This window comes from Bacteroidia bacterium (assembly GCA_040880525.1).
In the GTDB taxonomy this organism is placed as follows: Bacteria; Bacteroidota; Bacteroidia; order CAILMK01; family JBBDIG01; genus JBBDIG01.
In genome coordinates this window covers 1-115,343 of sequence record JBBDIG010000033.1, presented here as the reverse complement: position 1 = coordinate 115,343, position 115,343 = coordinate 1, and the positions used below count along the sequence as shown (strand labels likewise).

The 115,343-nt window shown below is 45.0% G+C and carries 101 protein-coding genes, 1 tRNA gene and 1 pseudogene (1 of these 103 running past the window's edge); 55 read left to right on the top strand and 48 right to left on the bottom strand.

All coding sequences use genetic code 11. The annotated features are described in order from the left end of the window. Positions 1 to 1,485, bottom strand: the 5' portion of a protein-coding gene (locus WD077_09620; protein MEX0967485.1) for a glycosyl hydrolase family 28-related protein. 606 nt of this gene lie to the left of the window's left edge; the window shows 1,485 of its 2,091 coding nt (coding positions 1–1,485); it begins with the start codon at positions 1,483 to 1,485; the stop codon falls past the left edge of the window. Positions 1,486 to 1,873: 388 nt separating this feature from the next. Between WD077_09620 and WD077_09615 the strand changes: the two genes are divergently transcribed. From WD077_09615 to WD077_09600, 4 genes are all read left to right on the top strand, one after another. After that, positions 1,874 to 4,303, top strand: a complete 2,430-nt coding sequence (locus WD077_09615) for a DNA translocase FtsK (protein ID MEX0967484.1) — start codon at positions 1,874 to 1,876, stop codon at positions 4,301 to 4,303. A gap of 7 nt (positions 4,304 to 4,310) precedes the next feature. Further along, entirely contained in the window at positions 4,311 to 4,955 is a 645-nt protein-coding gene (locus WD077_09610) for an outer membrane lipoprotein carrier protein LolA (protein MEX0967483.1), read from the top strand. A gap of 120 nt (positions 4,956 to 5,075) precedes the next feature. Continuing rightward, positions 5,076 to 6,659, top strand: a complete 1,584-nt coding sequence (bshC, locus tag WD077_09605) for a bacillithiol biosynthesis cysteine-adding enzyme BshC (GenBank protein ID MEX0967482.1) — start codon at positions 5,076 to 5,078, stop codon at positions 6,657 to 6,659. A 378-nt stretch (positions 6,660 to 7,037) separates the two neighbouring features. Then, complete coding sequence (locus tag WD077_09600; protein MEX0967481.1) at positions 7,038 to 8,060, top strand: SPASM domain-containing protein; 1,023 nt, start codon at positions 7,038 to 7,040, stop codon at positions 8,058 to 8,060. A gap of 127 nt (positions 8,061 to 8,187) precedes the next feature. Here the strand turns inward: WD077_09600 and WD077_09595 are convergent, their stop codons facing one another. Then, complete coding sequence (locus tag WD077_09595) at positions 8,188 to 8,643, bottom strand: PA2169 family four-helix-bundle protein (GenBank protein ID MEX0967480.1); 456 nt, start codon at positions 8,641 to 8,643, stop codon at positions 8,188 to 8,190. Positions 8,644 to 8,807: 164 nt separating this feature from the next. Further along, the gene (locus WD077_09590; protein ID MEX0967479.1) at positions 8,808 to 9,665 is read right to left on the bottom strand and encodes a 4-hydroxy-3-methylbut-2-enyl diphosphate reductase; all 858 of its coding nucleotides are present in this window, start codon (positions 9,663 to 9,665) and stop codon (positions 8,808 to 8,810) included. 161 nt (positions 9,666 to 9,826) lie between these two features. Here WD077_09590 and WD077_09585 point away from each other — a divergent pair, with 161 nt between their 5' ends. From WD077_09585 to WD077_09570, 4 genes are all read left to right on the top strand, one after another. Continuing rightward, the gene (locus WD077_09585; protein MEX0967478.1) at positions 9,827 to 10,237 is read left to right on the top strand and encodes a 6-carboxytetrahydropterin synthase; all 411 of its coding nucleotides are present in this window, start codon (positions 9,827 to 9,829) and stop codon (positions 10,235 to 10,237) included. A gap of 91 nt (positions 10,238 to 10,328) precedes the next feature. Continuing rightward, the gene (locus tag WD077_09580) at positions 10,329 to 10,826 is read left to right on the top strand and encodes a DUF255 domain-containing protein (protein ID MEX0967477.1); all 498 of its coding nucleotides are present in this window, start codon (positions 10,329 to 10,331) and stop codon (positions 10,824 to 10,826) included. A 37-nt stretch (positions 10,827 to 10,863) separates the two neighbouring features. Beyond that, positions 10,864 to 12,273 carry a 23S rRNA (uracil(1939)-C(5))-methyltransferase RlmD gene (gene rlmD / locus WD077_09575; protein MEX0967476.1) on the top strand — a complete coding sequence of 470 codons (1,410 nt, stop codon included), beginning with the start codon at positions 10,864 to 10,866 and terminating at the stop codon, positions 12,271 to 12,273. After that, on the top strand, positions 12,270 to 12,674 hold the full coding sequence (locus WD077_09570) for a hypothetical protein (GenBank protein ID MEX0967475.1): 405 nt from the start codon (positions 12,270 to 12,272) through the stop codon (positions 12,672 to 12,674). The genes rlmD and WD077_09570 overlap by 4 nt, the downstream gene beginning before the upstream one ends. Positions 12,675 to 12,705: 31 nt before the next feature. On the opposite strand, the gene WD077_09565 is transcribed toward WD077_09570, so the two are convergent. Further along, positions 12,706 to 13,029 carry a phosphoribosylpyrophosphate synthetase gene (locus WD077_09565; protein MEX0967474.1) on the bottom strand — a complete coding sequence of 108 codons (324 nt, stop codon included), beginning with the start codon at positions 13,027 to 13,029 and terminating at the stop codon, positions 12,706 to 12,708. 35 nt (positions 13,030 to 13,064) lie between these two features. Next, a complete protein-coding gene (locus tag WD077_09560; protein ID MEX0967473.1) occupies positions 13,065 to 13,784 on the bottom strand; it encodes a DUF4197 domain-containing protein in 720 nt (239 codons plus the stop codon). Positions 13,785 to 14,032: 248 nt separating this feature from the next. On the opposite strand from WD077_09560, the gene WD077_09555 reads away from it, so the two are divergent. The 4 genes from WD077_09555 (at position 14,033) to WD077_09540 (ending at position 16,207) form a co-directional block, all read left to right on the top strand. Then, a complete protein-coding gene (locus tag WD077_09555; protein MEX0967472.1) occupies positions 14,033 to 14,434 on the top strand; it encodes a hypothetical protein in 402 nt (133 codons plus the stop codon). A 52-nt stretch (positions 14,435 to 14,486) separates the two neighbouring features. Next, on the top strand, positions 14,487 to 15,176 hold the full coding sequence (locus WD077_09550) for a hypothetical protein (GenBank protein MEX0967471.1): 690 nt from the start codon (positions 14,487 to 14,489) through the stop codon (positions 15,174 to 15,176). After that, complete coding sequence (locus WD077_09545) at positions 15,173 to 15,640, top strand: hypothetical protein (GenBank protein ID MEX0967470.1); 468 nt, start codon at positions 15,173 to 15,175, stop codon at positions 15,638 to 15,640. Before WD077_09550 ends, WD077_09545 begins: the two co-directional genes overlap by 4 nt. Before the next feature lie 417 nt (positions 15,641 to 16,057). After that, positions 16,058 to 16,207, top strand: coding sequence for a hypothetical protein (locus WD077_09540; GenBank protein MEX0967469.1), 150 nt, complete (start codon positions 16,058 to 16,060; stop codon positions 16,205 to 16,207). 36 nt (positions 16,208 to 16,243) lie between these two features. On the opposite strand, the gene leuS is transcribed toward WD077_09540, so the two are convergent. The 6 genes from leuS to WD077_09510 all read right to left on the bottom strand — a co-directional run bounded on the left by leuS (position 16,244) and on the right by WD077_09510 (position 22,512). Continuing rightward, on the bottom strand, positions 16,244 to 19,201 hold the full coding sequence (leuS, locus tag WD077_09535) for a leucine--tRNA ligase (protein MEX0967468.1): 2,958 nt from the start codon (positions 19,199 to 19,201) through the stop codon (positions 16,244 to 16,246). A gap of 189 nt (positions 19,202 to 19,390) precedes the next feature. Next, a complete protein-coding gene (gene pth, locus WD077_09530; GenBank protein MEX0967467.1) occupies positions 19,391 to 19,948 on the bottom strand; it encodes an aminoacyl-tRNA hydrolase in 558 nt (185 codons plus the stop codon). 24 nt (positions 19,949 to 19,972) lie between these two features. Next, a complete protein-coding gene (locus tag WD077_09525; protein MEX0967466.1) occupies positions 19,973 to 20,626 on the bottom strand; it encodes a 50S ribosomal protein L25 in 654 nt (217 codons plus the stop codon). Between the two features lie 50 nt (positions 20,627 to 20,676). Beyond that, positions 20,677 to 21,648 (bottom strand): ribose-phosphate pyrophosphokinase, encoded by a 972-nt coding sequence (locus WD077_09520; protein ID MEX0967465.1) that lies wholly within the window; start codon positions 21,646 to 21,648, stop codon positions 20,677 to 20,679. A gap of 29 nt (positions 21,649 to 21,677) precedes the next feature. Beyond that, positions 21,678 to 21,750: transfer RNA gene (locus WD077_09515), tRNA-Gln, on the bottom strand. 72 nt (positions 21,751 to 21,822) lie between these two features. Further along, positions 21,823 to 22,512: a carboxypeptidase-like regulatory domain-containing protein gene (locus tag WD077_09510; GenBank protein MEX0967464.1), complete on the bottom strand. Its 690-nt coding sequence runs from the start codon at positions 22,510 to 22,512 to the stop codon at positions 21,823 to 21,825. Positions 22,513 to 22,626: 114 nt separating this feature from the next. Between WD077_09510 and WD077_09505 the strand changes: the two genes are divergently transcribed. From WD077_09505 to bcp, 6 genes are all read left to right on the top strand, one after another. Next, positions 22,627 to 23,196 (top strand): hypothetical protein, encoded by a 570-nt coding sequence (locus WD077_09505; protein MEX0967463.1) that lies wholly within the window; start codon positions 22,627 to 22,629, stop codon positions 23,194 to 23,196. 95 nt (positions 23,197 to 23,291) lie between these two features. Further along, the gene (gene frr, locus WD077_09500; protein MEX0967462.1) at positions 23,292 to 23,852 is read left to right on the top strand and encodes a ribosome recycling factor; all 561 of its coding nucleotides are present in this window, start codon (positions 23,292 to 23,294) and stop codon (positions 23,850 to 23,852) included. A 36-nt stretch (positions 23,853 to 23,888) separates the two neighbouring features. Then, positions 23,889 to 24,758 (top strand): transketolase, encoded by an 870-nt coding sequence (locus WD077_09495; protein ID MEX0967461.1) that lies wholly within the window; start codon positions 23,889 to 23,891, stop codon positions 24,756 to 24,758. 90 nt (positions 24,759 to 24,848) lie between these two features. Further along, the gene (locus WD077_09490; GenBank protein MEX0967460.1) at positions 24,849 to 26,222 is read left to right on the top strand and encodes a VWA domain-containing protein; all 1,374 of its coding nucleotides are present in this window, start codon (positions 24,849 to 24,851) and stop codon (positions 26,220 to 26,222) included. A 3-nt stretch (positions 26,223 to 26,225) separates the two neighbouring features. Continuing rightward, positions 26,226 to 27,182 carry a transketolase family protein gene (locus WD077_09485; protein ID MEX0967459.1) on the top strand — a complete coding sequence of 319 codons (957 nt, stop codon included), beginning with the start codon at positions 26,226 to 26,228 and terminating at the stop codon, positions 27,180 to 27,182. Between the two features lie 99 nt (positions 27,183 to 27,281). Further along, a complete protein-coding gene (gene bcp / locus WD077_09480) occupies positions 27,282 to 27,740 on the top strand; it encodes a thioredoxin-dependent thiol peroxidase (protein MEX0967458.1) in 459 nt (152 codons plus the stop codon). A gap of 254 nt (positions 27,741 to 27,994) precedes the next feature. Here bcp and WD077_09475 read toward each other — a convergent pair whose 3' ends face one another. Next, on the bottom strand, positions 27,995 to 30,751 hold the full coding sequence (locus WD077_09475) for a gliding motility-associated C-terminal domain-containing protein (protein ID MEX0967457.1): 2,757 nt from the start codon (positions 30,749 to 30,751) through the stop codon (positions 27,995 to 27,997). A 345-nt stretch (positions 30,752 to 31,096) separates the two neighbouring features. On the opposite strand from WD077_09475, the gene WD077_09470 reads away from it, so the two are divergent. Continuing rightward, a complete protein-coding gene (locus WD077_09470; protein ID MEX0967456.1) occupies positions 31,097 to 32,248 on the top strand; it encodes a homogentisate 1,2-dioxygenase in 1,152 nt (383 codons plus the stop codon). A gap of 44 nt (positions 32,249 to 32,292) precedes the next feature. Beyond that, a complete protein-coding gene (gene hppD, locus WD077_09465; protein ID MEX0967455.1) occupies positions 32,293 to 33,420 on the top strand; it encodes a 4-hydroxyphenylpyruvate dioxygenase in 1,128 nt (375 codons plus the stop codon). Positions 33,421 to 33,542: 122 nt separating this feature from the next. On the opposite strand, the gene WD077_09460 is transcribed toward hppD, so the two are convergent. Then, positions 33,543 to 34,013, bottom strand: coding sequence for a hypothetical protein (locus WD077_09460; protein ID MEX0967454.1), 471 nt, complete (start codon positions 34,011 to 34,013; stop codon positions 33,543 to 33,545). A gap of 76 nt (positions 34,014 to 34,089) precedes the next feature. After that, entirely contained in the window at positions 34,090 to 34,830 is a 741-nt protein-coding gene (locus WD077_09455) for a hypothetical protein (protein MEX0967453.1), read from the bottom strand. A gap of 83 nt (positions 34,831 to 34,913) precedes the next feature. Here WD077_09455 and WD077_09450 point away from each other — a divergent pair, with 83 nt between their 5' ends. After that, entirely contained in the window at positions 34,914 to 36,215 is a 1,302-nt protein-coding gene (locus WD077_09450; GenBank protein ID MEX0967452.1) for a hypothetical protein, read from the top strand. A gap of 89 nt (positions 36,216 to 36,304) precedes the next feature. On the opposite strand, the gene WD077_09445 is transcribed toward WD077_09450, so the two are convergent. The 3 genes from WD077_09445 to WD077_09435 all read right to left on the bottom strand — a co-directional run bounded on the left by WD077_09445 (position 36,305) and on the right by WD077_09435 (position 38,863). Then, positions 36,305 to 36,868, bottom strand: coding sequence for a YceI family protein (locus WD077_09445; GenBank protein ID MEX0967451.1), 564 nt, complete (start codon positions 36,866 to 36,868; stop codon positions 36,305 to 36,307). A gap of 88 nt (positions 36,869 to 36,956) precedes the next feature. After that, positions 36,957 to 38,258 carry a hypothetical protein gene (locus WD077_09440; GenBank protein MEX0967450.1) on the bottom strand — a complete coding sequence of 434 codons (1,302 nt, stop codon included), beginning with the start codon at positions 38,256 to 38,258 and terminating at the stop codon, positions 36,957 to 36,959. A gap of 35 nt (positions 38,259 to 38,293) precedes the next feature. Continuing rightward, a complete protein-coding gene (locus tag WD077_09435; GenBank protein MEX0967449.1) occupies positions 38,294 to 38,863 on the bottom strand; it encodes a YceI family protein in 570 nt (189 codons plus the stop codon). Between the two features lie 489 nt (positions 38,864 to 39,352). Between WD077_09435 and WD077_09430 the strand changes: the two genes are divergently transcribed. From WD077_09430 to WD077_09410, 5 genes are all read left to right on the top strand, one after another. Beyond that, on the top strand, positions 39,353 to 40,165 hold the full coding sequence (locus WD077_09430) for an aldo/keto reductase (GenBank protein ID MEX0967448.1): 813 nt from the start codon (positions 39,353 to 39,355) through the stop codon (positions 40,163 to 40,165). A gap of 210 nt (positions 40,166 to 40,375) precedes the next feature. Next, the gene (locus tag WD077_09425; GenBank protein ID MEX0967447.1) at positions 40,376 to 42,403 is read left to right on the top strand and encodes a S9 family peptidase; all 2,028 of its coding nucleotides are present in this window, start codon (positions 40,376 to 40,378) and stop codon (positions 42,401 to 42,403) included. A 205-nt stretch (positions 42,404 to 42,608) separates the two neighbouring features. Continuing rightward, positions 42,609 to 43,952, top strand: a complete 1,344-nt coding sequence (gene tilS / locus WD077_09420; protein ID MEX0967446.1) for a tRNA lysidine(34) synthetase TilS — start codon at positions 42,609 to 42,611, stop codon at positions 43,950 to 43,952. 58 nt (positions 43,953 to 44,010) lie between these two features. Continuing rightward, positions 44,011 to 45,867 (top strand): T9SS type A sorting domain-containing protein, encoded by a 1,857-nt coding sequence (locus tag WD077_09415; protein ID MEX0967445.1) that lies wholly within the window; start codon positions 44,011 to 44,013, stop codon positions 45,865 to 45,867. Between the two features lie 153 nt (positions 45,868 to 46,020). Beyond that, the gene (locus WD077_09410; protein MEX0967444.1) at positions 46,021 to 47,286 is read left to right on the top strand and encodes a metallophosphoesterase; all 1,266 of its coding nucleotides are present in this window, start codon (positions 46,021 to 46,023) and stop codon (positions 47,284 to 47,286) included. A 41-nt stretch (positions 47,287 to 47,327) separates the two neighbouring features. Here the strand turns inward: WD077_09410 and WD077_09405 are convergent, their stop codons facing one another. After that, entirely contained in the window at positions 47,328 to 48,029 is a 702-nt protein-coding gene (locus WD077_09405) for an SDR family oxidoreductase (GenBank protein ID MEX0967443.1), read from the bottom strand. 292 nt (positions 48,030 to 48,321) lie between these two features. Here WD077_09405 and WD077_09400 point away from each other — a divergent pair, with 292 nt between their 5' ends. After that, positions 48,322 to 51,798 carry a hypothetical protein gene (locus WD077_09400; protein MEX0967442.1) on the top strand — a complete coding sequence of 1,159 codons (3,477 nt, stop codon included), beginning with the start codon at positions 48,322 to 48,324 and terminating at the stop codon, positions 51,796 to 51,798. A gap of 55 nt (positions 51,799 to 51,853) precedes the next feature. Here WD077_09400 and WD077_09395 read toward each other — a convergent pair whose 3' ends face one another. From WD077_09395 to WD077_09375, 5 genes are all read right to left on the bottom strand, one after another. Beyond that, positions 51,854 to 53,269: a T9SS type A sorting domain-containing protein gene (locus WD077_09395; protein MEX0967441.1), complete on the bottom strand. Its 1,416-nt coding sequence runs from the start codon at positions 53,267 to 53,269 to the stop codon at positions 51,854 to 51,856. 119 nt (positions 53,270 to 53,388) lie between these two features. Further along, on the bottom strand, positions 53,389 to 53,766 hold the full coding sequence (locus tag WD077_09390) for a hypothetical protein (protein MEX0967440.1): 378 nt from the start codon (positions 53,764 to 53,766) through the stop codon (positions 53,389 to 53,391). 155 nt (positions 53,767 to 53,921) lie between these two features. Beyond that, positions 53,922 to 55,709 (bottom strand): T9SS type A sorting domain-containing protein, encoded by a 1,788-nt coding sequence (locus WD077_09385; protein MEX0967439.1) that lies wholly within the window; start codon positions 55,707 to 55,709, stop codon positions 53,922 to 53,924. 262 nt (positions 55,710 to 55,971) lie between these two features. Then, positions 55,972 to 58,131 carry a DNA helicase RecQ gene (gene recQ / locus WD077_09380; GenBank protein ID MEX0967438.1) on the bottom strand — a complete coding sequence of 720 codons (2,160 nt, stop codon included), beginning with the start codon at positions 58,129 to 58,131 and terminating at the stop codon, positions 55,972 to 55,974. A 146-nt stretch (positions 58,132 to 58,277) separates the two neighbouring features. Continuing rightward, the gene (locus WD077_09375; protein MEX0967437.1) at positions 58,278 to 59,564 is read right to left on the bottom strand and encodes a folylpolyglutamate synthase/dihydrofolate synthase family protein; all 1,287 of its coding nucleotides are present in this window, start codon (positions 59,562 to 59,564) and stop codon (positions 58,278 to 58,280) included. A 109-nt stretch (positions 59,565 to 59,673) separates the two neighbouring features. Here WD077_09375 and WD077_09370 point away from each other — a divergent pair, with 109 nt between their 5' ends. Together WD077_09370 and cmk are read left to right on the top strand one after the other, a co-directional pair. Next, on the top strand, positions 59,674 to 62,766 hold the full coding sequence (locus WD077_09370; protein MEX0967436.1) for a UvrD-helicase domain-containing protein: 3,093 nt from the start codon (positions 59,674 to 59,676) through the stop codon (positions 62,764 to 62,766). A 64-nt stretch (positions 62,767 to 62,830) separates the two neighbouring features. Then, positions 62,831 to 63,529, top strand: coding sequence for a (d)CMP kinase (gene cmk / locus WD077_09365; GenBank protein MEX0967435.1), 699 nt, complete (start codon positions 62,831 to 62,833; stop codon positions 63,527 to 63,529). Here cmk and WD077_09360 read toward each other — a convergent pair. From WD077_09360 to WD077_09345, 4 genes and pseudogenes are all read right to left on the bottom strand, one after another. Beyond that, positions 63,526 to 64,140: a YkvA family protein gene (locus WD077_09360; protein MEX0967434.1), complete on the bottom strand. Its 615-nt coding sequence runs from the start codon at positions 64,138 to 64,140 to the stop codon at positions 63,526 to 63,528. The genes cmk and WD077_09360 overlap by 4 nt on opposite strands. A 114-nt stretch (positions 64,141 to 64,254) precedes the next feature. Further along, positions 64,255 to 64,461 (bottom strand): hypothetical protein, encoded by a 207-nt coding sequence (locus WD077_09355; GenBank protein ID MEX0967433.1) that lies wholly within the window; start codon positions 64,459 to 64,461, stop codon positions 64,255 to 64,257. Between the two features lie 72 nt (positions 64,462 to 64,533). Next, the gene (locus tag WD077_09350; GenBank protein ID MEX0967432.1) at positions 64,534 to 65,022 is read right to left on the bottom strand and encodes an STAS/SEC14 domain-containing protein; all 489 of its coding nucleotides are present in this window, start codon (positions 65,020 to 65,022) and stop codon (positions 64,534 to 64,536) included. A 409-nt stretch (positions 65,023 to 65,431) separates the two neighbouring features. After that, positions 65,432 to 65,903: pseudogene (locus tag WD077_09345) on the bottom strand (DoxX family protein). A 379-nt stretch (positions 65,904 to 66,282) separates the two neighbouring features. On the opposite strand from WD077_09345, the gene WD077_09340 reads away from it, so the two are divergent. Continuing rightward, complete coding sequence (locus WD077_09340; GenBank protein MEX0967431.1) at positions 66,283 to 66,879, top strand: DUF2179 domain-containing protein; 597 nt, start codon at positions 66,283 to 66,285, stop codon at positions 66,877 to 66,879. Between the two features lie 197 nt (positions 66,880 to 67,076). Here WD077_09340 and WD077_09335 read toward each other — a convergent pair whose 3' ends face one another. Together WD077_09335 and WD077_09330 are read right to left on the bottom strand one after the other, a co-directional pair. Continuing rightward, complete coding sequence (locus WD077_09335) at positions 67,077 to 67,232, bottom strand: lmo0937 family membrane protein (protein MEX0967430.1); 156 nt, start codon at positions 67,230 to 67,232, stop codon at positions 67,077 to 67,079. Between the two features lie 477 nt (positions 67,233 to 67,709). Next, complete coding sequence (locus WD077_09330; protein MEX0967429.1) at positions 67,710 to 68,054, bottom strand: hypothetical protein; 345 nt, start codon at positions 68,052 to 68,054, stop codon at positions 67,710 to 67,712. 969 nt (positions 68,055 to 69,023) lie between these two features. Here WD077_09330 and WD077_09325 point away from each other — a divergent pair. The 6 genes from WD077_09325 (at position 69,024) to purB (ending at position 78,544) form a co-directional block, all read left to right on the top strand. Then, positions 69,024 to 71,006: a methyltransferase domain-containing protein gene (locus WD077_09325; protein ID MEX0967428.1), complete on the top strand. Its 1,983-nt coding sequence runs from the start codon at positions 69,024 to 69,026 to the stop codon at positions 71,004 to 71,006. A gap of 223 nt (positions 71,007 to 71,229) precedes the next feature. Beyond that, complete coding sequence (locus WD077_09320; protein MEX0967427.1) at positions 71,230 to 72,243, top strand: hypothetical protein; 1,014 nt, start codon at positions 71,230 to 71,232, stop codon at positions 72,241 to 72,243. Positions 72,244 to 72,297: 54 nt separating this feature from the next. Beyond that, a complete protein-coding gene (locus WD077_09315) occupies positions 72,298 to 73,254 on the top strand; it encodes an acetyl-CoA carboxylase carboxyltransferase subunit alpha (GenBank protein MEX0967426.1) in 957 nt (318 codons plus the stop codon). A gap of 23 nt (positions 73,255 to 73,277) precedes the next feature. Then, entirely contained in the window at positions 73,278 to 73,769 is a 492-nt protein-coding gene (locus WD077_09310; GenBank protein MEX0967425.1) for a GNAT family N-acetyltransferase, read from the top strand. Between the two features lie 193 nt (positions 73,770 to 73,962). Beyond that, positions 73,963 to 76,875 (top strand): AsmA-like C-terminal region-containing protein, encoded by a 2,913-nt coding sequence (locus WD077_09305; protein ID MEX0967424.1) that lies wholly within the window; start codon positions 73,963 to 73,965, stop codon positions 76,873 to 76,875. A 322-nt stretch (positions 76,876 to 77,197) separates the two neighbouring features. Further along, positions 77,198 to 78,544, top strand: coding sequence for an adenylosuccinate lyase (gene purB / locus WD077_09300; protein ID MEX0967423.1), 1,347 nt, complete (start codon positions 77,198 to 77,200; stop codon positions 78,542 to 78,544). Between the two features lie 106 nt (positions 78,545 to 78,650). On the opposite strand, the gene WD077_09295 is transcribed toward purB, so the two are convergent. Both WD077_09295 and WD077_09290 read right to left on the bottom strand, forming a co-directional pair. Continuing rightward, positions 78,651 to 79,922, bottom strand: coding sequence for an amino acid permease (locus WD077_09295; protein MEX0967422.1), 1,272 nt, complete (start codon positions 79,920 to 79,922; stop codon positions 78,651 to 78,653). Next, positions 79,922 to 80,350 (bottom strand): DoxX family protein, encoded by a 429-nt coding sequence (locus WD077_09290; protein MEX0967421.1) that lies wholly within the window; start codon positions 80,348 to 80,350, stop codon positions 79,922 to 79,924. The genes WD077_09295 and WD077_09290 overlap by 1 nt, the downstream gene beginning before the upstream one ends. A gap of 381 nt (positions 80,351 to 80,731) precedes the next feature. Here WD077_09290 and WD077_09285 point away from each other — a divergent pair, with 381 nt between their 5' ends. Continuing rightward, complete coding sequence (locus tag WD077_09285; protein MEX0967420.1) at positions 80,732 to 80,968, top strand: hypothetical protein; 237 nt, start codon at positions 80,732 to 80,734, stop codon at positions 80,966 to 80,968. A gap of 30 nt (positions 80,969 to 80,998) precedes the next feature. Here WD077_09285 and WD077_09280 read toward each other — a convergent pair whose 3' ends face one another. The 4 genes from WD077_09280 to WD077_09265 all read right to left on the bottom strand — a co-directional run bounded on the left by WD077_09280 (position 80,999) and on the right by WD077_09265 (position 84,304). Then, positions 80,999 to 82,201, bottom strand: coding sequence for an AI-2E family transporter (locus WD077_09280; GenBank protein ID MEX0967419.1), 1,203 nt, complete (start codon positions 82,199 to 82,201; stop codon positions 80,999 to 81,001). A 4-nt stretch (positions 82,202 to 82,205) separates the two neighbouring features. Then, a complete protein-coding gene (locus tag WD077_09275) occupies positions 82,206 to 82,586 on the bottom strand; it encodes an SPW repeat protein (GenBank protein MEX0967418.1) in 381 nt (126 codons plus the stop codon). A 1-nt stretch (position 82,587) separates the two neighbouring features. After that, entirely contained in the window at positions 82,588 to 83,151 is a 564-nt protein-coding gene (locus WD077_09270; protein MEX0967417.1) for a vitamin K epoxide reductase family protein, read from the bottom strand. 106 nt (positions 83,152 to 83,257) lie between these two features. Further along, the gene (locus WD077_09265; protein MEX0967416.1) at positions 83,258 to 84,304 is read right to left on the bottom strand and encodes an NAD(P)-dependent oxidoreductase; all 1,047 of its coding nucleotides are present in this window, start codon (positions 84,302 to 84,304) and stop codon (positions 83,258 to 83,260) included. Positions 84,305 to 84,571: 267 nt separating this feature from the next. Here WD077_09265 and WD077_09260 point away from each other — a divergent pair, with 267 nt between their 5' ends. Both WD077_09260 and WD077_09255 read left to right on the top strand, forming a co-directional pair. Further along, on the top strand, positions 84,572 to 84,892 hold the full coding sequence (locus WD077_09260; protein ID MEX0967415.1) for a rhodanese-like domain-containing protein: 321 nt from the start codon (positions 84,572 to 84,574) through the stop codon (positions 84,890 to 84,892). A 35-nt stretch (positions 84,893 to 84,927) separates the two neighbouring features. Then, complete coding sequence (locus tag WD077_09255) at positions 84,928 to 85,617, top strand: alpha/beta fold hydrolase (GenBank protein MEX0967414.1); 690 nt, start codon at positions 84,928 to 84,930, stop codon at positions 85,615 to 85,617. A 36-nt stretch (positions 85,618 to 85,653) separates the two neighbouring features. On the opposite strand, the gene WD077_09250 is transcribed toward WD077_09255, so the two are convergent. The 4 genes from WD077_09250 to WD077_09235 all read right to left on the bottom strand — a co-directional run bounded on the left by WD077_09250 (position 85,654) and on the right by WD077_09235 (position 90,266). Then, the gene (locus WD077_09250) at positions 85,654 to 87,477 is read right to left on the bottom strand and encodes an SLC13 family permease (GenBank protein ID MEX0967413.1); all 1,824 of its coding nucleotides are present in this window, start codon (positions 87,475 to 87,477) and stop codon (positions 85,654 to 85,656) included. A 25-nt stretch (positions 87,478 to 87,502) separates the two neighbouring features. Further along, positions 87,503 to 87,820 (bottom strand): DUF202 domain-containing protein, encoded by a 318-nt coding sequence (locus tag WD077_09245; protein ID MEX0967412.1) that lies wholly within the window; start codon positions 87,818 to 87,820, stop codon positions 87,503 to 87,505. 120 nt (positions 87,821 to 87,940) lie between these two features. Further along, positions 87,941 to 88,675 carry a hypothetical protein gene (locus WD077_09240; protein MEX0967411.1) on the bottom strand — a complete coding sequence of 245 codons (735 nt, stop codon included), beginning with the start codon at positions 88,673 to 88,675 and terminating at the stop codon, positions 87,941 to 87,943. 10 nt (positions 88,676 to 88,685) lie between these two features. Then, positions 88,686 to 90,266, bottom strand: coding sequence for a sodium:solute symporter (locus WD077_09235; GenBank protein ID MEX0967410.1), 1,581 nt, complete (start codon positions 90,264 to 90,266; stop codon positions 88,686 to 88,688). Positions 90,267 to 90,491: 225 nt separating this feature from the next. Between WD077_09235 and WD077_09230 the strand changes: the two genes are divergently transcribed. Next, positions 90,492 to 90,677, top strand: coding sequence for a hypothetical protein (locus WD077_09230; GenBank protein MEX0967409.1), 186 nt, complete (start codon positions 90,492 to 90,494; stop codon positions 90,675 to 90,677). On the opposite strand, the gene mtaB is transcribed toward WD077_09230, so the two are convergent. The 3 genes from mtaB to WD077_09215 all read right to left on the bottom strand — a co-directional run bounded on the left by mtaB (position 90,674) and on the right by WD077_09215 (position 94,245). Next, positions 90,674 to 91,999 carry a tRNA (N(6)-L-threonylcarbamoyladenosine(37)-C(2))-methylthiotransferase MtaB gene (gene mtaB, locus WD077_09225; GenBank protein MEX0967408.1) on the bottom strand — a complete coding sequence of 442 codons (1,326 nt, stop codon included), beginning with the start codon at positions 91,997 to 91,999 and terminating at the stop codon, positions 90,674 to 90,676. The genes WD077_09230 and mtaB overlap by 4 nt on opposite strands. 13 nt (positions 92,000 to 92,012) lie before the next feature. Beyond that, the gene (locus WD077_09220; GenBank protein ID MEX0967407.1) at positions 92,013 to 92,789 is read right to left on the bottom strand and encodes a 3'-5' exonuclease; all 777 of its coding nucleotides are present in this window, start codon (positions 92,787 to 92,789) and stop codon (positions 92,013 to 92,015) included. Positions 92,790 to 92,889: 100 nt separating this feature from the next. Beyond that, positions 92,890 to 94,245, bottom strand: coding sequence for a Mur ligase family protein (locus tag WD077_09215; GenBank protein MEX0967406.1), 1,356 nt, complete (start codon positions 94,243 to 94,245; stop codon positions 92,890 to 92,892). Positions 94,246 to 94,340: 95 nt separating this feature from the next. On the opposite strand from WD077_09215, the gene WD077_09210 reads away from it, so the two are divergent. Then, on the top strand, positions 94,341 to 94,787 hold the full coding sequence (locus tag WD077_09210) for a hypothetical protein (protein ID MEX0967405.1): 447 nt from the start codon (positions 94,341 to 94,343) through the stop codon (positions 94,785 to 94,787). Positions 94,788 to 94,821: 34 nt separating this feature from the next. Here the strand turns inward: WD077_09210 and WD077_09205 are convergent, their stop codons facing one another. Further along, positions 94,822 to 95,877, bottom strand: coding sequence for an FAD-dependent oxidoreductase (locus WD077_09205; protein ID MEX0967404.1), 1,056 nt, complete (start codon positions 95,875 to 95,877; stop codon positions 94,822 to 94,824). 156 nt (positions 95,878 to 96,033) lie between these two features. Between WD077_09205 and WD077_09200 the strand changes: the two genes are divergently transcribed. Next, positions 96,034 to 96,843: a murein L,D-transpeptidase catalytic domain family protein gene (locus WD077_09200; protein MEX0967403.1), complete on the top strand. Its 810-nt coding sequence runs from the start codon at positions 96,034 to 96,036 to the stop codon at positions 96,841 to 96,843. A 21-nt stretch (positions 96,844 to 96,864) separates the two neighbouring features. Here WD077_09200 and WD077_09195 read toward each other — a convergent pair whose 3' ends face one another. Beyond that, complete coding sequence (locus WD077_09195) at positions 96,865 to 97,542, bottom strand: RluA family pseudouridine synthase (protein MEX0967402.1); 678 nt, start codon at positions 97,540 to 97,542, stop codon at positions 96,865 to 96,867. Between the two features lie 73 nt (positions 97,543 to 97,615). On the opposite strand from WD077_09195, the gene WD077_09190 reads away from it, so the two are divergent. Beyond that, complete coding sequence (locus WD077_09190) at positions 97,616 to 98,803, top strand: sorbosone dehydrogenase family protein (GenBank protein MEX0967401.1); 1,188 nt, start codon at positions 97,616 to 97,618, stop codon at positions 98,801 to 98,803. A 79-nt stretch (positions 98,804 to 98,882) separates the two neighbouring features. Here the strand turns inward: WD077_09190 and WD077_09185 are convergent, their stop codons facing one another. Together WD077_09185 and WD077_09180 are read right to left on the bottom strand one after the other, a co-directional pair. Beyond that, complete coding sequence (locus WD077_09185) at positions 98,883 to 99,647, bottom strand: acyl-CoA desaturase (GenBank protein ID MEX0967400.1); 765 nt, start codon at positions 99,645 to 99,647, stop codon at positions 98,883 to 98,885. A 117-nt stretch (positions 99,648 to 99,764) separates the two neighbouring features. After that, complete coding sequence (locus WD077_09180; protein ID MEX0967399.1) at positions 99,765 to 101,660, bottom strand: hypothetical protein; 1,896 nt, start codon at positions 101,658 to 101,660, stop codon at positions 99,765 to 99,767. Between the two features lie 157 nt (positions 101,661 to 101,817). Here WD077_09180 and WD077_09175 point away from each other — a divergent pair, with 157 nt between their 5' ends. From WD077_09175 to WD077_09165, 3 genes are all read left to right on the top strand, one after another. Further along, positions 101,818 to 102,579: a DUF481 domain-containing protein gene (locus WD077_09175; protein MEX0967398.1), complete on the top strand. Its 762-nt coding sequence runs from the start codon at positions 101,818 to 101,820 to the stop codon at positions 102,577 to 102,579. A gap of 123 nt (positions 102,580 to 102,702) precedes the next feature. After that, positions 102,703 to 103,923, top strand: coding sequence for a tetratricopeptide repeat protein (locus WD077_09170; GenBank protein MEX0967397.1), 1,221 nt, complete (start codon positions 102,703 to 102,705; stop codon positions 103,921 to 103,923). Between the two features lie 122 nt (positions 103,924 to 104,045). Then, on the top strand, positions 104,046 to 104,567 hold the full coding sequence (locus WD077_09165) for a tetratricopeptide repeat protein (protein MEX0967396.1): 522 nt from the start codon (positions 104,046 to 104,048) through the stop codon (positions 104,565 to 104,567). A gap of 23 nt (positions 104,568 to 104,590) precedes the next feature. Here WD077_09165 and WD077_09160 read toward each other — a convergent pair whose 3' ends face one another. Continuing rightward, positions 104,591 to 105,025, bottom strand: a complete 435-nt coding sequence (locus tag WD077_09160; GenBank protein MEX0967395.1) for a hypothetical protein — start codon at positions 105,023 to 105,025, stop codon at positions 104,591 to 104,593. A 394-nt stretch (positions 105,026 to 105,419) separates the two neighbouring features. On the opposite strand from WD077_09160, the gene WD077_09155 reads away from it, so the two are divergent. Both WD077_09155 and WD077_09150 read left to right on the top strand, forming a co-directional pair. Continuing rightward, positions 105,420 to 106,106 carry a hypothetical protein gene (locus WD077_09155; protein MEX0967394.1) on the top strand — a complete coding sequence of 229 codons (687 nt, stop codon included), beginning with the start codon at positions 105,420 to 105,422 and terminating at the stop codon, positions 106,104 to 106,106. A 45-nt stretch (positions 106,107 to 106,151) separates the two neighbouring features. Further along, positions 106,152 to 106,742: a hypothetical protein gene (locus WD077_09150; GenBank protein ID MEX0967393.1), complete on the top strand. Its 591-nt coding sequence runs from the start codon at positions 106,152 to 106,154 to the stop codon at positions 106,740 to 106,742. Here the strand turns inward: WD077_09150 and WD077_09145 are convergent. Continuing rightward, positions 106,739 to 107,152 carry a hypothetical protein gene (locus WD077_09145; GenBank protein MEX0967392.1) on the bottom strand — a complete coding sequence of 138 codons (414 nt, stop codon included), beginning with the start codon at positions 107,150 to 107,152 and terminating at the stop codon, positions 106,739 to 106,741. The two genes, WD077_09150 and WD077_09145, sit on opposite strands and share 4 nt — an antisense overlap. A 112-nt stretch (positions 107,153 to 107,264) precedes the next feature. Between WD077_09145 and WD077_09140 the strand changes: the two genes are divergently transcribed. From WD077_09140 to WD077_09110, 7 genes are all read left to right on the top strand, one after another. Further along, complete coding sequence (locus tag WD077_09140; GenBank protein MEX0967391.1) at positions 107,265 to 107,993, top strand: NRDE family protein; 729 nt, start codon at positions 107,265 to 107,267, stop codon at positions 107,991 to 107,993. 82 nt (positions 107,994 to 108,075) lie between these two features. After that, positions 108,076 to 108,963, top strand: coding sequence for an OmpA family protein (locus WD077_09135; protein ID MEX0967390.1), 888 nt, complete (start codon positions 108,076 to 108,078; stop codon positions 108,961 to 108,963). A 58-nt stretch (positions 108,964 to 109,021) separates the two neighbouring features. Further along, positions 109,022 to 109,690 (top strand): hypothetical protein, encoded by a 669-nt coding sequence (locus WD077_09130; protein ID MEX0967389.1) that lies wholly within the window; start codon positions 109,022 to 109,024, stop codon positions 109,688 to 109,690. 151 nt (positions 109,691 to 109,841) lie between these two features. After that, a complete protein-coding gene (locus tag WD077_09125) occupies positions 109,842 to 111,689 on the top strand; it encodes a 2-oxoacid:acceptor oxidoreductase subunit alpha (GenBank protein ID MEX0967388.1) in 1,848 nt (615 codons plus the stop codon). Between the two features lie 247 nt (positions 111,690 to 111,936). Then, positions 111,937 to 112,992, top strand: coding sequence for a 2-oxoacid:ferredoxin oxidoreductase subunit beta (locus WD077_09120; GenBank protein ID MEX0967387.1), 1,056 nt, complete (start codon positions 111,937 to 111,939; stop codon positions 112,990 to 112,992). A gap of 9 nt (positions 112,993 to 113,001) precedes the next feature. After that, on the top strand, positions 113,002 to 113,244 hold the full coding sequence (locus WD077_09115) for a DUF2442 domain-containing protein (GenBank protein MEX0967386.1): 243 nt from the start codon (positions 113,002 to 113,004) through the stop codon (positions 113,242 to 113,244). Between the two features lie 422 nt (positions 113,245 to 113,666). Further along, positions 113,667 to 115,001 carry a T9SS type A sorting domain-containing protein gene (locus WD077_09110; protein ID MEX0967385.1) on the top strand — a complete coding sequence of 445 codons (1,335 nt, stop codon included), beginning with the start codon at positions 113,667 to 113,669 and terminating at the stop codon, positions 114,999 to 115,001. Positions 115,002 to 115,343: the final 342 nt, after the last annotated feature.

The window sequence follows — 115,343 nt, the reverse complement described above, 5'->3', positions numbered from 1 at the left end:
ATCAAGCAAATTTCCCGGCCCAATTGAAGGGAAGGTATCGGCCACGTTCCAGAATGCAGGTGTTCCGCTGAGGTAGTATGACTTATCAGCAAGCGTCCCGGTATTGGGCGGAGTAATGATTCCCTGGGAGGAGGTTCCTTTAATCAGGTTTCCATACTCAAAATGTCCACTGCCGGCCAGGCTGTAATTTCCTTTTTTTAATAAACAGAAATACAGACACTGCTCCACATGCGTCACTTCATTACCTACGAAGTTCTGGCTGTCGCTTGGATAACTGCCGGAAGTCATCCATATACCAAATAATTCTGCCCGGTTCCTGAAGAAAGTATTAAGCGGACCTGCAGGACCCCAGGCGTAATCCAGGTGAATATTCTGGACGATATTGCCTTCAAAAAGATTAGCAAATGGAAAGTGGCCATGTGCGGAAATATCTCCGCCATAATCGCTTTGAAATTCGCTTCGTGTAGGCTCCAGAGAGTAATTGTAGCCGAACACATTTCCATTTGCCCCTTGCTTTACGACCATAGCATGTCGCAACTTTCTGAAGATATTGTCCTCCACCAGCACATCGCCCGAATGCTGAATGAGGCAAATGCCATAGCCGCGCGTCCCGGAACCATCATAGGTAAAGGCTTCATGGAAATAACTGCCGGTGATGGAAATATGAGAAGATATATTCAACAGCACGTGAGCACCAATGCTCTTCTTGCTTTCAATACCGCTTAGCCAGCAGTTTACCGCATAGGTGTAGGAAAAATTTCTTCCGGCTCCGGAACCGGGATCTGTTTTCCGTTCCACTTTCAGGTTTTCAATACCGATTTGCCTTGCCGGATTCAGCTTCCTTAATTCCGGATTGAGCGAAGCATTGTAACTAATGCGCAATGCCTGATCCAGGGTAAACTGATTTCCATTGACCGCAGCCAACTTCACCACCTGGCCAACGCAATAATCTACACCTGAAGCGGGCTGCACATCCCATGAGCCGTTCTGCTGGCGGATCTCTACCCAATCACCAGCACTGAAACCTGAACTCCCGGAAACGCTGATGGAAGAGGATCCGCGGAAGGCTCCACCGGTAACGGATACAAAGCTGCCCCGTTGCCCTCTGCCCATATTTATGCAGTTCATACCTGATGAAGGCAGGTCGAAAAGCAGGGTGGTGCTGTCACTTGAAAATCCTGCGAGGATAATGCTGTCAGGCAGCACAAGGGTAGATTTGACGAGATAAATTCCTGATGGAAAATAGATAATGCCCGGGCTGCCATTTAAGGATTGGATAGCACTGTCAATCGCAGGAAAGTCATCTGTAGCGGCATCTGCCGCTACACCAAAATCCATGACGTTGAGAATGAGCGAAGGCGTATCCATTTTACTCTCCAGCCCCACCTGCGTCCAATCCACGCGTTTTGAGGAAGGAATGACCTGTGAATAAGCTGCAACAGAAATAGAAAGGAAAAATATAATCAGGAAAATTTTAGCTGGCATATCGGTTTTAGCAGTGTATTAAGATGCGATAAATTTTTGTATTCAAAGATGATACTGATACTCCGAATTTCAGGGATAAATGCTTATAACCATCACCAATTTTTCATGAAAAAAATATAAATATCTATTTATGAAGTATTTATGCATTAATAATATCTAACCGTAAGAATCTTCCGCAGTACAAATATTTTGCATTTTATTGAGATCATGGTTTGTGCTTTCCAGTTCCTGGAACCATTTCAGTGTAAATGTGTGAACCAGCATGAATTACATTTTGAATGCTGCCCGTTTATTTATAACTATAAAAGAAACAGGCAGGAGTTCTCCGCAAAGTTTCACAAGCGAACGATTCAAGTCTATTTATATTTGTGGCCTCCCAACAGCATTTATGGCGAACCAAGGAAATACTTTTAAAAACAGCAATAAGCGCACATCAGGCAAGAAAAAATCCTCGAAGCGCAGGTTCAATCTCTCCTTTAAAGGAGGTACGAAATGGGTACGCGTTGGTGGCATTTTGATGGTTACAATAGCACTGATCCTGCTCATTGCTTTCACTTCGTTTTTCTTCACCGGCCAGGCCGACCATTCTCAGGCCACTGTCTTTAGCTGGGACGATTTCAGGAACGCCAATCCAGAGCAGGTGCGCAACTGGCTTGGAAGCCTGGGAGCATGGTTAAGCTATATCTTTATTTACCGTTGGTTTGGTATCGCCAGCTATCTTTTCATTCCTGTCATTTTTCTTCTTGGCTTCCGGATGTTGTTCGGGTTCTTCCTCGTTCCCTTTTTTAGAATGCTTTACGTAAGCCTGTTCTTTATTTTCTGGATTTCATTTACGCTCGGCCTCGTCACTAGCGGCCCTTATGATTTCCTGGCAGGGGGATTTGGATACCACGCACAGTTGTGGATGCGCGGCCTCCTCGGCATGGCTGGGGCTATTATCTTCAGCTTCATCACATTGCTCGGTTTTCTGATGCTGGCCTTCAATCTCCAGATTCCTGAATTCCGTAGAAAGTCCAAACTGCAACCGGATGGCGCTCCCGGAACGGCAAATCAGCCGGATACTTTTGGAAAGGAATACGATATGGATTCTTTTAAAACGCCTGAAACCGAGGACCGGGAAGAGGCAGAAGCTGATGGAACGATTGAAGACCTGGAAGAGGAAACGAAGGAAGAAGAATTCACACTGAAGGTTGAAAGCAAGGCTCCAAAGCAAATCCCGAAAGAAAACGAACAGGAGGATCTTTCGCTCGAAATAGCAGAAGTTGAGGAAGATGAACTGGTAAATATTAAGGCGCCCTCCAACGACTACGACCCAACGCTGGATCTTTCCAATTACCGCTATCCGACCCTGGACCTTCTGGAAGACCACGGAGAAGAAAAACGACAGATAGACCCAAAAGAACTGGAGCAGCGTAAAGACCTGATCGTAGGAACACTCCGGAATTATAATATTGAGATTGATAAGATTAAAGCAGCAGTAGGTCCTACCGTTACTTTATACGAGATCATTCCGGCAGCGGGGGTTCGTATTTCCAAGATTAAGAATCTGGAAGATGACATTGCGCTTAGCCTCGCAGCTTTGGGTATCCGAATCATCGCACCCATTCCCGGACGCGGAACGATTGGTATAGAAGTACCTAATCAGCACCCTGAGATGGTGAGCATGCGGTCCGTTATTTCTTCGGCCAAATTTCAGAATACCACTTATGACCTTCCAATTGTGCTGGGAAAGACCATCAGCAATGAGGTGTTCGTCACAGACCTCACTAAAATGCCACACCTGTTGATGGCGGGTGCTACCGGCCAGGGGAAATCCGTGGGGCTGAATGCAATTATTACTTCGTTGCTCTACAAAAAGCATCCTTCGCAAATCAAGTTTGTGCTGGTAGATCCCAAAAAAGTGGAGCTAACCCTGTATCGCAGAATTGAAAAACACTTTCTCGCAAAGCTTCCGAATGATGAAGAATCCATTATTACGGATACAAAGCTGGTTGTCAATACGCTGAACTCTCTTTGTATTGAAATGGACAAACGCTACGATCTTTTAAAGGATGCGCTGGTGCGAAACATTAAGGAATATAATACGAAGTTCATCGCGCGGAAGCTGAACCCACAAAAGGGCCATCGCTATTTACCCTATATCGTGCTCGTGATAGACGAGCTTGCCGACCTTATGATGACGGCCGGAAAAGAGGTGGAATTGCCCATTGCGAGGCTGGCACAACTTGCCCGCGCCATTGGTATTCACCTGATCCTGGCTACGCAGCGGCCTTCGGTAAATATTATAACCGGAACCATAAAAGCCAATTTTCCTGCGCGCCTTGCTTTTCGCGTAACCTCCAAGATTGATTCCCGGACCATTTTGGATGCAGGCGGAGCAGAACAGCTCATAGGTCGTGGCGACATGCTGTTCTCTACCGGTGGCGATTTGTTGCGGCTTCAATGCCCCTTCGTAGATACGCCCGAAGTGGAGGTGATCACTAACTTTATCGGTGACCAACAAGGATATGCAATTGCCCACCAGTTGCCGGAGGTGGAGGATGAAGGCTCATCAATGGCCGGAGACATAGGAGGCATTGAGGACTGGGATGAATTTTTTGAGGATGCCGCACATGTTGTTGTACAAAATCAGCAGGGATCCACCTCTCTGATTCAGCGCAGAATGAAGCTTGGCTACAACCGCGCAGGAAGAATAATGGACCAGTTGGAAGCTGCCGGAATTGTAGGCCAGAATGAAGGCAGCAAAGCACGGGAAGTACTGATCCCGGACGAATATGCTTTGGACCAGTTATTGACAAACCTGCGTTCAAAAACCTGAAGTCTTTATGAAAGCCTTACTGCACACACTTTTCGCTTTGTTCCTGGCCGTCACTCCTGCTCTTTCGCAGAAAGATGTAAAAGCTGAACAAATCCTCAATGAACTCAGCAAAAAATATAAAAATTTCAAGACGATCAAGGCAGATTTCAGGTACATCCTTGAGATGAAATCGGATGATTTTAAGGAAGAGCAAACCGGCACAATATACCTCAAAAATGATATGTTTAAGCTCTCTTTTGGAGACCAGATGATCATGAGCGATAATGTGAATATGTGGACTTACCTCAAAGATGTCAACGAGGTGCAGGTTGATAAATATCGCCCGGACGATATGGAGATTAAGCCCAATGAGCTTTTTATGATTTATGATAAAGATTTCCTCTACAGATTTGTAGAAGAAAAAAAAGAAGGTGACCGCACTCTGCAGGTTATTGAACTTACTCCTAATAACAAGGAAGAGTCTTATTTTAAAATTAAGATCTCAATAGATAAAAATAAAAAGGAACTTGTCAGGACGGTAATCTATGAAAAGAGTGGCAATCTTTATACTTATGAAATTACCAGTTTCACACCTAACGTATCATTAGACGAGTCCTTCTTTCGTTTTGAGACGCAAAAACATCCCGGAGTAACGGTTGTAGATCTGAGATAAAAGACCTGCTATTCTCCCTTCTGAGTTTTCCATGATTGCTCTCCGGATACTCAGTTTCATTGATCGCCAGAGATTTATCCTTCCACTACCTGGCTCCGTAGAAATCCTCATTTTTGCATTGTGAAAAAAGAGACAATCCCCTACCCGGATACCTCCATCATCAGGGATATTATTCTTGACTATCTCCGGGATGACCCATTTCTCCGGCCGTATCACAGCTTCAAGCCCGAACTGACCGGAGCGGCCCAGGCTATTGCCGAACGGCCCCCACATCCGGTTGACCGGCAGGCGCTGGCGCAAGTACTGAAAGAGCAATATAAGGACTTGCTTCCAGAGCATCCTGACGTTGAGAAGCAAATTCAATTATTACAAAACGACAGCACATTTACGGTTACCACCGGCCATCAACTCAATATATTTACAGGGTTTCTCTTTTTTATTTATAAAATCATTTCCACCATCAATTATTCAAAAAAGCTGAAGCACGCTTTTCCTGAACAGGATTTCGTGCCGGTTTATTGGATGGCTACGGAAGATCATGATTTTGAGGAAATCAGCGAAGTGAATCTCTTTGGAAAGAATTGGCGCTGGGAGCTGGATGCAAAAGGCAAAGTAGGTTCACTGTCACCTTCTACGCTTAAACCACTGCTGGACAAACTGGAACCTGAGATGCAGGAACCATTAGGACAGGAGCTTATGCAACTTTTCCAAAAAGCCTATTTGGAACATGAGACCCTGGCCGCTGCCCATCGCTATTTGGTACAAAACCTATTTAAAGGTCATGGTCTGGTAATTCTGGATGCGGATGACAATAAACTTAAGTCCGTGCTTATACCGGTAATGAAGGCGGATATGTTCAGTGACGTGAATGAGCAACTCATAAATAAAACAAAAGAGGAACTGGCTAAAAAGTATAAGTTGCCGGTAAACCCGCGTGAAATTAATTTTTTTTATCTGCAAAAAGATTTGCGGGAAAGAATAGTGGAGCATGAGGGAATTTGGAAAGTATTGCACGCTGACGTAAGCTGGACGCAGGAAACGCTTGAAAAGGAAATAGAAAAATATCCGGAGCGATTTAGCCCCAATGTGGCCATGCGGCCAATATATCAGGAGATGGTTCTGCCCAACCTTGCATACATTGGCGGTACCAATGAAATCGCTTACTGGTTTGAGTTAAAACGCGTATTTGATCATCACAAAGTTTTCTTCCCTCAATTGATGTTAAGAAACTCCGTGCTTACGGTGCGGAAACGCGTGCTAAAAAAGATTATTAAATTAAACCTTGCACCCCGCGATTTTTTCATGCACAGAGATCAGTTAGTGCGTAAACATGTAAAGCAAGCTGCGCAGACAGAAGTACTTGAGCGGGAAGTATTGGAGGCCGCTGCACTTTTTACCAGTGCGCGCGACCGCTCTGCCAGGCTTGATGCTGATGTGCATTCATTTATTGTGAAACATACCACCGAATACATCAAGGGCATGGATCATTTTCTGGAAAAGCTAAACCGTCACCTGAAAAAGCTGAACGAAAAGGAAGTGGCGGAAATTGATTTAATTTATTCTGAATTTTATCCAAACGGCACATTCCAGGAACGCCAGGCCAATTTTATTACCTTTTACCTGCAATACGGGCAAGAGTGGTTTGATGCCTTGTTTGAAAATCTTGATCCGCTCGCGCAAGATGTGGTGATATTGGAGGAGTAAAGGTCATTGAATTGCTCTAAAGTATCTCTGGTAAAATTTTCCTTAGAATATTTAAGAAATACAATAGGATGCTTATTTCAATAAATCAGGGTACAGACTTGTTCTTGGATATCGCTTTTATTAATAAACTCCTACCTTTTAAATAAATTTATAAAATAGTTGGCCTATACTCAATCACCATTCCTACAGTTTAAACAGCGGGCTATGTGACGAATTCAATATAAAAGCTGCAACCGTTATTTCTTGAATCCGCTTTATCACAGACCACAATTAATTCGTTAGGATAAAGGATAATAAGTGAGACAAAGAGGTTTTAATACCGTTGCCTTTATAACCGATCCCCGGTTTGGGGCTAATAAGACCCTACCTTTGCTCCCGATGCCCACACTCAATGACAGTCTCAATTTCCTCAGTAAAATGACGCCTGCCCGTGCGTGGAATGGCGCCAAAGTACTGGGCAGCTATTACCTTTCCCGCATCAGTGGCCAGCCGTGGCAGGCCGGCAAGCCTATCAGCATTTCCATTGAGCCGACTACCTCCTGCAATCTGCGCTGCCCGGAATGCCCAAGCGGCCTGCGCGCCTTCGACCGCCCAACGGGAATGTTGCAGCCTGAAATGTTCCAAAATATCATCGGGCAGTTGCAGCGGCAAACGCTTTACCTCACGCTGTATTTCCAGGGCGAGCCTTATCTCAATCCGCATTTCTATGAAATGGTAGCGCACGCAGCACGGCAAAAAATGTATGTGGCTACCTCTACCAACGCCCATTACCTTGATGATGACAATGCCCGGAAAACCATTGAATCAGGCCTTTCGCGGCTTATTATTTCCATTGACGGCACTTCCCAGCACGTTTATGAACAATACCGCAAAGGAGGACAATTGAACAAGGTTTTGGAAGGCACGCAAAATATTGTGAAATGGAAAAAGAAGCTGCGGAGCAAAACGCCTCATATTATTTTTCAATACCTGGTGGTGAAACCGAACGAGCATCAGGTGGAGGATGTAAAAAAGCTGGCAGTGGAAATGGGCGTGGATGAGGTCAAGTTCAAGACGGCTCAGCTTTACAGCTATAAACATGGCAACGACCTGATGCCGGAAAACCCGAAATATTCCCGCTATAAAAAACTGAAGGACGGAACTTTTGGTATTAAGAATAAACTGATGAACCACTGCTGGCGGCTCTGGCATAGCTGCGTTTTTACCTGGGACGGTAAAGTAGTCCCCTGCTGCTTTGACAAGGACGCTGAGCACAGGATGGGAGACCTGAACGATAAGCCGTTCGGGCAGATATGGCAAAGCGAGCCTTATCAGAATTTCAGGAAAGCGCTCCTTAAAAGCCGCAGCGAAATTGACATTTGCAGCAACTGCACGGAAGGAACAAAGGTGTGGGCAGATTAATCAGAAAAGAGGATTTATCAGAATCAAATTATTTTTATACGCCACGGCAATAAAAAACCCCGCTCCAGGCTTTACCGAAACGGGGTTGAATTCCTAATCATTCATTAACAACAAAAAATTTCTTTCTTTACGAGGCTACGGTACTTTTGATTTTTCTCACCTCGTTCAGGGTTTGCTGAATCTTGCTCTGCTGCTGTCTCAACGTATCCTTCAGGTATTCCGGAACCTCAAGTGTATCAATAGCCTCTGAGTAATGTTCAACGGCAGTTTCTTCTCCACGTTCCACTTCCTTCAGTACGGCTTCGTTATCGTTTCCTGCAAAAGCAGAACGCACATCCATCCATATTCGGTGGAGCACTCCCTGGGTATCACCCTCATGAGCAGGTGCGCCACCTAACTTTGTAATTTCATTCTGAAGTTGTGCGGCTAATTCCGTCCGTTGCTGGCCTGCACTGCGAAAGATGGTCTTAAGGTTTCCATCTTCGACATTTTCAGCAGCATCCAGATATCCCTTCCTTCCATCGTTACATATTTGAACGAGATCGTTCAATTTATCCACGGCTTTTTTCTGTTCCTTTTGCATGATTAATATTTTTGTGTTTAAAAAATAATTTAAATACAATAGCAAAACGGCCATGAACTATAATTGTTCAGGGAAATATCTTTTTTAAATACCCGAAAAAGAAGTGAAAATGGCAGAATTAATCCGCGAATTATTTTAACAGGAACAGATTACCAATCCTTTATTCAGAACTTCTGAAGGCATTGTTTTACTTCTTCCATCAACCACATGGGCGTGGAAGTAGCTCCGCAAATTCCTACTGACTCATTACTGCTAAACCAGGATTTTTCAATTTCATCGGAGCTGCTGACGAAGTGGCTGTGGCTGTTAAATTTTTTGCACACATTAAATAGCACTTTGCCATTGGAAGATTTAGTGCCGGCCACAAAGACGATCTTGTCATATTTCTGGACGAAATCACGGAGCAACACATCCCGATTTGATACCTGCCTGCATATAGTATCATTAAATTTCAGCTCCACTCCCCGCTTCTTAAAATAGTCCCGGATCTCATAAAGTGTTTCCGTGTTCTTGGTAGTTTGGCTAAAGAGCGTGGCACTTTCAGGAAGGTCAATATTTTCAAGTTCAGAAATATCCTGAAATACAACTGCCTCTTCGTTGGTCTGACCTTTAAGCCCGGCCACTTCTGCATGGCCGTGTTTCCCATAAATGAAAATTGGAGAAGCTTTGCTGTCAAAGCTTTCCTTCACTCTGTGCTGTAGCTTCAGTACCACGGGGCAGGATGCATCAATCAGTTCAATATCGTTTTCCAGCGCTATCCGATATGTTTCCGGGGGTTCACCATGCGCCCGTATCAGGACGCGTTCGCTGCGCAGGTTTCGGAACTGCTCATGGTCAATCGTAATAAGCCCCCGTTTTTTCAGGCGCTCCACTTCCTCATCATTATGAACAATATCGCCCAGGCAGTAGAGATAGCCATGGGCATCCAGATAATCTTCGGCCATCTGAATGGCGTAAACCACTCCAAAGCAAAAACCCGAATTGTCGTCAATTGCAACTTTAAGATTCAATGAACCTTCCATAAATGCTTATTTTAAAGACGCAAAAATAAAGAAAAGCAATTTGTTCTCTGCCGTCTGTGTAAGACCGGCCCGGTCAAAAAATAAGCCGCAAGCGCAGCAAATTGTTGACTTTGATTTTTCATTTTAATAAATAAAGTATCTGAACTTGGTAATTTTGCAGGATGCGAATAACAATCGGAAGAAAGGAATATTTTAATGCGGCTCACCGGCTGTACAATCCTGAATGGAGTGAGGAGCAAAACCTGGCATTTTATGGGAAATGTGCGAATCCGAATTATCATGGCCATAACTATACACTCATTGTAAAACTTGCGGGAGAAGTGGATCCGAAGACGGGCTACCTGGTGGATCTGAAAAAAGTGAGCACTGTGATCCGCGAGGAAATAACTGATCGTTTTGACCATACCAACCTGAACCTGGATAATGATGACTTTAAAGGCCTGATCCCATCCACAGAAAATTTTGCCTGGGTTATCTGGAACCGTCTTCGCAAAAAATTTGATCCAAAGTTGGAATTGAAGATTGTGCTTTTTGAAACACAGAATAATTTTGTGGAGTACAACGGTGAATAAGTTTCTGACGTCCTTCTAAAACATCGGCCATCCTCCTTCCTTTGGAATAGTCTTTGACAAAATGAATTTCTAAATTAAAAGAATCAACAATATGAAACTGGTGTATACGCTTTCGCTACTCCTCATTTCTTCTCTCACTTTGTCCTTCACGCCCCCTGTTTCCAATCCTGCTGAGGAACTGAATTGGTTCGGATGGAACGAAGGCTATGATAAGGCGGAAGAAACCAATAAGATAGCGTTGATAGATGTTTATACAGATTGGTGCGGCTGGTGCAAAAGAATGGATCGCGACACCTATGCCAACAGCGAAGTGATGGAACTCATCGAGGCTGACTTCATTCCTATAAAGTTCAATCCTGAAAAAGATGGTACCTATAATGTAAATGGAGAAGAAGTATCAGGCCCTCAACTTCTGGCCATGCTGGGAAATAATCAACGATTCGGTTATCCTACCACCTTTTTCATTTTCCCTAAAGAACGCCAGATCACTATTGAAGTAGGGTATAAAGATGCCGCCAGTTTTAAGGCGATCCTTACCCGCGTGAAGGAAGCCCACGCAAAGCTTGATAGCCAACCGATAGCTGACTAATCGCTCTTCTTCTCCCCTTTTGTAACGCACCTCCCACATGGCCTCAAACGCCCAGAAGAAGCGTATCTATAAAAACGTACCTGTTGTTGACCTTGGCTTGAAAGGGAGAAATATCGCTAAGCAGAATGGTTTCGTCTTTCTGGTAAACAATACCGTTCCCGGGGATGAAGTAGACATAAAAATTACCCGTAAAAAGAAATCCTTTTTTGAGGGCAGGCCGGTCTTCTTCCACAAGTATTCAGAACACAGGACCGAACCCTTTTGCAGTCACTTTGGCACTTGCGGAGGCTGCAAGCTGCAAAACATGGACTACCAGGCGCAGCTCTTTTTTAAGCAGAAAAAAGTGGAGAATGCGCTCAGTCGCATAGGCAAAATTGCCTTACCAGCTATATCCCCGATTATTCCTGCGGTAGAAACCCGATATTACCGGAACCGTCTCGACTTTGGATTCAGCAATTTAAGGTGGCTCACAAATGAAGAAACTGCGAGCAGCGAAACCGTATTCGACCGTAATGGCCTCGGGTTTCATATTCCGGGACGGTATGATAAGGTACTTAATATTGAGCATTGCCATCTGCAGCCTGAACCCTCCAATGCCATCAGGCTTGCAGTGCGCGATTTCGCCACCGCTCAGGAAATGGAATTTTATGACGTTGTCGCTAAAAAAGGCTTTCTCCGCTCTCTCATCGTGAAAACCGCTGAGACCTCGGAAGTAATGGTGATCCTGGTGGTAAATGAACGGCAGGAAGAAAATCAACAAAAGCTCAGCGACTTTATAAGGATAAAGTTTCCGAAGGTCACTTCTTTGTATTTGGTTGTAAATAATAAATTAAATGATACGCTCTATGATCAGGAGCATGAACTGATCTGGGGAAATCCATATTTAACTGAGGAGATCTCAGGCCTGAAATTCCGGCTGGGGCCTAAATCCTTTTTTCAGACCAATACGCGGCAGGCACAGGTGCTGTATCAAAAAGCCCTGGATATGGCGGCCTTGCAGCCTGCCGAGATTGTATATGATCTTTATTGCGGAGTGGGCAGCATTTCGCTCTTTATGGCGCAAAAGGCTAAGCACGTGATCGGCATAGAAACCGTGACGGAAGCCGTAGAAGACGCAAAAAGAAATGCCGCGCTAAATGACATTTCCAATGTGGAGTTTGTGGCCGGAACTGTAGAGGATTTGCTGAAACCAGAATTTGTGGCGAAATATGCCGCACCTGATGTGCTGATGATTGATCCGCCACGGTCAGGAATGCATCCTACAGCCGTGAAAGCCATTGCTGAACTGCTCCCTCCCAGAATCGTTTACATCTCATGCAATCCTGATACGCAGGCGCGGGATATTGCTCCACTTGCTGAACTTTATGAAGTGATACAGGTACAACCTGTGGATATGTTTCCGCACACAGATCACATTGAAAATATAGTTTTGTTGAAAAGAAAATGAAGGGCAAACCATCACATCCGCTTTTAGATTCGCTCCGCCAGGATATTGAATTTTACAATGATGTAATATATGAGGTGGCAATGGACGTACTGAAGGAGAATATTTCGCAGTATCCCATTTTTGTGGCGCATCAATATCAGGTAGATCTTGGTGAAGTGATCCTGGACAAAGACGAACTGGAGCGGGAATGGACGATCAATGCCTCCATTCTTGAGGAATTGCTGGAAAAAGGGCTGGTGGAAGAACAGCGGGAAAAAGACTTCAGGGAAATTTATAAAGATCCCAAAAAATATATCTGCATATTTCTGATCACCGAAAGAGGCGGGAACTTTATCTGGCTGCCGTATAAGCAGTTCTCCAAAGACTTGAAGAAGGAAAATTCTGACGGACGGTTTAATTAACTCACCTGTGGCAATCCCCAGGTTGTCAGGGTTACGAAATACCTTTTTTCATGTTCAGTTTTTTTACGAGATCGGTAAGTGCCCTGCTTGCATAAGCCCCATAAGCATCCACGATCAGTCCCTGCATTCCATCCGAACTCTTTACCGCATATACCACTGACATATCATCAGGATTGCTTGCTCCTTCAAAGCGATGATACTCTATGATAGTAAGGTGATCAGCCAAATACTCTTTTCCGGTATCCTGGTCCGCGATCACTTCATCCTGAGGCTCCAGATTTTGTGTGAATCCTTTCTTTTGCAGCGCAGTTATAGCCTCGCTCAGCGTATCATATTGATTCAGGTTTCTTTCCATTTTTGTTTTTGTTATAAAATGAACAGGTATGCCGATCAGCCTTTTTCTCTTTTTGCCCAGCTAAAAACCTCCTTCATTACTTCCGTGGTTCTGGCCGCTGGATTGTCACGGATTTTCTCTTCTTCATCTTTCAGTTTCAGGAATAAACCATCCAGAGCACGGTCAGCCGCGTAGTTGGGCAAATCCGCATTTACGTCCTGCACCCCTGGAAGCTGATTGTAGCGCGTGGTTATATCCTTCCAATATTTGGTGGCATAGGACCTATCGAGGGCTGATTTTATTTTAGGCTGAAAACTATTATACAACTGCTGGCGCGTTTTGCTTCGAAAATATTCCGTTGCCGCATCATCAGCGCCCAGCAGGATATTTCTCGCATCAGCGATCGTCATCTGCTTTACGGCATTCACGAATATCGGCCCTGCTTCCTTGGCGGCATCCTCTGCTGCGCGGTTAAGAGAGAGTACAAAATCATCCACGATTTTGCCAGCGCCAATATCGCGCAGGGTATTGGCAACTTTCTGTGCTTCCGGTGGAAAGAGAATTTTTACGGCTGCATCTCCAAAATATCCGTCCTGCTGATTGAGCTCTTCAACTGCGCGGCCGGTACCAGTCTCCAACGCCTGCTTCAGAGCCATTACCATCTCTGATGTGGAAGGTTGCATATAGTCTTCCACCGTGCCTCCCAGATTTTTAAGTTCATCGCAGCCTGCCACCAAAAACAGTAATGGCAGGAAAATCAGTCTCCATTTTTTCATGTTGATATTATCTGGCAACATTTACATATTATCTGGCAACATTTACAATGATACGCGGCCTTTTGTTGTGCGGCCACTATCCTTGTTGCTCAACCTGGATATTTCAGCATAAATTAACTTGAACTATTTTATAGCATTTATTTCAAGTTTAAAGTCGAATTTTGATTTTCAGAATTTTCCGCTGACGCTCACGACCCTTGTTAGATTTATGAGGATTCTTTACAACACCTGAAAGTAATTGGGTTCTGATGAAAACACTTCTGCTTTTTTCGGCCTGTTTGTACTTATTCTTCACCACTGCTTGCAGGAAAGAGGAACCTGTTGTAAAAAAAGTGTACATGGATACGGTAATTACCGGAAACCCATCACCTCCATTTCATGGAGTTACCACCATACAGGTCCAGAATTATGTGAACAAGCTATACATTGACCTGCTGGGACGAGAGCCCGTTGAGACTGAAATGACGGAAGGTGTGAATACGCTAAAGTCAGGTTCGCTGAGCGAAGCCAGCCGCCTTATGCTCGTGCGAAGTCTCTTTGAACAGGATGAATATTTCCAGCGCCTTTTTGTCATCACCAGTGATAAGATGCTGGAAGGCGTAGACAGCAGCAGTTTTCAGCCAGAGATGCGCTGTTCCGGCCTGCCATGACGGATCTTTTGAACCTGACTTCCGTACCATCCAAAGCGCCTATAATACGCTGGTGTTCCACCCTGTAGTCAAAAACAACAACACAAATTCCTTCAGCTATCGTGTAGTTCCTTTTGACCCTTCACAGTCATGGCTCTACGAGAGGCTGACAACCACTGACCAGACGCTGGGCAGGATGCCACTGTATGATACGCTCGAACCTCATAAAATAGCACTGGTAAAAAAATGGATTGAGGCTGGCGCACCTGATATTTTTGGGAATATTCCTGATCAGCCGAATACGGAGCCAACACCCTTTGGCCTGCTGGCATTCCTACCAGACTTAAACGACTACCGCGTGGACACTGTGAGGGGCAGAAGCTTTCTCAACCCCTTTGCAGTGCCTGCCAATTCGACTCTCGATATTTGGTTTGGATTTTTGGATGACAGCACTGTTCCTCAGCTTTTTTCCCACAACAAAGTGAAATTTTCAAAAAGCCCTTATGATTTTTCAAATGCTGTTACCCAAGATCTAATAGTGGAATCATCGCCCCTGCTCGGACCGGCTTTCGGAGGCGGGGCTAACCAAAGGTTGCCGTATTACCACCACGTGGAAATCAATACGAATCAGTTTAGCAAAGGAGATGTCATTTATCTCCGTGCTTATGTAAATGACAATGCACACCCTGCCCCCACGGAAATACCTGAAAACGGATCGCCCGTTTATTTCTTCACCATCTTTTCATTTGTTGTTGTCCAATGAATAAATATGCAGGGATTGCCTTTTCCTTCCTCTTGCTGCTGACGACCAGTTGTAAAACCGATGACGATAAGGACGTCATGCCCGGTGAACCTGTAAGCATCGTTCCCTATATTGAACTTGAAGAGGTCACTCCCCACACCGTAAAGCAGTTCGAGGACAGGCGCCATTTCTTCATTTTTTACCGCGATGGTGATGGCGACCTGGGGCATCCCGATGCCGACTCTCTTACATTATACATCACGGATAACCGGTTTCCGCTTACAGAGGCTTATCACATTCCGCCATCGGCCCCGGAGGGCAGTGACATTGCTATACAAGGCGTCCTTGAAGTAGTTACTGAACCTATCATGCTAAAGGATGAGAACAATGCATCAGAGCAGGTAACCTATACCGTCAGGTTACGCGACAGGGCCGGAAACTGGAGTAATGAGGTAACAAGCGAAAATCTAACGGTAGAAAAATAGGATTTTTAATCGGTATAAAAAAAACGAGGAAGCCTTCCCCTGGAATTTGGTCCGAGAAAATCGGTTTTTATAAACATTGAATTGCTGATTATCACGTCCGATGCATTTCCCAATTTAGATATCTTGAAAAAGTCTCAACAAACTGCCTTCTCTTGCCTTTTCCTGTGAAACCTTGAAATGATGAGAAGGAAAAATTTAGGAAGCATCTGCCGCATGGAAAATCTATTGAGGACCCGGAAACTACGAGAAAAAATAAAGATTCAGATGATGCCGGGATCAGACATTTTAACGGGAATATTCCCGGTCGTGAAATTAGTTAGTGATATTTGATCAAAAATTCGTTTAATTAGCAGGAAATATTTTGGAAGGCACAGTGCCACAGGAAGCAAGAAAACACAGTAAAAGAATAACCCACCCATGCTAGAAGACTTTAATGAAATGGTTCCCAATGAAGATCTACGAATGGTGATAATCATCTTCGCAGTGGTTATTCTGATCTTTGTGTTGGTACTGGTGCCTCTTATGATCTATTATAACAGAAGGCAGCGAGATCAGGAAGAGCTGTAAATTGGATCGGTGCATTCCCTCTCCTTTGGCTCTACACTAACCTACCACAATATTTATAATCCTGCCCGGCACGAAGATGAACTTCTTCACCTGCTTGCCTTCAATCCAGCGTTTTACGTTCTCCAACTCCATTACCTGTTTCTCCACTTCATCCTTTCCGGCATCTATGGGCATGGATAGTTTTGCGCGCACCTTCCCGTTTATGGAAACAGGGTATTCCACCTCGTCCTCCTTCAGGTATTGTTCATCAAATTGAGGATAAGGCTGAAAGGTGACGGTTTCGTCATGCCCCAGCCTGTGGCGCCATAGTTCCTCGGAAATATGAGGTGCAAAAGGCGAAAGCAATATTACCAGCGGTTCCAGCACATGCCGCTTATTGCACCTGAGCGAGGTAAGTTCGTTCGCGCAGATCATAAAGGCAGCAACAGCGGTATTGAATGAGATATGCTCAATATCTTCCGTTACCTTCTTAATTGCCTTGTGCAGCGACTTCAGTTCTTCCTTTGTGGGTGCATCGTCTGTAACAGAGAAATTGCCATTTTCCTGATGGAAGAGCCGCCACAGCTTCATGAGGAAACGGAATACGCCATCAATGCCTTCAGTATTCCAGGGTTTGTGCTGCTCCACCGGTCCTAAAAACATTTCGTACATACGCAAGGTGTCTGCTCCGTATTTTTCAATGACGTCATCGGGATTTATAACATTCCATTTGGACTTGGACATTTTGGTAACTTCAGGCTTGAGACATAAATAAGGGTGATTGGCCTCATCATATTCCCACAGAGGTTCAATGCCTAAAGTGATATGTAGATTTTGGTAGTCCGCTGAAGTTCTAAAGTCATTTGCCAAAGCCTCGAAACGTGACTTATATAAGCGGCCCCTATCATCTATATATTCATTTGGAATCCTACTTACATAACCTGTAGCTTGCCGTTTATATTCAATTCCATCTTTTCTCAGAATGTCATTTTTATTATCAAAAGAAATGAAAAAAGACTTGGCTAAATCATTATACCCATCTTCACGTATACATTGGAAACTAGTTAACCAATAGGAAATACCCTGAATCATCCCCTGATTCACCAATTTCTTGTACGGCTCTTTGGTAGAAAGGTACCCGCAGTCGAAAAGAAACTTATGGCAGAAGCGGCTGTAAAGAAGGTGCCCCGTTGCGTGCTCTGTTCCGCCCATATAAAAATCCACGTTTTCCCAGAAGCGTTCGCGCTCTTTGCCCAGGAACTCCCCGGAATTGTGCGGGTCCATGTAGCGGAGATAATACCAGTTGCTTCCCGCCCAGCCGGGCATTGTGTTGGTTTCGCGGGTCCTTCCGTCCGGCAACTTCACCCACTCCTCCACCGCAGCCAGCGGGGATTCACCAGTCCCCAGCGGCTTGTAGCTTTCCACCTCCGGCAGTGTTAGCGGCAATTCCGATTCATCCAGCGGCACCGGCATTCCCTTTTCATATACTATCGGGAAAGGCTCGCCCCAGTAGCGCTGGCGGCTGAAATTGGCATCTCGCAGGCGATAGTTTATTTTCCGCACGCCCATCCCTTTCTTTTCTATTTCCTCAATTACCCGGTCAATTGCCACCGGTACTCCCAGTCCGTCCAGAAAATCTGAATTGATGATAATACCATCCTTGTCGTCAAAACTATGCAACTCAGGATTTGCCTCTTGCTCTTTGCTCTCTTTCCCACGCACTACTTGTAGTATAGGCAAGTCAAAATGTTGGGCAAAGGCATAATCGCGGCTATCATGCCCGGGCACAGCCATGATGGCCCCGGTACCATAATCGGCCAGCACATAATCGGCAATCCACACCGGCATCTTTTCCGTGCGGAAAGGGTGAATAGCAAAGCTGCCACTGAATACGCCACTCACCTCTTTCACGTTCTTCATGCGGTCGCGCTCACTCTTGCGCTTTGCCTGTTCAATGTACGCCTGAACCTCCTCCTGCTGCGCTGCTGTAATAAGCTGCTGCGCCAGGGGATGCTCCGGTGCTATCACCATAAAGGTGGCGCCAAAAATGGTATCGGGGCGTGTGGTGAACACCTTCAGCGACAGCTTCTCCTGCCCCACCTCATCAACTGCACCGGCAGCCGGAGCATAAGGGCTATATATTGGAAAATCAATCTCCGCGCCTACCGACTTGCCGATCCAGTTTCGCTGCATTTCTTTCAGCGCATCACTCCAGTCCACTTCCTCCAGGCCTTTCAACAGGCGTTCTGCATAAGCCGTAATGCGCAGGAACCATTGCCGCATCTTTTTCTTTTCAACCGGATGGCCACCCCGCTCTGACAATCCTTCCTTCACCTCCTCATTTGCCAGGACGGTACCTAATGCCGGGCACCAGTTCACTTCCGCTTCTGCCAAATATGCAAGCCGGTAGTGTAATAGAATCCTCTGCTGCTCCTCCCAGGGCATTGCATGCCATTCTTCAGCGGTAAATTCAGGTGTTTTCCCGCAAGCCGCGTCCACACCTTCATTACCTGATTTAGCGAAATGAGCCACAAGGTTTTCTAAGGGTTCTGCCTTGTCTGTCCTCCTGTTGTACCACGAGCCGAACATTTTCAGGAAGATCCATTGCGTCCATTTATAATATTCAGGATCGGAAGTGCGCACTTCCCGGCCCCAGTCGAAGCTAAGGCCAATGGCTTTTAACTGCTCTTTGTAGCGGGCGATATTCCGATTAGTGGTATCTGCGGGGTCTTGCCCGGTCTCAATAGCGTACTGCTCTGCCGGCAGACCAAATGCATCGAAACCCATAGGATGCAGCACCTCGTAACCCTGATGGCGCTTGTAGCGGGAAAGTATATCAGTGGCAATATAACCGAGCGGATGCCCCACGTGCAGCCCCGCCCCTGAAGGATAGGGAAACATATCCAGCACATAATATGGCGGCTTTCCGGAGGTTTCATCAGCATGGTAGATCCTTTCGGCCTCCCATTCCTGCTGCCATTTCTTCTCTATTTCTTTAAAGTTGTACTCGCTCATTTAGATTGATTTTTTTGCCCGGAAGTCGCAGGAATCCGAGGGGCACAAAGGTAAAATATGGGAGATGACAATATGCCCGGTCAAACTCAGGGATGTCAACTACAACATCTACAGTATAGCACATTTAGATGTGTGCAATGCTGAGCCGGAATAAAAATCCTGGCTACGGACTGGAAAGCAGGATTTGGGTTAATTAAACTCGGACATCGTCCGTGGCAGACCCTGCAATACAAAGGATTTGATGGCCTCTACTGATTTCTCAATGGCCGGATCCACATCAGCGATCTCTTCAGGAGAGAAGTCGCTTAGGACATAATCCACCTGACGTCCCCGTGAAAATTCACTGCTGATGCCAAAGCGCAAGCGCGGATATTCTGTTGTGCCTAAGACGTTCTGAATATCGCTAAGCCCATTGTGACCGCCATCGCTGCCTTTGCCACGCAGCCTTATTTTTCCGGTTGGCAATGCCAGATCATCAGTTACAACTAATAAGTTTTCTAAAGGGATTTTAAGCTCATTGAGCCAGTATCGGACGGCCTTTCCGCTGAGATTCATATAGGTGGAAGGCTTCAGCAAATAAACCTGCTTATTTTTAATGCGTCCTTGCGCAACCCAGCCAAGCCGCCTGTCTTCCCATTGCAATTCCAGTTGCCCGGCAAGCCTGTCTATCACCATAAAACCGATGTTGTGGCGAGTTTGGGCGTACTCCTGCCCCGGATTTCCTAATCCTGAAATTAAGAATTTCAATACGAAATAAAGTTTGGAGAATGACTATGCTTCTGCCGGTGTTTCTTCAACTTCGGTTGATTCCCCTTCTTCTGAGGATGCTGTTGATTCTTCAGTTGCTTCTGCAGTTTCTTCTTCCTCCTCCATTGCCTGCAATGCGCGTGGAGAAATAATAGTTGCAATTGGAATATGAGGAGAACTGAGGATTTCAAAAGCGGTTTTGATATCCTTTACTTTAACTGATTGGTTGATGCGCAATGGCGTTACATCTATTTCTATAGCTGCAGGGAGATCACTCACCACACCTTTAACGGATAGTTTGCGTACTTTCTTTACCAGTTTGCCACCATTTCTCACTCCTCTTGACATACCGGTCAAAATCACAGGCAGATCAGTGGTGATGACTTTATCATCCTCAACTCTGAAAAAGTCCACGTGAATTAATTGATCAGAAAGCGGATGGTATTGAGATTCCCGCACTACAGCTTTATATTGTTCTCCCTCCAGATGGAGATGAACGATATGAACTTCGGGTGTATAAATGATATTTTTAAAGTCAGTTACAAAGGCATAGAAATGAATCGTTTCATTATGGGTTCCATACAATACGCAAGGGACAAAACCCTCGCTTCTCAGTGCTTTAGCACTGGCTGAACCCATTGATTCTCTTTTCTTTCCGTACAGGTTTATTGATTTCATGGTGGCTATACCTTGTTAAAAAATGGGTGCAAAGATAATTATACTTTAAGCTAAAATGAAAAGGACTGTTGAAAGGAATTGGCTGACCGGTAAAGGGAACTGATTGACCCATGCTCATAAACATTCCGAATAGCTCTTGCAAGCAAATCGGACACTGATATTACCTTAATCTTTGGCGAAGTCTGCGTAAGAGGAATCGTATCGCAAACGACCAATTCAGTGAGGTCAGAGTTCTCAATATTTTCATAAGCATTTCCCGATAGCACCGGGTGCGTGCAAAAAGCTCTTACGCTTTTGGCTCCTTCGTTCATCATCATTGATGCGGCCTTTCTGAGCGTTCCGCCTGTATCTATCAGATCGTCTACAATGATGATATTTTTTCCTGCCACGTCACCAATGATCCGCATATCTTCTATCTGATTAGCCGTTTTGCGGTGCTTATAACAAATCACCATTTCAGTGTTCAACGAATTGGCAAACATCCTGGCTCTTGCCGAGCCGCCCATGTCGGGCGCGGCAATCAGTAAGTCTTCAATTTTGAGGCTGTGGATATAGGGAACAAAAATGATAGAAGCCTCCAGATGGTCCACATCCATATCAAAAAAGCCCTGGATTTGCGGGGCATGAAGATCAATGGTAATAACCCGGCTGGCCCCTGCTGTTTTCAGCAAATCCGCCAGAAGCTTGCTTGCGATGGAAACGCGGGGCTTATCTTTCCTGTCCTGGCGTGCATATCCAAAATAGGGAACCACGGCTGTAATATAATGAGCAGAAGCGCGCTTTGCAGCATCTATTGCGAGCAACAACTCCATCAGATTTTCTGCCGGTGGGTCAGTTGACTGTATAATGAAGATATCGCAGCCCCGGACGGATTCATTGAAACTGGGCTGCATTTCTCCATCACTGAACTTGTTAAAGGAAAGTTCGCCTAAGGATTGCCCAAAATCGTCAGCAATCTTCTCCGCGAGTTTAATGCTTCCCGGGCAGGAGAAAATCTTGACTGCGTTAAAGCGTGAGGGCATATTGGATATTGAAAAAAAGGAAAGGAAAGTTGTCCCGCTAGGGCTCGAACCTAGACTCTTCTGAACCAAAATCAGACGTGTTGCCAGTTACACCACGGGACAATGCTTTTTTCTGCGGTGCAAATTTAAAAAATCTGGGAGATGCTGCAACAGATCACAAGAAAATATACTGAATCAATATTTTTCAGGTTTCCATTCCTCCTCTCGCTTAAAGTCTCCATCGCGCAATGCCTTGAAAAGCCTGTACCACGCCACAGGATTGGTCAGTGCTGCCGGAACCCGCGCTCCTCCCACACTGGTATAAGGGTTTGTTCCCGGAAAATAATAATAAGACGAAGCCATTTTTCTCATGTAGATCAGATGATTTTCGCTGCCGTCCATTTGCATATTTGAGCTGATGTAATTCAGCAATTGAGGATCCATATTCCGCATTGCGATCTCAACTTCATCATCAGGAATGTCAAGTGCCAGAAAAGCCTGACGGAACTGCTCCCGCGTAGGCCAGGGATAAATCAGAGCTTCCCGCAACTGCAGCGTATCCCATTGCAGTTTCACTTCTATATTATGCTTCATTTGCGCATTGGCCCGAACAGGATATTGCACACTTTTAAAACCAACAGAAGAGAAAAGCAATGTGTCTCCGGCCTCGGCAGGAAGCGAAAAAAATCCATCAGTATTGGAGATGGTTCCCCGTGAGGTATTCATAATGCGAACCGAGGCATAAGGTATTGCCTCTCGCTCTTCAGCCGTAATCACCGTGCCGCTTACCTGCACCAGATCGGCATCCTGTGCGATGACGCTGCCGGAAAAAAACCAGGCAGCCACCATAAAAATAAAAGAGGAGCGGTAAAGTTTCCTGTTCATAATTTTTTATCGGGGACAAATATCTGAATCTCTAAACAAAGCAATCCACAGCCCAAAGAAGCCGGAGAGATGAATGGCAAATATTTACCTTTGAACCTTAAATCATTCCAAAGCATGATATCAAGAATTTCAATAGGTTCAGCACTCATTTGGTTCTCATTTCTTTTCATTGTTTCGTGCCAGCCACAGGGACGCACAGAGGACATTCGCAAGGTGGATTCACTGCAACAGCGCCTGCAGGCCGCTGAAGAAAATTTCGTAATTGACATGGGTTCCATCCGCAAAAGGACTGACAGCATGAATCAAAAGTATACTTATATTCAGCGCAACTACGATGATTCCATTGGCCTGGAATTACAAACGCTGCTCACTTCCTATCGCGGACTTTTCAAAAGGTACAGCCAGTTTCTTTCGCGGATGCAATTATTGGAGGCGGAAAATATTACGCTAAAAGAAAGGATCGGAAATCTCAAAAAAGATTTGACAGAAGGTAACATAGCAGAGGAAGATTTTGAAACCTACTATGAAAAAGAAGCAGCCATTGTAAATGAGCATGTGGAAGATGTGCGGATAAACGTGAAGAATATTTTCCAGATAGAAAAGCAGTATCAGCGCGATAATGAAAAGGTGACAGCGCTTTATGAGGAATTGGGTGGAAATTATGAAGATCCTCCTGATTCCTGACATGGACTCAGGGCATAAAGGGACTTCTTCGTTTTTTACTGCTGCTGATTCCTTCGGGAATAATTAATTTTGAAGCCCATAATTGACCATTTATTATGAAAGAAACAAAGCAAACGCTTGATGAGGCGGTGGAAAAAATGAAAAAGGCCATCGAACATTTACGCACAGAGCTCAGCAAAATACGCGCAGGCCGTGCCAATCCTCAAATGCTGGAAGACATTAAAATTGATTATTATGGTAATGCGACTTCTATAAGCCATGTAGGCACGGTGAATACCCCGGATGCACGCACAATCACCGTACAACCCTGGGAAAAGCAAATGATCGCTACGATTGAGAAAGCCATAATGAATGCCAACCTGGGACTGAATCCGCAGAATGATGGCAACATGATCCGCATAAACCTGCCGGTGCTCACCGAGGAGCGGAGGCAGCAACTGGTGAAACTCGCGAGAAACGAAGCAGAACTGGCAAAGATCTCCATCCGCTCAGCGAGAAAAGAAGCCAATGAGGAAGTGCGGAACGCAGTAAAAGACGGACTTCCTGAAGACGAGGCGAAACGTACGGAAGATGAGATTCAAAAGCTGACCGACCAGTATTCACTAAAGGTGGATGAATCGCTGGCTGCAAAAGAAAAGGACATAACAACCGTTTAATCACTGATACTCAGTTAAATTTTATTAAAACTAAAAGTGGCAAAACAAATAGCACCTCCTGTAAATGATATTGAAAAATTAATAAGCATAGCCACACAAATCCGGAGAGATATCCTGAGGATGGTGCATGCGGTGCAGTCCGGGCATCCGGGAGGATCTCTGGGTTGTGCCGATTATTTCACTGCACTCTATTTTCATCACTTAAAGCATAATCCGAAAAATTTTTCAATGAATGCTGAAGGTGAGGATATTTTTATTCTTTCAAACGGACACATCTCCCCGGTTTTTTACAGCACTCTGGCCCGCTCCGGATATTTTGACACAGAGGAACTCGGCACTTTCAGGAAGCTGAATTCAAGGCTGCAAGGTCATCCTGCAACGGAAGAAGGACTCCCCGGTATTCGCGTGGCAACAGGTTCCCTCGGCCAGGGCCTGAGTGTAGCCATAGGAGCCGCCCTGGCCAAAAAACTCAATAAAGATACACACCTGGTTTTCTCCCTGCATGGAGATGGTGAACTGCAGGAAGGTCAGAACTGGGAGGCTTTCATGTTTGCCGCGCATCATAAAGTTGACAATATTATTGCTACCATTGATTATAATGGACAACAGATTGATGGCAAAACTGAAAATGTGATCTCACTGGGAGATTTGCATGGCAAGCTGACAGCATTTGGATGGCTGGTGATGGAAATGAATGGCAATGATATGGAAGAAGTTCTCCTGAAGATAGACCAGGCAATAGAAAATACAGGAGAAGGCCAGCCAATTGCGATCATAATGACCACCAATATGGGCAAAGGCGTGGATTTTATGGTGGACGATCATCAATGGCATGGCGTGGCTCCCAATAACGAGCAACTCGAAAAAGCCCTGGCCCAGCTCAAAGAAACCCTTGGGGATTATTGACAGCATTTTAAAAAATGGCTTAAATCTTCGTAATTACATATTTCTTATCTTTTTTCGTTCCTTATATTTTTTTAAACAAAACCTGAGTTTATGATTTACGGAGGCCGGATTATCTTCTTTTTATTTCTTATGTTACTGGCACTGAACGGGCACAGCCAAAGTTCAAGAGGAACGCAGAAAACCCGGATCCTTTTTTTACTGGATGCTTCCGGCAGCATGTACGGCAAATGGGAAAATGCTCAGAAAATTACCGCAGCTAAAAGTATTCTCACAGCGTTGGTGGACAGCCTCCGCTACGTAGAAAATGTAGAACTGGCCTTGCGTGTGTATGGCCATACCAGTCCAAAGGGAGAGCGCAATTGTAAAGACACTAAACTGGAAGTGCCATTTGGCCGCACCAGCGCCTCTGAAATTATTACCAAACTCAGGGAAATAGTGCCCAGGGGTACCACTCCTATTGCGTATTCGCTTACCCAGGCCGCCAATGATTTTCCTGATGCGTCCACTAAAAATATAATTATTTTAATTACCGATGGAATTGAAGAATGCGATGGCGATCCCTGCGCTGTATCTGTAGCCTTGCAGAAGAAAGGCGTAATTCTCCGGCCATTTATAATTGGTCTCGGCCTCAACACTACCCTGATGGCACAATTCGATTGTGTTGGAAAATTTTATAATGCAGAAGATCCCGAATCTTTTAAAACCGTGCTTGAAGTTGTCGTATCTCACGCGCTGAACAATACCACGGCCCAGGTGAACCTGCTTGACCAGAATGGCAAACCCACTGAGACGAATGTCAATATGACCTTCTACGACCGGCACAACAATATATTGATCAACAACCTGTATCATACGATGAATGAGCGGGGCAATCCTGATACCCTGACCCTTGATCCAAACATCAGCTATAATATCCAGGTCAACACCATTCCGCCAGTATATAAAAATGATGTAAACCTTACGCCAGGAAAACATAACGTTATTGCTATTGATGCTCCGCAGGGCGACCTTGAACTGAAGGTAAAGGGCATCACCAATTATGATAAATTGCTTTGCGTAATAAAACCCCTGGGCCGGGATAAAATACTGCACGTCCAAGACTTTAACACGAAGGAAAAATACATTGTAGGAAAATATGATATTGAGATCCTGTGCCTGCCCAGGATACGGATGAGGGAAGTGGAAATAAAACAGAGCTTCACTACCACCATAGAAATTCCCCAACCCGGCAAGCTTTCACTAAGCTCTTATAAGGATATGATCGGGAGTATTTATATGAGCAAAGGCGCTGGACTGGAGTGGGTGTATAACATCCAGGGTAATCTGCGAAGGGAGATCATTGCACTGCAACCCGGTACCTACCAGTTGGTGTACAGGTTCAAATATGCGAATCAATCATTTTATACCAAACAAGTACAATTCACAATATCCTCTGGAGGATCAACACAATTGAATATCAATTAAAAAATGAAGGAATACCCTGTATTAAATGAAAAGGCAACACGTGATGGATTTGGTGACGGTTTGTATGAGGTAGCACAGCAAAACGAAGCTATTGTTGGATTAAGTGCAGATCTTTCAGGTTCGCTGAAAATGAATAAGTTCATTAAAGAATTTCCGGAACGCTTCATTCAATGTGGCGTGGCTGAGGCCAATATGATGGGTGTTGCAGCCGGACTTACCATTGGCGGAAAAATTCCTTATACAGCCACTTTTGCCAATTTCTCAACAGGTCGGGTTTACGACCAGATAAGGCAATCCATTGCATATTCAGGGAAAAACGTGAAGATCTGTGCCTCTCATGCCGGGCTCACACTTGGCGAAGACGGAGCAACCCACCAGATCCTGGAAGACCTCGGTATGATGAAGATGCTGCCGCACATGACGGTAATTAATCCCTGCGATTATAACCAAACCAAAGCCGCGACTATGGCCATTGCTGATCATGATGGTCCTGTTTATCTGCGGTTTGGCAGGCCGAAAGTCCCGGTTTTCATTCCTGACAACATACCGTTTAAAATCGGAAAAGCGCTGAAGCTGACTGAAGGAAATGATATTACTATTGTAGCTACCGGCCATTTGGTTTGGAAAGCTTTGGAAGCCGCTAAAAAACTTAGCGGGCAAGGCATTAGCTGCGAAGTGATCAATATCCACACAATCAAGCCGCTGGACGAAGAGGCGATCCTGGAATCAGCAGGGAAAACCGGCCGCGTTGTGACGGCAGAGGAGCACCAGAGAAATGGCGGGCTCGGTGAAAGTGTGGCAAGTGCCCTGTCCCGGTATCACCCCTGCCGCGTTGAAATGGTAGCCGTGAATGACAGCTTTGGCGAAAGCGGCCAGCCTGAAGAACTGATGGCGAAATATGGACTTGAAACGGCTAATGTTATTCAAGCCTGTCTGCGCGTAATGGAGAGAAAGAAATAAGGCGGTCATCTTCTTTGGCTCCTGTTTTAATATCAGGAAGGTTTCAGAACATTTTCAGGCATGAGCCATTAATTCCTAAACTTTAAAAAATTAAGAATTATGGCAGATCTGCAAACAGGTGATAAAGCTCCCGATTTTACGGCAAAGAACCAGGAAGGAAAGGATGTTTCTCTGAAGGATTTTAAGGGCAAAAAGGTAGTCCTTTATTTTTATCCCAAAGATTTTACAAGCGGCTGTACCACTGAATCTGAAAACCTTCGCGACCACTACCCTGACCTTTTGGATGAAGGCTATGACGTGCTCGGAGTAAGCACTGATGACGTAGAATCGCACAGAAAATTTGCCAGTACCTACAAGCTTCCTTTCAGTCTTCTTGCTGATCCTGACAAGGAATTAGTAAACATGTATGGCGTGTATGGAGAAAAAAACATGTATGGCAAAAAATACATGGGCGTTAAACGAACCACTTTTATTATAGATGAAGAAGGTAGAATCGAGAACATTATTAAAAAGGTAAAAAATAAAGAACACGCTCAGCAAGTGCTGAACAGCAATTAGCGCCACTGCTCGCTGTATTACTGTAGCTTTGGTGCAATTTTAATTTCGGACAAGATACATAGATAAAGATCTATCTTTATACTTCAGTCTAAAATCCTAATATTTGACGATCACTGTCTTTACGGAGTTAATTAATTCTTTCTACCTGATTTTAATAGGGTCATGTAATTCGCTGTTCAATTTTCCCAAATAAAGGTTCCGTAGCATCAGAAGATATCAGTTTTTGAAAGATAAATCTACTTCAAAGAGTTTGATTACTTTACCAACATGATGTTTCCTTTGTAAACTTCTCTTACACTTCCTGCACCCCATGCCTCTGCTTTGAAAACATAGACACCTTCGGGGCAGGCAGTCCCTTTGAAGGTGCCGTCCCAACCTTTACTGAAGTCTGTGGTGGAAAAGATCAGCTCTCCCCAGCGATTGTAAATTTCCAGATTCCACCTCGTTACGTTATATCCTACCGCCTTGAAGAGCGGGTTTCTACCGCCAGGGGTAAAGGCATTCGGAAAAAAAATGCTGAAACTATTATCTATATAAATATTCCCAAAAGCACTATCTGGGCATCCCCACTCGTTGTAAGCCACCAGCATAACATGGTATATGCCAGTATCCTCAAAGCGATGGATTGGAGAAGAAGTGGTAGTAGTGGTGTTTCCTATTGACCAAAAATAGGATATAGCATGAGTGCTAGTATTGATAAACATAACTCTACTGTTAACGACTGCTGTATCGGAAGGAACCATAGAAAATGCCGCTAGTGGAGAAGGAAATACTTCAATGAAAATGCTGTCCTCCGTGAGTTCAGAGCAACCATCCGACAGCACCACCTTAACCCAACCGCTTTCCATTATTTGTATGCGGATAGCCTGACCATGGACATTATACTGTGGCCAGAAATAATCATAGCTAAGTGAGTCGCCACCATTACCCATGGCCATGAATGCTACCGAATCTCCTGCACAGCCGGTTATTACTGAAGCAGATAAGGTTGCTTCTAGGGGTGGTCGTACCTTTAACAGTACTTCTGATGTATCGCTACAGCCCGCCTCATTCGTAACAATTAGATGGTATTGCTGCGTATGCGGCAGTTGGGCTACCGGATTAGGGATACTATCAGCAGAAAGATAACGGGCAGGTATCCATTTATAGGTAATGCCACCGGAGCCTTTCATCGTATAACTTTGATTGTAGCAAAGAACGGTATCGGGGCCAGCATGGGAAACAGGTAATGAATCGCGATTAACAAGCAGGGTGTTAGCCACACTACATATAGTGGTATCCAGTAACCGAAGAATGTATATACCTGGAGAAGTGACTGTTAGTTCATCGGCTAATATTGTATCTGATGCGGGTGTGATCCAATATACCGGAAAACCTGCTGTCCCGGCAGCCAGTAAATTAATAGAATCGTTGGGACAAAAGCTGGCTTCATGCGCTGTTTCAATTCTTAACTGGCTTGCAAAAACAACTTTGATTGTATCCGTGGTCATGCAGCCGTTGTACGATACATCCACATAATAAATGCCGCTGGTATCAACATTGATTGCCGGAGTTATGGCACCTGTATTCCACGAAAAGTTAAATGGATGGTTATTCGTATCAGCGGTTAACATGAGAGAAGGTCCACTACAAATGACGGTGTCGTTCCCCAAATCCACCTTCGGGTATAGGCGTGAAGAACATACAGTTGATACCTCCCGTTCTATAAGAAGATGTCTAATATTCAGTGTAGTATCTGCAATCGTTACATTGGTCACTATATCAGGAAATGGCCTTGAGACAAGGTGAAAATTTTCATTTTGAGTAATAACGGGAGTATCAACTTCACCACAGCCTACAAAGCCATTTTTATCAGCCTTCATCAAAGTGGTTGATCCTAACAGGCCATCGGCATAGAAACCAACTGTTACAATTCCGGTGTCACCGGCATCAATTGCGGTGGCTCTCTTACCTTCCACATTCCCATCTTGTCCACTTTGAAAATTTGTAAAAATCCTTGCCCATCTGACATCCCCTTTCAAATCCAGTTTGGCACCAATATGATCTCTATATTGTCCATCCCGATATACTTTAAACCCTAAGACAATGCTACTATCAGCCACACTCTTTACGAGGGAAACAGGATCAAGCAAAGTCGAATTTCCATTTAAATTAAAGCTTTTAGCTGAATCTACCTGGGTAGGATTAGACAGTATGAATAAAAAATCTTTGCTAAAGCGGTTGTGCACCCCATTCCCAATTGCATAGATTTTCCCATTGGGGCCAATATCAGCCGTAAGTATTCTGGCATTAGGACAGTTGTTAAACGCATTGACAATCTGGGAATGGGATTGAAGCGTTCCAGCAGACGAGATATGCAATAATTGTGAGCAAGAATAAAACAACAATATATCCCCATTTTGCCATTCCATAATCTTCATCAAATCAGCAAATGGAAATTCATAATTTACCGCCCATTCCACATCTCCATCTTCGTTTAACTTTATTACCTGAATTAGTTCTGTTGGGTCTTGCTTTCCATGTGGAAAGGCAATGACAACTCCTGAATCAGAGACTGATATGATATTTAATGATCTTATATTACGAAATTCATATCCTTCAGCGAGTTGTTGTTCAGTTAAACTGATCTTTTTGCTCCACAATTCCTTTCCGTTATTTATTTCAATTTTTGAAATAAGTATTACTTCATTATTAAGCCGAAAAACAACAAAGAGATATTCCCCTGCATCATTAATGTCACTTTGTAAGTATGTAGATGGGCCAGTACCGTTTAGGACTAATTGTTTACTCCATAACACATTCTGACAGGCATCCAATCTAATCAGGAAAAAAGTAATCTCTTCTGAGTTATGGTTTACTTCCTTCAGTAAGAAGTCTCCGTTACCAAGTATTTGGACTGTTCTATCATTCTGGGAAGGGGCTTTGTCAATTCTTGATACAAAAGAGTTTTGCCCTTGGATAAAATCAGGGTTTCCTAAACTCATAATAATAAAAAAAACTACTCTTTTCACTTCTTTGCTTTGAGGGTACAAGTTAACTTGGTTTAAATTTAACTTCCAAACTTGTTCATTGTTTTGTGATTGCGCTTAAAATTTGATGCATCAAAGCGCTTAGTATCTTAGCCAATAACTTGCTTGCACTATAAAGTTTCGCGTTCACCCTTGGGCAGTGGGCAGTGAACAGTTGGCTGTGTATAACTTGTTCAAAACTTGTGGAAACCAACGTACCTTATGCACAATACCGGTGGATTACCTCGATGGATATTCTTTGAAGAACTATTAGGAATTACCAACCCGTCAGCTTTGAATGGGGGAACCTAAATGAGTATATTTGCAGGCAATTAAAGCGACTGAGAAATGTACTACCACAGCCTTGGCAAGTTTCCCCATAAACGCCATACCGTCTATCGCAAAGCGGATGGCAGCCTGTATCATGAAGAGCTGGTTTCCACTGAAGGTTTCTCTAATGTCTATTCACTGGTGTACCACAACTTCCAGCCAACACGAATACTTGAAGCAGAAGAGCCTTACTCTACCGAACCGGAACTGGCCTTTGACAAGCACCTGAAGCACCGGTCATTCACTACTTTCAACGTTGCACCCGCTGACAGCTTCCTGAAAAGCCGCGAGATAATGCTCCTGAACAACGACATTATTATAGGCGTGGCAGCCCCCACAAGCTTTGGAGATTATTTCTATAAAAATGGTGCGGCAGACGAAATGCTGTTTATCCATAAGGGCAGCGGCAGGCTTAAATCCATGTACGGGGAAGTGCCTTTTAAATACGGTGATTACGTCATCATTCCACGCGGAACCATTTACCAACTGGAATTTGACAGCCAGGAGAACCGCATTTTATACTGCGAATCTCCCACGCCCATTGTGCCGCCCGAACGCTACCGGAATAAATTTGGGCAATTGCTGGAACATAGTCCCTATTATGAGCGCGACATCAGAAAGCCTCAAAACCTCGAAACCCATAACAAGGAAGGTGAATTCAAAATTTTAATTAAAAAAGGACACAATATCTATCCTTATATATATGCCAATCATCCTTTTGATGTAATTGGCTGGGATGGCTATGTGTATCCTTATGCCTTCTCCATTCACGATTTCGAGCCTATTACAGGACGCATCCATCAGCCGCCTCCGGTGCATCAAACGTTCGAGGCCCGCAACTACGTTATCTGCTCATTCGTCCCGAGGCTTTATGATTACCATCCGGAATCCATACCCGCACCCTACAATCACAGCAATGTGGATTCTGATGAGTTGCTATATTATGTGGATGGCGACTTTATGAGCCGTAAGCATGTGGAGCAAGGAATGATCACGTTGCACCCCGGTGGCATTCCGCATGGTCCCCATCCCGGCACCGTGGAAAAAAGCATTGGGGCAAAAGAGACAAAAGAACTTGCGGTGATGATTGATACTTTCCATCCGCTTCAGATCACAAAAGCCGCAATCAAGCTCGAAAATCCGGAGTATTACAAATCCTGGGTAGAATAATTGTTTACTTCTAAATAAAATTGAAAACAGTAAAATCCTGAGTTATGGAACTTAAAGAAAAAGAGTTGGCCACAGAAAAAGGCAAGGACTTCCTGCCACTGTTGGGTACTGACTTTATTGAACTATATGTGGGCAATGCCAAGCAAGCGGCCCACTTTTACCGCACTGCCTTTGGCTTTCAGCCCCTTGCCTATGCCGGCCCGGAAACCGGAGTACGCGATCGCTGCTCCTACGTAGTGCGGCAGGAAAAAGTGACATTCGTGCTCACCACACCTTTGCAGCCCAACAACGCTATTGCCGATCATATTTACCTGCATGGCGATGGCGTGAAAGTCTATGCCATCACGGTGGATGACAGCGAAGATGCCTTTAAACAAACAGTGCAACGCGGTGGCCGGCCCTACCTTGAGCCTCAAACCAAAAGTGATGATAGCGGAGACATTGTGATCTCTGGAATTCATACTTATGGAGATACGGTTCACCTTTTTGTTGAACGCAAAAACTACAATGGTATCTTTATGCCCGGCTATGAAAAATGGGAATCCAGGCTGGAAACAGAGCCGGTAGGACTGAAATATATTGACCACTGCGTAGGCAATGTGGAGCTCGGTAAAATGAACGTCTGGGTAGAGTTTTACGAAAAAGTGATGGGCTTCAAGAACCTTATCTCCTTTGATGACAAAGACATTTCTACCGAATATACTTCACTGATGAGCAAGGTGATGAGCAACGATAACGGCTACATCAAATTCCCGATCAATGAGCCTGCTGCCGGTAAGAAGAAGTCGCAGATTGAAGAATATCTTGATTTCTACCGCAGCCCCGGAGTGCAACATGTAGCTATTGCAACGGGAAATATCCTCGAAACGGTTACTAACATGCAGGATCGTGGTGTGGAATTTCTCTACGTTCCCACTTCTTATTATGACGACCTTCTGGACCGCGTGGGAGAGATAGACGAAGAAATACGCGACCTGAAAAAGCTCGGCATCCTGGTGGATCGCGATCCGCACGGCTACCTGTTGCAGATCTTCACCAAACCTGTTGTGGACCGCCCTACCCTGTTCTTTGAAATTATCCAGCGTAAAGGTGCGCAGTCATTTGGCAAAGGAAATTTCAAGGCACTATTTGAAGCCATAGAAAGAGAACAGGAAAGAAGAGGAAATCTCTGATTTATTATTCTGAAAATTTCTGATCAGGTTTACGAGGATGAATCTTGCCCACGAATTTTGTCGGGCAAGGTCATCCCTCCTGCCTGCCTATGGCATGTATTCAGGAGGGCAGCTTTTTCTTTTTAAGGCTTTATTTTCCAGATCTTGTCTGCAGTTGTTAAATATTCAGGCAAGGCGGCAGAGCCATACCATTTGTACAATTCGGCTTCTAATAATTTTGCATTAATAGCAGGATCGGTTTCCAATAATTCATTGGCTTCTTCAAAATTTTCCACATTTAAAATAAAAATTCCCCGGTAGGTATTTTCGTTTTTGCCAAGCGGCCCTGCTACAATTAACTTTCCCAAATCAACAAGTCGTTCAATATTCCTTAGGTGACCGGAAAAGCAACTGTCAATTAAATGTTTTTCACGGGATTGATTGCTGCCGGTTTTTAACAGTACCAATACATAGCTTTTCATACCATAACCATCCGCTCCTAACCTCTCTGCCAGGGTGGAGTCGAACGCTGGATTTGTGGTTTGTCCCTTTGCCAAACCTGCTGCACAGACAAGAATAGAAATTATTATAAAGGTCAATTTTATAGAATGCATCGTTTTGTTTAATTTATTTTTGTTTTAAAATCAAATTATAAACTAATTTAAATAATACAGCTCTTTCCAAAGCAGATTAAAACTCAAACCCCACCTTGATTGCATAGCGATTAAACCGGAAATCATACTCTCTTACGCCATTCCAAAACTCTTCCGTAGCAGAAGCTCGCTGATGAGAATAACCTAGACCAATAATGAAAGCAGCCTCAGGCCCCATCCCCACCCTCATTCCAATTTCTCCCCCAGCAGTAAGTCCCCCTTTGTCTCGGTAGTCCGCGCTCCTGTCGCCCAATACGCTTCCATAGCCTACCTGAAGTGCGTAAAAGGGAGTGTTCGCCTCCGGAAGCAGGGTTCCACGAATATCCAGAAAAAGGGGAATTATCGCATACGAGAATAAATAATTTGGATAAACATCCAATCCGGCACCTATTCCAGCCTTAGCCCAATGCCGGAATTCATAACCATTGATCAACCGAAAGGACCACCCGGACGAAGTCGCATTATCATGGTTGCTGCCAAGTAGAAAACCCAACCGGATAATATGATACAAAGGGGAGCGGAAATCAAAAGGCTTCGGTTCCTGCCAGAATTTTTCTTCACGAACGCTGTCTACATTGCTTGCGGAAACTGCCCAAATACTGCCATCTCCCATCCGGATCTTCAATACGCCAGCACTGTCTTCCTGTATCACTTCACCACGGAGAACGCTGCCATCACTGAGGTAAACAACATCCTGAACCTTTCCGCCAGACTGCGCTGAAATAGTTACAGGAATTAAAATAAGAAGGAAAATCAATGGCCTGAAAATATTATGCATCCTTAGATTTTTTAGATAAATAAACGAAACTACTTTTATCTTCGTTGTGTTAACCGTTTTCAATCTCTAATATTTCAGCCGTCATGACAAAATTAATGAAACTGCCTTTCCTCGCACTTAGCTTTTTGTTAATAGCCAGTGCTTGTACCAAAGACTCCTGCAAACTTACCGACATCAGGAGAGTAAATATCCCGGTTTATATGTCGCTGGAGGAATTCCGGCAGGGCGTAAAAATGGAGGCCCCACGGCTGCTGGAAAATCCGGGAAAAATATATTTCTATCAGGGTTACCTTTTTATAAATGAATATGATGAAGGCATTCATGTATATGATAACAGGAACCCTGGAACCCCGTCAAACCTTGGATTTATAAAAATAAAAGGTAATTATGAACTGGCGGTAAAAAACGGAGTGCTGCTGGCGGATAGCTATATGGATCTCGTGGCGATTGATATTTCTGACCCAGGCAATGCGAGGGAAGCCGGGCGGTTACCCGATGTTTTCGAGCACTACGCCACTGCCCAGGGCTTTCCAATGGACGAAGAGCAGGGCGTAATCGTGGACTGGGAAGAAAAGGAACTCACTGAGGTAACTGATAATTGCGACCGATACAGCTATTACAACTATAACGGCAGCGTATTTCAGGGTACGACAGGATCAGGCACGATGCCGGTAGCCGTAGCGGAGAATGCCTCCGGAGCTGAGCAGGGTGGAAGCAGCAGCGGTATTGGCGGATCCATGGCAAGATTCACCATTTCAGGCGATTATCTTTACTCAATTTCTACTAGTTCAATGGAAGCCTTTGATGTGAGCGCACCCACTTCCCCCGTCAGGCGGGGCAGCCAAACTCTTTCCCGTATGGCGGAAACTATCTTTCCCTATGAGGATAAGCTCTTTCTCGGAACCACTACCGGGATGATGATTTACAGCCTCGCGAATCCGGCTCTTCCACAGTTCATATCGGAACTGGAACATGTGACGAGCTGCGACCCCGTAGCCGTAGAAGGCCAATTTGCTTATGTAACGCTCCGCGATGGCAACACTTGCCAGAATTTTACGAATCAACTTGAAGTAGTAGATATTTCCAACATACAGGCGCCCAAACTACTGGCCGTGCATCCCATGCATAATCCTCACGGCCTCGGCATTGATGATGGTACGCTATTCATTTGTGATGGAGATGCCGGACTGAAAGTATTTGATGCAACTGACCCGCTTACCATTGGCGAGAACCTGATATCCAGTGATGCGTCCATTACTGCAATTGATGTCATCCCTTTCAATGATATACTTATGGTCATCTCCAAAGAAGGTTTTTACCAATATGACTACAGCGACCCCGTAAACCTTCGTCTGCTGAGCGTAATACCTGTTACCGGGATTTGACCGGATCCTGGCTGATTTAATTATTAAAGCGGGAAAATTAGATTCGTTTGTGGTTTATTAAAAATCGCTGAAGGAAAAAGCCTGATCCTTTAAAATACCATCTGGAATTCTACTGAGACCTCGTCACCGGATTTTATAAGCCCAAACATAGCCGAAGGAGGAGTAACCTCAAAGTTGCTGAGCTTTATCTGCGTATTTCCCTTGATAACAAGTTTTTCATCCATATTCTGGCTGGTGGCATTTACAGGAACTATTCGTTTCACACCGGCCAGAGTCAATTCGCCCACGGCCTCAAAGCGAGTGATGAGTCCCGTAGTTTCCCGGGTCTGAATTTCAGATAATGAAAAGAATATTTCCGGAAATTCTTCTGCTTTTAATGCCCTGTAAGCATCCCGCTCCATTGCGCTTGTGCCGCTTTTCAGGCTTTTAACCGGGAGTTGCAGTCGCAGGCCCCGGAGGCCGCCATTTTCTTTATCCAGATTCAACCTGCCGGTAGCCTCCTTCGAAATCATCTTCCATTCATTGATCGTAGAATATCCTTTCACCACGACCTCAACATCCACAGCCTCCAGTTCAGTTTTGGAAGCTCCGGTAAGTCCCGGAAATACCAAAACCACAAAGAACCAAATCTGGTATTTTAAAACACTTTTCATTTAAAATAACTAAAAGGTTAACCGGAGCCGTAAAAGCACATTTCAAAAATAAATGCTGTTTTAATATTAAATTTTAAAATCTAAAAGTTTAAAAAAAGATTGAGCCTTCAAGTACCAATCCATTGAATCTTCCACCATGCAGAATATTGGTTTCAGCGAATCCATCATATTCCTGATTTACATATTCTGCTTTGCATAAAATATTATTACCGATAAAATATCCCATTCCTCCGGCAAATCTGTTAATGGTTACCGCGTCTCCGGTTCCTTTCATCTCGCCATAAGCGCTGTTGTAGCGGCCTCCGATATAAAATTTTTCCTTTGCACCAAAACGGTAAAGCAGGTCCACTCCCATTTGATTCCAGGTTCTATCCGAACTCTCGCCTGTCCCGAATCCTGTTGCTGTTTCAAAATTGCCGAAGAATTCCAGGCCATGAAATTTCAGGAACGGGTTCAGCACCATTGCCGTAATGTGCTTACTGAATTCAGGGTTATACCGGCCATTGGTAAAACTGTTTACTGCCTCATTGTCCATCACATTATAATATCGGGAACCAGCGCGGTCACCGGAATAGAGGGTTGACCTGGCGGCATTGTCAATCGCGTAAACCGAGCCTGTCAGCCGTAGTCTGAGATCATCATTAATTTGCCCGTCATAGCCAAGCTTGCCCAGGAAAGCAGGATCGCGTCCACCGGGATTTCTTTGCACGCTGCCGGTGATCTGGCCACTTGTCACTCCTGCCATTGCAAGGAAACCTTTGTAGTTAAAGTAAACTTCTCCGCCCATTTCAGTGGCAAAGGCATCCATGATGTAATTGCCCACAAACGGGTTTTTGAAAGAATTTCCGTTGTCCGTTCTTCGGAAATGTGCATCACCATAATTAATTTCCATGTGACCAACCTTGACGGTCACATATTCCATAATATTGTCCACCAAACCGCTGTTGAGAAAAAGCATTTTATCAAATTGAAGGTAACCGCCTTTTACCCATGCTTCCGGGTGATGTCTTGAGGATAAGTAGGTTACCAATTCCAACCGGATTCCGTCCTCCAACTGTGCTTCCAGATTTAGATTTGCAGTGGCCAGGTTAAAGCCGGGGCCAAGATCATAAAGCTGATTCAGGTTTACCTCCTCGTCCACATCGTCTGGAGCATATCTGGGGACTGCAGCATTCTCATGATCCAGCGCCTGGAATTGAATCGTAAATGCACCGCCTACTCTCACCTGTAACCCCTGGTAAGGGACGGTATCCTCTTTCCCGGTTTCAAATGTATTCAGCCCAGCTTTTCCAGCCGGATTCCAGAACTGCAGATCGCCAGTGGAAATCTGACCAAATGCTTCCATGCCGCTCAGGCACAGTAACCCCGTAAAAATTAATACCTTTTTCATTGATCAGCCAAAATTTAATTTAGTTAAATAAATAATCAAAAAACCGCTTTATAATGAATAGTTATTTCATTACCGGTTTTGATTGTTCCCAGCATGGCCGTGGGTGGATCAATATTGAAGTCCGTCAGTTTGAGATCCTTCTTGCCTTCAAAATATATCTTCCCTCCATCCACCCGGCCGGTAGCATCTATTTGTACTACCTGGCTAACCCCGGCTACTGTGAGGTTGCCATTTCCACTGAATGATGCTTCATTTCCCTCTTTCTGGGCGATCTTTACATTGCTTATGCTGAATTTAATATTTGGAAATTCAGAAGCTTTCAGCGCCTTGTAGGTATTTTCATCCATTGCCTTTTTGCCGCTTTTAAAACTCTTTGCCGGAATTGTAAACTGCAGGCTGCTCACATCGGTGATCTGGTTACCATTCAAATGCATGGACGAAGAGCCAGAGGCTTTGTCAGTCGTAATTTCCCAATCATGTAGGCTGGAAGTACCCGTTATCCTGAACTCTGTTTCGGGTTGCAAATGGTAGGTTCTGTGCGGCAGGAAAGCCACAGCACTCACTGCTGATAGAATTAATATTAAGAAATAAGTTGATCTTTTCATATTGCTGTTTTTTCTAGGCCAAAGTTAAATACTATGAAGCCAGTTGCCACTGTTTCATTCATATAAAAATAAGTTTATCATTTTGTTTTCCAAAAGATAATTCGTCTCTGCTTGTGAACAGCCTTCAGCCCGGATAAGTTGAAAGGTTTTTTTAAATTATAAATACTTGCATTCTGCAGGAAGTTCAGGTTCCGCTGCTTCTGTTCTCGTACATCCTTCATAAAACAAGAAAAATCCTGTTTTCGCCTTTAAAATTTAAATAATAAAAATATCAGGGACTACAGGGTTTTAATGGGAGCGTTTAAAATATATTATCTTTAATGCAAAATGAATAACGTCCCTTTTATTAAATTTTCTGTTCTCATGAATTTTAAATTTGAAAATATCCAAAGAAATGCAGATTTTAAACATAGTTTTCATAAGATAATTTTTAGAAAACCCTGAACCCCTTGCGCCCGTTGATAAATCAAGATCATAAATATTTCAACAATGAAGCATCTGAAAATCCAGGGTAAAACGATACCGGCACTCGGTTTTGGCACTTTTGAACTAACAGGAGAGGAATGCAGGAAAGGAGTGCGGGATGCGATTGAAATTGGCTACAGGCACATTGACACAGCACGGGATTACCGCAACGAGCAGGAAGTGGCTCAGGGAATAAAAGATACGGGCATTGACCGGGAAAAGCTGTGGGTCACCACCAAAGTCTGGCGCGACCACCTAGACAAAAAGAACGTCCGCAAAGAAGCCGAGGAGAGTTTGCGCAAGCTGAACACGGAGTATATCGACCTGCTGCTGATACACTGGCCCAATTCCGATTTTCCGCTTGAGCAAACACTGGAAGAAATGTTTCGCCTGCAGGAGGAAGGAAAAACCCGCACTACGGGTGTGAGTAATTTTCCAACTCAATTGCTCAAAAAAGCGCTGCAAGCCGGCCCTATCCTGACGAACCAGGTGGAGTACCATCCCTATCTTGGCCAGCAAAAGCTCCTGAATCTGATCCGGGAACATGAAATGATGCTTACAGCTTACAGTCCCGTGGCGCAAGGAGCGATATTGGATGATCAGGTGCTGAAGGAAATTTCCGAAGCGTATGATAAGAATCCTGCGCAGGTAGCCCTTCGCTGGCTGATGCAACAGGAAAACGTGGCGGCCATTCCCAGGTCATCAAGCCACAAACACCGTAAGCAGAATTTCGACATTTTCGACTTTGAACTCACTCGCGAGGAAATGGACTGGATCTCAAGCATCAGCAGAGGAGAACGCTTCGTTAACCCTCCATTTGCACCAGACTGGGACTGATGCTGGTTTCAGCATAATTTTTCCCGGCAGGAATAAATGAGGAAGAGCAGCCGGCCATTCTGTTTCGTGATCATAAATCCAAAGAAATCAGTCTCCTGCGGATCTTAGAATGTCCATACAAGTATTCACGGAAGACGGAGAGCGATCAATCCTCATTCACAAGTCCTTTCTCCTCCTTAACTTTCGGCCCTCAATTCAAAACCAAAGAATATGTTAAAAGGAATGTTACTCGCACTCTGTGTGCTGATTACGGTTGCCTTGCAGGCCCAGGAAACGCTCACCCCCGAATTGCTCTGGAAATTCAAACGCGTAGGTTCTCCCGTGGTATCACCGGATGGAAAGCAGTTCGTTTATCCTGTCTCAAATTATGACCTGAAAGAAAACAAAGGCAATACGGATCTTTATTTATTAGATGCAAAGGGCGGAACACCCGTCCAGCTTACCTCACTCACAGGAAGCGAATTCAACGCTGTATGGCGCGCGGACGGAAAAAAGATCGGTTTCCTGGCCACACGCGATGGCGCTCCGCAACTATTCGAGATAAACCCGGATGGCAGTGGCCTGGCAAAACTTACGGAGATGGAAGAGGGAATCGCCAATTTCAGCTACTCTCCTGTCGGAACACACATAATGTATACCCGCAGAGTGAAAACACAGTCTACCGTGCAGGATAAATATCCTGATCTGCCTAAAGCCAATGCCCGTATTATTGATGATCTGATGTACCGGCACTGGGACAAATGGAGCGACTATAAAAGCAGCCACGTCTTTATTACCGGATACGCTGAAGGGACCATAGCTGGCGAGGGCATTGACATAATGCAGGGGCAGAAATTTGATGCTCCGCTCAGGCCATTCGGAGGAGCCGGAGAACTGGACTGGAGTGCAGATGGAAGGATGGTGGCGTACACCAGTAAGAAGGTGACAGGAAAGGAGTACGCAGAAAGCACTAACTCTGATATTTTTCTGTACAACATGATCACGCAGAAAACCACCAACATTTCAGAAGGCATGGAGGGTTATGATAAAGATCCGCTATTCTCTCCTGACGGAGGAAAGATGCTGTGGATGAGCATGGAAACTCCGGGATATGAAAGTGACCGGAACAGGATCTTTGTATATGATTTTGAGACCGGAACAAAAGAAGAACTCACTGCCGGATGGGATTACAGCGCTACTTCTCCAGCCTGGAGCGAGGACGGAAAAACCGTTTATTTTTTAGCCGTAATAAATGCCACTGAACAAATATTTTCAGTTGATTTAAAAAATAAAAAAATTCAACAATTAACGGAAGGAATTCACGACTACGTATCCGTGGCGCCAGCCGGCAAACGCCTGATCGCCACAAAGCGCTCCATGTCAATGCCCAATGAAATTTTTTCTGTAAATCCTAAAAACGGAAAGGATGAGCAACTCACTTTTACCAATAAGGATATGCTGGACAATATGAAAATGGGCACCGTGGAAAAACGGATGATCACCAGTAATGATGGAGAGCAGGTACTAACGTGGGTGATCTATCCGCCCGATTTTGATCCGGCCAAAAAATACCCTGCACTCCTTTATGCGCAGGGTGGACCACAAAGTCCCGTAAGTCAGTTTTTCAGCTACCGGTGGAATTTCCAGCTCATGGCAGCAAACGGTTATATCGTGGTAGCCCCTAACCGCAGAGGTCTTCCGGGTTTCGGCACTAAATGGAATGAGCAGATCAGTGGCGACTGGGGAGGCCAGGCCATGCAGGATCTTCTGGCTGCCATTGATCAGGTGGCCAAAGAACCTTTCGTTGACGAAGAACGGCTGGGCGCCATTGGAGCCAGTTTTGGCGGATATTCCGTCTACTGGCTGGCAGGAAACCATGACGACCGTTTCAAAACTTTTATCTCTCACGCAGGGCTGTACAACCTCGAAAGCTGGTACGCTTCAACTGAAGAAATGTTCTTCGCAAATTATGATGTTAAAGGTGCTCCCTGGGACTCACCGCAGGCCAAGAGTTATGAACTCTTCAGCCCCCATAAGTTTGCAGGCAATTGGGATACGCCCATTTTGGTTATTCATGGCGAAAAGGATTTCCGCGTTCCCATCAACCAGGGAATCGAGGCTTTTCATGCTGCCCAGTTGCAGGGCATTCCGAGCCGCTTTCTTTATTTCCCTGAAGAAGGCCACTGGATTTTAAACCCGCAAAATGGGGTGCTCTGGCACCGAGTATTTTTTGAATGGCTGGATGAGTACTTAAAATAAACCAGGCTGGATATTATTCCGGAATTGAAATCTCAGGATTAATACCCGAATAAACTATATTTCAACTGCGAAACGAAAAACGTCCCTCATTTGGAATTGAAATGTTTTTTGTCCGAAATGCGCTGGCAGGGGCTGATTAACCCTCCGACAGCTTTCCCAAAATAAGCGACTTTCAGAGCGAGTGTAAAACCTAATATCTGCTCCAATGTCTACGAACTTCCTTCAAAATTTTCAAGAATTTGTTAAAGAGAAAAATCTGTTTACGCATGACAGCCATCTGCTTGTGGCCGTAAGCGGGGGCGTAGATTCCGTGGTGCTGTGTCACCTGCTGTCCAAATCAGGATATTCCTTTGCGATGGCCCACTGCAACTTTAATTTACGCGGAAAAGAATCAGAAGAGGATGCGGCCTTTGTAGTGCGCCTGGCTGGACAACTCGGTAAAGAGGTCCACGTAAAGAAATTCAGGGAAGAGGAAGTGACGCAAATGCCCGGACATTCCACCCAAATGGCTGCACGGGAACTGCGCTACCAATGGTTTGCAGAACTGCTCAGAGACCACAATTACGATCTGCTGGCTACCGCACACCATCTGGATGACCAGGCTGAGACCATGCTGCTGAACCTGACCAAAGGAACAGGGATCCGGGGATTGCATGGCATTCTGCCGCTGCATCCTCCGCTTGTGCGGCCCCTGCTTTTTGCTTCCAAAGATGACATTCTGCAATATGCAGAAAAGAAGAACCTCGCTTCCCGCCATGATGCCAGCAATGACGAACTTAAATATCAGCGAAACCTCATCCGGCTGCAGGTGCTGCCCGTTTTACGGCAAATAAATCCTTCCCTGGGCCAGGGCCTGGATGAAACAGCTTCCCGCCTTCAGTTTGCTGAACACGTGTTTCATACTGCGCTCCACCATTTGCAGGATGAACTTTTTCAACCGCATGAAGACGGATATACCATTTCGCTGGAGGCGCTGCAGTTGTTGCCTCATTGCCAGCATTTCCTTTTTGAATGGCTGCATCCCTTTGGTTTTACAGCAGGAATGGCAGCAGAAGCGGTGGAATTGATAACCAGCCAGCCGGGGAGGAAAATTACCTCAGCCACCCATCAATTGATCCGTGACCGGGAATACCTCTTCCTGCGGCCGCTGCCTGCAAATGGCGCAGAACTCGCAGAAGTACAAATCACGAAGGAAATGGAGAATGTACGGTTCGGAAACCGGGACTTTGAAATTTCGGTAGTTGCAGCTTCAGCAATTGCGGATCTGAAAAACCCTGAAGTCGCTTACCTAGATCTCGAAAAACTGCAATTCCCATTGGTAATGCGCCAATGGCAACCGGGAGATGCATTTCAACCTTTTGGAATGAATGCGCACAAAAAATTGAGTGATTACCTGACTAACGAGAAAGTATCGGTGGTGGAAAAACAGGAAATTCCCGTCATCACCTCTTCCGGCAAAATAGCCTGGGTGGCCGGGCTGCGCGTTGACCAATCATTCGCGCTTGCTTCTTCTTCAAAACAAGCCCTGAAAATTAAACTGACCCGATAATTGAACTAAAACAGGAAATCTCAGGAATTCCTCAACACATTGTAAACCGCTTATTAGCATGAAATATATATTCCTCTTTGCAACTTTCATTTTCCTTGCTACAGCATTATGGGCGCAGGAAGATTTTACCTACAAACAATCGGAAATAATGACGGCAAAGCCCATGGGTCAGGTAAATGTGGCGGCTATTACCGATGATTTTCGTCCCAGACTTTACAACCTCGAGGCGCCTGTTCCCGGTTCAAAAAGTTACCGGGCATGGCTGATGGAACACAAAAAACAAATCGGCCCAAAGCTGCGATCGATTCCCTCCGACAAAACACTGCTGGATAAGCCCGAGGCAACTCAACTCCGGAACTTTGAAGGCAACCTCTTTAATTTAAATGATCCCGGTGCTCCGAACGATAACCACATTGCCATTTCCAATGAAGGCAAAATCGTTTCTGTAATTAATAAATCAATTTATGTTTTTGACACACTGGGGAATATGCTCCAAAGCGTTTCGCTGCACGCATTTTCTGATACGCTGGGACTTAGCAATGACAAGTACGATCCGCGGGTAATTTATGATCCCAATGCCGACAAATTCATCATCATGTTCCTGCACGGACGTACCGACTCCACGAGCCTGATAGTATCGGCATTTTCGCAAACCAACGACCCTTCCGGCATCTGGAATTTATACACACTGCCGGGCAATCCTGTGCTGGACACGAGCTGGTCAGACTTTCCGATGATGGGCATTACCGAGGATGAAGTATTCCTGACCATCAACCTGCTGAAGAATGGACTTCCCTGGCAGGAAGCTTTTAAGCAAACGGTCATCTGGCAAATCAACATGAACAGTGGATATAACAACGAGGAACTGCAACTTAAACACTATACCGGATTCCGCTATAAGGGTACTACCCTGCGCAATGTCTGCCCGGTGCAGGGCGGCTCCCGTCCAATGGGACCGGGCATTTATTTTCTTAACAACCGGAATTTTGACCTGGTCAATGACACCATATTTATGCTGCGCCTCACCGGAACCCTGGACGACCCCAACACAGAACTTACCGTGGCAGCTTTGCGATCGGACGTAAAATATGGCGTCCCTCCTACTGCTGACCAGCCGAACAATCACTATTTCGATACAAATGACGGACGCGTTCTGGATGCTTATGAAGAAAATGGCCTTATCCATTTTGTGGCAAATACCAGGGATATGCAAACGCAGCTTGCCTCTATTTATCACGGAACCATAACCCTGACCCCGCCATTCAGACTCACCGGCCGCGTATTAAGCCATCCCTATCTGGAGTTCGGATATCCTTCTATAGCCTACATGGGCGTAGGATTGGAGAATGAAGCGCTCATAGCTTTTGATCACACATCGGATACCGTTAATCCGGGCAATTCTATTATCTACTTCAAGGATGGAGAATATTCAGATGCCAAACGAATGAAGGATGGTGAGGTATTCGTAAATATCGTCAGCGGCCTTTATGAGCGATGGGGTGACTATACCGGGATTCAACGCAAGTATAATGAGCCGGGCAGGGCCTGGATGGCCGCCAACTTTGGCAAAAAAAGAAGCGGAGGGTTAGGTTTTCAAAATATAAATGGCACCTGGATATCAGAGATCTCTGTGGGCGACAAAACCGAAGTGGTAAATCCTGTGGCCAACATCTTCCCCACACCTTCACCGGAATTTTTCAGTGTGAAATTTCAAATGGACGAAAATGCCAGGCTCTCATTTAACATCTACGATATCCGTGGCAGACTTATAGAGACATTATTAAATCAGGAAGTATCGAGCGGTGAAAATCTCTTTACTTTCTCAACCGCCCCGCTGCAAATCGGAAATTATATTCTCCGCATAGAAAAAAATGGTGAAGAATTCATGACCGAACGTATTGTCGTAGCAAGATAAAACCAGTTCGTAGTTTTTAATTAAAATTCAATAGGTCATTTCGAAATCTTATAAGTTTAATTTAAAACAAATAAGATCGCGCAATATCCGTCCAATCCGTTAGATCCGCATTCCCATTAAATTTTTCCCCTCCATTAATTTCAAATAATTCCATTGTCCAGAAGCATTCCCTTCCTTGCAGTCGTCATTATCCTCATGCTGCTCATTGATATTTACGTTTTCCAGGCACTGCGCACCGTCACGAATGAATCATCACTTTTTACCAGAAGAATCGTCTATACCGCGTTCTGGACCCTCACCACCCTTTCCCTGAGCGTGATCCTGGCCGCCCTGTTGACTGATTTTACATCCTGGCCCAAACTCTACAGAACCTATCTCCCGGCCCTGGTGCTGGTGCTTTATATTTCAAAAATACCTGCTCTGCTGTTCATATTTACCGATGACCTGTGGCGGGGAATGCAGTGGGTAGTCCATCTTTTTTATGAAGGCACCGAGCGGATCCAGCAAGGTGATATTGCCGGACCAAAAATTTCTCGTTCCCAATTCCTGAATATTGCAGCCCTCATGGCTAGTGGATTCCTCTTTAGCACATTTTTCTACGGAATGGTGAGGGGAGCGTATGACTTCCGGGTGAAGCGCATAAAGATCCGGCTGCCTAACCTCCCCGGCAATTTTGACGGAATGAAGATCGTGCAGATCTCCGATATCCATACCGGAAGCTTCACTACCAATAATCCGTTGGAAAAGGCCGTAAAGCTCATCAACCGGCAGAAGGCGGATATGGTATTTTTTACCGGAGACTTGGTGAATAACGTAAGCCAGGAGGCCGAACGATTCAAGAGCACACTCTCGGGAGTGCAGGCTGATGAAGGCATTTATTCCATTCTCGGCAACCATGACTATGGTGATTACGCCCAATGGCCCAGCGAAAAAGAAAAGCATGAGAATTTGGAGCGGATGAAAGCCATCCACCGGGAAATGGGCTGGACGCTGCTGCTTGACGAAAACCGCATCGTGACACGTGCAGGAGAAAAAATGGCCGTATTGGGTGTGCAGAACTGGAGTGCCAATACAAGGTTCAGAAAATATGGCAACCTGGCCACAGCCCATGCCGGGACGGAAGACATACCCTTTAAACTGCTGCTCTCGCACGATCCATCTCACTGGGGCGCTGAGGTAACAGAAAAGTATCATGACATTGACGTTACCTTCTCCGGGCATACGCACGGCATGCAGTTCGGCATTGATATTCCCGGCCTGAAATGGAGCCCCGTGCAATATGTTTACAAGCAGTGGTCGGGATTGTATGAAAAAGGCAGACAGATGCTTTACGTAAACCGGGGCCTCGGCTTTTTAGGCTACCCCGGCCGCGTAGGAATGTGGCCGGAAATCACGGTCTTTGAATTCAGCAGAGGATAAGTTTCGGCCTGACCTAAAGTTTCCCAAGATCAATTCTCATTTCACCACGGGTTGGTTGCCCAAACGGAGAGTTCCGGCACAAACCCGCGGTCATCCATCTCCAGCACCGACCGGATGGCGCTGGCAATTTCTTCCCCACGTAGCTTATTGGGCTGAGGTTCGCGCTCCTGACCGCTGGAACTGCCAAAGGCCGTAGTCACCTCGCTGGGATTAATGAGGAAAACGCGCACGTTGTATTTCCGCAGTTCTGCACGCCAGCATTCGGTCATTCCCTTCAGCGCCCATTTTGATGAACTGTAAATGGTCCCGCCCTCATAGCCTTTCGTGGCAGCCGTGGAAGCAATGTTCACGATATTGCCATAGTTCTGCTCCATAAACAGAATTGCCGCGCGCTTTGCCATCATCGCTGCTCCCACTACATTTACGGTGTGAACCCGGTCAAAATCCTCACGTTTCAGTTCCTGCAGGTTGGCACGCCCGCCAATTCCTGCGTTATTTATAAGAATATCCAGTCCTCCCAGGTGGCTCACTGCTTCATCGAAACTGCGGTCAATATCTTCCTGTATGGCCATATCCATTACTATGGGATATGCACCAATTTCCTTTGCCGCTTCGTTTAATGGCTGTTCATGCCTGGCCGTTATTACCACCTTTGCCCCCGCTTCTGCCAGCATTTTTGCCGTGGCCTTTCCTATTCCCTTGCTTCCACCCGTAACCAGCACCTTTGCATTTTTTAAATTCATAGCTTTTTCTTTTCTTAATATTTGAATTCCAAAACCGCATACAGTGGGATTGTTTTGATTGATTTTAAAATCCAACTCCGGTACCTGTCCAGGGCATAAAAAACAGCCGTGGCACTAAAGGATTACAAAGGTTTAGTTGAAACTGAAATTTTAGCGCAAAACCCTGTTTATTGAAAAAAAGGCCTTTATTCAGCACCAGTCTTACATTTCACATTAAAAAGAGGAATAGTTTTTACCATTACTCACCGGCTTGATTTCCACGTCTATTCAATTTCCTAATACATATACCTTTTTGCCAGTCCTGACCGGTCTGTGCCGGCTGCTGCTTTTTCTGGTGGTCGCTGTCCCGGAAGTGTATGCCCAGGAACCTTTGAGCAATAAACGGGAAAGAATATTGCCCCTCGCAGGTGATACCCTGATTCTGGATACGCTGAGCATTTTTCCCGGAAGCCTTGCCCTCTCTACCCTGGCGGGCGATACTATTGATTCGGCTGCTTTCCAATTGCATTGGCAGGAGGGCCTCATAATATGGAATCAAATACCAGAATCTGACACGGTAACAGCTCACTACCGGGTTTATCCGCTGAATTTTGCTAAACCCCACTTTACCAAGGACATGTCCTTAATTAATCGCAGGTATGATCCCAATTTCAAACCTTACACTTACCGTCCAAAATTAGAGGCGGAAACGGTTTTTGGCGGAGATGGACTGAACAAGAGTGGCAGCATCAGCCGGGGGGTGTCCTTCGGAAATAATCAGGATCTGGTACTGAATTCCAATCTGGATTTGCAGATCTCCGGGAAGCTTAGCGAGGATGTGGAGATTACCGCTGCATTGAGCGACCAGAACATTCCAATACAGCCGGAAGGAAACACAGCTCAGATCCAGGATTTTGACCGGGTGTATATTAAGTTGAAGACAAAGCAGGAACAGGTGATAATCGGGGATTATGATTTTATTAATGACCCCGACAATTATTTTATGCGATTTGCTAAGAAATCTCAGGGCATTTCATTCGATCTGAAGCGGGAGCCGCAGGATTCGGCCATTCTCACCACTGATGCAGACCTTGCCATATCACGTGGAAAATATGCCCGAAATGTTTTCGAAGGAATTGAAGGTAACCAGGGTCCTTACCGTCTTCGCGGAAATGATGGGGAACAGTTCGTCATAATAGTGGCAGGAACGGAGCAGGTTTTTCTTAACGGCATTGCACTACAACGCGGAGAGCAAAATGATTACGTGATTGACTATAACTCAGCGGAGATCCGGTTTACGCCCAACCGCCCTATAAAGGCCTTCAGCCGCATAGTGGTGGAATTTCAGTATGCTGACCGCAATTATGTGCGCTCCATTGTACATGGCGGAGCAAACTACGCCACCAAAAAATGGAATTTCAATGCTTCCTTTTATTCGGAGCAAGATCATAAAAACCAACCGGTGTTTATTGATCTGAGCGATTCAGATAAAGTAGTGCTGCGGGAAGCTGGCGATAATTTAATGGATGCCTTTGTATCATCGGCTGACAGTGTGGGCTACAGCGATGAATTTATCCAGTACAAAAAAATTGATACGCTGGGTTATCAGGATGTGTTTGTGTTTTCTCAAAATCCTGAAAATGCCCACTTCGTACTTAGTTTTAGCGAGGTGGGGGCAAACCGGGGAAATTATATACTTACCACGGATGTAACCAATGGAAAAGTATTCCGGTGGGTGCAGCCACAGGATGGAATTCCGCAGGGAAACTACGAGCCAGTCGTACGGCTGATTGCGCCCGTAAAGCAGCAACTGGCCACCTTCAGCACGCGATTTATGCCCAGCGAAGGAACAGAAGCCGGGATTGAACTGGCGATTTCACAAAACGATCAGAATACCTTCAGCCCGTTTGGTGACCAGAATAATGGCGGAATCGGTTCCAAGGCTTTTGCTCAGAAACTACAGCGGTTTGGCAACTGGGGCCTGACTGCACGAGCCGAATACGAATACGTTTCCCAGGATTTCAGTTTCGTGGAAAGATACCGTGACGTGGAGTTTGAGCGTACCTGGAACCGCCAGCGAGGCCAGAATACGGATGCCGAACCAGAGGTTCCCGAGCATCTCGGATCACTGAGCCTGGTGGCAAACCTGAAGGACAGCCTGATCCTGCGATACCGGGCAGCAGCCTTCATCCGGGGCGACCAGTTTTTTGGGAACGACCACATACTCGGAGGCAACGTCAACTGGAAGAAATTCGATGTGGCTACCGAACATAAGCTTACTCTGGTTGATCAGGGTTTGCCGGCTACCCCGCAGGAAAACCGGTTTCTGGTGCAGCGCCTGGAAGTAAAGCGGCCTGTCTCACGTATTGTACTGGGTGCCCGTGGCGAACGCGAGGTTTCCATCTACCAATCTCTTGATTCAGAAATACTGGATACAACCAGTTTCCGCTACAATGAATGGGAGGCATTTATGCAATCGCATGATACCGCTCAAAATTCCTTTCGTATGGGCTACACGCAACGTAGGGATTATTTTCCCGTTTTGCAATCATTTGTTCAAGGTACGCGCAGCCATAATATCAATTTCTTAATGGCATTTGAAAAAAACCCCAACCGGCAGTTGCGGCTGAACCTGAACATGCGCCAAATAGATATTTTAAATGATACATTAACTACACTGGAACCGGAGCAATCGGTTCTTAGCCGCATTGAATACAACATCGCATTTTTTAAAGGCTTCGTTACAACTTCCTCCTATTATCAAATAGAAACCGGGCAGGAAATGAAAAAGGAGTTTTATTATAAAAAAGTGGACAAGGGCCAGGGCGAATATATTTGGGAAGATTATAATAATGATCGCCAGGAACAACTGAACGAATTTCGTGTGGCAAATTTCCAGGACCAGGCGGAGTATATTCGTTTTACGCTGCCTACGAATGACTACATCCGCTCTTTCCACAATGAATTCAACCAATCCATCCGGATAGAACCGGCTGCTAAATGGAAGCTCAAAAAGGGCATTCGCGGAAAAGTTGCGTTATTCAGCAACCAGGCAAATTTGCTGATTGACCGGAAAACACTCGATGAACAGAATCTGCAACAATTCAATCCACTGTACCTGCAAGTAAGCGATACCAGCCTCATCAGCATCCGGTCGCAGATACGCAACACGCTATATTACAACCGTAGTGGCCGCAAACTGGCTGCCGACCTTACCGGCCTCAGCAACAAGGGCAAGACTCTGCTCATCAATGGATTTGATACACGCACCCTGAACCAGTTGATACTGAACGTGCGCTACAATATCTCCAGGAAAATTACCTGGCAACCCAAACTATCGCAGGACCTGCGTTCCTTCGAATCGGACTTTGCCCCGGAAGGCCAGTACAAGATTGAGGGACAGAATGTGGAAAGTAAGTTTACCCTTCAGCCGTCAGGTGCATTCCGCGAATCGCTCACGTATCGTTACAGCGATCAGGAAAACCTCCTGGGGCCAGAGCAGTTTATCCGCCACGAGGTGGAGAACGAGGTAACGTGGAATGTAGTGACCAAGAGCAGCCTGAATGTACGAATCAGCTACATCCGTATTAATTTTAACGGAATACCCAATAGCCAGGTGGGAGCGGAAATGTTGCAGGGACTGCTGCCCGGGAACAATGCCACCTGGAACGTACTCTACAACCGCAGGCTTGGCGAAAGTCTTGATATGAGCCTGAATTACGAAGGCAGGAAATCTGAGGATTCAAAAACGGTGCATACCGGTAGGATGAGCGTCAGGTGGCTCTTTTAGCGCATTTGTTTTTTCTGTTTATTAAAATAAAAATTCCGGTCCTTTTTTTAATTCCTTATTTCCGGATCACTATCTTGTTGGTAAACACTTCACCTTTGCGTGTATGCGCTTTGAGGAAATAAATACCCTCCGGCAAATTCCGTATTGAAACAGTGGAATTTGAAGAATTTAATTCCTGCACTTTTAAAACTTTTCCCCTGGCATCTGATATTTCTAGCTTTAAATTGCCATTGCCCTCCGGAAGGTTCACTTGCATGTTTTCAGCTACAGGATTTGGAAAAATGTCCAGGGTATTGAATCTCTGCCTTTCTTCCATTCGTGAAATTTCGCAATTGGAAATCTTTGCTATAAATATTTTATTTACATCAGGAACTGAAAATAAATTCTTAAAACCGATTATCATCAAATTCCCATCAGAAGTTGGTGTAATATCAAACCCTAATGAATTTGGCGGCCCGAAGGTATTTTCACATTTAATATTGCCACCTCCATCTAATTTTGCAAAATAAATATATGAAGCAGTTGAAGTATCAGGCGTACGCATCCCGGTTATTATAAATCCGTTGTCTTTGGCATCTTGTATAATTTTAAATCCATAATCATCCCCGGAATCTCCAATTATTTTATTCCATATCATTTCACCCTCGTTATTAACACGAAACAAATAAATATCATTACCCGTGGTATCAATGGAATCGGTTACGGAACAGATAATCAGATCCCCGTTGCTGTCTTCCACGATTGAAGCAGCATCTGCACTTATATGATCATAATGTTTGTTCCATTGCAATTTTCCATTACTGTTGGTTTTGATCAGACGCAAGGCCTGACCGCTGCTACCTCCCATTACGAATCCTCCATCGCTGGTTTCAACTACATCAACCGGTAAAAAGTAATTTTTAGGTGGAATAGCATCGAACCTGCGGGTCCAGAGAGTGTCTCCGGCAGCGTTCAGTTTAACCAGAAAACCAGCATCCGCTGAGCCCGGAGTAACAGGTGGTGAACCCACGGAGAGGATATACCCACCAGCTTTTAATTCACGTATGCCCATACCCATGAACGTTCCAAAACCTATTGAAAACGCATTGTCCCAGTTCAGGTTTCCATCCTGGTCAAAATTCGCCACATATACATCTTCTGATGATGAGTGGGTTTTCCTGATCGTTCCACAAAATGTGTAGGAGCCATCCTGAGCTTTGATAATTTTGCTTGTATAGAATTCAGAATAGTATTTAAGTTCCTTAGTCCAGAGGGTGTCACCATGCTCCTCAGTTTTTATCAGGATATTCGTGAAAGTCTGATCAGGCTTCCGTCTGTCCCCGGTTATCAGAAATCCCCCATCATCAGTCCCAATTATAGAGGTACAGAAAATCAAATCCCCGAAGTCATACGACTTCTCAAAAATCACTGACTGGGTGTTTGCTGTATATAAGATCGTCAGGCTCAGGAAAACAGTTATTAAATGTTTCATTAAAATAATATTAAAATGTAAATGATTTAATTAAATGATTGATCAAAATTACCAATATTTAAGCATTCAGCATTTAATTCCATTTTTTTGATTTATAATTTAGGCAAATAATTATTCCGTCAGGATCGCTGTTGACGGCCTGGTACATCACCGCAGGCTTGTGTAGTGGAGTAGCCGCTTTGAACAACAAATTCATAGGCCCTGAAGAATCTGCCATTCAATGATATTGTCATTCCCACCACACCGTCATTCCCCACTTGAATAGCCGGACGTTTTGTTTCCCGTGCAAAGTCTCTTGGCGCAGGAGATTCCTGCCTTCGCAGGAATGACAAGAAATGAGAAAACGACCTCACACACATTGTCATTCCGGAATTTCGTTTTTCACGAAATGTCCGGAATCCCCCGACCAGCGTACCGGACTTTTGCCCCAGATTAAGCACTCTCCCAGCGTAGGAGATTCCTGCCTTCGCAGGAATGACAGAAGAAATAATCTTCATCACTGGCGGTTAATCATCACTTTTTTAATGGCATTGCCATCGCCCCCCCCTCAGTCGCCCGGCTATGCCCGGTGACGACTATGTTTCGAGGCATTTTGCCGAAGTTTGTGGTGAACCTGGCCCCGGCTGAGATAAGATAAATGAGGATAAGTATCTTACTGCTTAAAAACCTTTATTGTTGTTCTCTCACTTTTTTCATTTGAAATATGAATGAAATATATTCCACTTTGTCCTGCTAATTCGATATCATATATACCGGGGCTCACGAATATATTTTCACTGACAACCTGACCCAAAGAATTCGTTATCCTGATTTCCACCTGACCTTGTTCAGCGTTATGATCTACGGTGATCTTACCCTCGGTAGGGTTTGGATAAACTGTTATTCCCAGGGAGTTGGCGCCATCTTCAATACCTACCCCGGTTATGGTAAAGCATGCGGAAGTATCGGTACATGTGCTATCAGTTATTATTACTGCATATTCCCCATTTGCAGGAGCCGTAAAGGATTGATTATTTTCTCCGGTGATAGGATTATAGTCCAGCTCGCAATCCACCCACTGATATGTTGCTCCGGATGCATTTGCTGTAAGCATATTGTTATTCTGGCTTACGGAAGTATCTATGGTACAACCGGTTGTTGTATCTTCCAGAATGAATACCCATATATCCCTGGTACCATTATTCCCTGATACGTCAAAGTCATCGGACCTGGACCTTCCTGCAACTATATAATTCCCTTCTATTGTTTGCTGAATTGAATAGGCTTCATCATCATCAGATCCACCATAATTCTTTTCCCATTGGATGGAGCCGGCATCATCCAGTTTAACGATCCAAATATCGCTGCCCCCGTAATTTCCGGAAACATCATTACTATTGGAAGAAGAACGCCCGGCCAATATATAACCTCCATCTGCTGACTGCGCAACCGAATGAAGATTATCTATATCAAATCCCCCATAATTTTGCTCCCATTCAATAATTCCCGAGTCACTTATTTTCACTACCCAATAATCAAAATTCCCGTGGTTTCCCGAAACATCATTATCGGATGATATTGAATGTCCAGCCATTATATAGCCTCCGTCCATCGTTTGACGGATTTCGTAAGCAATTTCGGATTGACTGCCCCCGTAGTTCTGCTCCCATTCCAGATTCCCTGAACTATCCAGCTTTGCGATCCAATAATCAGTTTGTCCGTAGTTTGCCGAAACATTTGTATCACTGGACGAAGTCCATCCAGCCACTACATAGCCTCCGTCAATAGCCTGAATGATAGATTCTGCATGGTCTTCCCCACTGCCTCCATAATTTTGCTCCCAGTCAATGCCCCCAACGCTATCCAATTTTACGACCCAATAGTCCCTGTTTCCGTAATTATTTGAGACATCGTCTGAGGAGGACCTGGAATTACCTGCTACCACATAGCCTCCGTCATTAGTTAATTGTATATCGGCCGCGTGATCAAAAAAACTGCCTCCGTAGTTTTGCTCCCATTGAATGGATCCCGAGGAGTCGATTTTTATGACCCAATAGTCTGAAAATCCAAAATTCCCTGAAACATCATGGCTACTAGACCTTGATTCCCCGGCAATTACATAACCTCCATCACTGGATTGCGTCAACGAACCAACGATATCATTGTTGCTACCACCGTAATTTTGTTCCCATTCGATGGTCAGGGAGCTGTCGAGCTTCACTACCCAATAATCATTCGAACCATAATTCCTTGAAACATCTATATCGTTGGATGCAGATTCCCCTGCTGCAATGTATCCGCCATCCGGTGTCTGTTGTATGAACTTGATATTTTCGGAAGAGCTACCCCCATAATTTTTCTCCCACAGTATGTTTTGAGAGTAGCCTGAACCAGTAAAAGCCAGGCAAAAAATTAAAATTGATGTTACCCTAATTAGTCCCTGTAGATTTGCACTAATCATAATTTTTATTTTTTTGTTAAAACGTAAAATTATAATTTTTAAAGAGAAATCGAAATTTACGCAATAAAATGTACTCGGAATAATCCTTATCCAAATCATTGTGTTTATCCCATCTCCTAATGTTTAATTGATGATATTTCATATATAAAAAAATAGGTATTCCATCTTTTATGATTCTACTGGTATTTTAATGGAAAGGTACCCAAAATGTTATGCTGGAATTTCCTTTTAACCGCGCCCGCCCTGCTCCATAGGGTAAGGTTTAAACTTTGGCCTTCCCCACCAGCCAGCTTGCCACTGCCCTTATCTCACCATAGCTAAAATCATCGCCCAAAGCCTCTTTCACCGGGGCCATCCGCTCCTGTCCATGTTCAAGGAGGGCCTTCTCAATGATATCTATCTTTTCTTTCGGGACAAGTGCGTCCACGTCCAGCAATCCCTCTTCTACTGCCTGTGCCAAATGGCCAAAAATGGTGGTATCCCTTAGTTCGCGTTCCGCAGCAATCTGCGCTATGGATTTGCCCGCAGTAAACAGCCGGTAGCTAATGGCGGCTGTGCTTTCACCATTGGATGCAGCCTGCCTTTTTCTGCGTACTTTTACTTTCAGCCTGCGCTCCCGTGGCTGTATGTTTTTTTCAGCGCAATACGCTCGCATCACCTTCAGAAAAGCTGCTCCGTATTTATTGACCTTGTTGACGCTAAAGCCGGTGATCGCTTCCAGTTGCTGAGTTTCCTGTGGGTAGTAGGTGGCCATTTCTGCGAGGGTGCTGTCGTTAAGCACCACGTAGGCCGGAACGCCCGCTTCAGCGGCCAGTTCCTTCCTCAAATCCCGCAACTGCCGGAAAAGTTCTTCATCGTATTGCTCCTGTGCTGATACTGCCTCGGCCATCGTCTCTGATTGGGTGAGCTTCACTTTTTTCCTGCCTTTCAGCACTTCCCAGCTTCTCTCTGTGAGCTTGATAATGTTGTAGGTATCTTGCTGATGCTGTTGTAAATAGCCAAGTGAAACCAGCTCATGGAAATATCGCTTCCAGTCTTTATCAGCAATGTCTTTTCCCACCCCAAAAGTTTGCAGTTTTTTGTGGCGTTCCCAAATCTTTTGGCTGCCCGAACCGCGCAGGAAGAGGATAACATAGCCGATCCCAAACCGCTCCTCCAGCCGTGCCACTGCCGAGAGGGCTTTTTGCGCGATGACCGTCCCATCGAACTTCTCAGTTTCACGCAGGCAGATATCACAGGAACCGCATTCGTCCGGATGTTCCTCATTAAAATAATTCAACAAGAACTTTCTGCGGCAGGTAAAAGACTGGCAGTAGGCCGACATCTGGTCGAGTTTGCGCAGCATTATTTCCGTTTGCTGGAGGTTGTCTTCCACGGTGGCGAATCGCTTCAGTTTCATTACATCGGCTCCCGAATAAAACAGAAGGACTTCGCTCTTGAGGCCATCGCGCCCCGCCCTGCCGGTTTCCTGATAATAGCCTTCAATATTTTTTGGCAGATCAGCATGAATCACGTAACGAACATTGCTTTTGTCAATTCCCATCCCAAATGCAATGGTGGCCACGATGATCAGCACCTCATCACGCTGAAACATTTCCTGGTGCCGCTCCCGCACTTCACGGTCCAATCCTGCATGGTAGGGCAGCGCGCTGAAACCTTCATCCTGAAGGTCGGCCGCAAGCGTTTCCGTGCTGTTTCGGCTAAGGCAGTAAATTATGCCGGAATCGTTTTTATGACGTTCCAGAAAAGCCCGCATTTTTCCGTCCTGCTGAACCTTTGCCTCCACAAAGTAGTGGATGTTTGGTCGGTTAAAACTTGAGACGAACATTTTCGGCTGCTTTAGTTCCAGCTTGTCAAGAATGTCTTTCCGGGTAATGTCGTCAGCAGTAGCCGTAAGTGCAATCACCGGGACCTTCGGAAACTGTTTTTTTAATTCTGAAAGCTGCCGGTATTCAGGCCGGAAATCATGGCCCCATTGCGAAATACAATGAGCCTCGTCAATAGCAAAGAGCGATATATTCAATTCGGAAAGAAACCTGAGGAAAGAGCCGCCATCAGCAAAAAGCTTTTCGGGCGCAATGTACAGCAGCTTAAAATCGCCCTGGCGGAGGTACTGCATTACCTTTTGTTGCTGACTCAACGTTAATGTGGAATTCAGGAATGCTGCCCTTATGCCGTTCAGCCGAAGTGCATCCACTTGGTCCTTCATCAGTGCAATCAATGGCGATATCACCACCGTAAGCCCGCCAAACATAACAGCCGGAAGCTGGTAGCACAGAGACTTCCCGCCTCCGGTTGGCATCAGCACGAGTCCATCCTGCCCATTCAGCACATGCGTTATAATTTCCTTCTGCCTGCCCCGGAATTCACTAAAACCAAAAATTGCCTGAAGTTTTTCCGGTGCATCATTTAAAGTAGGCATAGTTTCAAAGTTTATTTTTTTGGGAATAATATCGAAGGTAGTAAGATTATATATTTCTGAAAAAAGACCGGAGGTTCAGACACTTCGTGGTAATTCTTTGAGAACCCATCGTACCATTCTAGTGTATTTCAGAAATACCTTTTCGTTTACTGCAATACTTCGGCAACCACAAATGCGCTTCCGGAAACCAGCACCAGGTCTTCCTCGGCTGCATTGATGAGCGCTTGATGATATGCTTCGACAACTGAAGCGAATACTTCCCCTCGCAATTCTGCTGCGGAGGCCCTTTCAGCCAGCACATCTGCGCTCAGGCCGCGCGGAAGATCCGGTTTGCAGAAGTAGTAGCGTGCATCAGCCGGCAATATACTTAGCACACTTGCAATATCCTTATCCGACACCATCCCCAGCACAAAATGCAATTTTCTGAAAGACAGTGTACTCACCTGCTGAAGGACTTTCTCCAGGCCTGCCTTGTTGTGGGCCACGTCACAAACAGCCATTGGCTTTTCCTGCAAAATCTCAAAACGTCCGCGCAAGCCGGTTTTGCTTTTAACATTTGCCATAGCTTGCTCCACATGTTCCTCCGAAAGGTTAAACCCCAGCTTCTTTAAAACTTCCACTGCGGTTAGTACTGTAGCTAAATTCTCAACCTGATATTCGCCTGTGAGATCCGTTTTCAGGGATTTCTGAAAAATTCCTGATTTCCTCACTTGCAGCACCTGCTGATGCAGATCATTGCTTTCCGTTTCCAACTGATAATGTTTTTCGGCAAAATGAATCGAAGCTTCCATTTCAGCGGCTTTTGCACGGAAAACCGGTTTTGTTTCCCGCTGTGCCCTGCCAATTACCACCGGCACTTTTGACTTGATAATCCCTGCCTTTTCACCGGCAATTTCCGCTTCTGTATTTCCCAAAAACTGTTGGTGATCCATCGAAATATTGGTAATCACTGACAACTCCGGGGTAATGACATTGGTAGAATCGAACTTCCCTCCCATGCCCGTTTCCACTATTGCAATGTCCACCTGCTGCTGCGCAAAAAAGTCGAACGCAAGGGCCACGGTCATTTCAAAAAAAGAAGGTTTCAACTCTTCAATGGCCGGGAGCATCCGCTTCACGAACTCCACCACCACCGGTTCCGGTATCATCTGTCCGTCAACCCGAATTCGTTCCCGAAAATCAACAAGATGCGGAGAAGTGTAGAGACCGGTTTTATACCCTGCCTGTTGAAATATAGCAGCAAGGCTGTGGCTCACCGAACCCTTTCCATTGGTTCCTGCAACATGCACAGACCGGAATTTCCTTTGCGGAGAATCAAGGGCTTCGCAAAGTTTCAAAGTATTGGTCAGGTCCTTTTTAAATGCCTGCGCTCCAACCCGCTGAAACATAGGCAACCGGTTGTATAGAAATTCGAGGGTTTGAGGATAATCCATGCAAATGCAAATTCAATTCAGCAAAAGTAGACGGGATTTGGTCATCTGCAGGATGGCATTTGCAGTCTTTTTACTTTTACAGCCTGAAAATTTTTAAACTCCGGTTTAAATGCAAATAACCCTGTACCGATCCTCAGCCGGCTCTGGCAAAACCTATACGCTGGCCAAAGAATACCTGAAACACGTATTACCTGAGCCTTATCTCTTCCGGCATGTTTTGGCGGTAACTTTTACCAATGCCGCTGCTGCGGAGATGAAAGAACGGATCATCAGTTTTCTGGTAAAATTGCGCGATAACACAAATCCGGAACTAAAGGAACAGTTGCTAAAGGAGGGATTAACAGAAAAAGACATTGCCAATGCCGGTCCTGTGCTTCGCAATATTCTGTTCGATTACAGTGCATTTGCCATCAGTACGATTGACAGCTTTTTTCATAGCCTGTTGAGTTCGTTCGGGAAAGAATTGGACCTTCCCTATAATTTCGAGGTGGTGATGGACCAGAAGCCTGTGTATGATCACGTGATTGCAACATTGCTGGACAAGGCCGGCAAGGATGAAGAGTATCGCTCTTTGCTGCTCAACTATATTTGGGAAAAGATCCTTAATTCCAGAAGCTGGAATATCCGCGCAGACCTGCTCAATAGCATTAGCGAAGCTGAAAAGGAACGCGCCACTGGCTATAAATTTATGAAGCCGGGCGAACTGGCAGGCTTTATTTCGGTGATACGAGAACTGGCTTCGGAATATGAGGATTCCATGCACAACTGGGGCAGGCAAGCCACTGACCGCATGTCGTCAGCCGGCTATGCGGTTGCCGACTTTGCACATGGTGCAGGGGGTATTGCCGGATATTTTGCTAAAATCAAAAATGGCCGGGGTAATGCGCTGGAACCGGGCCTCAGAATTCTCAATTGCCGGGAGAATATGGAAAGTTGGGTATCTAAAAAAACGCCCAACCGGGAGGCGATTCTTTCGTTTGCCGAGCGGGAACTCCTCCCCATTCTATGTGGCTTGCTTGACTTTACTGAGAAAAATGCCCGCAGCTACGCCACCTGCATTGAAATACTCAAAACCATTTATACGCATGGCGTACTGGAGCAGGTGCAGGAACTGCTGAGAGATTACCGGCAGGAAAACAATATCATCTTCATTTCAGATTTTAATAAAATATTGGCAGAGCATATCATGCGGGAACATGTACCCTTTGTGTATTCACGGGCAGGCATAAAGTATCGCCACTTCCTTGTGGATGAATTTCAGGATACCTCCGGGCTGCAATGGTTCAACCTCTTTCCGCTGCTAGAAAATGCGCTGGCTGAAGGCCACAGTTCCTTAGTAGTGGGCGATCCCAAGCAGTCCATATATCGCTGGCGGGGAGGCGAGGTGAATTTGATTGACAGGCAGTTAGCTGAAGTAGATTTTCCCGGAAGTACAAGGCAGGAGAACCTTCAACAGAATTTCCGCAGTTGCCGCGAGATCATAACTTTTAACAATGAACTTTTCGAAAAAGTCATTTCTCTTTTTAATGTAGATGAGAACGAGCTCCTGCACCGGGTATATAAGGATGCCGCGCAACTCATTCCTGAAAACTGCAAAAAAGGCGGAGGCGTGGATGTCACGTTTATCCGCCAGGAATCTCGGCCAGTAAAGGCAGAATTAGAAGAAAAAGTACGCGAAGAGCTGCTTGCCCGGATTGATGAATTATTAAGGGGCGGATTTCAATTTTCTGACATTGCCATCCTCGTGAGGAGGAAAAGCGAGGGAAGCCTTATTACCGGATGGCTGTTTCAGGAGGGCATCAGCGTCATCAGCCAGGAATCGCTCTATCTGGAAAGAGCGCCAGTGACGCGCCTGCTTTTCAGTCTGCTCAGATATTTCCATTCGCCTGCCGAAGACCTCTATAAAGCTGAGGCACTTTTCTTTTATCAGCATTACTTAAACAAAGAAGAAAGTGGCAGGGATGAAATCACGAATATGTTACAGCCAGAGCAGTTCTTTACCGCAATGCCACGGGATTTTATTCAGGCACTTCCTCGGTTGCAGAAGCTGAACCTCTTTGATCTGGTGGAAGAACTGGTGAGGCTATTTGAATTAAATAAGAAGGCAGATGCTTACCTGCAGCGTTTCCTTGATGTGGTACTGAATTATACGCAAGAAAATATTCCAGGTATCGGAGATTTCCTTGAGTGGTGGGAAGACGGCAAGTATTCGGTCATTCTTCCGGAAGGCCTTGACGCCATTCGTGTGCTGACCATTCACCGTTCCAAGGGACTGCAGTTTCCGGTTGTCATTCTGCCGTTTGCCACATGGTCGTTTAACGAAGGGCGCGATGAAATGCTCTGGGTTGAAACCGAAGACGCTCCTTTCGCAACGCTGGGAAAATTTCCGGTTTCAGCCACGGGCAGCCTGGCCTCCACCATTTTTGATAAAGAATATGAAGATGAGCAAAGAATGAAGCTGCTGGACAGCATTAACTTGCTATATGTGGCGCTTACCCGGCCAGAGGAGCGGCTCTATGTCTTTACCTACTATCAACCAAAAACTCCCACCCGGATCAGCAATTTGGCGGGGCTGCTGCAACAAGTGGCTTTTGATAATGATCCTCCGGTTGAGGAAGTGGTGCATAAACCTGCGCTGGCCGAAACGCCCCGTATGAAAACTGCTGAAGCCGCTCCTTCAGATGTTAATTTTCGCACGATTGCCTCTTTTCCTTCTGAGGACTGGCACCATCGGCTCGCCATATTAAGCCGCTCGCACGAAAGATGGGATCCTGAAAAGCAGGAAAAGATAGATTGGGGAATCCTGGTTCACAATGTCTTATCCCGGCTTCCACAATGGAACCGCCTGGATGAAGTGCTGGAAAAAATGCGGCTGGAAGGCATAATTGGATTGGACGAAGCAGGGCGGCTGGAGGAACTGCTGGCCGGCATTTTCAATATTCCGCAGGTGCGGGAATGGTTTTCTGAATCCGCAGACGTGAAACCTGAAGCGGGAATTCTCCTGCCTTCAGGAAAGCTCCTGCGCCCTGACCGGGTAATATTCAGCGGAAATAAGGCAACTGTCATTGATTTCAAAACCGGAGAACCAAAAGCCGCAGACAAGCAGCAGGTGCGCGAATACGCAGAAATTCTCATGGAGATGGGATTTCTCAATGTAAAGAAATTCCTTCTTTATACAGGCGGGGATATCGTGGAGGTTTAGCGCTGATTTCTTTAGCACCCTCCTGATCTGAGCTATCTTTGCCTCCCTAAAATATTTTAGCTTTATGAACAAGATTACCATCGCTATTGACGGATATTCATCATGTGGAAAAAGTACGCTCGCCAGAGAACTCGCACTGGAATTAGGATATACTTACATTGATACCGGTGCCATGTACCGCGCCATTACGCTCTTTTTTTTACGAAACAAGATTAACATCCATGATACTGATGCCGTAGTTGCGGCTTTGTCCAAAATCTCAATTGAATTCCGCAGAGAGGAAGGCTCGGAAAACCAGCTTATCTGCCTGAACGGGAAAATTGTAGAAGATGAGATCAGGCAAATGGAGGTAACGAGGAACGTAAGTCCGGTGAGTGCGCTGAAGCCCGTGCGGGATGCTATGGTAAAGCAACAACAACAGATGGGAGCAAAAAAAGGGATTGTGATGGATGGCCGCGACATTGGTACTGTAGTTTTCCCTGATGCTGAACTAAAGTTATTTATGATGGCTGACGAAGAAGTGCGTATCAACCGGAGATATCAGGAACTGCTGGATCGAGGACAAAAGATAACTGAAGAAGAGGTGCAGCGAAATCTTCTTTCGAGAGACTATATTGACAGCCACCGCGAAGAAAGTCCGTTGAGGCAGGCTGACGATGCTGTCGTAATAAACAATACCGATCTCAGCCGTGAACAGCAACTAGAGTTAGCGTTGGCTCTTGTAAAGGATAGAAAAGAAAAGAAGGCGCTGACCAAAAGCTAATCCTGCGTCCGCTCCCAGATCCGGAATCGCTCAAGTTCTTCAGAGATGAGCGAAAATACCCAGAGCAGGACCACGGCATCATCAAGCAAACCTGCCACAGGAATAAAGTCAGGTATAAAATCTATGATCCACACCAGATAAATCATCGCTCCGGTTGCCTTGAGGATCACCTGCCAGGGTACATGCGTGTATTTACCCGAAACGTAGGAACGGACCATGCGCGCCATGACCTTTGTGCTTTCTGAGATATTGCTCCATAGCTCGCTGTAATGGCTCTTTTCCGAGAGTTTCCGGTAGGTCCGGTGAATGAGCCTGAGCGTGCGATTCCTGCTGGTGGCTACCGTTGCTGCTGTATTCATCGCTTGCGATACAAAAGGAGAGTTCAGGATCTTTTCCCGCTTCTCCTCATCTTTCGCCACTTCCGTAATAAAATCCTTGAGTTCATTGGCTTTACCAGTAACCATCCCGGTTACTTCCGCTATCCTTTTCCTGGCATTTCCTACAACATGTGTTGGAGTGCCGTTGGATCCTGTGCCGTTGTATTTTGACATATTGGCCTTAAATTTCTTTTTATGGAAGAATTGCCCATCGCAGCGCGGATATTGGGCCATTCATCCGATTCTAAAGAAATAACCGGTACAAGAAAATGTTCGCAGGAAAAAAATTTAGCTGTGATCTTTGTAGCGCCTCAAAGAAGCTATGTGCCGCTTATAAGTAACCTGGCTTCAGGCAAAATAGCGGAAGCCGAAAGGCCCGCAGGCTTTATTGTGGTTTCGCTCCACCTTGCGCTGAGAAGTTATGATCTGAAATGAGTCATATTTAAGTCCCACCTCTACTGCATCGCCATAAGAATCTTTGATGGCAATAGTTACTGCTCCTTTCTGCACTTTGAAAACCCGTTCCAATTGATGCTTTGTATTTACGTTCGTCACGTCTTCAGACTTTAATTGGTTTAACAAATTTAATAGAAATATTGCTTACGTACTCCCTGAATACAGGGTATTTTAAACACTTTGAATTTCACTTCTCCCATCAAACTGATCGCTGTAAAGACTATCCTGCTGCGAGTCAAGGTTTTTCAGCCAATCCAGCGCCTCGGAACGATTATTAAAAAGCTTTACAGGCATGGCCGGACTTTGCAGAGTTTTAATGATCTTCAGGAATAAACGCGCCCAAATCGGGCCGGCCACAATAGCTACAGCACTAAAATATTTAACTCCAGCGCTGAAAAGCAGGTACTGAATCGCCTCGTGCGTAAAAGACCTCACGCTGCTCAGTTCCAGAAGAAATGGATGATAAAGTCCGGCTGATGTTGTCAGATTTACGCCTACTTCGTTAATGGCTGTTTCAAGGTTCAGGATCATGTCATCACGGAAATTTCCGATCAGAATGCCATTCTCCATTGAAAATGAAACATCGCGCATTATCGTAGTAGAATCTGCCATAAGCATCACCATTTGTGGAGGCAAACTTATGTTCAGTCCTTGCTTCAATCCTGCCCGTTTCGTTCAGATTCTTACAAACGCCTAATGCGTTGCGAATCTTAATAATTTCAGGATTGTGAAGAAAAAATACAGGATGCTGCTGCAGGATAATGTAAGACATCCTGCAATGCCTTTATTGATTTTCAGGCATTTATAAATTAGATCCGGCAGTTCTTCCTGATCGCGTCAAATTATTCTCTGCTAATTGCACATGTAATCACAGCCCTTTCATAGAGTAGAATTTTCGCTCTTACCAACTGTATGGGTTTTAGAATAGTAAAAGCTTTGTAATGCGCCAACTTCCCGAAAAGAAACACGATGCCTAGCGGGCAAGGGAAGTAATACTTTATTCTTTCAAATGAGAAAGCAGCAAATTGCCAGAGACTGATCTGCCCACTCCAATCCTTACCGGGAATTTTCAAGGTTTCGGGCCTCGGCTGATGGCCAGATCCACTGACCATTTTCCTGCTCGCTTAATAACAAGAACAGGCTGCCAAGCCACATGGCAAAATCAGTTCGCATTTCGTGCGCCATGCTCCAGAAGCCGTAGGTATTCAGAGATCGTAAAGTGAAGGGGCCAAAGTTCTCACCAAAAGCTAAGGGTAATTTGGTGATGAGAATAGCATTAGCATCACCAATGCGGCTGCATAGGTCGCCAAACCTATCAGAAGGAGAATTCCTGAGACAATTTCAAATGACCCAACGAAACCGACAAAAAATTCAGGTGCAAGAAAACCCATACCCTCAAACCGTCCGGAGCCGAGCCAGTCAGGATAAAGAAACTTTTGAATGCCTTCCGAGAGAAATATGGTGCCCGTCATAATCCTGATAAGAATATAAAGCGGGTTCGGTTTTGTATCAAAAAAGGTTCTCCTTCCCAATAGTTGCATAATTAAATTAATGGAACAAAGAAAAAGCAAATTCCAAAAGCGCATTTTTATACCGACAGGCCATTAGCTGACAATGCCCTCAGCTTCAACACAGGCCTATACAAAGCCGTCAATTATGCTTATTTAAATATTAAAATGTAATAAAACCATTTACAATATTTAAGAAATAAAGTATTGTAACCGAATAAAAATCAAAACGTTGAGAAACATAATACTCTCGCACCTCCGTGTCTGAAAAAACAAAATCTTTGTGCCCTCGCGCCTTCGTGTCTATCTTAAATTAAAACCCAAAAAAAATTAGTGAACCTTAGTGCTCTTCGTGCCTTTGTGTCTAAAATATTCTGCATCCCTTCTACCTTTGAACCAAAAATAGCCTGATATGAATTTTGCAGAATATCTGAACCCGGAAATAGTGCGGTGGGTAATCATTCCGTTGCTTATCTTCTGTGCGCGCTTGCTGGATGTATCGCTCGGAACATTACGCATCGTTTTCATTTCGCGGGGCGACAAGAAATTAGCGCCCTTCCTGGGATTTTTCGAAGTGCTGATCTGGATTATCGCTATCAGCCAACTGATGCAGCATCTCACCAGTCCGCTGGCATACATTTCCTGGGCGGCAGGATTTGCCGTAGGAAATTACATCGGCCTGCGCATAGAGCAGAAACTGGCCCTGGGTCAAATGATCATTCGTATCATTACGCCAGAAACTTCTTCGCCCCTTGCCGGAGATCTCAAGAAACTGGGGCTGAGGGTAAACGTAATTGACGGAATGGGAAATGAAGGCAAGATCAGCATTTTATTCTCTGTTGTAAAACGCAGGAATTTGCCACAGATCATAGCGCTCCTGCGCCAGGAACATCCGCATGTATTTTATACCCTGGAAGACCTTCAGGAAGTATCCGACCCTGTGAACATCACGAAAAACAACCCGGATATTTTCTGGCGCAAACTCATTCCCCTGAGAAAAGCCAAATAACGGTGAAAGAAATGGATAGTTATGGTTTCAAGCACATAAAGAGCAAAATGTGCTTTTTAAATTGAAGCATTGTCAAACGTCCCTTTTTAATAATTTTGAATAAAATCGGATCAATTATTAAAAGATTAATTTTTAAATAATTTATGAAATAAATCGGGATTGGGAATATTAAAATCCTGTAATTTAAAGAATGATGGTTATAAAATTCTCCTGCCACCAATGATTCTAATAAGAACGGCTATGATTGCCAGCACCAGCAATATGTGGATCAGGTCTCCTACATCGCCATAGAAAAAACCGAGTATCCAGCCGATGACAAGAATAATGGCAACAATATACAGGCAGCCGCTCATAGTTTATGATTTTTCCTGTTAAAATATTAAGAAACGCTGAAAACTAAAAAGCGTTCAATTATAACGAGGGGAAATAGTTAAAACCCTTCCATCTCCTTGGTTTAACCTCTTGCCCCAAGAATTAAATTCGTGGGCTATGTTTATTAATAAAGCCATTTAACCAATAGCGATCGCAACCCAATCACAATCACTACCCATAGCCCACGTTTTCAACCGTGGGAAAGGCGATCAAAACATACACCCCTAACCATTTCAATGGTTTTAAAAACTGGCAGCTAACCACCGCTCTCGCTCGCCTCTGGCGAGTGTGAACTATCCCCAGGCGTCCCGCCTGCGGTGACTGCAAGAATTGATTACATCCAACCACAAAAGTTAGAACTACCTCACCACCTCACATTCCCTTTAAAATAATGGGGAGCGGCAGTATCGTCTATTGCTTTAACAAATACAGGTAAACGCCTTCAGGAACCGGCTCACCTATGACTGTTCCATCCCAACCAATATTTTCTCCTTTCCAGATGGTTTCGCCACAGCGGTTGTGGACTTATCCGGCTGGAAAGCCGAATTAATGTAGGTCCCAATTACATTGGGACAAGCCCGGCAACGGGCTACTACGGCTGAATGACACAGATCTCGTACCCGGCCCTGATATTCCGCTGTCGCGGAATTGTCCGATAATAAATCGGACCTACATGAAGCCACTGTTCCGTCCCATCCTTCATTTTCTCCTTTCCAGATGGTTTCGCCACAGCGGTTGTAGATCGAGAGTTGGCCCGTGGCCGGACTTATCCTACTGGAAAGCCGAATTAATGTAGGTCCCAATTGCATTGGGACAAGCCAGGAACGGGCTACTACGGCTGAATGACACAGCTCTCCTACCCGGCTCTGATATTCCGCTGTCGCGGAATTGTCCGATAATAAATCGGACCTACATGAGGCAACTGTTCCGTTCCGGTTTTAATTCTCGCCTTTCCAGTTGGGTTCGCCACAGCGGTTGTAGATCGAGAGTTGGCCCGTGGCCGGACTTATCCGGCTGGAAAGCCCTCAGATAGCGCGCGTTTCGTTTAACAACGCGTGCGCTTTAGCATACCAAATTTAGTGTATTATCCTCACCACGTTAGCGCGCGTTTAGCAAAGCGTAACGCGTGCGGTTAAGCTATTGTCAAATATACTGTATTGCCCTCATTTATCACGTAGGTCAAGATGTTAGTCCAGGTTCAAACCAAATTAGCGAACCACAGCCACGAACGGTATAAAACACTTTAAAGGCATAAGCCATATCAGTCGGTTAATGTAGGTCCCAATTGCATTGGGACAAGCCGGAACGGGCTACCATGGTTGAATGACACAGCTCTCGTACCCAGCCCTGATATTCCGCTGTCGCGGAATTGTCCGATAACAAATCGGACCTACATGATTGGGACAGGCCCGGCAACGGGCTACCATGGCTGGATGACACAGCTCTCCTACCCGGCCCTGATATTCCGCTGTCGCGGAATGGTCCGATAACAAATCGGACCTACATGAAGCACCTGTTCCGTCCCGGCCAATATTTTCGTCCAATGGCGATCACAACGCCAAATAATAGTCGCATCCGTAGCCCACGGTTTTAACCGTGGGAATAGCGATCAAACAAAGACCCAAACCATTGAAATGGTTTTAAAAACAATCTTTCAGGAGGCAGAGGCAAACGCCTTCAGAAACCTGCCGGCCTCCGGCATGACCCTCAAAACAAATTGCCTTTCATATTCGCTTTAAACATAATTTCGCGCACATTTTTTAAAGCATACTATGACAAACCAAAAGGTAAAACCTGCAAAGCCTCTGCAAGGCCAACAAAAGAAAGTGAAGCCCCAGCGTAAATTCCTGGGACCGGTAGAGAATCTGGAACAATATGTAGAGAGCGACTGGTGGAGGCGCATCTTCAATTCGCTATATTTAAAGACTGACGCTGATGTAGTGGATGACATCAACATTACGCGGGAAGAAATTGACCTCTTTGAAAAGACGCTCAATATTCCGAAAGATGCACACATGCTGGACTTAGCCTGCGGTCAGGGACGCCATGCCCTGGAATTTGCCAGGCGCGGCTATACCAACATCGAAGGCATGGACCGCTCCCGTTACCTCATTCAGCGGGCAAAAGCTTCAGTAAAGAAGGAAAACCTGCCTGTGAAATTCCGTGAAGGCGATGCCCGTAAACTTCCTTTTCCGACTGATAGTTTTGACGTGGTAATGATCCTCGGCAACAGCTTCGGCTATTTCGAGAACCCGAAAGAGGACCAGAAGATATTGCGCGAGATTGCCCGTATCCTGAAGCCCGATGGAAAGCTGCTGGTGGATGTGGCCAACGGCCAGCATCTGAAAGATAATTTCCAGGCCAGATCATGGGAGTGGATTGACAAGAACTACTTCGTAGCTCGGGAGCGCTCGCTATCAGCCGATGGAGACCGCCTCGTGAGCCGTGAAGTGATCACCCATGTAGACAAGGGCGTGATTGATGACCGGTTTTACGCAGAGCGGCTCTATACCGAGGAAGCAATGGAAAAGCTGTTGTCAAAAATCGGTTTTGGTAATGTGATCGTACACGGGGAAATTTCACCTAACAGCCAGCGAAACCAGGACCTGGGAATGATGGCCAGCCGCCACATCGTTACCGCTGAAATAAAGAAGGAATGGACCCCTGTTTCAAAGAAAGCTGCAAAAGGCAAAAAGCACGTGGCAGTGCTCATGGGCGATCCCACCAAGATAGATCCTGTAAAGCCTGAAGGCATCTGGGATGAGGACGATAACCACACCATCAACCAACTGAAGGAAGCCCTGGCGAAGTTGCCGGGATACCAGTTTAGTTTCCTGAACAACCACGATACAATGTATCAGGACCTGGTGAAAATAAAAGACAAAGTTGATTACGTATTCAACCTGTGCGATGAAGGATTTGCCAACGATGCCCGTAAAGAACTGCACGTGCCTTCCCTGCTTGAGATGCTGGGGATTCCATATAGCGGAAGCAATCCGCAATGCCTGGCCTATTGCTATGATAAGTCGCTGGTTCGCGGTATCGCCAAAGAAATGGGCATTCCCGTCCCCGATGCATTTTTCATCAGGCCCGAAGATCAGACCTTTGAGCTTCCCTTTAATTTTCCGGTTATTGTGAAACCGAATTTTGGTGATTCAAGTATTGGAATTACGCAGAACAGCGTAGCCAATAATGCACGTGAACTGATCTTTGCGATAAATCAGGTTCGGGAACGGATTGGAATGGAAAAGCCTATTCTGGTAGAAGAATTTCTGATCGGAAAAGACCTGAGCGTGGGCATTATCGGGAATACACCTGAGAGCTACACCATCCTCCCGATAATAGAAGAGGATTATTCTGCCCTGCCGGAGGAGCTTCCCAGGATCTGCGGCTATGAAGCCAAATGGGATCCGCAGTCGCCCTATTGGAACCTGAAGTCAGTGCCGGCTGAACTGCAGGAAGAAACCCGGAAGTTTCTTGAAGAAGCATGCCTCAAACTTGCCGAACGCCTTGAATGCCGCGACTATTCCCGCTTCGACTGGAGGATTGACGGCAACGGCACACCCAAACTTCTGGAAGCCAACCCCAATCCCGGTTGGTGCTGGGATGGCCACCTGAACAAAATGGCTAAACTCCATGGCCTCTCTTACAGCGGAATGCTGGGCAACATTCTCCAAAGTGCAGAACAACGCCTGGGGATGATCAGCGCGCTCACCGAGAAGCCAGCGAAAATGCAGGCAATGGAGGCCTCCTGATTCACCCGTCAAATCAATAACGGAAGATTAGGAGGGAAATAATTTACTTTTGCGCCAAATTAAGGCTATGCAATTTATTGGTTTATGGAGCGTAATAGCTCTGATGTTCATTGTATTAACTTCGTGCGGGGGAAAGAAAAAGGCCGGCAGAGCCGAAGAAAGGCAGGCCCAGGATAAGACGGTGGATGATCTTGCAGATTCCCTGAGCGATATTCTCGGAGAAATGACGGCAACCCCAACCCTCGCCTATCCGGAAGAAGAACACCTGGCAAACCTGCGGCAGCTCACCTTCGGAGGAGACAATGCTGAAGCCTATTTTAGTTTTGATAACCAAAGTCTCGTATTCCAAAGCAACTATAAGGGATGGGACGTTCAGTGCGACCAGATATTCTATTTTCCGCTTTCGGAGGAGGATATGCGCAGCGGCCGTCCGCAAATGCTGAGCGATGGGAAAGGCCGCACCACCTGCTCTTATTTCCTGCCGGGCGATACGCTCATTCTCTACGCCTCAACACGTTCCGGGAGCGACCTCTGCCCAAAAGAGCCGGAACGCACTCCGGGAGGCGATTATCTCTGGCCCATCTATCCGGACTATGATATTTATGTGGCGAATCTGAAAGGGGAAATCGTGAACCGGTTGACGGACAGGAAAGGCTATGATGCAGAAGCAACCGTTTCACCCAAAGGAGATAAGATCGTTTTTACCTCTGACAGATCCGGTGATCTCGAACTTTATACAATGAATATTGACGGCTCCAACATGCAACAGATAACCGAAGAGTTAGGATATGATGGAGGCGCATTTTTCTCACCTGACGGAAAAAAACTGGTATTCAGGGCTTCGCGGCCAAAAACCGAAGCCGAAATAAAAAAGTACAAGGATTATCTGATAAATGGCCTGGTGGCTCCTACTGCAATGGAGATCTTCGTCTGTAATGTGGACGGCAGCAACATGAAGCAGGTAACCGATCTGGGCAAAGCCAACTGGGCTCCTTTCTTCCATCCGTCTGGTAAGAAAATTATTTTTTCTTCCAATCATGCAAGCGATATCGGTTTCCAGTTCAATCTTTTTATGGTCAAAACGGATGGCAAGGGTCTGAAACAAATTACCTATGATCCCACTTTCGATGCTTTCCCGATGTTTTCATTTGATGGAAAAAAGCTGGTTTTCAGTTCAAACAGAAATAATGGAGGCACACGCAACACAAATGTGTTTATAGCTGACTGGGTGGAGTAAACCTTATTTGCTCATACACCTTTATTTTACCGGAACAACCCAAAGCATTATTCAATGCATGTATTAGAATTTGAAAAACCTGTAAAGGATCTTGAGGAGCAACTGGTGGTGGCGAAAGCATCACTGGCCGAGGGCAAAAAAGGATTCAGCGATAAAACCATTGCTGACCTTGAAAAGAAGATAAACGTCCTGAAACAGGAACTTTACAGCAACCTTAGCGGATGGAACAAAGTGCAGGTTTCGCGGCACCCCGAACGCCCATACACACTGGATTACATTGAGCACCTCACCACCCGCTTCGTAGAGCTGCATGGAGACCGGAATGTAGCGGACGACCATGCTATGGTAGGCGGCTTCGCTGACCTTGACGGACAATCGGTAATGTTCATAGGACAGCAAAAAGGAAAGAATACTAAAATGCGCCAGTTCCGCAATTTTGGAATGGCAAACCCTGAAGGCTACCGCAAAGCGCTGCGGCTGATGAAGCTGGCAGAGAAATTCAATAAACCGATAATTACGCTCATTGACACGCCCGGAGCCTCTCCGGGGCTGGAGGCTGAAGAGCGCGGCCAGGGTGAAGCCATCGCCCGCAACCTGCGCGAAATGACCATGCTGAAAGTACCAGTGATCTGCGTCATTATTGGCGAAGGTGCCTCTGGCGGAGCGCTCGGTATTGGCGTGGGAGACCGCGTACTGATGCTGGAATATACCTGGTACTCCGTAATCTCGCCTGAATCCTGCTCTTCCATTCTTTGGCGAAGCTGGGATTATAAAGAACAGGCGGCAGAAGCCCTGCAACTTACGGCTGACAAAATGCTCGGACAAAAACTCATTGACGGCATAATAAAGGAACCTTTGGGCGGAGCGCATAATGACCCCGCAACAATGTATTCCACCCTTAAAGCCGAACTCAAAAAGCATCTTCGGGAAGTTGGTAAATTAAATCCTGAAAAAAGGATAGAGCAGCGGATCAATAAATTCGCAGCAATGGGTGTTTATCAGGAAAAGTAAACTTCATTTCCTCACCTTTCATCATGGCAACTACACCACCACTCATCCGTCCTATTCGCAAGACTGATAATGCTGCTATGGCGACCGTTATCCGGAAAGTTATGACAGAGTTCGGAGCCGTGGGCGAAGGGTTCTCAATAATGGACGCGGAGGTTAATAACATGTATGAGGCATACAGCGCAGGAAGGGCCGCCTATTTTATTACTGAAGTTGACGGTTTGCTTTCGGGCGGTGCGGGTATAGGCCCGCTGGCAGGCGCAGAACCTGACATCTGCGAGCTAAAGAAAATGTACCTGCTCAAGGAAATCAGGGGGATGGGACTCGGCAAAGCATTATTGCACAAATCGCTGCAAGCTGCAAAAGAACTGGGGTACAAACGTTGCTATCTCGAAACCCTATCCCACATGGTGCAGGCCAACAAGCTCTATCAAGCGGCAGGATTTGAGAAAATAATCGGACCGCTTGGAAATACCGGCCATCACAGGTGCGAAACTTTTTTTATAAAACAGCTTTAATTTAAAATCGAAAACTCAATCAGGTAGAACTGAATGCCTTTCCTGCTGTTATAGAAAAGGGCTGAAAATTGCCTATGAGCGGCATTAGGCTCTGCGAGCATTTATTTCTTTAATTTAAATTGAAAAATTCATTAGGTTAAAACATTACATTCCTAAAAAATCTTTTAGCAGTAATTAAATAAACTAAAACTTTATGTTAAAAAAAATAGTACTCATCACCGGAATTGTGCTTTTTGTATTGGTGGCAGCAGCCATCGCTATTCCGTTTTTATTTAAAGATAAAATTGTGGCCATTGTAAAAAAGGAGGCAAACAAAAACCTGAATGCAGTGGTGGAATTCGATAATGATATTGGTCTCAGCCTGTTCAGGCGGTTCCCGGATATAACCCTCACGATGGATGACCTGTACGTAGCCAATATAGATTCATTTGCCGGAGATACGCTTTTGAAAACCAAACAACTGCAGTTAAGCCTGGACATTATGAGTGTTTTCAGTGATAATATGGAGCTCAACTCCTTTACGCTGGATAACCCGATCATATATGCCAAAGTGCTGCCCAGCGGCAAATCCAATTGGGACATTGCCAAAACCGATGAGGAAGCCGCGGCAGCCGATACCATCCCGGCTGAAGGCACTATGAAATTTACCCTGAAACACTGGGAAATAAACAAAGCCACCATCGTGTATGACGACCGTTCCCTGGGAATGAAAATGGGCCTCTTTGGCCTGGACAACTCCGGCAGTGGCGACTTTACCGAAACCATCGTAAACCTGAAAACTGAACTCACCGCTGAAAAAACGCAATTCATTTATGAAGGCATTGCTTACCTGGATGATGTCAAAACGGAACTCAATGCCGCCATGCGCATCAACCTTGATTCATTGCGCTTCGACTTCGAAGAAAATGAATTGCGTCTCAACGACCTGCCACTTAGCTTTAATGGCTGGCTCGCCATGCCTGCCGAAGATATTGACATGGACATCAGCTTTGCCACCAAAGACGCTACTTTCAAGAGCCTGTTGTCATTAATTCCCACCATTTATCAGAAGGACTTTGACGATTTGAAAGCCGAAGGATTAATGTCCTTCAGCGGCCAGGTAAACGGAACATATAATGAGCAATCCTATCCGGCTTTCGATATTGAAATGAACGTGAAAGACGGAATGTTCCAATATCCTGATCTTCCGCAGGCAGTGAGAGACGTGCAGGTAAATGCATCGGTTAAAAGCAGTTCTCCGGGCCTGGAAGATATGGTGATAAACGTGCAGCAGATCCATGCAGAAATGGCCGGGCAGCCGTTTGATGCCCGCATCCTCGTTCGTGAACCCATGGGAGATCTTTACCTTGATGCTGCTGCAAAAGGCAATATTGCGCTGGGAGCCGTCAACAGTTTTGTGAAGCTGGAAGAAAACACCGAACTCTCAGGAGATGTGATGGCTGACCTGGAGATAAAAGGCCGCATGAGCAGCCTCGAAAATGAGCAGTACGAACAGTTTAATGCAAGTGGAGAAATCCGGGTCAGCAATCTTGCATATTCTTCTGACGATATGCCGGAGCGAATAGGCATGAGCAATATGCAACTCATCTTTTCGCCACAGCACGCAGAACTGCGCGATATGAAGGCCACTTCCGGCAAAAGCGACATTAGCGCCAGCGGACGCCTGGACAATCTTATCGCTTACCTGTTTCAGGATAAAACACTCACCGGCTCCCTGAATGTGCAATCGAACTACCTGAACCTTAACCCCTGGATTGAGGAGGAAGAAACTGGTGAAACCACTGCCACTGAGCAAACAGCAAGAAATCAGACTGCCGAAGATGTCGGTCAAAGCGAAGAATTTGAGATTCCCCGGAATATTAATTTCAATCTTGAGGCAAGCATGAAGCAGGTCGTATTTCAGCACATTGACTTGCGTGACATTGAGGGAAATGTGGGACTGAACCAGGGAATGGTAACCGGCACCATGCGGCTGCGCTCTGACCTGATTGACCTGAACCCGTGGATGGAGGAAGAAGAAGGAGGAACAGCCGCCACCACTGAAACTGCAGGGGCGGATACAGCGACTTATGAGCTCTTTGAGATTCCAGGCTACATTGATTTCACGCTTGATGCTTTTATGAAAAAAGTACTCTTTCAGGATATGGTAATGGAAAATGTGGCGGGTATTATCATTATAAAAAATAAAAGAGCGCAATTGGTGGATATGCGGATGAATACGCTTGGCGGAAGCTTTCTGGCCAGCGGAAGCTATGCCACGCCTACTTCTGAGCAGGCGGACGTTTCATTTGATATGATGCTGGAAAATATTGGCATAGGCGAGGCTTTCAAGACTTTCGCCACGGTCAGAGAATTTCTGCCGATTGCTGAAAACTTAACGGGAAATTTTGACGGGCAGGTGAGTTTCAACTCCGTGCTGGGCAAGGATTTTATGCCGGACTGGTCTACACTGACAAGCGATGGAAAGCTCGAAATAGAAAGAGCGGTGATCGAAAATTTCGTCCCGCTCCAGCGGCTGGCAAAAAAGCTCAATATGCCAAAATACAAACAACTTGTGCTTACCGGCATCAAGCCTTCTTATGAGATCAGCAATGGCCGTTTTTCACTGAAAGAGCCCATCACTTTTGATGTTGAAGAAACGGATTTTGAAATCACAGGCTCCAGCGGAATTGACAAAACACTGGCCTATAATATTGCAATGGACGTTCCCGCTGGCGAAATGAAGGCCCAGGCCAACCAGTTGCTGACGCAGGCTTTGGGCAGCGATGTAAAACTTTCATCCGGAGATAAGGTGAAGGTGATTGCAAAAATGACCGGCACAACGGACAATCCGCAAATATCCCTTGACCTCAGCCAAACCGGTAAAGGACTGATTGAAAACGTTACCGAAACCGTAAAGGAGAAAGTGGAGGACGTAATTGGCGACAAAAAACAGGAAGCCGAAGACAAAGCGCGTCAGGAACTGGACAAGCAAAAAGAGGAACTGGAACGCAAGAAGCGCGAAGCCGAACAAAAGGCGCGTGAGGAAGCTGAAAGAAAACGCAAAGAGGCTGAAGAAAAAGCCAAAGAAGAGGCGAAGAAGAAGCTGAAAAATGTGTTTAAATAAGGTGCTGATTCACTGGTTACGGACATTCTGAAATTTCCTTCCTTTAAATTTAAACGGTAATCCCAAATTATCACGGCATATTTCGGGTAAATGTTTGGTTCTATCATGGAGCAGGGCATTGAACAAGTCCCCCATTGGGAGATTTAGGGGCCGGGGCTCCTGTTTTTATTCTGATCATACATCTCCGCATTTTCTATTTTTGCTGAAAAATAAGCAACGACATACCTGAGGCGGGAAATTTATTGTGCTGCTGCAATCGTCATCAGGTCAAAAAAAGGAAACGTTTTTCTTATTTAAAATTTTAACATTTTAACGCTAAAAAATGCCGTTAACTGAATTAAATGCGATTTCACCGATTGATGGCCGCTACCGCAGCAAGGCAGAGCCACTTGCTCCTTTTTTCTCAGAGCAGGCCCTGATCCGCTACCGGCTGCGGGTGGAGGTAGAATATTTTATTGCACTTTGCGAAATGCCGCTCCGGCAACTTCAATATTTTCCGAAAGATAAATTTGAGGTACTTAGAAATATGTATCGCAGTTTTTCAACGGCTGATGCCGAACGTATTAAGGAAATCGAAGCCATCACAAATCATGATGTTAAAGCTGTGGAATATTTCCTCAAAGAAAAATTCGCAGCAGAAGATTTAAGCTCATGCAGCGAATTCATTCATTTTGGGCTCACTTCGCAGGACGTAAATAATACGGCCATTCCGATGATGTTAAAAGAGGCCCTGGAAAATGTCCTCATCCCGGTATTGCAAAATGAATTGCTTGCAAAACTCAAAGAACTGGCTGAAGAATGGAAAAACATCCCGATGCTGGCGCGAACGCATGGCCAGCCTGCAAGCCCTACGCGCCTGGGAAAGGAAATAGCGGTATTTGCTGAGCGGCTTTCAGAACAGTTGTCATTGCTGCAAACGCTGCCACATTGCTGTAAAATGGGGGGCGCCACCGGGAATTTCAATGCCCATACGGTGGCTTACCCGGAAACAGACTGGCCGGCTTTTGCGGAAAAATTTGCCCGCGAAAAGCTTGGACTCAGGCGGCAGCCGACCACCACCCAAATTGAGCACTATGATAATATGGCGGCTATTTTCGACAATCTGAAGCGGCTGAATGTTATCCTGATGGATTTCTCTCAGGATATGTGGCTGTATGTGTCGCAGGATTATTTTAAGCAACAAATTAAGGAAACCGAGGTAGGCTCGTCTGCCATGCCGCACAAGGTAAATCCCATAGATTTTGAGAACGCAGAAGGAAACCTGGGGCTGGCCAATTCACTACTTGAGTTTCTTGCCCGGAAGCTGCCGGTTAGCCGCCTGCAACGCGATCTTACTGACAGTACTGTTACGCGCAATATTGGCGTCCCGCTTTCCCATGGCCTTATCGCCTGGAAATCGCTGCTGAAGGGCCTGGGGAAACTCACCGTACACCACGAAAAAATCAACGCTGACCTTGAAGCCAACTGGGCCGTGGTAGCGGAAGCTATTCAAACCATCCTGAGGCGCGAGGGCTACGACAAACCGTACGAGGCCCTGAAATCTCTGACCCGCACCGGTGACAAAATAACTAAGGAGCGCATCCATGAATTTATTGATACCCTGAAAGTAGACGAAACCATTAAACAGGAATTGCTGCAAATCACCCCTTTTAATTATACCGGTTCATAATTATTTTTTCAAAATCATTAAAAATGGTTGGACGTAAATTCGATTACTATTCCTACGGTTAAACTGTGGGCTATGGGGTAAACATAATAGTGATTATGGGCGGACTTTACTCTTTTTTAGCGTAGATTGTATGCATCAAAAAACGCAATATAAATCCTGCTATTAAAAGCCCAATACCTGAGGCTATGACATTTAAGGGTAATGAAACGGACATACTCAAACATCCTATAAGCCCCACAACCGGAATTACCCTGCCATATATTTGCTCTTTTCGGGGTTGTCGCAGGGCAGAAATATTGGTGATACTGTAATAAAGCAAAATTGTAAAGGTGGCGGCCCTAACAATAAATTCAAAGGTTCCCAAGATTGTAAGGAGCAGGATAACAACACCTGTGATGATAATCCCTAAATGCGGAACCCGGTAATTGCGGTGGATTGCCTGAAAGACCGGTGGTAGGTCGTGCCGTCTGCCCATTGCCAGCATCATCCGGCTAATCCCTAAAATCTGGCTCAATAAAACACCCAACATTGCTGTAGAAGCGCCAATAGTGACAACCGTTCTTATAGCAGGTGTAGTCAAAGCATCAGCAACTACCTGCAAAGGCGATTTGCTGTCTGCCATGCTTGCTGTCCCAATTACACCCACCGCAACAACAGATACCACAGCATAAAGAATTATCGCTGATACTATTGTAATTATAACTGCCTTAGGAATAGTCTTTTCAGGTTCCTTAACCTCCTCTGCCAATGTTGCAATTCTTGCATAACCTGTAAATGCAAAAAACAATAATGCTGAGGCTTCGGCAATTCCTGATAAACCAAAAGGCGCAAAGGACCTAAAGTTTTCGGCCTTAACAGCCGGAATTCCGCTAAATACCAGATAGACCAGTGAAAGAAGCGTAATAGATACAATTATAAGATTTAATTTCCCCGCTTTCTTAATACCAAAATAGTTGGCAGCGGTAAGAAAGATAACCGCAACTACAGAAATTATTAAAGGTGAGGAAACCGGGACTAATTGATAGAAATAACTGCCAAAACCGATGGCCACGACACCTGCCGCAGATAGCTTACTGATTAAAAACATCCAGCCGGCAGAAAAACCAAAAACAGGATTGATTAACCGGTATCCATATTCATAAGTGCCGCCAGAATGGGGATAGATGGCTGCCAATTGAGCAGAACTTAAACCGTTAAATGCAGCAATAATACCTGCTATTGCAAGGCCTACAATAAAAGCAGGCCCTGAAACACCCGCTGCGACCCCTGTAACAACAAAAATCCCTGCACCGACTATTGCACCCAGCCCAACGCCCACAGCATCTTTTAATGTAAGCGCCCTTAAAAGTTCCTTTACAAGTGGTTGTTTACCTGTCACTATTTTTTATTTAGAATAAACCAATCCAGTGAAAACATACCACCACCTTTTATCAGTAGAAAAATGCTACCGAGCAGCATAGCCCAGTCCGTCCTGCTTCCGTGCATCATTTCCCAAAATCCCTGATTGGCCAAGACATCTGTCTTGGTTGTGGCAATGGCAACAAGCATAATGATAATTAAAGGAATACTGGCAAGCCTTGTGAGCAAACCGATTAAAACCAACGCCCCGCACAAGATTTCAAAACCTCCTACGAAAGAGCCTAAGAATTCAGGTTCTGGCAATCCTATTTTTTCAAATCGGCCTGCCCCGCGAATGGCAGGGAAGAGGAATTTCTGAATGCCTTCTGAAAGGAACACCGCCCCCACCATTAAACGAATAAGGATGGTTGTTTTTGAGTAATCTGAACCGATTATTTTTTGAAACATATTTATTTATTTGGATGGTAATCTTTTAAAACTACAAAACACAAAATTTTGAATAGTGTCAAAGGGCGTTCTGTGGTCAATTGTGATCAATAATCCTGGCTGTTTTTGGTAAGTGGAACTGATTAATAAAGTTAAGTGACGTTTCTGGTCTTGGTTCATACCAACTCACTTCTTCCGGTTGTTTGGTTTGGTAGATGTTCTCCCCCTGGGAATTTTTTCGAAAATGCCTGCCCTTAATTTGTTGATTGTCCTCCTGTTCATATCATTAACATTTAATGCAAAAATATTAACTTTTACCGTCTATTTTGAGTTCACCCATTTCAAACAATTTCTTAAACCATTGAAATCGTTTGAGGTTACATGTAATAATTAAAAAAACTAATGATGCCTGTAATAACAATAAGTTTTGAAATATTAAATGCACAGGAAGTTGTAAAAAATGAAAAAGGAATGCTGGTAGGAATGCTGGCAGGAATGATCATGAATAAGGAAAAGCTAAAAGCGAAAGTGGAATCTGCGGCCTGTGCAGAAATGGTGAAGGCGCTGGAAGTTAATCTCCGGGAAAAGCTTGCTGAGCAAGGCGTTGTGGCCGATTTACAGATCAGCTCCCGCTGCTGACCAAACCGTTTATTCAGCGGATCCGATGTATTACCGGAAACGGCTCACCACCTTTTTATCGAACCAATTCTCAAACTTATCAAGCCATCCCCCATTTTTTTCATCTTCCTCCTCTCCTATCAGGTAGCCGTAGGGTTTCAGCGGCTCAATGTGGTCCATTACCACTTTAAGAATAGCAAGATAGGGAATGGCGACTACCATACCTGCCACGCCCCAAACGGCTCCGCCAAGCACTACCACGATGATGGTAAAAGCAGGATTCAAATCTACTTTATGGCCCACCACGAACGGCTCCAGGATATAGCTTTCAATAAACTGGATAATTGAAAAGACGATCAACACTCCGATTGCGGCTTCAAAGCCGCCACCAGTAACCAGGCCCAGAAGCATGGCCATGCCGCCTCCAATGACGTTTCCAATGTAGGGGATAAGGGATAAAAGGGCCGCAATAATGGATATGAGCAACGCATATTCAATCCCTACAATGCTAAGCCCAATGCCATATAAGGCCGCAAGAAAAATAATGAGAACACCTTTGCCCACCAGGTAATTCATGGCCACGGTAGAGGTTTTTCTAAGGGTATCCTCAGCCTTTTCGCGGCCTGACGCTGGCACCGCCATCAGGATGAATTTCCGGAATTTTCGCCTGAAATACATAAAGAAAAAGACATACACCAATACAAGCAGCGTAGCGGCAAATATTCCAAACAGACCGATGGCTGACTTAGCCAGGGTTGTTACTTCATTCTCTGTGTCACGGCTTTTGGCCTGGTCCCCGGCCTGTGTTTCTCCTTCGGGTACCGACTGAGTCGAAAACGGTACCTGCTCCATGAAACTTTGAATATGAGGATCAGCATCCAGTCCCGTTTTATCTTCAAAAAACTGCTGCATTCTTTCCATTTTTGGCTGCACTTGTTTTTTTAGCTGCGGCCAGTCATCCACTATATTTTTTATCTGGGCCGATACCAGAAAGAACAAACCCATAATAGCCAGAAGAATGCACAAATCGCACACAAGCACGGCCCAACCCCGGCTTATTCCTTTGCCCTCAAGCCACCGGCATAGCGGCAGCATCAGCAGCGAAAGCAATACGGCAATGCTCACCGGAATTAAAAAACCTTTGGCGACAGCAAGGCCATCAAAAAGAAAATATGATCCTAATATAAAGAGGGTGGTATATAGCAGAATATTCTTAACCTTCTGCATGGATTGTTTTTCGGTGCTTTCTTCCATTTAGTCATTCTACTTGTTTACGCGCTTCACGATGGTGCAATGTATCCTTTTGCCAAAGGGCTGACCATCCTCCACCGTAACTATGTTTGATCTTGCCTTTGACGAGCGAAAAAGCGATTACCAAAGCTCCGGTCGCCATGTCATTTACAATGGCGAAATTATGGTCATATCCTAAAATCCAGGGCGCAATGAGAAGCCATGCGCCCAAGGCAAGATTATATTTGCCCACCACGCGCGTACATTCCCACCACGCCACAACGGCAAAAGTAACGATCACAGGCCCTATAATGTGCGCGTTATCAGCAACAGGATTTCCAAAACCTAAAACTTCAGGCGAGGCCATCAGCCACACTCCGAGAATTGCATTTATTGCGTGTGCCCACATATCAGGTTATTTTTTTACGTTCACTTTCACTACCCAGAAAAGCCTTCCAGACTGAAGCACCGGAATCTTTCACCCGCTTCAAATATTGCAGGCTTGCCAGCATCTCGTCCATAGCAGGACCTATCATGGCGATAGAAACCACTGCCGAAGCCAGACACAGGGTACACCAGGCATCCAGCAGCACTGGTTGCAGAATAACCAGGAGGATGCTTATAAATCCCAGCGGCCCGACAGCAAGGCCAAATACCACTACCATCCAGGGCATTGTGCGCCAGCGTCTTTGGCCACCAATCACGCCCGTTACTACGTCCAATAAATAAGCAAATGCGCCCAGTGCCGCATCAGGTATGGGCAGAATATGAGAAACCGAGGAATTGAGAATAATTTCGCTTCCCTTACCAAAAAAAGGTTCCCACACATTAGAGAGAATATTCAATTGATAAAGTGAAAGATAGACAGCAATCCCTGTTCCTCCTAAAGCCAGGATAACAATTGGGATCCGCTCTCCCCATCTAGATGGGTTATAGTCCCACCCGGGTGGAATATTTCTTTTTTCGTGTTTCATTATTTAAATACTGCTCTTTTAGCAGAATTAAAATACATGAATAAAATTTCATAAAATCTATCGGCCATTTTAGTTTTAAAATTTAATGATCAATAGTAGCTTCAAATTATAAATCATTTTTTTCATACCATTTTTCAGGATCAAGTTTTAAATTTTTGATCATCTTTGGCAAAGTAGATTTAAGGTCGTGGCGGGGCTCCCAGTCCAGTTTCTCCTTGGCCCGGCTGATGTCCATTTCATAGTGATCATCGGCCCTGTCTACCATCCAGGGTTTAATAAACGGATCGCTAACCTGTTCCTGCAACCAAGCACCGATCTTAGCCAGTGGTTTTGGAATTTCCATTGTATGCCATTCTTCTCCGTGGATCAGTTCCCCAATTTTATCCTGCAGTTCGCCATAGCTGTAGGTTTTCGATTCGCTTATGTTAATGGCAATTTCTTCCGGAAGAGAATCCCTGTGATCAATGGTTCTAATAATCGCATCAACCATATCATCCAGATGGAGAAAAGCATTGCCATGAAGCAGGTCGCCCGGATAAAAATAACTGGTGAGTTCCTTTTCATAAATCCGTTGCACCTGATGAGATATTGGGATGGAATTTCCCTCCTCATCATAGGCTCCGGCCAGGCGCAGCATCACGGCAGGTATTCTTCCGCGTTTCTGGCGGATCAGTTTTTCGGTTTTCACTTTCGATTCCGGGTAGTTCCAGCTAGCATTTAGCGGCCAGTTTTCATTAATTTTTTCTCCGGGTTCAGCCGCTTTATATACCAGGTTAGTGCTCGAAAATATAAATTGTTGTACATCCATTTCCTGCAGCGCATCCAATAGTTTTTCAGTGCCTTTTACCGTCACCTCCTCATACAGCGGGCTGGGTTCACCTGAAAAATCATAGTAAGCTGCCAGGTGAACTACCGAAGCGATTTTGCTGCTGTAAGCATATTGAATTCTCTCTAATCCGGCCCGGATGCTTTTTTCAGAAGTAATATCAAAATTGATGTTTTCGGATTTTTTATTTGGAAAAGGATTACCGACTTTGTCCAGCCCAATACACTGAAACCGGTCAGCCAGCCGGTCAATTAATTTTGTCCCGATTAGTCCGCTACCTCCCGTTACGAGAATAATTTCTTTTGAATTTTTATTTGATTCCGCCATGAGAAAACAATTTTGATTAAATGAAAAATAACCACTCAAATCTTAATTGAGCGAAAGAATAGTTTCTTCAACAAGGACAGGATTGTATAGGTTTAAAAAATCCTGAAATGGAAGGTTTTGAACATTCATGTGCAGATTTTCGCACTTTATCCTTTTATATGAGCATAAATAATAGCATTAGCAAAAAATTTGTGCAACCGGCCAAACCAGCCATCCGCTTTAACGTTACACTCAAAATCCATGATTAAATTTTAAAACTAATTCAAAATGAAAAACATTACCGCAACCCAATTGAAGGAACAAATGGACCAGGGACAGGAGTTTGAAATAATTGACGTGCGCGAGTCCCACGAATATGAGATATGCCATCTTGCGTCCAGCAGGCTGATCCCGATGAGCAAACTGATGACATCAGTAGATGAAATTAAGGGAGAAAAACCTGTGGTAATGTATTGCCACCACGGCAATCGCAGCAAGGCCGCGACAGCATTTTTAGAAAAGCAGCGGCCGGAGGTAGCGTTCCTCAATCTGAAAGGTGGCATCCATGCCTGGGCTGAAGAGGTGGATCCAAATATGCCGGTTTATTAAAAATCATTAAATAATAATTAATTTAGAAAATAACAATGGAAGAAAACGCTCCCCTTATATTGCTGCATGGCGCATTGGGTTCCAAAGCCCAGTTCCAGTCACTCCAGCCATTGCTTGAGCCGCATTTTCAATTGCACATGCTGGATTTACCGGGACATGGAAAAGGCGCTGAAATAAACGCACCGCTCCGGATTGAGACGATGGCCGCAGCCCTGAAGAATTATATACGTGAGAATGAATTGGTAAAGCCTCATATTTTCGGATATAGCATGGGCGGGTATATTGCACTGTGGCTGGAAAGCAGGGAACCGGAAACGTTTGCAGATATTACCACCCTGGCCACCAAATTCGACTGGACGGAAGAGACCTCAGCCAAAGAAGCGGCAATGCTCAATGCCGGAAAAATCCGCGAAAAAGTGCCGCAGTATGCTGAATGGCTGCAAAAGATGCACGGTGAAAACTGGGAGCCGCTGCTGGAAAAAACCGCTGAAATGATGCTGCATCTGGGCAAGAAAAAGCTGATAGATGAGGCGCTCTTACAAAAAGTGCAGATCCCGGTGCGCGTAGCTGTAGGCGACCGTGATAAAATGGTTTCGCTGGAGGAAACGGTATGGGCCTACCGCAACCTGCCAAAAGGAGAACTGCAGGTGCTGCCAAATACTCCGCATCCATTGGAGAAGGTGGAGCAGAAAATTCTGGTGGCGATGCTTACTGACCCGGAATAACACCATCATAAAATTCCGGTGCATTTCGCAGGGATATTAAAAAGGGAAAAATACCGGCAGCAGGAAAGTGGCCAGCAGCCAGAATAATATTGAAAGTGGAAATCCTACTTTAAAATAATCAGCAAATTTATAGTTCCCGGTAGTGTAGATCATTGTATTGGTTTGATACCCGATTGGCGTCAGAAAACTTGCCGAAGCCGCATAGGCTATCGCCATCACAAAAGGTTTGGGATTTACCTCCAGCGCAAGCGCAGTTGCAAAAGCTATTGGAATTAAGATCACTACTGTACCGGTATTGCTTATCACCTCGGTGAGTATGGTGGTGATAAGATAAATCAGGGAAAGCAAAACGATGGGTGGAAATCCTCCCAGGGAACCGGTAAGGAGCTGAGCCAGGAGATCAGAAGTACCAGTGGTGGCTATGGCGATGCCAAAAGGCAGCAGCCCCGCCAGGAGAAAAATGATTTTCCAGTCAATGGCTTCATAAAATTCCTTCATATTGATGCAGCGGAACAGGACCATCACCACCACGGCTGTGACCGCCCCCACATGGATAGGCAGGATATTCAGTGTAGCCAATGTGACCATTATTATTGAAATACCAATTGCAATGGCCGCCTTCACCCTTTGTAACTGTGGAAACTCATGACGCGAAACCAACACTATTTCCTTGCTTTTGCTGATCAGCTCTGTGGTATTCTGGTGTGTACCCAACAATACGATATCACCGGCCTGAAGTTTACTTTTTTCAAGGGGCCAAAGGCTTTGCCGGTGCCGGTCACGAAGGGCCAGGATGCTGCCTTCGATATTGCGCCCAAGCACTGACTGCGTAACCGGTTTCCCTTCCAGCCGGGACCCCGGAGGAATCATCACCTCTGCCAGCAAATGATCAGTGCTTCCTTCTATTTCTTCAAAACCCTCGCCTTTCATCAAGTGTATCCCTGAAACTTTAATTATATCCTTCAGACGTTTAAGGCTGCACCTGATCGTAAGAATATCCCCCTGATCCACCAGGAATTCAGGCGTAAAATTCTGGATGGTTTTTCCATCCCGCTCCAGCGACAGAATTTCGAGGTTGGTGCGCGTCATTAGTTTGGATTCAAGGAGAGGCTGGCCTGCCAGGTCGGAATCTTCGGGGATAAGGATGCGTGTAATATATTGGCCTAACCCGATCGTTTCAGCCACGCCTTCAGCGCTTCTCCTGGCAGGAAGCCTGTCTGCCCCCCAGAAATAGAGATACGTTCCTCCGGTGGCAAAAAATATCAGGCCGAGCGGTGCAAAATCAAAAATGCCGATGGAACCTCCGCCATACTTTTCTGAAAGAGAATCGGCCAGGATATTCGTGGAAGTACCGATGAGGGTACAGGCGCCTCCAAAGAGCGAAGCAAAGGAGAGGGGAATCAGGAGTTTTGACGGACTACGGTTCAGGTCGCTGGCAATACCCATAACGATCGGAATAAAGATAGCCACTACCGCTGTGTTGTTGATAAATGGAGAAATTGCACCGCTAATGATAATGATGAAAAGCAGCAGCCTTTTATCGCTGATCTTTCCCTGGCGGGCCAGAATATCCCCAAAAAGATTCAGCGCCCCTGTTTTATACAGCGCGGCACTGATCACGAACATGGATGCTACCGTTACCGTGGCCTTATTGCCAAAACCGGAGATTCCCTGTGCCGGAGTGATAATGCCCAGCAGTACGAGCAATAGCGTTAATACAATAGCCACAAGCTCTACCGGCAACCATTCTGTGATGTAAAATACCACGGCCGCCACGATAAAGAAGATCATCAGATATATCTGCCAGTCATCAGGGATTCCATTTACTAATGAAACGCCCGGCAAAATGTGTGTTATCAAAAGAATTACAGTGAGCTTTTAAAAGTTAGTCCATTTCTCTTAATTCATCAGTAGGAATATTCCTGCTCTTCAATATTCTGTACAAGGCCTTGCGCATTCTCAGATATTTCCTAATTCCTATAGCAAGCACAAAAAGGGATGAAGGAAGGAAGATATAGGCAAGTAAATGCGCAGTGGCTTTGTCAAAAAATTCAAGGAATGAAATCCCGGAAATGATCAGCGTAAGAGCGAGTGAAACGTAGGCCAGCAAAGTTCTCTCATTTGCCAGGATGGTCCGGTCTATGGCGAGGAAATCCCGCATGATCAGTTTTTCCTGGACGTTTTGATAGAAATATCGCTTCATAAGTACCTTATAAAATTACCGCTTCATCAAAATAATTATCAGGTCAGGGAATTTGTTGATAAAAAAAGCTCAGATCTGATAAAACGGCAGGAATGGTAAAGAATGAAAATAAAGCAACTTCTATTGCTTCTTCAGGGTCTCCAGGCTTTTACGGGCAAGCACAAATTCCGGAAAAATCCGAATAGCATTTTCAAAATTCTCAAGTGCTTTTTCTTTCTCCTTCAGATCCATCATGATAATACCGGCAAGATTATAAGAAGCCGCCTGAAGTGGTACATTCTGCGCTTCGCTCTGTGAAATCTGAATTTGTACCTGCTCATTTCGCGAAGCAGGATCCTGTAAAATTTTCTGAACGGTGCTCATGCCCTCGCCATATCTTTTCAGGTTGTACTGCAACACCGCCACCTGATACTGGTAATAAGGGCTACCTGTAAGTAGATGCAGCTTTTCATAAAGTGCCAACGATTCTTTCAGCCGCCCTACCTCCTGCTCTGCGGTTGCCACGAGTTCCAGCATCCCGGTATCTACAGGATGTTTATCCAGATGCTTCCTGCCCACAATAATCGCCTGCACATAAGATCCGTTGATGTAGTAAAGCGTAGCCAGTGAATCCAGATAGGACTCCTCCGGGTCTTTCGCCATAATGTAATAAAGCGCATGAATGGCTGTCTGATAATCGCCATGCTCCACAGCAAGGTCAAAAACCTTGAGGTCAATACTGTCTTTGGCCGATTTTGGTTCAACTAATTGTTGCTCCTGTTGCGCTTCTTCTGCCTGCCTCTTCTTTTTCTTTTTTTGAGCAAAAGAAGGGAGGGCAAACAAAATCATAAGGAAAAGAAAAAGCAATGACTTCATTCTGAATATTTTATTGAGTTGAGACAGTATTTTTCGGTGAAGGCTTCGAAATTAAGAGTAATCCAATGAATGTTAAAAGCCCGTTAATCAGCAACAATTCAAAACTGAACCGGTATCCCTGGAAAATATAGGCTGCAAAAATATCAATGGTTTGGCCAAGCTCTGCGGAATAATCCATGAATAACGCGCCCAGTTCACCCTCAGAGGCAAGAGAGATAATAAACGTAAGGATTGGCGATAAAAAGCATACCAGCACCACCCAGCGATCTCTCACTTTTTTCTTTGTAAAAATTCCCATTACAAATAGTCCGAGGAGCGGCCCATAGGTGTATCCGGCTATTTTGAATATTGCATTGATTACGCTTTCATCATTAAGTCTGTGGAATATCATGATGACAAAAAAGAGCAAAACCGTAATTCCGATATGAATTAATGAACGTACCCTGCGCGTTCCGGTGGCTGGTGTAACCATTGCAGGATCGTTATTAATGCCAGGCTTTACCTCTTCAGATTTAAAACCGAGAAAATCCACGCAAATAGAAGTGGTTAAAGCAGCAAGCGCACTGTCAGCACTGGAGTATGCCGCAGCCGTAAGTCCCAGCAGAAAAACGATTCCTGCGAAAGCCGGCAAATGATCCATCGCCAGTGAAGGATAGATATAATCTGTTCTTTCCGGCAGGGGAATGTTGTTAGCGCTGGCAAACATGAGGAGGAGAACACCCAATCCCAGGAATAACAGGTTTACCGGCAGCAACGTAATGCTGAAGGTGAACATGTTCTTCTGCGCATCCCGCAACGACCGGCAGGTGAGGTTTTTCTGCATCATGTCCTGGTCCAGGCCAGTCATTACAATGGCGATAAAAGCACCACTGATGAATTGCTTGTAGAAGTATTGTGGGCTGCGCCAGTCATCAAAGAAAAATATCCGGGAAAGGTTGCTCTGGCTGATCTCGCGGGTTATCTCAAAAAATCCCAGGTCCAGGGTATTAACAACATAGATAATAGTGGTGATCAGCGCTAGCAACATAAAGAGCGTTTGCAGCGTATCCGTCCAGATAATGGTTTTGATGCCACCTCTAAAAGTATAGACCAGGATGAGCATCAGCGAAACAAAGACGGAAACCCAGAAAGGCATTCCCCATTTATCAAAAATAAAAACCTGGAAAACCACTGCCACCAGGTATAGCCGGAATGCCGAACCGATGGTGCGCGATAAAAGGAAAAAGAATGATCCCGTTTTATGAGAAACCTTGCCGAATCGTGTTTCCAGATAGGTGTAAATGGTGGTGAGATTGAGGCGGTAATAGAGCGGCATTAAAACCGTTGCGATCACAAAATATCCCACCATATATCCCAGCACCACCTGAAAGTAGCTGAATTGCGTGGACCCTACCCAACCGGGAAGAGAAATAAAAGTCACACCACTAAGGCTCGCGCCAATCATTCCGAAAGCCACGAGATACCAGGGTGCATTTTTATTAGCCACAAAAAATGTGGCATTGTCAGTAGCTTTCCGGGCTGTGAAATAAGAGATTAAAACAAGGAAGAGGAAATATCCCCCGAGTATGGATAATATAATTCCGGGATGCATAGAGACCGTTGGTTTGGCTGCAAAGAAACCAACTTCAGGCGAAGTTGAACTTTTTAGGGATACCTGTTATTACAAGAAGTATTGGCTGAAACATGATCTGAAACAAAGAGATTATTTTTGGCGCTAAAGATTTGTATTAAGTTTGACGGATAAATTATTTGTCAGGATCCCCAAAACAGGAAAAAAATTAAACTTTTCGCGGTAATTAAAAGCAGAGAAACGAAAATGTCACTAAACCAGGATTCTAAAACGCCATTTTTCCCATTGGTTGCTGCATTGGTAGGTATAGCAGTTGTTGTTACCCTTGTAATGCTGCAAAAAGAAAAATCCTCAAAAAAGGCTGATTATGAGGATTATGAAGTAGAAAATTATGACCTGATCAGGAACGGAACCATCATCAGCCCTGCTTAAAAGTTCTTTTCCAGCGTTTCCGGAATTAGTTCTGAGCAGGCTACGCTGCCATCGTTGCTGATGCCTCCAAGCAATACCTGTTGCACCTGGTTCACTTTGGCGGCATCAAAAGGCGCATTGACTTTCACATAGTTTTGGGTAAAACCATAAATTCTCCCCTCGTGCTCCTTTTCTTCCCACAGCACCTCTTTAATCTTTCCAGCATTTTCTGTATAAAATTTCCTCCGCTTTTTATGAGAAAGTGATGTGAGCATTTTTCGCCTTTCAGTGCGAACATCCAGCGGTACAGGATCGGGCAAGCGCAGTGCGGTTGTATTTGGCCGCTCGCTATATGTAAATACATGCAGGTAGCTCACGTCCAGTTGATGCAGGAGGTCGTAAGTTTTCCGGAAATCATTTTCATCCTCCCCCGGAAATCCCACGATTACGTCCACTCCAATGCAGCAGTCAGGCATTGCTTCTTTAATGCGCTGCACCCGCTCTACGTATAAATCAGAAAGATACCGTCTGCGCATGGCCTTCAGAATTTTGTCAGCACCCGATTGGAGAGGAATGTGAAAATGGGGCACAAATCTTTGCGAAGCGGCCACAAAATCAATGATCTCGTTGCTCAGCAGGTTGGGTTCAATAGAACTGATGCGATAACGGTTTATGCCTTCTACCTGGTCCAGCGATTTTATCAGATCAAGGAAATTTTCATTTTGATCATTGCCAAAATCGCCAATATTCACCCCGGTCAGTACCACTTCCTTCACGCCCTGCCTTGCAATCTCCTTAGTAGCGTGGAGGATGTTATCAATATATCCGCTGCGGCTTCTACCTCTCGCCAGCGGAATGGTACAGAATGAGCAGAAATAGTTACAACCATCCTGCACTTTAAGAAAAGAGCGGGTGCGATCTCCAAATGAATATGCACTAACAAATTCATCTGTTTCCTTAATATGGCAGGTAAATATTCGGCTCCCCTCTTCAAGAATATCTTTATCTAAATAATTAAGAATATTAAATTTTTCATTGGCACCCAGAACCAGGTTGACACCGGGAATCGCGGAAATTTCCTGTGGCTTCAACTGAGCATAGCATCCTATCACCACCACCTTAGCATCAGGATTGATCCTGAGCGCCTTCCGCACTATCTGCCTGCATTTCTTATCGGCATTATCAGTAACTGAGCAGGTATTGATGACGTATACATCAGCCGCTTCATCGAATTGATGGATCTGGTAGCCGCTGTTGCTGAACTGGCGTGCAATGGCCGAAGTCTCAGAATAGTTGAGCTTGCAGCCGAGCGTATAGAATGCTGCGGAAGGCTGTTGATTCATACCTGTCATCGGATCAGGAATTCTTCATGCGAAGACGGATCTCGGTGATTTTCTGCTTTGTGTGCTGAGGAAAATCCCGTTCCATCATCCAGTTATAATAAGATGGCTCCTTGCGAAATACCTCTTCCACTGGGCGGCCATTATGTTTGCCGAAGTTAAAGACCTCTACGCCTTGTTTATTCCGCACGAGGCGACCGGCCAGGTCCACCATCGTTTTTCCGGGTGAGCCCAGGAAATTATAGAGATGGTCAACATTATTCTGAAGTTCTTTATACCGTTCAAGTTGCGCGCAAAGCACTTCATAAGTTGCCCGTGTATCTGCTTCTGAAGTGTGGGCCTGTTCCAGCTCTTTACCGCAGTAAAACTGGTAAGCTGCTGTGAGCGTCCGCTTTTCCATGGTGTGAAATATTTTCTGCACATCAATCACCTTCCGGTCACTGAACTGGAAGTCCATGCCCGCCCGCAGGAATTCCTCCACGAGCATGGGCAAATCGAAACGCAGCACATTGAAGCCGCTGAGATCCGAATTTCCGAAATACTGGTTGATCTCTTTTGCTACCTGCTTAAAGGTGGGCTTATCCTTCACATCCTCATCAGTAATTCCATGAATTTTAGTGGAATCAGCAGGAATGGGCATCTCCGGATTAATGCGATACGACCGGCATTCATAATCTTCAATGTTTGGCTCCAGCTTCAAAAAACTGATTTCCACAATGCGGTCTTTGCTCACGTTTAAACCGGTAGCTTCAATATCAAAAAATACGATTGACTTTTTTAAATCCAGGCTCAAATCCTTATTATTTTTTTGCAAAAATATACAATACGCGGCTCAGGTAAACAATAGATGCGGAGGAAGCCTTTTGGCGGTCGCTATCCCTTACAGGTCAGGATCATGCTGCAACAATCTTCTTTAATTCCTCCAGATCCATTCCGTCAAAATTTCCGGAACTCATCAGCAACAGGACTGACGGGCTCCATTTTAATGAAAGCAGAAACTGCAGCATATTCTCTGCATCTGAGAAAAAATGCAGGTCGGGCCGATTAAAAAATGATTTAATTTCTTCTTCTGAAATTTTCTCAAGGCGCTTTAACTCCACCACATGAGGATGCAGCAACACGCACGGAACATCAGCCGGTGCCAGTGAGTCTTTATATAATGGAAGAAAGTTCTTATTAAGACTGCTGAACGTATGAAGCTCCAGGCAAGCCACCAACTGGCGATCAGGATATTGCTCCCTTACAGCCTCCACGGTTGCCTTTACCTTGGAGGGTGAATGGGCAAAATCCCTGAAAATCACGCCATCGGGTCCTTCCGCTATTTTATCCAATCTTTTGCCCGCACCTTCAAAGGATTTCATTGCCTGGTAAAAATCAGCTTCCTCTACATTTAGCTGGCTGCATACCAGTTTTGCTCCTTCCATATTCGTTAAGTTGTGCTGACCAAATATCCTGACAGGAATATCGCCTTCAGGCCGCTGCAAAATGGCAACATTCCCACTCACGCGGTAGGACGGCAACTGGTAGGGAAAACTGGAAAAAGGCCATTCCTCCCTTCCCAGCAGTTCTCTTACTTCTTCGTCAAGGGCATTGTAAATCACTACATCTTCCTTTTTGCGCTGCGCAAGGAAATCATAAAACGCCTGCAGATAGACGGCATAAGTTGGAAAGACATTGATATGATCCCATGCAATTCCACTCAGCAATGCAATGTGGGGTTGATACCACAGAAACTTCGGCCTTTTATCCACTGGGCTTGAAAGATATTCATCACCTTCAATGATGATGACCGGAGCATTGCTGAGCTTCAAACTGAGTTCAAATCCGGGAACAGGTGCCCCGACTACATAGTCGAATGCCATTCCCTGTTGCGAAAGAACATGCATGATCATGCTCGTAATGGTGGTTTTGCCATGACTTCCGGCAATCACAACCCGCTTCTGTTGCTGCGTTCTGTTCGCAATAAATTCAGGGAAAGAATACACCGGCAAGCCAAGATCCAATGCGCGCTTCAATTCCGGATTATCCGGTTTAGCGTGCATTCCGAGGATAACGGCATCAAGGCCGGAATTAAGCCGCCCAGGATCCCAACCGGTATTTTCAGGCAAAAGCCCTTTTTCCCTGAGCTTTCCTTTAGCAGGTTCAAATATTTCATCATCTGATCCGGTAACCTCATCTCCCTGATTTTTCAGGGCTATGGCCAGATTGTGCATAATGCTTCCGCCAATGGCGATAAAGTGGACTTTCATAAACAGGATTGAATAGGGTTCAAAATTAGAGAAATCAGCGGTTGAGGCTATTGATATAAAATGGGGCCTTGCATGATTTATGATAATGCCACAGCATGAAAAAACTGATCATTCTTCTGTTTCCGTTACTTGTCCTTATGGCTTGTGAAAAGCGGGACAGACAGCAAATTATCCCCAATGTGCCTGTTGAGGTGAGGATCACCACAAACGATCCTAACTATACTGACATCAACATTCTTGGAAGTGCCGTTTATATTCCGGGTGGTTACCGGGGTATTATTCTCATCCACACTTTTACTGATGAATACGTGGCTTTTGACCAGGCTTGCACCCATCACATCAATGAAGGCTGCGCAAAAGTAGTGTTGGACGAATCCGGAATTTTCATGCGGTGTGGCCAATATGGCGATACTACTTTTACTGCCTGCTGCACATCTCGCTTCAGGACGGATGGAAGCGTAATGGAAGGACCGGCTGAATATCCGCTCAAGGCTTACCGGGTGAATAAATCCGGAGCCCTCATTGAAATCACCAATTACTGACAAGAAAATACTCTTTCATTGACCAATCCAAAAATTATTTACACAACTGGCGGAAACGCTGGATGTCTGCTTCAGGGTCCAAACCCTGATCCCGCTCCAGGTAATCCGCCATCTGATGTGCAAAATAAGGAGCCAGAGAAATGCCCTTCGTTCCCATTCCATTAAAAATAAACATATTGCGATGAATGGGATGCCTGCCCAGGAACGGCCGCCTGTCATGCGTGGCAGGCCGCACACCCGCCTGGTGATCCAGGATCTGAAAAGGAGTTTGAATAAGTTTACCTATTTCCTGTTCTAAATACGTTCTGGCCTGGGCTGATGGCACTGCGTCAAGTTGATCCCATGTATAAGTGGCGCCCACCCGGTAAATGTCCTCACCCAGCGGCAGCAGGAAAATTCCACGATTTACCAGCATTTCAATTCGCAGCTTCGGAGCTTTAATTGTGAGCAACTCGCCCTTTACCGCATTGAACGGCAGCCAGGAGAAATAAGGGTTCTTAAGCGCGTGCCACCCTTCGGCAAAAACAACTTTCGAGGCCAAGATATCACGCCATTGGATTTCCGGTTCTTCCGTCTTTAACTCCTTGTATTCAAAATTTGTCTCAGTCAAAATTCCTTTTTCCCTCCATTCATTTCGCAGGTATTCAAGAAATAAATTTGTACTTAGCACAGCGCCTTTCATCAAAAATCCACCATGAGGATTGTATAGTTGCGTATTGTAAAGGCTTAAGTCTTTGTTGATAACAAATTCTCCAAGTTCTTCAATATCATACTTGGCAAGCCATTGTGCGCGGTGTGCTTCATTCTTAAAAAGACGGTAAATCTGTAATTCCCGGAAAACCCTGATTCCGGCCTCCTTCTCGAATTGCTCATAGGCCATCCGGGCGTAAGAGAGCAACTCCGTGGCCTTCCAGGTCTTCACGAAATTCTTGCCTGTAACGGGATTGATGATGCCGGCAGAGATTCCGGAGGAGGAGACCGGAACATTTTTATCCACTACAAGCACGGATTTTCCCATCTTCAGTAGGGATCTGGCGAGCCAGCTTCCGGCTATTCCCTGCCCGATGATTATGTAGTCATATTTTTTCATAAAACACTTACGTATATAAACTTACGGATAAACTTGTATTTTTCATAAACTAAGTTCTAAAGCAGAAAAAATGGCCTGGGTGGCTTAAAATTTGGGTTTAAAGAAGATAATCAACCTTGGCAATCATCAATTTCTTTCCGTTTTAAAACTCAACGTATGTTTAAATACAGCAAAATTTCCTCTCTCTTCTCTGGCAGCACCTTTTTTTCAATTTCCTTTCTCTTCATTTTTCTTTTGCCCCTTCAGTTTGAAGCTTCTAAGGCCGTAAATGCTGAAACGGCCGATGTAACATCAACTGAAGCTGCCGAAGTTGCGAAACAAAATTTTATCAGCCATGCCAAATCCCTTTATGCGGAAGCAGGTTTGATCGGAACCACGCTAAAATATGAAGTTTTCGAAAAGGCATTGACAGGATTCTATAACCTTAAAAAAGGATCCAAGTCCTCTGAGAAAGATATTCTCACAATTATTGATTTTGAGCAATCATCCCTGAATGAGCGAATGTTTTCAATTGATATTAAAAACAAAAAGCTTCTTTTTAACAGTGTTGTAGCGCATGGGCGGAACTCCGGTAATTTGTATGCGAAGCAGTTTTCAAACAAACCGAACAGCTACCAGAGCAGCCTCGGATTTTACGTAACCGGAGAAACTTATACCGGAAAACATGGCCTTTCGCTTCGCCTTGACGGTATGGATGCCGGATACAACGATAAGGCGCGGGCGCGGGCTATCGTGATGCACAGTGCCAATTATGCAAACCCTTCTTTTGGCGCGAAAACAGGCCGCCTGGGCCGCAGCCTCGGTTGTCCCTCTATTCCTGAACTCGGCCATGAAGAGGTCATCAAAACGCTCTCAGAAGGTACTGTGATTTATATTCACTATCCTAATACAAGTTATGAAAAGAGTTGCGTGTATTTCAATACGCAAGTTGCGGTTGATTTCTTCTCAACAATAGCTTCTCTGTAATAACTCTCCACATTTCCCGATTTACCTGAACTGATTCCAGACGGGATCTGACGGCAAGGGAGCAACAATCTCCAGCGGCTCCTTTTTCACCGGATGTATGAACCTGATCGAACGGGCATGCAGATAGATGGAACCGGTGCTTTTTCCTGCATGGCCATATTTTACGTCTCCCACGATGGGACAACTGATGCTTGCGAGTTGTACCCTTATCTGGTGCGGACGGCCTGTATGAGGCTTGACTTCAAGTAAATAATAATTCTTTTGGTGCATCACCAGTTTGTACTCCAACACGGCCTTTACTGATCCTTGTTTTTCAATAGTAAAGGCTTTTGTTTTGTTTTTTTCCGGATCCTTTAAAAGCCAGTGAACCAGCTCTGCTGAGAACTGCTCAGGTTTATGGCTCACCAGTGCCCAATAAGTTTTTTCCATTTCGCGGGTTCTGAATGCCGCTGTCAGTCGGATCAGGGCTTTGTCAGTTTTGGCAAATAACATCACTCCACTTACCGGCCGGTCCAGCCGGTGCGGCACTCCGCAATAAACATTTCCGGGCTTTTTATATTTCTCCTTTAAAAATGCCTTGATTAATTCTCCCAGAGGTACATCGCCAGTATGATCACCCTGCGAAAGTTCGCCAGGAAGCTTGTTTACAGCGATCAGGTGATTGTCTTCATATAATATCCTTTTTTCAATGGATAGCATCATAAAATTAAAAATTTGCCGGCATTTAAATTATTGAACATTCAACTTTAAGCATTAAATTCTTCATAATCCTATGAAAAATCAAATTCTGCTGATTTCATTTCTCGTACCCCTGTTTTTTGTTTTTAGCTGTAAGAATAATAATGGGGATAAAAGCACGGATAATAATGATACTACCGCTACAAGACAAACACCTTCCCGGGAAATTCAGACGGACCTGCCACTTGACGATATCAAGCTTCCCGAAGGCTTCCGGATAACGCTTTTTGCCCAGGATGTGGAGAATGCCCGGTCCATGGTGAGAGGCGATGATGGAACCGTGTATGTAGGATCGCGTAGTGCAGGCAAGGTTTACGCCCTGCCGGATGCCGATGGTGATTTTGTTGCTGACGAAGTGGTCGTCATCGCCAGTGGGTTAAACTCTCCCAATGGAGTGGCGCTGAAAGATGGCAATCTATATGTAGCGCTGATTGACCGGATATTGCAGTTTCCCGCCATAACCAATACCTACAGAAATGAACCGAAACCAGAAACGGTATTCAGCGATTATCCTGATAAAACACACCACGGCTGGAAATATATTGCTTTTGGACCTGATGGAATGCTGTATGTGCCAGTGGGCGCTCCATGCAATATTTGCCTTTCTGAAGATCCAATATTCGCCAGCATTACACGCTTGGATGTGAATAATCCTGAACCGGAAATTTATGCTGAAGGAATACGGAACACCGTGGGGTTTGCCTGGCACCCGGAGACAAAGGAACTGTGGTTTACAGATAATGGCCGCGACATGATGGGCGACAACATTCCCCCGGACAAACTGAATCACGCTCCTGAAAAAGGGATGCACTTTGGATATCCGTTTTGTCATGGCACCGATATTCCTGATCCGGAATTTGGAGATCAGCGTAACTGCAATGAATTTACTCCTCCTGTCCAAAATCTGGGGCCGCATGTCGCGGCACTCGGGATGAAATTCTACACGGGTAAAATGTTTCCGGAGGAATACAGGAATAAGATCCTGATTGCTGAACATGGTTCCTGGAACAGGTCCACTCCCATAGGCTATCGTATAATGATGGTAACGCTGGATGGAAACCGGGCCACGGAATATGAGCCTTTCGCGGAAGGCTGGCTAAATGAGGGCAAAGACTGGGGCCGGCCTGTAGACATTATCCAAATGCCTGATGGCGCTATCCTGATTTCAGATGATAAGGCCGATGCAATTTACAGGATCGTTTACGAAGGAAATAACAAATAATACATCAGCTAAAACTAAAACACCCTGACAGCAAGTAAGCTGTCAGGGCGTTTTTTATGTCTGATTTTAAATTCCGGAATCAGGCCGCTTTCCGCAATCTTTCCTGCACCGGTTTTTTTAATACGATTATACCCAAAGCATTAAAAATCTTAATTACCGGGTAAATGGGATCAAACTCATGCCAGCGGATACCAAAGTTGGGACTCATCGGGTGACGGTGATGGTTATTATGATAACTCTCTCCAAGCATCAGGAAATCGAAGAAGAGGAGGTTTTTTGAGGTATCGCTTACTTTATGGCTTACGTAGCCCCACTTATGAGCAAACCAGTTGATAATTGCCCCATGAAAAGGTCCCATCACGAAATGGATGGGGAGCAGAAGATAAAGATACCACATACCGGCAGGCACAAATTCCACGTAAAAGGCAATGTAAAATACGGCCCAGCCAATTCGGCTGAACCAGGAGTCGGCAAGTCTGTCAAGGGCCGTCCACTGAGGAAGGTTTCCTTTGAAACGATCTTCAATGTCAGCACGGCCATTAAATATGTCGTTGTATTTATCCTTTGTCTGCCACATCATATCCATCAGATTCTTTGAATATTTTGGCGAGTGCGGATCCTTATCTGTATCAGCATAGGCATGGTGATACCTGTGCAGCACGCCATAGGCATAGGGGCTGAGATAAGATGATCCCTGAAAGACATAGCTCAGGATAAAGAATATTCTTTCCCACGTGCGGGACATTGTAAACTGCCGGTGGGCGGAATAGCGATGATGAAAGAAAGTTTGGGTAAAGAGAGACAGGTACCAGTGACCTATGAAAAAGAGGATGATTGCTAACATTAGTATTATTTCAGATTTTGTTTAGCGGTTGTGCAAAGATAAGGCAACAAAGCTCATACAAGTAAATAATCAGAGCTAAAATGGCGCTGGTGGCCTGTTACAAGACTTCATGATTTTTTAGCGGAAGCCCAGAACATCCGGGCGGCCATATATAAAATCATTGAACCTGAAAAAAGTCCGGTGCGATGAGAGGAAATGAAAATTCTTTAATTCTTGCTGCTCCAATTGGGGGTAATAGGCTATTGATATTTGAATGGTATTGAAAATGAGATGTTCGTTTTTAAATCGAACACCCAGACCGTACCCTTGATAAAGTCTTCTGCTGAGCAGAGAATTATCGGAAGTGCCGATCCAGGCGAAGTCCGCAAAAACAACACCTGCCATCTGAAAGCCGAAAAATTCCCACGGTGTAAAAATATTGGCTTCATAATTCATCGTTAATTTTTGGGTGCCCCGGAGTTCTTCTTTTTTTATTCCCCGCAATCCGTCATTTTCATTCACATAGATCCATTCTCCACTTCTCCTGTTAAGGCCCAGCGTAAGTCGGTTCCAGAGATATTGGCGTATCATAAATTTACCGACCGGGAGCATATTGGTAAAATAAAGGAAATCAGCCTGCATCACTCCCTGGTCCCACTTCGTGCCATTATAATATGAACCGGCATTGAGGCCTCCGCGTATATAGCCCAGCACAGAGCTATATTTTGCTGCAGAAACGGAAAAGCCACCGTACAGTCGATTGGTTATACTGCCATCTTCATATCCTGCAACTACCGAGATAAGACTTCCTTCCGGTACATCCTCCGTTTTTCCAAATCCAAATACATGATTATCCTGATAAAACTTGCGCTTTGAAAAACCTGCTCCAACCAGATAGAACCAGGAATTTTGGTATGCTTCAGGTGGAATTTCGTAGTGCTGCGGTTTTTGGTTGTACTCTGACCTGATTACTCTTGCTGCCAGAATCTGCAGCAGGCGTTCATCGCGTTTTTCCTCATTTCCGGCCGTAAGGGAGTGGCCAAACCAGAAATCCTGTACGTTCAGCACCGACTCGCCCTCAAAGTAAACGGTATCAAACTGATATTGGTCAAGGTGCTTTCGCGAGTATGCACTGAGGCCCCCGGCCCATTTAGTTTCGTAAGAATAAAAACCTCTGTCAATGTTGAACCCATATATCGTTTGCAGTTCATCTCTTAAAAAGAAGCCCCGCCCGCTCACATAGCTCCTGCGAATGTTGGGCATAATATATTCCGCATTGTAGATCCAGTTTAAATCCTGGCGATTCAGGTAAGAAAGACCGCCATTTATCAAATGTCCATATCCAAGAAAATTAAAGTCCGTGGCTTTCAGATCTCCAGTATGCCGGTTAAAGTCATAACCACCTTCTCCGGTTATAGACCATGTATCCTGGATCAGGACGACCACATCCACTCCTGATGAATCGGCATTTTCCACGATCACCCTGGCATCATATACAAATTCATTTAACCTCAACAATCTCTCGCTTTCAGCAAAGCTGATGGGGTCAGCCGCATCACCTTCTTCAAACAGCAGGAAATCCCGCACCTTCCTTTCCCTCGTTTTTATGTGAATAAAATTTCCGGCTTTCTGAAGGATGCTTCGGGCCTCCTGATCCGGTTTCTCCAGAGTGGGCCCAAAAACGTCCAGCACTTTTACTTCTACGCTTCTTATCGGAAGCCCCTTATATTTTTCGTAAGGCTCATCACTGGTTTTGAAGGTATCCTGCTCAGCCACCCCTGTATGAGAAACGTTTTGGGTAACCAAAACTGACCGGACCAGCCTGCCTAAAATATTCGGCTTTTCTGCAAGATCTTCCAGCTTGTTGAATACCTTATCCTCCAATGTTGAAGCAGGTGTATCAAGTGGCAATGGTTCAGGACCAAAAGGAGGTGTATCCAACGGCATTGGATCTGGCAGAATTGGAGGCGTGTCAACCGGCAATGTCTTCATAGCGTTGCCTTCCTGCGCCCATGCGGTGCAGTTTACCATCATGGCAATCAGCAGATATGATATCGGGTGTTTTAGGGTCAACCTTCTTCTAATAAGTAAATAACAAAAATCACAAGGGATGTTTCCGGCATTTTATACACCTTCCGGTAGCAAAAGTCCTTTTGTATTGTATTTAGTTCGCCTTTCTTTTGCATCCTTTATGGCAAAAACGATACGTCTCTTTTACTTTATTACGCTCTTCTCCCTGTTCAGCGGAACCCTAATGGCCCAGGTAGTAAATATTGAAAGCCAACGCCTGAATAAAGGCAAAGATGGTTTGGCCGGAACAATAGATCTTAATCTTAGCTGGACGCACACGGTAACGGATGTGCTTCAAACCGGGAACAAGATACAGGTTCAGTATCTTAAAGGCAGAAGTAAAATTTTAATGTTGAGCGATCTGACGATCATAAGAACCAACACAACCGACCTGATCAATAACGGCTTCCAGCATCTTCGATACAATTATCAGCACAAACGCTGGCTCATCTGGGAAGCCTTCACGCAGATACAGTATAACCAGGTACAGAAGCTGGATTTGCGCGGTCTGGCCGGGACCGGCCCGCGCTTCAGATTTGTGCAGAATGATACCGTGTCATTACATATTGGTACATTATACATGTATGAATACGAAGAACTAACTGAGGGGCTGCCTCTGGAAAGAAACCACCGGCTTAGTTCGTATGTATCCTTTGATCTCGAAATAACGGATAAGGTGAATATTGATCATATAACTTATTATCAGCCTGTGATCACCCATTTTAACGATTTCCGGGTATCCTCTGAGCTCGTTGTTACCTTTAAGATCACCAGGCGCCTGACGTTTGGTGTGAAAGGCAATTACGTTTATGACAGCCGCCCTCCCCCTGAAATACCCGGAAACACCTATGAATTCAAAAACTCACTCGGTTACCGGTTTTGACCCGATTTGTAAACAACCTTTGATAAACCCGCTTCGTCAGGTTGAGGAGCAGTAAATGAGATGGCCGGAAATTTTCATTCTATGCCGCCAAAAAATTCAACCTGTTTTAACCAAACTCAAGAAATGACACTAAGAATTATCCTGATATTATTAATGAGTGGAGCATGGTGCTATGCTGATGCACAATCCCACAAACAACTGGTGAAGTCCGGTCTCGAGAAATATGAAGAACAGGACTTCAAAGGAGCATTCGAAGATTTTACGGCAGCTATTGAAATGGAGCCTGAAGAAGGTGAAGCCTACTATTACCGGGGCCGGGTAAGATACATCTGGCGACAGCTTGACGAAGCGGAAGAAGACCTGACCCGAGCTTCGGATCTTGAGGATGATTATTATGATGCCTATTATCTCCGCTCTTCTGTTTACCTGCTAAAAAAGGAGCCCAAAAAAGCCCTGACGGATCTGATGATTGCCGGAAATATCCGTGAAGATGATCCTGACCTTTACATCGTTCGAGGTTATGTGCTCAGCATTCTGAGAGATCCTTTGGCGGCCATTGATGATTTTAACCGCGCTTTGGAAATAGATTCTACAGCCGGAAGAGCCTACTACCACCGGGGGGTCAGTTACTATGCCCTCGAATACTATGAAAAGGCAGCATCTGATTTTACAAAAGCGTTGCGTCACGACACCACGGAACAAGACGTTCACTATAACCGGGGACTATCCTATTTCATGATGGGAAAACTTGAACTTGCCGTGAATGATTTTGAAATGGCTACAAAGGCAACACCCAATGATCCCATGCCATTCAGCAGCCTTGGCATTGTGCTATACGAACTGGGGCGACATGAGGAAGCTGTGGTAAGTTTTACCGAGGCTATTGCTATTGACGACAAGAACGCTGAAGCCTACTTTAACCGAGCTGCCGCATTTGAAGAAATTAACCAATATGACATGGCCCTGGAAGACTACAATAAAGCTATCACTCTGGATCCGACTAATCCTGAGATTTATAATAACAGAGGTTCACTATATAATCGTTTGAAATCTTATGCCCTTGCTATGGATGATTTCAACGAGGCCTTGCGCCAGGATAATGACTTTTCTATGGCCATCTTCAACCGCGGAATTAACTATTTGAGCATGGAAGATTATGAAAATGCAGAAAAAGATTTCACGCGTGTGATTCAACTTACTCCTGACGATGGCGCAGCATTTCTAAACCGGGGAAATGCGCTTTTAAACCAGAAAAAGCTTGAAGAAGCATGTGAAAATTTCAGCAGAGCCAGAGAATTAGGTACGCAAGAAGCCTCTGAACTGCTAAGGCTATATTGTGAATAATATTTTTATAGCGGTTTAATACCGGTTTCTTACAGATAGAAAAGACAGGCATACCGCGACAATCCTTGACTTGACTGGCTTTCGATTTAAATTGCAGTCGGAAAACTTAAATACTTCAAGTCATGAAAAATAGAAATTCGATTACCGCAATTCTGATCACCGTACTTTTCACCTCGCTGAACTTCCAGTCTTTAGCACAGAAGCCGCAGGATTGGATGGCGAAGGGAAACAAAAGCATTGAACGTGGAGACTACAAGGATGCTGTTTCCAGTTTTACGAATGCCATTCATAAAAAACCGGATTATGCTGAAGCCTATCTTTACCGGGGATTGGCACGCGCTAAAAGCGGAAGCCTTGATATGGCACTCTATGATTTAACCAAAGCCATTGAGCTGGATTCGTCTAACCACCAGGCCTATTACTATCGCGGAGTGGTGCATGAAAAGAAAGAACTTTACGATAAGGCAATAGCAGATTTTGAGGCGACTACTGTTTATACAGGAGACAACTCAAAGGCTTATTATAACCTCGGAGTATTGTATGGCTACCGCAAAGATTTTAATAAGGCATGTGAAAACTGGCGTATGGCCGCAGAACTCGAAGATCCGGATGCAGCATCACTAGTTTCCCGTCACTGCAATTAAAACTTGGCTGCACCTGTGTAAATTCAGCTATTGCTGGATGCAGTATTTCCCTTGAAATACTCATTCACCATATTCTCAAAGGCAGTCTCGAAAGCATCAATAGCCCTGTTTTTTCTCCTGAACTCCTGTAATGTACCTTTCTGAAGTGATTGGCAGGGCATCCCTTTTTTCTCTAGCCAGAGCTTCAGCCATTTCAGCAATTCAGACTCGGTAAAGCTCATGGCATTAATGTACATATCGGTTCCATTAATCCAATAGTCCCTATCGCTCAGATTTTTCATCACCTGATGAAAAAGTGTAGGATGAAATAGCTCTTCATCCTGCCCTCCGAAAAATCCAATACTCGTAATGGTAATCCAATATGTCACCGATTTGCTGTTTTCACCTAGTATGTAGATGTCCTCGGAAGTGCTGATTTCCTTTCGGAGATTATGCGGTATATAATACTTCCACTTCATTTTACTTCCATTACCCCCTTTTAGATCTTGCTAACATGAAAGCGGTTTTTGGGTTTAATTGTTTGAATTGAGCGGAAGGTTGCATACCTCAAAGTGATAAAGTACTGCTTCTGCGTAACCCGGTTTCTCCCGATTACATTTCTTAACCGATGCAGTTTGAATTCTCAGGCTTTCTTTTTAGATTTGATCATCCGTTAGAAAATTTGTCAGACAGGATACGTGGCTAAAATCCACAGAACCGGGGGTATTTATTAGGTTATTCACCTATTCATCAACTGCCGCTTTAAAAGATGATCCTCTTTTAAAAGAAATACTCCCGGTTTTTTCTTTTCATACCCGATTTATTTAGTTTCTTCGTTCCTTTTAAAGTTCTGTTATCAACCAATCGTCTGTTATGGAAAAACTTAAAATTGACCGGGATGTATTCGAGAACATGCATCAGTGGCTGATCAAGGAATTTGGAGAACGGTATGAAAACGTTTCCCTGGATACACCGCTGGATTTTGACATTGAAGATTTTTTACCTGATCTGCAAGACCGGTTCTTCCCTGGAACCCAATCCGTGTCACTCTCCGAGTTGCTGCAAAACAAGAAACTGAACAGCATGCTGGACAGCGGAAATACGAACGTCTACAACGTGTTAATACAAATTAAGAATGTAGGCATGCTCACCTTCTACATTCAAAACCTCCAAAAAATCCTTCCCATATTTTACCGGAACAAGATTATACAAGACCTGCGCAATTATTTTCAGGAACATTTTGAAAGCAGGAAAAAGGATGTTCCTGAAAACAAATTGAATGGCAATCATAAGAAAGCACTCTTTAGCGCCCCTATTGATGTTTACCTTGAACTTGCGCAGAAGTGTAACAACTTCAAGGAATTGCTTGTGGGAGAAATGACAATGATGGAAAGTTTTAAAAATGTCTTTACCACCCATGTCATCCTGCTAAATGCACTGGACTACCTGGCACTGGAATCCAAAGACGAGGATTATGACAAGAAAATGACAATCCTGAGAAGTGCTCTTCTCGTCTCTACAACAAAAATGTCAGAACTTTTTGCGAAAATGCACCGGTAGCATAATTTCCCGGCTCTAATTTCAGAAGCACCTTGTACAAGAACTATGACCGAAATTTTAAAGGAATCACTCCCATCCTTTTATCTGTTCAAAAATCTCCATCTCAATGAACCTTACTATGTCGACACAAGCATTGAGTCGTATGAGTGGTTGAAGAAAGGAGATTCAGTTGAAGAACTTCAAAGGCAAATTCCCCCACCACATTATCCTGAGGATGAAGAGAAACTTGAACTCTTCCGTATGAAGTTCGGTGATGTTATTCCTGAGGATGAAGATGATTACTACTTTGATGATACACCTGTACAACTCGATGATGAGGTTACCGACAGAGATATTTTCGATGATAGTTACACTATCCTCTGGATATGTCCACCCGATAAAGAGACCATCATATCGGAAATTTTAACGCACCTTAAGCATAAAACCCGCAATCATCTTGATCCGGTTGACACACGTGATCTCCTGGAAGTATGGGAAGATTTCCTTGATCGAATCTTCATTTATACTGATGACAGCAAAGCCTTTGGATCGCAGCTTGTGAGCGAAGTGAAGGATGAATTGCCACGCAGGATCAATCAATTGCCAAACGGCCCCACTGACGCGACCTGGGAAGAATTTGAAATGGAACTGCTCTAAGATACCGGATTCAGCACCACACTGAAAACTGTAATGGAGGTCATGTCCCTGCCATAGTTCAGTTTATCCAGCGCATCATAAATATTTTTTGCCCGGAAATAGGAGGTATGAAGTTCATTGCTGCCACGCGCCATCCATTGAATGGTATATGAGTTCTCTTTATCTCTGTAGGTTTTGATATAATGCATCATCTTTTCCAGCGCATCCTTCTTGTCAACGCCTTCTTCAGTATGAAACAAAAATGACTGATTATGACGCGGGTTCACCGTAACCAGATCAAGCCTGGTAAGCTCCCCTTTCTGCTGAAAATCAAATATCACCTCATCTGATCCCAAACCCAAATATTCCCGCACTCCCTTTTGCAACCGCGACACTTCTACATTTCTATCTTCTTTGATATTGCTCATCATTCTGTAAATATTTTAGATTTGATCCAAATATTGGCGATCTTTCTGTATTTTGTTGAGAAGGATTAGCCTCTGGTTTTGTTCAATATATGTCAAGACGCAAATTTTAGTAAACATGTGTACGCTTACTTATATTCCTGGAAAAAACGGAAACTACCGGATTGCCTCCAACCGGGATGAAGGAGACGCGCGTACCCCCTCCCTGCCGCCTGGAATTATTGAAATGGCCGGGCAAAAGCTTCTCTACCCAAAGGACCCTGACGGAGGCGGAACCTGGCTTGCCATTTCTGAGCAGGGAAGGCTGGCTTGCTTGCTGAATGGAGCTTTCGGCAGGCACCTCCATCAACCCCCTTATCGCATGAGCCGGGGATTAGTGGTGCTTCAGCAATTCATGCTCCCCGGTCCTTGTCATTTTTATGCAGATTATCCATTATCAGGTATTGAGCCTTTTACGCTGGTGATTGTAGAACCAAAGCCAAAAATCAATATCACGGAAATAAAATGGGATGGCTCACAAAAGCATTTGCGCTGGGTAGATCCGGAACGCCCGCAGATCTGGTCATCTGAAATGCTGTACGACCCTGCTGACATACAGCACCGGCACACGCTCTTTAGCGACTGGCTGAAGGAAAAAACCGGGGAACCATTCCCGCTTCGCAAATTTCATTTATTCGGGAGAGACAATCCTGAGATCCGGGGGATTTTCAAAAACAAAAGCGGTCCTGTTGCTACGGTAAGCCTTACTTCTGTTGAAATAAGAGATAAGGTGGCAGCAATGAAACATGAAAACTTTCTCACAAATTCAGAAAGCGAAATACGCTTGCCGCTGATGACTGAAGGATGAGTGTAACTTAAAATTTCGCCTCCTTACACATCCATTTAGCCTGACAGATGTTATCCCTTCATCAATTCAAAAAAATAAAAAAATGAATCATTATTCCAAAAAAATTTTCCAGGGCATCTTTATGATGTTGCTTATGATTTCTGTCACCTCTTGCGTATCTACAAAGAAATATAATGAAATGGAGGCCGCCAGAATCGAATGCGAGGTGCGCGAAACCGAACATTTGGCAAGGATTGATAATCTTGAAGCCAGGGCTACAGCGCTGGAAGAGGATACGGCCGGAATGGGAGATAAATATCGTTTGCTTCAGAATGAAGTAGAGCGATATGTGGCCACATCATCTGCTGAAAAAGTGGAATTGCTGAATGAACTGAAGCAAAAGGAAGCGGAACTCAATGCAAAGGAACAAACTCTGGCCGATCGTGAAGCCAGGATGAAAGAGCTGCAGGAAATGATAAGTCAGCAACGGAGAGCAGCATCAGAACTTCTGAACCGTGTGCAAAATGCCCTGACAGGTTTTAACAGCGAAGAACTATCTGTGGAAAACCGGAATGGCCGCGTATACGTATCACTTTCAGAAAAGCTGCTTTTCCAATCCGGCAGAACGAATGTGGATCCAAAAGGCAAAGAGGCCCTGGAAAAACTAGGGGACGTCCTGAAAAAGAATCCTGACATTGACATTCTCGTAGAAGGCCATACAGATACGGTTCCCATTAAAACTCCAAAATTTGAGGATAACTGGGATTTGAGCGTACAGCGAGCAACTTCCATCACTCGTATTCTTGAAGGCAGCGGAGTAGACCCCAAAAGAATCACTGCAGCTGGCCATGGCCAGTATTATCCTGTAGCTCCAAACACTACTGCTGAAGGACGCGCCAAAAACCGAAGGACCGAAATTATCCTGCAACCCAAGCTTGACCAGCTTTATGAACTCATTCAGCGAAGTGGCTCTGCGGCATCAGACAGATAATAACCGGGCAACCCTATTGAGGTAGCTAACATCTCAGGGTAAAAGCTACTTTTGAGGAATGAAGTATTTATTACCATTTATCCTTTTCTCGGCTCTTTCGACTTTGCCACTTGCCGCACAAAACTTTGAGGAGAAAAAACCCGCCCAATTAATTCTGAAATTCGCACCGCTGAGCTTTGTGGATTTGGTTACGCCCAACTATCATCTTGGCTTGGAATACCGGCCAGCGGAAAGCCTGGGACTTGAAGTGAACGTGGGCATAAAAACCCCGCTTGCCAACAGTGTAGGTAACGCTTCAAATGTGGATCTCTTTAAAATAAGGGAAGAGATCCGGTACATCTTTGCCCCCCGAAGCAGAATCCCCTTTTACCTGGCTTTTGAAGGTTTTGGCGTTTGGCAGTCCTTTAATATGGTCAATGGTAATTTCCTGGATGCAGAGGGACAGCGAATCTGGTATGAAGAAGCGGAAGTTGATCGTAAGGTGGCAGGTTATACCCTGAAATACGGATTGCTGTTGCCATCCACAAAATCACGCTTTGGTTGGGAAATGTATGTAGGCCTGGGCATCCGCAAGGTCAGAACCCATTATAACATTATTACACCAAGACCGAACACTATGGTTTTTTGGGAAAATTTCCAGATTTTTAATGTAGTTGATCTCAATGAAGGTCCAACTATAAAAGGACATTTTGCTTTAAACATAAAACTTACGTATGCACTATTATAATTCAGGTTTGGACCAGAAAAGTAATTCCACTTCTTTTAGAACTTTTTGGATTCCTTGCAAATCTTAAATCCAAGAGTAGCTTTCTTATTTATAATCATTATAAATTAGGTACCTTTGCGGTAAAATTCAGGGCCACGGAAGGCCATTATTTATGGCAGTTGAAACCACCGTTAAATCAAGCATAGTCATACGTTTTGCCGGAGATTCAGGAGATGGAATCCAGCTCACAGGCACCCAATTTACCAATACCACCGCGATGGCGGGCAACGATCTGGGTACTTTCCCTGATTATCCCGCTGAGATTCGCGCACCTGCCGGAACAATCGCGGGAGTTTCAGGATTTCAGATAAACTTTGGAAGCGATGCAATCCACACCCCAGGCGATTTTTGCGATGTGCTGGTGGTGATGAATGCGGCTGCGCTCAAAGCCAACCTCCGCAACCTGAAAAAAGGCGGGATCATCATTGCCAACGAGGATGGGTTTGATGCGAAAAATTTGCGGCTGGCGCAATATGAGGATGGAGAAAATCCAATTAAAGACGGCAGCCTCAGCGAATATGCCCTATACACCCTGCCCGTTACCAAGCTGACTCGGGAGGCGCTGAAAGAATTACCCCTGAGCACAAAGGAAGCAGACCGCAGCAAAAATATGTTTGTGCTGGGGATGCTCTACTGGCTTTACAACCGTGATCCTGAAAAAACGGTAAATTTTCTAAAGCAAAAATTCAAAAACAATAGCATTATAGAGGAGGCCAATATCAGCGTATTAAAAGCCGGCTACCACTATGGTGAAACGGCTGAGATCTTCAATGGCCGCTACGATGTAAAACCTGCCAAAATGCCCAGCGGCACCTACCGGGGTATTACCGGCAATCAGGCCACAGCTTATGGCCTCATCGCGGCTTCGCAAATAAGCAAGGCAAAATTGTTCTACGGCTCCTACCCTATTACTCCCGCGTCTGATATACTTCACGTGCTTTCACGCCACAAAAATTTTGGCGTAATGACCTTCCAGGCCGAGGATGAAATAGCTGCAATTTGCTCTGCCATTGGCGCTTCCTATGGCGGAAGTTTAGCCGTTACGGCATCCTCCGGTCCGGGCATAGCGCTAAAAACAGAGGCCATAGGGCTGGCAGTGATGCTTGAAATTCCCCTAGTGGTGGTGAATGTGCAACGCTCCGGGCCTTCAACAGGAATGCCCACCAAAACTGAGCAGGCCGACCTGATGCAGGCGCTGTATGGCAGAAACGGTGAAGCGCCTGTCCCGGTTATTGCGCCCCGCTCCCCATCGGATTGCTTTAACGCAGTCTATGAAGCTTGCCGCATCGCGATCCGTTTTATGACGCCTGTATTTTTTCTGAGTGATGGCTATTTGGGAAATGGCGCGGAACCGTGGAAGTTTCCTAAAGCTTCGGAACTGCCAGCGATCCCTTTGCAGTATGCAAAGCCGGAAGACCGGACCAACGGGAAATACTTTCCTTACCAACGGGATGAATTATTGGTGAGGAAATGGGCGGTTCCCGGCACAAAGGGCCTGGAGCACAGGATTGGCGGCCTGGAAAAGGAAGACGTAACCGGTGATATTTCTTATGATCCTGAAAACCATGAAAAGATGGTGAAGATCAGGGCACAAAAAATTTCCAACATCGCGGATTTTATTCCTGAACAAAAAATAGAAGTAGGACCGACAAAAGGCAGGATGCTGCTCCTCGGTTGGGGTTCCACTTTTGGAACTCTGAAAACGGCAGTGCAACAACTCAATGAAGAAGGATACAGCGTTGCCCACACACATCTCTCATACCTGAACCCGCTGCCAAAGAACCTGGGAGAGATTCTGGCAAACTATGAAATGATTGTTGTGCCCGAAATAAATGATGGCCAGCTTGTAAACATTATCCGCAATAAATTTTTGGTGGATGCCATTCGATTCACGAAAATACAGGGCCTTCCTTTTCATGTAAATGAGGTTAAAAACAAAGTGCTTTCGTTGTTAGAATAGGAATGATAAAGACAAGCCATAACCCAAACGTAGCGCTCATCAGCGTAAGGAATAGCATTGCGCTCAATAACATTGGAATCTATGGCGTTCGATTTAAAACTTGCAGTATTGAGCCATTCCACAAAATCCTGGTAAATTTTCGCGCAAGCGAAAATACTCCCCCATCGAGGGGGATAAAGAGGGGTGTTGCTGCCCCGAGACACCCAATTTCCCTAACCCCCCGAAAGCCTGAAAGAAGCAAAACATCATGTCCCAACATATAACTGAAGATATAGCCGCTAAGCTGAATGATACTTTCACCAGCAAAGATCTCGTCACTGACCAGGACGTGCGCTGGTGCCCGGGCTGTGGCGATTATTCTATATTAAAACAAGTTCAAACAGTTTTGCCCCAACTACCGGGAAAGCGCGAAGACATCGTCTTTATTTCCGGAATTGGATGCTCCAGCCGCTTTCCGTACTACATGGATACCTTCGGAATGCACTCAATCCATGGGCGGGCAACTGCCGTAGCCAGCGGCCTGAAGATGACGCGACCGGAACTTAACGTATACATTATTACAGGTGATGGCGATGCACTTTCCATAGGCGGCAACCACTTCATCCATCTGCTGAGGCGCAACCTGAATGTGAATATTTTGCTGTTCAACAACGAGATATATGGCCTCACCAAAGGCCAGTACTCCCCTACTTCGCAGGAAGGGCTGATCACCAAGTCCAGTCCGCTGGGGGCGCTGGACCATCCTTTCAACCCCGCTGCCCTTTCGCTCGGTGCTGACGGAACATTTGTAGCCCGCTCAATGGACCGGGATCCAAAGCACCTCCAGGCCATGTTGAAGCGTACCGCTGAACACAAAGGCACCTCGATGCTGGAGATTTATCAGAACTGCAACGTGTTTAATGATGGCGCTTTCTTCATCTTTACTGACAAAGGCACCAAGCAACAGGAGACCGTTTTCGTGGAGCATGGCCAGCCGCTGCTTTTTGGGGAAAATCATAGCAAAGGAATCAGGCTGCAAAGCGGTAAACCTGAAGTCGTGGACATGACTACAGGTGAATTCTCCGCTGACGATCTTTGGATTCACAATGAGCAGGACGGCTACAAAGCGCATCTACTCGCCCGCCTGTTTGACAATCCCGAACAGGAAGGCCACCTCCCCCGCCCTTTTGGAGTCTTCTACGCCATTGACCGTCCCTGTTACGAAGATGCGGTGCAAGCGCAATTATCTGTAGCTACAGAAAAACTGGGTGAACCGAACCTGGATAAACTGCTGAGCGGAAGGGAGACCTGGGAGGTGAGGTAAGGAGGATATATTTACCTGTATCATAGATGTTCAACCCAGGAAGAATACCAATTGCTTCTCACCTTTAATAATGGTGAAAAACGGTTGTTTGATGTGTCGCCTTATTTTAATATGGGAATATTCAAAGAACAAAAAGACCTATCTCTTTTCAAAACAGTTAGAGTAAGCTTCGATACCATTCAGTGGGCCAATGAAGCAGACTTTGACCCGGAGATATTGTATGAGAAATCCCTACCCTACACTTCAATTTAACAGTATCACCCTCAAGATTTTCAGTTCCGGGTAGGTATTCTGCGGCAATAGGGAATGCGTCAGTCGTTTAAACTGATTAACCGGCAATAATCAGTTGTGGATGCTATACGGGTTTGTCGCAACAAAAATGATGGCCATTGAGATTAATAGAAACTTCCGCAATGGCCATAGGCCATAAAAAGAGCCTACTATTCCTGAGTTATATTAAACGGCTTCTTGTGTCTTCTATGCTTTCTGCAGCCTCTGCCCGGAAAGACACAAAAAACTGAGGTTGCTTTCCAACCATCTCGGTAAAGTGCCGCACTTTAGTATAAATGTATCCATGAAACCAAAACCTGATTGACAAGTTGGCTGGGGGGCAATTAACTTAAACCAGGTTCTCTTTGGATAAATTTTTTATTTCAATTTTCAAAAAACTAAATATGAAAAAGACAACACAAGTTATTTTAACTATTTGCTGTCTGCTGCTTTTTACGGACGGCATTGCACAGCAGGGAAGCAGATTCATGGGCCTGACAAAACTCGGAAAGCAGGACAGCCAGACAGAAACTAAGCAGCGGCAAAACAAGAAAGCTAACCCTGACCCGTTTGAAATCATTGTGTTTAGCCCGACTGGAAATGGATTTGATACCATGCAGAATATCAGGTTTTGGTACAATGCTGCCGGAGAAATCATCTCTACCCAGACCGGGGTTTTTGCAGCAGGAAAATTTGAGCCCGTATCTAAGGATACTTTGATTTATAATTCAGCAGGTAAATTATCGGTGACCCTCACCCGGATAAATATGGGACAGGGATGGGTTAATAACTTGAGAATTCAAAGATTTTACAACCCGAACGGAGAACTAGAGGAAGAACTTTACCAATTATGGGATGAAGATTCAGGAAGTTGGGAATTGCTGAATGGCACAAAAACACTTTACACTTATGATGATAATGACAGGCCCATTGAGGTAGAGCATCAAAGTAAATTTGCAGGGCAAACCAGTTACATTCCAAATCAAAAGGATATAATCACCTATGGCAGTAATGATGAGCCGAAAGAAGTAGAAGTTTATGTTTATGACGTAACCTCGTCATCCTGGGAGTTAGAGACGAAGACTATTAATATTATCTGGCACAAATGGACAGGTAGCCTGGATATGGAAAACCTGTTATTAGAATCTGCTGAAAGCGTTTATTGGGATGGCTCCCAATGGCAAAAGGATGCAAGGATTACAGCGGCTTACAATGACGAAGATTATCCATTGGAGCAGACTATTGAGGTTTGGAATGGGAGCGCTTATATTGGTGAATCCCGCGAAACATATTCCTATGACGCACATGGAAATCCGTTGACATATATTGAGGAGGAGTATATTAATTTTATATCAGCATGGGATACGTTGGCGGCTACCAAGCATGAATATGAGTACAATGCCGATAACAGCATTGATACAGAGGTGCTGTGGGAATTTGATAATGGTGAATGGAGCAGGGTAGTTAAATTACTTTACCTTTATTCTCCCATATCAGGTATCGCCCAAAAAAGGGTTCAATCCTCCTTCAAAGTTTACCCAAACCCGGTTGTCGATTTGTTGAACCTTGACCTGACGAATGATGACTTTACCGTAACAATTACCGATCTCACCGGCCGCCCCGTTTTGCAGGCGAGGAATGAAAAAAGACTCGCGGTTGGGCATCTCAAAACAGGTATTTATCTGGTACACATTGCCAGTGAAGATGGCATTGCCACCTCAAAGTTTATCAGGAACTAAGAATTATCTGCATTAGTTGAAAGCCCCTATCCGGTTGGAGCGGGGCTTTTTGTTTTAGTTTGCCAGAAATGTGATATTTCTGGCAATGGTCACCTTCTGGATTCCTGGGTTATTTAAAAAAATATTTCACCTGTTTTTGGCAGGCAAGCCGTGGAAGAAATACAGCTTAGGTTTGGTATAAATAAACGCTATTAAGCTTCACTAATTATTAGCATCTGCACGGACCAATTCTAAATATTTCAATAAAATGCAGTTAATATTTAAAAATATATAGGATATTATTTCTTAGGACTGGTAACGAAATAATCTATACAATATGAGGCTTGATTTTATAATTCCACT

Excerpts from the sequence above, each read along its gene's own strand:
- WD077_09615 (MEX0967484.1), top strand. The coding sequence starts at position 1,874 with ATGGCGAACCAAGGAAATACTTTTAAAAACAGCAATAAGCGCACATCA.
- WD077_09610 (MEX0967483.1), top strand. The coding sequence starts at position 4,311 with ATGAAAGCCTTACTGCACACACTTTTCGCTTTGTTCCTGGCCGTCACT.
- WD077_09600 (MEX0967481.1), top strand. The coding sequence starts at position 7,038 with ATGCCCACACTCAATGACAGTCTCAATTTCCTCAGTAAAATGACGCCT.
- WD077_09595 (MEX0967480.1), bottom strand. The coding sequence starts at position 8,643 with ATGCAAAAGGAACAGAAAAAAGCCGTGGATAAATTGAACGATCTCGTT.
- WD077_09590 (MEX0967479.1), bottom strand. The coding sequence starts at position 9,665 with ATGGAAGGTTCATTGAATCTTAAAGTTGCAATTGACGACAATTCGGGT.
- WD077_09585 (MEX0967478.1), top strand. The coding sequence starts at position 9,827 with ATGCGAATAACAATCGGAAGAAAGGAATATTTTAATGCGGCTCACCGG.
- WD077_09580 (MEX0967477.1), top strand. The coding sequence starts at position 10,329 with ATGAAACTGGTGTATACGCTTTCGCTACTCCTCATTTCTTCTCTCACT.
- rlmD (MEX0967476.1), top strand. The coding sequence starts at position 10,864 with ATGGCCTCAAACGCCCAGAAGAAGCGTATCTATAAAAACGTACCTGTT.
- WD077_09570 (MEX0967475.1), top strand. The coding sequence starts at position 12,270 with ATGAAGGGCAAACCATCACATCCGCTTTTAGATTCGCTCCGCCAGGAT.
- WD077_09565 (MEX0967474.1), bottom strand. The coding sequence starts at position 13,029 with ATGGAAAGAAACCTGAATCAATATGATACGCTGAGCGAGGCTATAACT.
- WD077_09560 (MEX0967473.1), bottom strand. The coding sequence starts at position 13,784 with ATGAAAAAATGGAGACTGATTTTCCTGCCATTACTGTTTTTGGTGGCA.
- WD077_09555 (MEX0967472.1), top strand. The coding sequence starts at position 14,033 with ATGAAAACACTTCTGCTTTTTTCGGCCTGTTTGTACTTATTCTTCACC.
- WD077_09545 (MEX0967470.1), top strand. The coding sequence starts at position 15,173 with ATGAATAAATATGCAGGGATTGCCTTTTCCTTCCTCTTGCTGCTGACG.
- WD077_09540 (MEX0967469.1), top strand. The coding sequence starts at position 16,058 with ATGCTAGAAGACTTTAATGAAATGGTTCCCAATGAAGATCTACGAATG.
- leuS (MEX0967468.1), bottom strand. The coding sequence starts at position 19,201 with ATGAGCGAGTACAACTTTAAAGAAATAGAGAAGAAATGGCAGCAGGAA.
- WD077_09525 (MEX0967466.1), bottom strand. The coding sequence starts at position 20,626 with ATGAAATCAATAAACCTGTACGGAAAGAAAAGAGAATCAATGGGTTCA.
- WD077_09520 (MEX0967465.1), bottom strand. The coding sequence starts at position 21,648 with ATGCCCTCACGCTTTAACGCAGTCAAGATTTTCTCCTGCCCGGGAAGC.
- WD077_09510 (MEX0967464.1), bottom strand. The coding sequence starts at position 22,512 with ATGAACAGGAAACTTTACCGCTCCTCTTTTATTTTTATGGTGGCTGCC.
- WD077_09505 (MEX0967463.1), top strand. The coding sequence starts at position 22,627 with ATGATATCAAGAATTTCAATAGGTTCAGCACTCATTTGGTTCTCATTT.
- frr (MEX0967462.1), top strand. The coding sequence starts at position 23,292 with ATGAAAGAAACAAAGCAAACGCTTGATGAGGCGGTGGAAAAAATGAAA.
- WD077_09490 (MEX0967460.1), top strand. The coding sequence starts at position 24,849 with ATGATTTACGGAGGCCGGATTATCTTCTTTTTATTTCTTATGTTACTG.
- WD077_09485 (MEX0967459.1), top strand. The coding sequence starts at position 26,226 with ATGAAGGAATACCCTGTATTAAATGAAAAGGCAACACGTGATGGATTT.
- bcp (MEX0967458.1), top strand. The coding sequence starts at position 27,282 with ATGGCAGATCTGCAAACAGGTGATAAAGCTCCCGATTTTACGGCAAAG.
- WD077_09470 (MEX0967456.1), top strand. The coding sequence starts at position 31,097 with ATGTACTACCACAGCCTTGGCAAGTTTCCCCATAAACGCCATACCGTC.
- hppD (MEX0967455.1), top strand. The coding sequence starts at position 32,293 with ATGGAACTTAAAGAAAAAGAGTTGGCCACAGAAAAAGGCAAGGACTTC.
- WD077_09460 (MEX0967454.1), bottom strand. The coding sequence starts at position 34,013 with ATGCATTCTATAAAATTGACCTTTATAATAATTTCTATTCTTGTCTGT.
- WD077_09455 (MEX0967453.1), bottom strand. The coding sequence starts at position 34,830 with ATGCATAATATTTTCAGGCCATTGATTTTCCTTCTTATTTTAATTCCT.
- WD077_09450 (MEX0967452.1), top strand. The coding sequence starts at position 34,914 with ATGACAAAATTAATGAAACTGCCTTTCCTCGCACTTAGCTTTTTGTTA.
- WD077_09445 (MEX0967451.1), bottom strand. The coding sequence starts at position 36,868 with ATGAAAAGTGTTTTAAAATACCAGATTTGGTTCTTTGTGGTTTTGGTA.
- WD077_09440 (MEX0967450.1), bottom strand. The coding sequence starts at position 38,258 with ATGAAAAAGGTATTAATTTTTACGGGGTTACTGTGCCTGAGCGGCATG.
- WD077_09435 (MEX0967449.1), bottom strand. The coding sequence starts at position 38,863 with ATGAAAAGATCAACTTATTTCTTAATATTAATTCTATCAGCAGTGAGT.
- WD077_09430 (MEX0967448.1), top strand. The coding sequence starts at position 39,353 with ATGAAGCATCTGAAAATCCAGGGTAAAACGATACCGGCACTCGGTTTT.
- WD077_09425 (MEX0967447.1), top strand. The coding sequence starts at position 40,376 with ATGTTAAAAGGAATGTTACTCGCACTCTGTGTGCTGATTACGGTTGCC.
- tilS (MEX0967446.1), top strand. The coding sequence starts at position 42,609 with ATGTCTACGAACTTCCTTCAAAATTTTCAAGAATTTGTTAAAGAGAAA.
- WD077_09415 (MEX0967445.1), top strand. The coding sequence starts at position 44,011 with ATGAAATATATATTCCTCTTTGCAACTTTCATTTTCCTTGCTACAGCA.
- WD077_09405 (MEX0967443.1), bottom strand. The coding sequence starts at position 48,029 with ATGAATTTAAAAAATGCAAAGGTGCTGGTTACGGGTGGAAGCAAGGGA.
- WD077_09395 (MEX0967441.1), bottom strand. The coding sequence starts at position 53,269 with ATGAAACATTTAATAACTGTTTTCCTGAGCCTGACGATCTTATATACA.
- WD077_09390 (MEX0967440.1), bottom strand. The coding sequence starts at position 53,766 with ATGAAGATTATTTCTTCTGTCATTCCTGCGAAGGCAGGAATCTCCTAC.
- WD077_09385 (MEX0967439.1), bottom strand. The coding sequence starts at position 55,709 with ATGATTAGTGCAAATCTACAGGGACTAATTAGGGTAACATCAATTTTA.
- recQ (MEX0967438.1), bottom strand. The coding sequence starts at position 58,131 with ATGCCTACTTTAAATGATGCACCGGAAAAACTTCAGGCAATTTTTGGT.
- WD077_09375 (MEX0967437.1), bottom strand. The coding sequence starts at position 59,564 with ATGGATTATCCTCAAACCCTCGAATTTCTATACAACCGGTTGCCTATG.
- WD077_09370 (MEX0967436.1), top strand. The coding sequence starts at position 59,674 with ATGCAAATAACCCTGTACCGATCCTCAGCCGGCTCTGGCAAAACCTAT.
- cmk (MEX0967435.1), top strand. The coding sequence starts at position 62,831 with ATGAACAAGATTACCATCGCTATTGACGGATATTCATCATGTGGAAAA.
- WD077_09360 (MEX0967434.1), bottom strand. The coding sequence starts at position 64,140 with ATGGCCCAATATCCGCGCTGCGATGGGCAATTCTTCCATAAAAAGAAA.
- WD077_09340 (MEX0967431.1), top strand. The coding sequence starts at position 66,283 with ATGAATTTTGCAGAATATCTGAACCCGGAAATAGTGCGGTGGGTAATC.
- WD077_09335 (MEX0967430.1), bottom strand. The coding sequence starts at position 67,232 with ATGAGCGGCTGCCTGTATATTGTTGCCATTATTCTTGTCATCGGCTGG.
- WD077_09325 (MEX0967428.1), top strand. The coding sequence starts at position 69,024 with ATGACAAACCAAAAGGTAAAACCTGCAAAGCCTCTGCAAGGCCAACAA.
- WD077_09320 (MEX0967427.1), top strand. The coding sequence starts at position 71,230 with ATGACGGCAACCCCAACCCTCGCCTATCCGGAAGAAGAACACCTGGCA.
- WD077_09315 (MEX0967426.1), top strand. The coding sequence starts at position 72,298 with ATGCATGTATTAGAATTTGAAAAACCTGTAAAGGATCTTGAGGAGCAA.
- WD077_09310 (MEX0967425.1), top strand. The coding sequence starts at position 73,278 with ATGGCAACTACACCACCACTCATCCGTCCTATTCGCAAGACTGATAAT.
- WD077_09305 (MEX0967424.1), top strand. The coding sequence starts at position 73,963 with ATGTTAAAAAAAATAGTACTCATCACCGGAATTGTGCTTTTTGTATTG.
- purB (MEX0967423.1), top strand. The coding sequence starts at position 77,198 with ATGCCGTTAACTGAATTAAATGCGATTTCACCGATTGATGGCCGCTAC.
- WD077_09290 (MEX0967421.1), bottom strand. The coding sequence starts at position 80,350 with ATGTTTCAAAAAATAATCGGTTCAGATTACTCAAAAACAACCATCCTT.
- WD077_09285 (MEX0967420.1), top strand. The coding sequence starts at position 80,732 with ATGATGCCTGTAATAACAATAAGTTTTGAAATATTAAATGCACAGGAA.
- WD077_09280 (MEX0967419.1), bottom strand. The coding sequence starts at position 82,201 with ATGGAAGAAAGCACCGAAAAACAATCCATGCAGAAGGTTAAGAATATT.
- WD077_09275 (MEX0967418.1), bottom strand. The coding sequence starts at position 82,586 with ATGTGGGCACACGCAATAAATGCAATTCTCGGAGTGTGGCTGATGGCC.
- WD077_09270 (MEX0967417.1), bottom strand. The coding sequence starts at position 83,151 with ATGAAACACGAAAAAAGAAATATTCCACCCGGGTGGGACTATAACCCA.
- WD077_09265 (MEX0967416.1), bottom strand. The coding sequence starts at position 84,304 with ATGGCGGAATCAAATAAAAATTCAAAAGAAATTATTCTCGTAACGGGA.
- WD077_09260 (MEX0967415.1), top strand. The coding sequence starts at position 84,572 with ATGAAAAACATTACCGCAACCCAATTGAAGGAACAAATGGACCAGGGA.
- WD077_09255 (MEX0967414.1), top strand. The coding sequence starts at position 84,928 with ATGGAAGAAAACGCTCCCCTTATATTGCTGCATGGCGCATTGGGTTCC.
- WD077_09245 (MEX0967412.1), bottom strand. The coding sequence starts at position 87,820 with ATGAAGCGATATTTCTATCAAAACGTCCAGGAAAAACTGATCATGCGG.
- WD077_09240 (MEX0967411.1), bottom strand. The coding sequence starts at position 88,675 with ATGAAGTCATTGCTTTTTCTTTTCCTTATGATTTTGTTTGCCCTCCCT.
- WD077_09235 (MEX0967410.1), bottom strand. The coding sequence starts at position 90,266 with ATGCATCCCGGAATTATATTATCCATACTCGGGGGATATTTCCTCTTC.
- WD077_09230 (MEX0967409.1), top strand. The coding sequence starts at position 90,492 with ATGTCACTAAACCAGGATTCTAAAACGCCATTTTTCCCATTGGTTGCT.
- mtaB (MEX0967408.1), bottom strand. The coding sequence starts at position 91,999 with ATGAATCAACAGCCTTCCGCAGCATTCTATACGCTCGGCTGCAAGCTC.
- WD077_09215 (MEX0967406.1), bottom strand. The coding sequence starts at position 94,245 with ATGAAAGTCCACTTTATCGCCATTGGCGGAAGCATTATGCACAATCTG.
- WD077_09210 (MEX0967405.1), top strand. The coding sequence starts at position 94,341 with ATGAAAAAACTGATCATTCTTCTGTTTCCGTTACTTGTCCTTATGGCT.
- WD077_09205 (MEX0967404.1), bottom strand. The coding sequence starts at position 95,877 with ATGAAAAAATATGACTACATAATCATCGGGCAGGGAATAGCCGGAAGC.
- WD077_09200 (MEX0967403.1), top strand. The coding sequence starts at position 96,034 with ATGTTTAAATACAGCAAAATTTCCTCTCTCTTCTCTGGCAGCACCTTT.
- WD077_09195 (MEX0967402.1), bottom strand. The coding sequence starts at position 97,542 with ATGCTATCCATTGAAAAAAGGATATTATATGAAGACAATCACCTGATC.
- WD077_09190 (MEX0967401.1), top strand. The coding sequence starts at position 97,616 with ATGAAAAATCAAATTCTGCTGATTTCATTTCTCGTACCCCTGTTTTTT.
- WD077_09185 (MEX0967400.1), bottom strand. The coding sequence starts at position 99,647 with ATGTTAGCAATCATCCTCTTTTTCATAGGTCACTGGTACCTGTCTCTC.
- WD077_09180 (MEX0967399.1), bottom strand. The coding sequence starts at position 101,660 with ATGATGGTAAACTGCACCGCATGGGCGCAGGAAGGCAACGCTATGAAG.
- WD077_09175 (MEX0967398.1), top strand. The coding sequence starts at position 101,818 with ATGGCAAAAACGATACGTCTCTTTTACTTTATTACGCTCTTCTCCCTG.
- WD077_09170 (MEX0967397.1), top strand. The coding sequence starts at position 102,703 with ATGACACTAAGAATTATCCTGATATTATTAATGAGTGGAGCATGGTGC.
- WD077_09165 (MEX0967396.1), top strand. The coding sequence starts at position 104,046 with ATGAAAAATAGAAATTCGATTACCGCAATTCTGATCACCGTACTTTTC.
- WD077_09160 (MEX0967395.1), bottom strand. The coding sequence starts at position 105,025 with ATGAAGTGGAAGTATTATATACCGCATAATCTCCGAAAGGAAATCAGC.
- WD077_09155 (MEX0967394.1), top strand. The coding sequence starts at position 105,420 with ATGGAAAAACTTAAAATTGACCGGGATGTATTCGAGAACATGCATCAG.
- WD077_09150 (MEX0967393.1), top strand. The coding sequence starts at position 106,152 with ATGACCGAAATTTTAAAGGAATCACTCCCATCCTTTTATCTGTTCAAA.
- WD077_09145 (MEX0967392.1), bottom strand. The coding sequence starts at position 107,152 with ATGATGAGCAATATCAAAGAAGATAGAAATGTAGAAGTGTCGCGGTTG.
- WD077_09140 (MEX0967391.1), top strand. The coding sequence starts at position 107,265 with ATGTGTACGCTTACTTATATTCCTGGAAAAAACGGAAACTACCGGATT.
- WD077_09135 (MEX0967390.1), top strand. The coding sequence starts at position 108,076 with ATGAATCATTATTCCAAAAAAATTTTCCAGGGCATCTTTATGATGTTG.
- WD077_09130 (MEX0967389.1), top strand. The coding sequence starts at position 109,022 with ATGAAGTATTTATTACCATTTATCCTTTTCTCGGCTCTTTCGACTTTG.
- WD077_09125 (MEX0967388.1), top strand. The coding sequence starts at position 109,842 with ATGGCAGTTGAAACCACCGTTAAATCAAGCATAGTCATACGTTTTGCC.
- WD077_09120 (MEX0967387.1), top strand. The coding sequence starts at position 111,937 with ATGTCCCAACATATAACTGAAGATATAGCCGCTAAGCTGAATGATACT.
- WD077_09110 (MEX0967385.1), top strand. The coding sequence starts at position 113,667 with ATGAAAAAGACAACACAAGTTATTTTAACTATTTGCTGTCTGCTGCTT.